Here is a 115,343-nt window from a genome sequence, read left to right on the forward strand (position 1 = left end):
TTCTTCTCCAACGGCTCGAAACTGCTGATCGCCGGCACCGAAAACGGCAAGATCACCCCGGCCTCGATCCGCGAAGTCGCCCTCAAGCGCCAGGACATCCACTACCCGAAACCACGCGTGGTGACCCTGACCCAGGCCACCGAAGTCGGCAGCGTCTATACCCCGGAAGAAGTCCGCGCCATCAGCGACACCTGCAAGGAACTGGGCCTGAACCTGCACATGGACGGCGCGCGTTTCTCCAACGCCTGCGCGTTCCTCGGCTGCTCGCCAGCGGACCTGACCTGGAAGGCCGGTGTCGACGTGCTGTGCTTCGGCGGAACGAAAAACGGCATGGCGGTGGGTGAAGCGATCCTGTTCTTCAACCACAAACTGGCCGAAGACTTCGACTACCGCTGCAAACAGGCCGGGCAACTGGCCTCGAAAATGCGCTTCCTGTCGGCCCCGTGGGTCGGCATCCTGGAAAACGACGCCTGGCTCAAATACGCCCGCCACGCCAACCACTGCGCGCAACTGCTGGTCGAACTGGTCAGCGACATCCCGGGCGTGGAACTGATGTTCCCGGTCCAGGCCAATGGCGTGTTCCTGCAACTTTCGGAACCGGCCATCGCCGCCCTGACCGCTCGCGGCTGGCGCTTCTACACCTTCATCGGCAAGGGCGGCGCCCGCTTCATGTGCTCGTGGGACACCGAAGAAGAACGCGTGCGTGAACTGGCGCGCGACATCCGCGAAGTCATGTCGGCCTGATCCCCTCCCCGTGGCGAGGGAGCGTTGATCGTTCCCACGCTCCGCGTGGGAATGCCTCCAGGGACGCTCCGCGTTCCTGCCGCACCGCCGATGCAACGCCGAGCACCGTCATGACGCGGAGCGTCAAAGACTGCATTCCCACGCAGAGCGTGGGAACGATCACGACTAAAAGCTACAGATGACTTTTCCCACCGCCGCCACGGACTTCGCCTCTAGCGCGATCACTCCGGCCACCTCACTCTGCTCGTTCCCACGTCGAGGCGTCGAACCGTCCGCGTGGGAATGCATCCGGGGACGCTCCGCGTTCCTCTAAGCAGCACCGCAAGATTCAAGGATGAATCCCATGGGCCGAAGCCGCTACACCATCACCGAACCCGACAAGCCTCACTTCCTGACCTGCACGCTGGTGGAGTGGCTGCCACTGTTCGTCCGCCCTTACCTCGTCGACCACCTGCTCAACTGTTGGCGCTATCAACAAACCCATCAGGAGCTGAAGCTCTACGGCTATGTGATCCTGGAAAACCACCTGCACTTCGTCGCCCAGGCGCCCGACCTGAGCAAATGCCTGAGCCAGTTCAAATCCTTCACCGCCCGACAGATCATTGATGACCTGCAAAGCAAGGGTGCCGAAAGAGCATTGAAGCGCCTTCGCTTCAGCAAGCGGGCACACAAGGACGATCGGGTGTATCAGATGTGGCAGGAAGGCGCTCACGCAGAGATGGTCTATAGCGAAGAAGTCATGCGCCAGAAACTCGATTACATCCACAACAACCCGGTAAAGCGTGGTTATGTCGAGTTGCCGGAGCACTGGCGATATTCGAGTGCCCGAAATTATGCAGGACTGGACGGGTTGATCGAGGTTCAGCGCTGGTACTGAAGCTCCCGATATCCCACACGCAGATCGTTCCCACGCTCTGCGTGGGAATGCCTCCTGGGACGCTCCGCGTTCCTGCCGCACCGCCGGTGCAACGCCTGGCACCGTCATGACGCGGAGCGTCAAGGGCTGCATTCCCACGCGGAGCGTGGGAACGATCACCACTCAAAGCGACAACTGGCTTTTCTTACCGCCGCCACAGACCTCTCCTGACGCTCAGTCACATCAGCCTCCCTACCCTGATCGTTCCCACGCTCTGCGTGGGAATGCTTCCCGGGACGCTCCGCGTTCCTGCCTCACCACCGATGCAACGCCAGGCACCGTCATGACGCGGAGCGTCAAGGGCTGCATTCCCACGCAGAGCGTGGGAACGATCTGAGGCCCGTTACCTTCCCTGCTTGGTCTACATTGTCTGTCGAGCCATCGCTCACATAACAATAAGCAGGAGCATCCGCATGTCGCTAAAAGGCAAAACCCTGTTCATCACCGGCGCCAGCCGTGGCATCGGGCGCGAGATTGCGCTACGGGCCGCGCGGGACGGGGCCAACATCGTGATCGCCGCCAAGAGCGCCGAACCGCATGCCAAGCTGCCCGGTACCATCCACAGCGTCGCAGCGGAAGTCGAAGCGGCCGGGGGCAAGGCTTTGGCGTTGCAACTGGATGTGCGTGATGAAGAGGCAGTGCGTCAGGCGCTGGCCCAGGCCAATGAACATTTCGGCGGGATCGATGCGCTGGTGAACAACGCCGGGGCGATCAAGTTGACCGGTGTTCAACACATCGAACTCAAGCGCTTCGACCTGATGCACCAGATCAACACCCGCGCGGTGTTGCTGTGCGGTCAGGCGGCCCTGCCCTATCTGAAGAAATCCTCCGGGCACATTCTCAACCTGTCACCACCGCTGAATCTGGCCAGCAAGTGGTTCGCGCAATACAGCCCCTACACCGTGACCAAGTACGGCATGAGCATGCTGACTGTCGGGATGAGCGAGGAATTTGCCAACTACGGCATCAGCGTCAATTCGCTGTGGCCGCAGACCATGATCGCCACGGCCGCGATCGAGTTTCAGTTGGGCAACCGCGAGTCGTTCAAGCATGCGCGCACGCCGGCGATCATGGCGGATGCGGCGCATGTGATTCTGAGTAGCAGCGGACGGCGGATTACCGGGCGGTTGTTGATTGATGAGGATATCTTGCGGGAGAGCGGCGTGACGGAGTTTGATCATTACCGCTTTGAGCCGGGGACTGATGCGAAGTTGATGACGGATTTGTTCGTCGATTGAACGACAAACCTGTGGGACCGAGCTTGTTCGCTCCCACAGGTTTCATGCCGGCATCAGTACTCGATCCGCACATCCCCCTTCGGCACACTGCAGCAAGAAAGAATGTACCCCTCCGCCTCGTCGTCCTCGGTGATCCCGCCGTTGTGATCCATCTCCACCTCGCCGCCCAGCTTGAGCACCTTGCACGTCCCGCAGATCCCCATCCCGCAGGCTTTCGGGATCATCAGCCCAACCTTGGCAGCCGCCGCATGCACAGTCTCACCCGGTGCCACGCGAATGCTCTTGTCCGAAGAGGTGAACTCCACCAGATGCAGATCCGCCGCCGGCACTTCCGGCGCTTCCGCTGCCTGTTCGGCCTGTTCCACTGCATCGGCGCGGGCTTCCGGTGGCGTGGCGCCGAAGGATTCCTCGTGATAGCGCTTCATGTCGTAGCCGGCGTTTTCCAGCAGGCGCTTGACCGCCGTCATGTACGGCGTCGGGCCGCAGCAGAAGACTTCGCGCTCGAGGAAGTCCGGCACCATCAGTTCCAGCATCTTGTGGTTGAGGTAGCCGCGATAGCCGGCCCACGGCTCGCCCAGGCCATGCTTCTCGCAGATCAGGTGCAGGCTGAAGTTGTCGATCCGCGACGCCATGTGTTCCAGCTCGCGGTGGTAAATGATGTCTTTCGGTGAGCGGGCGCTGTGGATGAACGTCATGTCGACGTTGCCGTTGGTGTCGTAGAACCAGCGCGCCATGGACATGCATGGCGTGATGCCGACACCGCCGCTGAGGTACAGCACTTTCGGGCTCGGAAAGTCGATGGCGTTGAACAACCCGACCGGCCCGTGTACCGCCAGCTCCTGGCCTTCATGCAGCGTGTCGTGCAGCCAGTTGGACACCTTGCCCCCCGGTACGCGCTTGATGGTCACCGAAAAGCTGTACGGCACCGACGGCGAGCTGGAGATGGTGTAGGAACGCATGATCGGCTGGCCGTCGATTTCCAGCTCCAGGGTCACGAATTGCCCGGGCTTGAAGAAGAACAGGATCGGCTGGTCGGCCATGAAGCAGAAGGTGCGCACATCCCAGGTTTCCTGGATGACTTTGACGCAACGGACAATGTGTCGGCCATTGGCCCAGGTCTGAGTGGTGACCGGATTCAGGAAGCTGTTGGACATGCTTGTTCTCCACGGCCGACTGTCGGCCTTCATGTGGCGATTCTGCGTATAGCGCGAACGCCCCGTTTACCTATCCGCGACATTGACATACTTATCGCGACCAGCCCCCAACCACCGGGGGTTGCGCGTCGGGAACAGATTGCACCATGTCGCCCATGGATAAGGTTCTCGCCTGCGGCGGCCCCACACTCGCCCCAACACAAACAGTTTCTTTACACCTTGCGCTGCAACCCTGATCAGCCACTTTCGCGGCCACGCAGATGGCCTTGAGGATTACATCGATGGACACCGCAAAAATCAGCCTGGGCGACCCGCTGGAACCCGCACGCAAGGCCACCGCACAAATGCTGCAAGAGCGCGAGCGCACCTTCTCGCTGCCGCAACCGTTCTACAGTGACGAGCGCCTGTTCGATATCGACATGCAGGAGATCTTCCAGAAAGAGTGGTTGATCGCCGGCATGACCTGCGAGATCCCGGCCAAGGGCAACTACCTGACGCTGCAGATCGGCAAGAACCCGATCATCGTGATCCGTGGCGCCGAAGGCGTGGTGCACGCGTTCCACAACGTCTGCCGCCACCGTGGCTCACGCCTGTGCACCAGCGACAAGGGCAAGGTCGCCAAACTGGTCTGCCACTACCACCAGTGGACGTATGAGCTGGACGGCCGCCTGCTGTTCGCCGGCACCGAGATGGGCGCCGACTTCGACATGAACCAGTACGGCCTCAAACCGGTGAACGTGAAGACCGCCGGCGGCTACATCTTCATCAGCCTGGCGGAGAACCCGCCGGCCATCGATGACTTCCTGTCGACGCTGAACCACTACATGGAACCGTACGACATGGAGAACACCAAGGTGGCGATTACCACCACCTTGATGGAAAAGGCCAACTGGAAACTGGTGCTGGAAAACAACCGCGAGTGCTACCACTGCAACGCGTCGCACCCGGAACTGCTGAAAACCCTGCTGGAGTGGGACGACGTCACCGACCCGCGCGCCGACCAGGCGTTCAAGGATCACGTCGCCGACTCCGCTGCGGCCTGGGAAGCCGAGAAGATCCCTTACGCCCACGCCAGCTTCGGCCTGCGCAACCGCATCGTGCGCATGCCGCTGCTTAAAGGCACCGTGTCGATGACCCTGGACGGTAAACAGGGCTGCGCCAAGCTGATGGGCCGGATCAAGAACCCGGACCTGGGCTCGATGCGCATCCTGCACCTGCCGCACTCGTGGAACCACTGCATGGGCGACCACATCATCGTCTTCACCGTGTGGCCGATCAGCGCCCAGGAAACCATGGTCACCACCAAATGGCTGGTGCACAAGGATGCCGTCGAAGGCGTGGATTACGACGTCGAACGCATGCGCCAGGTGTGGGACGCGACCAACGATCAGGACCGTCGTCTGGCCGAAGAGAACCAGCGCGGGATCAACTCCACCGCCTACCAGCCTGGGCCGTACTCCAAGACTTATGAATTTGGCGTGGTCAACTTCGTCGACTGGTACAGCGAGCGGTTGTTGAGCAACCTCGGGGCCGAGCCTGCGCCGTATCTCAAAGGTGTTCCGGTTCAGGGTTGATTCGCGTCATTGATCGTTCCCGCGTCCTGCGCGGGAACGATCAAACGGATCACTTCGATGACCACCTCACCGATCCATCCTCGCCAATAAACTCCTCGAAAATCTCCTCCCCCACCAGCCTGATCTTCGCGTAGCCATTCAACACCCGTAGCGGATAGTCCGGATCCTTCGCATCCTGCGTCTCCGAAAACAGCACCCCCGAATGCCCGTTCAGTTCACTTGTGGTGCCGTAGGGAATCGCCCCGTGCCCGGCGCAGCGCGCATGCAACCCGCCCTGGGTCGCGTAGACGATACCGTTGTGCAGGTGCCCCCAATACCAGTAATCCGGCTCGCGCCCCAGTGCATCGCACACCGGTTGATACAGCGCGGTCTTGTTGTGCCCGGTGATGTCGAAGCCTTGATGGTGACTGAGCACCATGAGCTTTTTGCGTTTCGGCAGACTTTTCATCCACTCGATCTGCGGCTTGTTCAGGGTGCCGTCCATGTACAGGTTCATGACATCCGAGGCGTACGCCGTGTCCAGCCCGACAATCAGCCAGTCGTCGTTGATCAGGGCAAAGTAGCTGGTGCCCTGCTGCCCCGGAAAACGCGTGGCCAGTTCCTTGAAGTAACCGTGGGCGCCGCTGTACATCTCGTGGTTGGAATTGAGGGTGAACGAACCGTGGGTGCCCATCGGCCAGCCGGCCATGTCGGTGTCTTCCTGGGAATGGGTACCGGCGTAATAGACATCCCCCAGATGAATGGTGAAGTCGGCGTTGGCCAGTTGCATCTGGTTGGCCACCGACACCGCTGGCGCATGACTGTTGAACGGCCCGGTGCCCCAGTCGCCGGCAATCGCCAGCGTCACTTCGCGCTCCATTGTCACCAGCGCAGGATCGGTGCCGAAGGTCGCGTGATGGCGCAGGTTTTCGATCCATTTGAGCAGCGCCTCGCTCCACAGCAGATCCAGCAGCTCCCACTTGCGACACCCCAGCAGCGTGCCGTCCTTGAGCACCGTGGTCTGTAGTTGATCGGGTGATTGCGGCAACGGCGTCGCGTTGCCGATGCGCAGGATCGACAGACCGTGGGACAACTCCCACGGCACGGCCGGCACGTCGTCCGGCAACTCGCCGTGCTTGAGCACGTACTGCGCCTGATCGTGACCGCGCTGGAGCAATTTGATGATGGCCTGGAACTCCTCGGGTTCCAGTTCGCTGATGAGCTTCATCCAGGCCATTTCCACCCGGGTAAACAGGCCGTGCAGACGCAGTTTGACCTTGTCGTATTCATGCTTCAGATGACCGACTGCCGACATGACGTAATCCTCTATCCGTAGGGGTTCACAGGGTTTTCATGAATTCGATCAGCGCGCGCTTGTCGTCGTCCGACAGCGTCGTGCCATACAGGTGACCGGTGTTGTGATTGCCCTCCAGGCGCGTGTCGTACTTGAAGTCCGCCGAGGCTTTGGCCTGCGCGCCGCCGGTCACGAAGCCGACGTTGACCGGGTCGTAGACATCGGAGCCGGTGACGAACACCTGCGGACGTTTTTCCGGCGGTTGCAGCAAATCCCACAGGGTCGGCACCGAACCGTTGTGCAGGTACGGCGCGCGCAGCCAGATGCCGTCGGTGGGCGTGTTGCTGTAGCTCTGGGTCTTGCGGTACGCGCCGAAATCGAACGGCGGTTTCTTGAAGGTGTGGAACGCCGCCACCAGCCCGACAGTGAACGAGTCCAGTCGATGTGGATCGGTGCCGAGCTGGTCGATGTTGGTGGTGACCTGCCCGGTGTCGACGCGACCGAAGTCGTGGCAACCGGCGCAATTGGTTTCCCAGATCGGTTTGCCCTGGGTGACCTTGGCCTGATCCAGTGCCCACGGCCACGCCGGCGCCTTGTGCCCGAGCAGCCAGTTGGTCACGCGATTGAAACTCGGTGGCAGCACCGACTCTGGCGTCGCTCCCACCGCCATCGCAGCGGCGTAGTTGCGCTCGTGGATCTTGTTGTTATTGCCGTCCCAGTGCAGGTACATCGATTCCCGGGGTTTCTGGTTCCACACTTGCGGCAGGTCCACGGTGCCGATGGTCGAGTCATCCGGGAAGCCGAACACCACCATTTTCGTCGGGTTGAAGGTGTCGGTACGCCCCGGCCCCTGTGGCGGACGCAGCTTCTGCCAGGCATAGGCCTGCTTCTGTTTGAGCAGCGCGGTCTTGGCCATCGGGATGATCAGGTAACGGTTGTAGATGCGCTCGAAAAAGCCGAGCTGGAACTTGCTGTTGATCGCCGCCATCACCGCGTCGGTGGTGAATTTCGGGTCGCTGGCGCAATCGTAGGCGAACCACTGGAAGGCTTGCAGTTGCAGGGTGTTGGCCGGTGCGCTCGGCACATTGACCGCGACGTCACTGGCATTCGCCCGGTAGGAGCCGGTGTGGCACAGCGCGCAGTTCGGCTCGACGGTCGGGTAGCCGATCTGCCGCTTGGCCATGCCGATCGGCAGGTCCTTGCCGTTTTCGAACAAGAAACCGAAAACTTCCCAGCCGCCGGGTTTCGGCATTTTTTCCGGGCACATCTGCGGCAGTACGGAGAACAGGTAATACGGGATCCGCGCTTCGATGCCCAGGCCAATGGCCGCGTATTTGTAGTGATCTTCGTCGGAGGCATATTCCTGCTCCGGCACCACGCGCAGCATCTGATACCAGGTCTCGTAGCCGATGAACCCCAGCAACGCGACCACGACCAGCGTGCCGACCTTGAACGCGTGGCTCTGCCAATGCCGCGCCCACGCCGCCCGCCATTCGCGCCAGCCGTCACAGAGCAGGGCAAGGGGGCGGTTTTCCGGGGTGGTGCCGAGGTACAGCAGGATGCCGAGGATCAGGAAAAAGCTCAGGTCACCCATCAGCATCGGCACGAACACCGAGCCCTGGCTGCTGGTGTTGATCAGGTAGATCCAGAACGCCACGGCGATCAGCCGCGTCAGCACACACAACCAGGAATGCACCACATAGCGCGGCGCGTTGAAGCCCGACGGCATGTAGAACACGCTGATGCCCACCAGCAGCATCCCGGCGTTTTCCAGCCACGGGTCGGAGAGTTGCGGCGGCAGGCCGACCACCGATGTCAGCAACCCCGGCGCGAACAGCGCCGGGATCGCGAACACCATGTTCATCGCAATGCCGAGCCAGATGAAACGTTGAAACCAGCGGATGTAGCTGTCCATATCAGTTCCCCAGATCGTTCCCACGCTCCGCGTGGGAATGCCGCCATGGACGCTCTGCGTCCGCTCTTGGGACGCAGAGCGTCCCGGGATGCATTCCCACGCAGACGGTTCGACGCCTCGACGTGGGAACGATCGGGTGCTATCCGAGGGCCGTTTTCTCCAGGTGTTCAAGGATGATCGGGTACACATCGACCACCGCGTTCTTGCCGAACATGCAATCGATATGGCCATAGCCCGGCACCACATGCCGGCTATAACGCTCCGGCCCATGCTTCTCGCAAACCCGCTGGTAAGTCTTGAGCGTGCTTTCCGGCAGATAACACTGGTTTTCCGCGCCGCTGATGAAACAGATCGGCATGGTCAGCCGGTCGAAGTGCGGCATGTACACATCGTTGCCCTTGAAATCCACCAGATGTCCTTTGCGCACGATCAGTGCCAGGTGCTCGAAGGTCTCGATGTTCGACTCGCCGAACAGTTCGTGCAGGTTGTCATGCAGCGTCTCGTTGAGGGTGTCGTGGCGGTACAGCGAGGCGTACATGAAGGTGATGCGGTGGCACACCGGGTTGGTGCAATAACCCTGTGCTTCAATCCGCGCGTAGCCGTTGAGGGCCTTGTCGTAGAGCTTGTTGAACCAGTTCTCCTTGCTGTCGGCGTAGGCCGTCATCGACTTCACGCCAATCGCATCGAGCATGCCCGGCAAGTGCAGACCGGCCTTCAGCCCCGTTGCCGTCGCCACCACCGTGTCGGCGGCAATCTGTGAGCAGACCACCGAACGCACGCCCTGCAAACCGGCGAGCAACGACATGAAGAACGTCGTCGCGCCGTAGCAATGCACCACGCATTGCACGTCCTTCGCGCCGGTCTGCTGCTGGATCTGCCCGATGGCGGCCTTGAAGTCGTACTGGGCGATCTGATCGCCGTTCCATTCCTTCTTGCTGGCCGGCAGCAGGATGCTCACCCGGAAATCCAGCAGCCACACGTCGTAGTCGTGCTTGCACAGAAATTCGAGCAGGTTGGTCTGGATCGTATCGGTGGAAAAGATATTCGAGCCCACACCCAAGCCATGCACCAGCATCACCGGGCCTTTGCTGCCGGCCTGATAGCGGCTCAGGCGCAGTTCCACGCCATCCTCGGTGGGGAAGAAATGCACAGCCGGCGTCGGCGCATCCAGCGGCCGTTTCAAGCGTGGCGGTGCATCGGGATTGAAGTATTTGTCACCGGCGAACACCCCGCCGTAACTCTCCCAGAGAATCCCGGCGAAGAACTTGCCGAACCGCGCCAGCCCTTCGATGCGCTCGCGCTCGTTGCGCGCATTGAGGACTTTCATGGTGGTCATCTGCTTGGCGAAATCGGCCGGATGGATGTGCATCACACCCGAACCGATCACCTCGCCCGACTTGTCCGGTCCACGGTAGAGCGTCACGTAAAGGGTGCTGGTGTCGTGCCAGATGTTCAGCACGCCGTTGTCTTCCGGCACGGTCTTGAACGCGCTGAAGAAATAGTCGTTACCGTCCTCGGCGGTCAGCTTCATGTCGTATTTCATGTGGCGCGTGTCGACCTGCTGCTCGAATTGCTCGAACAGGTTGAACACACCGTTGCTGGCGGTCAGCGGTTCCGGCGACAGCGCCGGGGCGATCACCGTACCGACGATGGTCGCGGCGTGTTCCGGTTCCTTGATCATCCGGTTGAGATCGTTGGCGGTGATGGTCAGGGTGAAGTCGATCGGCGAGTTGTCCGCCTCGCCACGTTTGGCCGCCGCCTCATAAACCTTGAGGTCGGTGCTTTGCGCAGCAGTGAAGGCCCGGGAGAAATAGCCTTTCATTGTTTCGGTGAACTGCACGCCAAGGGTCGGTGGCGCAGTCTGTTTACGCGGCGCCGATGGCAGCGTGTAGTCGATCTTCCAGCCACGATCGGCGGCCAGCAGGCCCATGTTGCGCTCGCTGACGGCGGAGATCGTCAGCAGCGGGTTGACCGCCAGTGACGTCGGAATCACCGCACCGTCGGTCACGTACAGGTTGGCGTAGACATCGGTGCCACTGGCGCCGCTGAACACCTGCCCCTTGTGGTTGACCACGCCTTGCCCGGCGTCCTTGCCCATCACGCAACCGCCCAGCGGATGCACCGAGACGATGCTGTGTTTGAGCAACTTGGTCCAGATAGGATTCTCCACCCAGATCCCGCCCAACGCCTGGGTGCTCTGGTGCAGGCGTTCGTTGCCGATCTTGAAGTTTTCCTGTTCGCCAACGCCCGGCCAGTCAATGCGCAACTGATCCTTGTTATCGAGGACCATGCGGCCCTGGCCACTGTCGTGGCTCATGATCAGGTACGTCTGCATGTTGTGCAGCGCGCCGTAGTACGGGCCGCGCAGGAAGCTTTCGGCCTCGCGCTCCTTGTACTTCACTTTGCCGCTGAAACTGTCGTCGGTGGGCTTGCCGATCAGCTCGGCAAACCCGGCCATCGCCGGCACCATCGGCCGGCCAAGCGCGCCGGGGATCGAACCTTCCTCGATGACCATGCGGCTGCGCCAGTCGCCTTCGGTGCGCATGTCGATGATCGAGGTGATGCACGGGCCGACCGGTTTCATTTCCTTGGCCGGGTGCGTGCCGAAACCGATGCCGTTGATGGTCTGTTCGCAGTTGTGGCCGAAGCCGAGGATGTCACCGTTGCCGCTCATGTTCTCGCCGAGCTGCCCGGACATCGCCAGGCCCTTGTCCCGCGAGCGCAGCAGAATCTCGGTGGAACCGAGGGTGCCGGCGGACACCACGACGATGTCGGCCTTCACGAACAGCGTCGGCGCGTCGAACTTCTCGCGACCACTGTCCAGATACTGGAAGTGCACGATCCAGCCATCGCCATCGCGCTCCAGATGCCGCACCTGGGCCTGGCAGATGATCTCCGCGCCGTGATTGCAGGCGTCCGGCAGGTAGTTCATCAGCGTGGTGTTCTTGGCCTTGTTGTTACAGCCCGAAACGCAGTCGCCGCAGTGGTTGCACGGCAGTTGCTCGACGCCGACGTGGTTGAGGTTGTTCGGCAGTTTGTCGAAGGTCACGTTGATCGGCGGTTTGTAGAAGTGCGCGCCTTGCTTGAGGAAATCCGCGGACTTTTTGTTGGCGTCGAGCTTGGGCAAATTCGGCGCGGTATTCGGGTAAGGATTGGGTTTGAGCATTTCCCGGGCGCGGGCATAACCGTCCTTGAGCAGGGTGTCGCGGTGTTCGCGCACCTCCTGCGGCCAGCGCGGGTCATCAAAGACGCCGGGCTCAGGTTCCAGCGAGACGTTGGCATTGATCAGCGACGTGCCACCCAGGCCACAGCCGACCACTACGTTCTGCTGCGCGTTGACATGCAGATCGAACAACCCGGTGCGCGAGCCGATGTGGCCGTCCGGGTCGTTCACCTGCAACTCTTCGGTCGCAGCGATCATGGTGTTGGGGTATTCGCCGGGCTGGATTTCCCGACCGCGTTCCAGCAGACACACCTTTTTGCCGGCCCGGGACAACCGCGAAGCGGCAATGCCGCCGCCATACCCGGAGCCGATGACGATCACGTCGTAGTGTTCCTTGATGTCGCTGATGGGCGTTGCGATCCGTGTCATGAGGTGGTTCCTCTCTCAGGCAGATGGGGCAACTCTGCGGTTGCCTGCAATCAATGGGCGAACGGGCACCTGGCCTCCGGTTTCGGCGGCAGTACAGCGATGTGGTCAATATCGACTCGCTACAGGCGGGCGTGCTGATTGGCGGCACGACGCAAGGTGCGCTTGCGCGGCAGCGGGGCCGGTAAGGCGCGGAGCATGCGGGGATTGAGGGGTGAGCGATGTGGCTGGGTATCCATCACGCGTTCTCCCTGAACCAGATGTGGATAAGTGACGGCGGTCCTTGTGCCATTGGAGTGAAGACAGCGGCCGGAATGAAGTCAAGGCAGCGCTTTAGAACTGTATGAAATCTGATCAATTACCGTTTGGACTATAGCCGGCGGGGCTTGCAGGGTTTGGCGAACAAGTTATCCACATAGCCACCCACAGCAAATGGGGACAACTGTGGATGACCCGGAAAAATATCGACGGTTTTGTGAAGAAAAAAAGTGACTTATCCAGAAGCAGGGTTTTCAGCAACGATTGAGTGTTTTTTGATCACAAGCCTGAAAGGCACGGATTGCGTGGCTTGCAAAGGATGGCGAACACCTTATCCACAGAAGCGCCAACAGACTTCGGGGGTAACTTGGCGGGCTCTGTGGAAAAGCGTCATAGGCGTTGATAAATCGGGGTTTGCGTGGGGATTGACGGATTAAAAGGCTGAATTGAGCGTTTTTTGATCAGATCTTTGTAGGCCATGGTTTATAAGGCTCTTAGCGGATAGCGAACATCTTATCCACAGAAGCGCCAACAGAGATTGGGGGCAAGTTGGGGAGTTGTCGTGGGGAAAAACTTAGAAAAAACCGCGAGTTAGGCTGGTTATTTTTTGATCTTGGGGCTGGAGGGCTTGATTGGCGTGGGGCTCAGGGATGGGTGTACACGTTATCCACAGATCCGCCAACAGGGATTGTGGGTAAAAACCCTCTTCCAAAGGAAGAGGGTCAAATGCAGGGCTCTAGCGGACAACACCTTCTTCGATCAGCAGTTTGAGAATAGCTTCGGCACCTGCCTCGGCCGTCACGCCCTTAAGCACTTGCCCCCCGCCAGCACTGGCCTTGGCCGTCGCCGCCTTCATCCGGTCCGCCCCGCTCTTGGCCTTGATCACCTTCAACCGTTTCGGCCGTGGCTTGGCCGGTTGCAGGGTCGACACCGCAAGCAATTCGTCGTCCACCACTTCCACGTCTTTTGCCTGGAGAACCCCACGCCGCGCCGGGCCGTAAGCACTCTGCCGAGGCTTGGGCGCGGCGTTATCCACAGTCGCGAGAAACGGCAGACGTACCTTCAACCGGCGCCGCTGCCCACGGGGCAACGCTTGCAGCACCAGCGCCGAGCCGTCGTTGATCGATTCGACCTGTGCCAGCCCCACCACCAGCGGCCAGCCCAGGCCTTCGGCCAGCAGGAACGGCAGCATCCCCGAACCTTCGCCGGTTTCCGCCTGGCTGCCGGTCAGCACGACCTGGGCACCGGCGTCACGCAGATAGTCGGTCAACGCCGGCAGCGCGTCGGCGCCGGCCGATTGTTCCAGCACATGCATCTGTGTAAGGCCCATGCCCAGATAGGCGCGCAGCGCAGGTTCGCCAATGTCTCCGGCATGCAGCACTTGCAGGTTATCCCCAGCCAGTTGCAGACCAAGCTCCACCGCGCGGGCGTCCTGTTCGGCGCGGCGCGGGCGGCCCGAGGTCGGGTGGGCGCCGATTGAAACCAGACTGATGATCTTTGTGCTCATAACCGTTCCTTAAGCCGCATCGCGCTTGGCTTCGTTGCGGTAAGCCTCTACCGCCGCGATCAAGGCCTGAAGAATTTCCGCGCTTTCGCCGATCACCGACAGGTCGGCACGCTTGATCATGTCGCAGCCCGGATCGAGGTTGATCGCCACCACCTTGTCGCAGGCACCGATGCCTTGCAGGTGCTGGATCGCCCCGGAAATCCCCACGGCCACGTAAACCCGCGCCGTGACCCAGGTGCCGGACGCGCCGACCTGACGGTCACGGGTCATGAACCCATCGTCCACCGCCACCCGCGAGGCGCCTTCGGTGGCACCGAGAGCGGCGGCGGTCCTGTGGAAAAGCTCCCAGTCCTTGACGCCGTTGCCGCCAGAGAAGATGAACTCGGCTTCGGCCATCGGAATCGCCGACGGATCCACCGCCACCGCGCCCAGATCCTCGATCCGCGACAGGCTGCGCGCGACAGGTGTGGATAACTCCACCGGCAGTGCTTCGTGACGGGTTTCGCTGACCGGCTCGGCACATTCGGCGGACGCCAGAATCAACCGCGCCACCGGACGAGCGAGATCCTGCAACCCGGCACCGGCGCGGCCGATGCATTCCTGATCCTTGACCTGCCACACCCGTGTGGCCGGGCGTTCGCCCAGTGCAGCGGCAAAGCGCCGACCCAGTTCGCCGCCACCGCTGCGGCTGTCCGGCAGCAGCCAGTGGCGCGGGTTGAACTGGTTATCCACAGCGCGCAGGCCCTGGATCCGTTGTTCCGGTGCATAACCGCTGAATTCTTCGCCTTCCAGCACCAGCAAGCGATCGACGCCTGCCGTGGCAAAAGCGTTTTCCTTGTGCTCGCCGAAGACCAAGGCCAACACGGCGCCGTCGCTGCCGGCCAGTTGATGAGCCAGGCCGAGCAAATCACGGTCGTGGCTGCTCAGGCGGCCACCGACCATGTCGGGCACCACGCTGATGTAGAACGCCGGGGCCGGCACCTGATGCAGCGGCAATTGCACTTCGACCGCTGCCGAGCGTTTGACCGCCCCGCCCTGCTGGGCGCCGCTGCGGTCGATGCGCTTGATGCCGTTCGGCCCGATAAAGCCGATGCCGTGCAGGTTCTTGCGGATGATCCCGTTGGGCCCCATCCAGCTGTGTTGCGCCGGTTGCATGGCCGCGTGCAGCGGATGCAGACGGTTGCGTGCGATCCATTCGGCGCGGGGGTCGCGGCGGATAATGTCGCTCATCAGTGGGCCTCCGCAGGTTCACGTTTGGCCGGGGTGGCAGGCTTGTTCGGCGCGGCGTCTTCGAGCAGCGCGTCGGCCACCAGTTCGGCGATGTCCTTGATCAGCGGACGCGGTTCGACCACGCCTTCGAGCATCGCCGTGCACTGTGGACAACCCACCGCCACCAGCTCCGCGCCGGTCTCGCGGATGTCTTCCATGCGCATGTCGGGGATCCGCTGCTTGCCCGGAATGTCAGTGATCGGCGCCCCGCCACCACCGCCGCAGCAGCGCGAACGGAAGCCGGAACGTTGCATCTCCTTGATCTCGATGCCGAGCGCACGCAGCACTTCGCGCGGCGCCTCGTACTCGCCGTTGTAACGGCCGAGATAGCACGGATCGTGGTAAGTCACGCTGTTGCCTTTGTGCTGACCGAGGTTCAGCGCGCCGGCCTGGATGATTTCCGCCAGATAAGTGCTGTGGTGCTGCACGAGGTAATTGCCATCGAACGCGCCGTACTCGTTTTTCAGAACGTGGAAGCTGTGCGGATCGCAGGTGACGATGCGGTTGAAGCTGTATTTGGCCAGGGTCTGGATATTGCGCTTGGCGAGCAACTGGAAGGTCGCTTCATCACCAAGACGTCGGGCAACGTCGCCGCTGTCGCGCTCTTCAAGACCCAGCACCGCGAAGTCGACCTTGGCCGCTTTCAGCACTTTGACGAAGGCGCGCAAGGTGCGCTGGTTGCGCATGTCGAAGGCGCCGTCGCCGACCCAGAACAGCACGTCGGTGGACTGCTTTTCGCTGAGCAGGTTGAGGTTCAGGTCCGCCGCCCAGTTCATCCGTCCGCCCGGGGCGAAACCGCCGGGGTTGTCGGTGGCGATCAGGTTTTCCAGGACTTCGGCGCCCTTGTTCGGGGTCGCGCCTTTTTCCAAAGTCAGGTGACGACGCATGTCGACGATGGCATCGACGTGCTCGATCATCATCGGGCATTCCTCGACGCAGGCGCGGCACGTGGTGCACGACCACAGGGTTTCGGCATCGACCAGGCCGTTGACGATCGGTTGATGCGGATTGCCGCTGTGTTCGCCCACTGGTTTGCCCGGATAAGGGCTGCCGGCGAACTTGGCATCGGTGCCGCCGGCGAGGCCGACGACCATGTCCTGAATCAGCTTTTTCGGATTCAGCGGCTGGCCGGCGGCAAATGCCGGGCACGCCGCTTCGCACTTGCCGCACTGCACGCAGGCGTCGAAACCGAGCAACTGGTTCCAGGTGAAATCCTTAGGTTTTTCCACACCCAGCGGTGCGGTCGGATCATTCAGGTCCAGCGGTTTCAAACCAGTGGAACGGCCGCCGCCAAAACGTTCGGCGCGACGGTGCCAGGCCAGGTGCAGCGCACCGGCGAAGGCGTGTTTCATCGGGCCGCCCCAGGTCATGCCGAAGAACAGTTCCGACACACCCCACAACACGCCGAGCCCGAGAATCGCTGCCAGCACCCAGCCGCCGAAGTTCTCCGGCAGGATCCCGGCCACCGGCAAGGTCACCAGGAAGAACGACGCCGAGAACGCCAGCAGGCTTTTCGGCAGGCGCATCCACGGGCCTTTCGACAGTCGCGACGGCGGGTTGAGCCGACGCCGATAAACGAAGATCGCCCCGACGAACATCACCGCCGTCATCAGCAGCAACGCGTAGCCAAGAATGCGGTTATGCAGGCCGAAACCGTGCACCAGAATCGCCAGCACGATCGACGCCACCGCACCGCCCGCCGTGGCGACGTGGGTGTTGGCGATGTATTTGTCCCGCGCCACCACGTGGTGCAGATCGACCATGTAACGCTTGGGCATGGCAAACAGGCCGCCGATCAGGTCGACCTTCGAGGCCCGGCCCCGGCGCCACATGGCCACCCGCCGCAACGCACCCAGCACCGCAAGGGCCAGGGCTGCGAACAACAGGATTGGAAGAAGGGTGTTCAACATGGTGAAGCTCCCACCAGTACAGCCTGGAGAAACACGTTCAGCGTGTTCCCGTGGGAGCGAGCTTGCTCGCGAAGCGCTGGGTCAGTCGGTACAGCGATGACTGACAGCATGCATTCGCGGGCAAGCCCGCTCCCACAGGGTCATGTGCAAGCCTTTAGAAGTCTTTGCACAACCGCAGGGCGTCATAGATCGCAGCGTGGGTATTACGCTGCGCCACGCAGTCACCGATGCGGAACAGCAGGTAACCGTCGCCATTGCTGCTCAACGAAGGTTGCGGCTGGATCGCGAACAGCGCCTCGACATCGATCTGGCCCTTGTTGCGCGAGCCATCCTTGAGGGCGTAGTAGATTTCCTCATCCGGGCGCACGCCGTTCTCGACGACCACCTGATCCACCACCCGCTCCTCTTTGGCGCCGGTGTATTCGTTCTCCAGCACCGCGACCAGCTTGTCGCCTTCGCGGTAGACCTTCTCCAGCATCATGTCGCCGGTCATGATCACTTCTTTCGGGTACATGCTGCGGTAGTAGGTCGGGAACGACGTACCGCCGATGGCCACGCCCGGCTTGATGTCGTCGGTGACGATCTCGACCTGGCTGCCCTTGTCAGCGAGGAAGTCGGCGACCGACATCCCGGTGAACTCGCAAATGGTGTCGTAGACCAGCACGTTCTTGCCCGGCGCGACCTTGCCGTCGAGCACGTCCCAACTGCTGACCACCAGCCCTTCGGCGGCGCCCCAGTGTTCGTTCTGCTCCAGGTACGGATGCCCGCCGACGGCCAGCACCACGATGTCCGGACGCAGGTCCATGATGGTGTCGGCATCCGCGGCAGTGCCCAGACGCAGGTCGACTTTCAGTCGCGCCAGTTCCAGCTGGAACCAGCGAGTGATACCGGCGATCTGGTCACGCTGCGGCGCTTTCGAGGCCGTGGTGATCTGCCCGCCGATGAATTCTTTCTTCTCGAACAGGGTCACGTCGTGGCCACGTTCGGCTGCCACGCGAGCAGCTTCCATCCCCGCCGGGCCGGCACCGACGATTACCACCTTGCGTTTCGGCCCGGTGGATTTCTCGATGATGTGCGGCACGCCCATGTATTCACGGGAGGTCGCGGCGTTCTGGATGCACAGCACGTCCAGACCTTGGTACTGGCGGTCGATGCAGTAGTTGGCGCCAACACACTGTTTGATCTGGTCGATCTGGCCCATCTTGATCTTGGCGATCAGGTGCGGGTCGGCGATGTGGGCGCGAGTCATGCCGACCATGTCGACGTAACCGCCCTCCAGAATCCGCGTGGCCTGGTTCGGGTCCTTGATGTTCTGCGCGTGCAGCACCGGAACCTTGACCACTTCCTTGATCCCGGCCGCCAGGTGCAGGAACGGCTCCGGCGGGTAACTCATGTTCGGAATCACGTTGGCCAGGGTGTTGTGGGTGTCGCACCCCGAGCCGACGACGCCGATGAAATCGAGCATGCCGGTGTCGTCGTAATACTTGGCGATCTGCTTCATGTCTTCGTGGGACAGGCCGTCCGGGTGGAACTCGTCACCGCAGATACGCATGCCGACGCAGAAATCGTCACCGACTTCGGCACGTACGGCTTTCAGGACTTCCAGACCGAACTTCATCCGGCCCTCGAAAGTGCCGCCCCATTCGTCGGTACGCTTGTTGACGCGAGGGCTCCAGAACTGGTCGATCATGTGCTGGTGCACGGCCGACAGTTCGACGCCGTCCAGACCACCGGCCTTGGCACGGCGCGCGGCTTGCGCGTAGTTGCCGATCACCCGCCAGATTTCTTCCGGCTCAATCGTTTTGCAAGTGGCACGGTGTACCGGTTCACGGATGCCCGACGGCGACATCAGGGTCGGCCAGTGGAAACCGTCCCAACGGGAGCGACGGCCCATGTGGGTAATCTGGATCATGATCTTGGCGCCATGCTTGTGCATGGCGTCGGCGAGGTTCTGGAAGTGCGGGATGATCCGGTCGGTGGACAGGTTCACCGAGCTCCACCATTGCTGCGGGCTGTCGATCGCCACCACGGACGAACCGCCACAGATCGCCAGGCCGATGCCGCCCTTGGCTTTCTCTTCGTAATACTTGACGTACCGTTCGGTGGTCATGCCGCCGTCGGTCGCGTAGACCTCGGCGTGCGCGGTGCTGAGCACGCGGTTGCGGATGGTCAGTTTGCCGATCTGGATCGGCTGGAACATTGCTTCGAAAGCCATGGCGGGTTCCTCGACTTACAACGGCTTGACGGTGAACAGGCCGTCGTCGTGGCCTTCTTCGGAGCCACCGTAGACTTGTTCGGCCACGGTGCGGATCTTGCTGCCACGAGCGGCAAGGATCTGATCCATCGCGCCGGCAAACCAGCCGGTGAACATGTAGTCGACCTTGCGTCCGACCTTGCCGTAGACGTAGACGAACGCCGAGTGTTCGAGCTTGACGCTGCAGGTGCCTTTATCGAGGTCGATGTCCTGGATCTTGAACAGGCCCCAGCCGCGCTGCGACAGACGCTTCATGTAGTGCTCGAACACCGCGACGCCTTCCAGACCGTGGCATTCGGCTTCTTTTTCACACCAGTGCCAGGCGGATTTGTAGCCGGCCTTGTAGAGGATTTCGGCGTAGGCGTCGGCGCCCAGCACTTCCTCGATGCCCATGTGGTTGTTGACGAAGAAGTGGCGCGGCACGTACAGCATCGGCAGGGCGTCGGAGGTCCAGACACCGGTCTCGCTGTCGACTTCGATTGGCAATTGCGGGGCGATCTTGGCCATGGAAACTTAACTCCAGAAAAATTTGGGTGTTGCCCCCGGCGCGGACGGCCGGGGGAAAGTATTCAGAGAAGCGGCTTACTCGCCCCAGACGTCTTTCAAGACGTTGACCCAGTTTTCGCCCATGATCTTGCGCACCACACGTTCGGAGTGGCCGCGCTTGAGCAGGGTTTCGGTCAGGTTCGGGAACTCGCCGACGGTGCGGATGCCCAGCGGGTTGATGATCTTGCCGAAGTTGGTCAGACGGCGGGCGTAGCCCTTGTCGTGGGTCAGGTATTCGAAGAAGTCCTGACCGTGACCCTGGGTGAAGTCGGTGCCGATACCGATGGCGTCTTCGCCCACGATGTTCATCGTGTATTCGATGGCTTCGGCGTAGTCGTCGATGGTCGAGTCGATGCCCTTGGCCAGGAACGGCGCGAACATGGTCACGCCGACGAAACCGCCGTGGTCGGCAATGAACTTCAGTTCTTCATCGGACTTGTTGCGCGGGTGCTCCTTGAGCCCCGACGGCAGGCAGTGGGAATAGCAGACCGGTTTTTTCGATTCGAGGATGACTTCCTCGGAAGTCTTGGAGCCGACGTGGGACAGGTCGCACATGACGCCGACACGGTTCATCTCGGCGACGATTTCGCGACCGAAGCCCGACAGACCGCCGTCACGCTCGTAGCAACCGGTGCCCACCAGGTTCTGGGTGTTGTAGCACATCTGCACGATGCCGACGCCGAGCTGCTTGAACACCTCGACATAGCCGATCTGGTCTTCGAACGCATGGGCGTTCTGGAAGCCGAAGAGGATGCCGGTCTTGCCCTGCTCCTTGGCCTTGCGGATGTCGGCGGTGGTGCGGACGGGGATCACCAGGTCGCTGTTTTCACGGATCAGCTTCTGGCTGGCGGCGATGTTGTTGACCGTGGCCTGAAAGCCCTCCCACACCGACACGGTGCAGTTGGCCGCCGTCAGACCGCCCTTGCGCATGTCTTCGAACAGCTCGCGGTTCCATTTGGCAATGATCAGACCGTCGATAACGATGCTGTCGGCGTGTAATTCGGCTGGGCTCATCAGGCGTCCCCTTATTGGCGATTCATGCGCCGAATCGTCTGCCGGCGCTTTGGGGCCAGCATATGCCTCGGTGCACGACCAGCCGGGTGCAAAAACGACAGGGGAATTGCCGAAAGCGTCAATCCGCGACAAAGGGTCGCCAACCGGTCCGACCAGCCACCTGTTCAAGCCCGCGAGCTTGAGCCAGAATCTGCCGCATCTCGGAAACACCACTGGATTAGAGCGGCGACATCAATGAAATCGATCTTCCTGGCTTTGGCACTGATTGCGACCGGCGTACACGCCGCCGAAGAGTCCGACAACAACCCGTGCGATGCGGTGGAAAACGACGTCCAGACCCTGGAATGCTCGACCTACAGCCGCACCACCGCCGAAGACCTGCTCCAGGACAACTTCAAAAGCCTGAACGAGCGCATGCAATCGACCTACGGCAAGAACCCTGCGCAACTGGCCGACATCACCGCCAAACTCAAGACCGCCCAGCAACAATGGCTGAAAACCCGCGATGCCGACTGCGCTGTCGAAGCCTTCCCGGCGACGGACGGCAGCAAGGCGTTCAAGATTGCGCAGAATGATTGCGTGGCGCGGATGAGCGATGAGCGGTCGGAGTTTTTGGAGTCGATCGGGCAGGAGTGAGGACTTGAGCTGTAAGCTGCATCTCTCCAGCCAATCAAGGGATTCACATGAACATCTGCGGTATCGAAATCAAAGGCAGTGAAGCGATCATCGCCGTGGCGTCCCTCGACGGTTCGGTGCTGAGCCATGTCGCTCTGAGCACCAAGAAAATCGCCCTGGACGATGACGACGAGGCGGCCAACGTCAAAGTATTTGCTGCGCAGGTGGCGTCGTTCGTGCGGGAGAACGCCATCGATCGCATCGCGATCAAGAAGCGCAGCAAGAAGGGCGAGTTTGCCGGTGGGCCGACCACGTTCAAGATCGAGGGCGTGTTTCAGTTGCTCGATGGTTGCGAGGTGACGCTGCTGTCGCCGCAGACGATCAATGCCCAGGCCAAGAAGCACAACTTCGAGCTGCCGGGGACGCTGAACAAGTATCAGCACGAGGCTTACAAGGCGGCCTGCTCCGCTTTGCTGAAAAAGTAACTCAAGCCTGAGCGGTACGCCGATCCTCGCGCGGACACCGGGCAAACTTCGCCCGGTAGCTGCGGGTGAAATACGACGGTGATTCAAACCCGCAGGCGATGCTGACTTCCAGCACACTCATGTCGGTCTGGCGCAACAGCTGCCGGGCTTTCTCCAGCCGCAAGCGCAGGTAGAAGTTGCTCGGCGTGTCGTTCAGGTGCAGGCGGAACAACCGCTCCAGTTGCCGCCGCGTCACCTTGATCGATTCCGCCAGCTCCAGGGTGGTCAGCGGCGGTTCGCTGTGTTGTTCCATCTCGCCAATCACATGAACCAGTTTCTTGTTGCTGATGCCGTAACGCTTGGCGACTTCCATGCGCTGGTGGTCCTTGCGCGGACGAATCCGCCCCAATACAAACTGCTCGCTGACCTGGATCGCCAGTTGCGGGCCGTGGGCCTGGGCGATCAGGTCGAGCATCAGGTCGATGGAAGCGGTGCCGCCAGCGGACGTGATGCGCCGACGGTCGATCTCGAACAGCTCCTGGGTGACGCTGAGCTGTGGATAAGATTCCTTGAAGGCGTCGATGGCCTCCCAATGCAGGGTCAGGCGATGGCCGTCGAGCAGGCCGGCCTCGGCGAGGACGAAACTGCCAGTGTCGATGGCGCCGAGGGTCACGCCTTCGTTGTCCAGGCGTCGCAGCCAGTGTTCCAGCGCCGGGGTGGCGAACTTCAGTGGCTCGAACCCGGCGACCACCAGCAGCGTCGCACCTTTCTTCAACGGCTCCAGCGCCGCGTCGGCGTTGACCGACATCCCGTTGCTCGCCAGCACCGCCCCGCCATCGGCGCTCAAGACGTGCCAGCGGTACAGCTCACCGCGAAAGCGGTTGGCCACCCGCAGCGGTTCGATCGCAGAGATGAAACCGATGGCGGAAAAACCCGGCATCAACAGAAAGTAGAAATCCTGGGACATGGCGCGCACTCGGTCAGCGGGTAGCGTGCAACGTTGATACGCCAGTTGTCGGCGGCATTCAAGAGCACAGGTCGCTGCAGTGCAAGAGCTGGTCGCCGCAGTGCGTTTTTGTGGGGGCGTTGCTGCGTAATTTGGCATCACCGGCACGACAGATGCCGGGACCCACAATAACGACCTGCCGAGGAACCCGACATGAAACGACTGATCAGCAGCTGTGTTCTCGCACTCAGCGGTACCGCGTTTTTAAGCGCCAGTGTCATGGCGGCCGAACCTGCCTCGTGCCAGAACGTGCGCATGGGCGTCGTGAACTGGACCGACGTGATCGCCACCAGCGCCATGACCCAGGTTCTGCTCGACGGCCTCGGCTACAGCACCAAACAAACCAGCGCCTCCCAGCAAATCATCTTCGCCGGGATCCGCGACCAGCGTCTGGACCTGTTCCTCGGCTACTGGAACCCGTTGATGACCCAGACCATCACCCCGTTCGTCGACGCCAATCAGGTCAAAGTCCTCCAGGCCCCGAGCCTCAAGGATGCCCGCGCCACCCTCGCCGTACCGACCTATCTGGCGGACAAGGGTCTGAAAACCTTCGCCGATATCGCCAAGTTCGAGAAAGAACTGGGCGGCAAGATCTACGGCATCGAGCCAGGCTCGGGCGCCAACACCCAGATCAAGGCGATGATCGCCAAGAACCAGTTCGGCCTCGGCAAATTCCAGCTCGTGGAATCGAGCGAGGCCGGCATGCTTGCCGCCGTCGATCGCGCCGTGCGCCGCAAGGAAGCCGTGGTGTTCTTCGGCTGGGCGCCGCACCCGATGAACGTCAACGTGAAGATGACTTATCTGACCGGCAGCGACGACGCCCTCGGCCCGAACGAAGGCATGGCCACCGTGTGGACCGTCACCGCGCCGAAATACGCCGAACAATGCCCGAACGTCGGCCGCCTGCTGAGCAACCTGACGTTCACCGCCGAAGACGAGAGCCGGATGATGCAGCCGCTGCTCGATCACAAGGACGCTTTCGAATCGGCCAAGCAATGGCTCAAGGATCACCCGCAGGACAAACAGCGCTGGCTCGAAGGCGTGACCACCTTCGATGGCAAACCGGCGGCTGAAAACCTCCAGCTCACCAGTAAATAAACCGCAACGAACGAACCACTTCGCAGCCCGCCACGGGCTGCGAACAGACCCATCACGCCTGAAGGAAAACGCACCATGAACCACGACGTCATCATCACCTGCGCACTCACCGGTGCTGGCGACACGACCGCCAAGAGCCCTCACGTGCCGGTCACTCCAAAACAGATCGCCGCAGCCGCTGTGGAAGCGGCCAAGGCCGGCGCCACCGTCGTGCATTGCCATGTCCGCGACCCGCAGACCGGCAAGTTCAGCCGTGACGTGGCGCTGTACCGCGAAGTCATGGAGCGCATCCGCGAAGCCGACGTCGACATCATCGTCAACCTCACCGCCGGCATGGGCGGCGACCTGGAAATCGGCCCGGGCGAGAACCCGATGGAGTTCGGCCCGAACACCGATCTGGTCGGCCCGCTGACCCGTCTGGCCCACGTCGAGGAGCTGCTGCCGGAAATCTGCACCCTGGATTGCGGCACCCTGAACTTCGGCGACGGCGACACCATTTACGTCTCCACCCCGGCGCAACTGCGCGCCGGAGCCAAGCGCATCACCGAGCTGGGCGTGAAGGCGGAGCTTGAGATTTTCGACACCGGTCACCTGTGGTTCGCCAAACAGATGATCAAGGAAGGCCTGCTCGACAACCCGCTGTTCCAGCTGTGCCTGGGCATCCCGTGGGGGGCGCCGGCCGATACCACCACCATGAAAGCCATGGTCGACAACCTGCCCGCTGACGCGGTGTGGGCCGGCTTCGGCATCGGCCGGATGCAAATGCCGATGGCGGCGCAAGCGGTGCTGCTCGGCGGCAACGTGCGGGTCGGTCTGGAAGACAACCTGTGGCTGGACAAAGGCGTGCTGGCGACCAACGGCCAACTGGTCGAACGCGCCACCGAAATCCTCAGCCGCCTCGGTGCTCGCGTGCTGACCCCGGCTGAAGGTCGCAAGAAAATGGGCCTGACCCAGCGCGGCTGAAGCCACCCTTTCCCCCGGTGGGCGGGCCATTGGCGCCCACCGTTTTTTTGCCTCATTCCAGGAAGTGACCATGAGCTTTATCACCGAAATCAAAACCTTCGCAGCACTGGGCAGCGGCGTCATCGGCAGCGGCTGGGTCGCCCGCGCCCTCGCCCATGGCCTCGACGTGGTGGCCTGGGACCCGGCGCCGGGTGCCGAAGCAGCGCTGCGCAAACGCGTGGCCAATGCCTGGGGCGCGCTGGAGAAAAACGGTCTGGCACCGGGTGCTTCGCAGGATCGTTTGCGGTTTGTCGCGACCATTGAAGAGTGCGTACGCGATGCGGATTTCATCCAGGAAAGCGCCCCGGAACGCCTCGAACTGAAACTGGAACTGCACAGCAAGATCAGCGCGGCGGCCAAGCCCAATGCCCTGATCGGCTCCAGCACCTCGGGCCTGTTGCCGAGCGAGTTCTACGAGAGCTCGACCCACCCGGAACGTTGCGTGGTCGGTCACCCGTTTAACCCGGTTTACCTGCTGCCGCTGGTTGAAGTGGTCGGCGGCAAGAACACCGCGCCGGAAGCGGTTCAAGCGGCGATGAAAGTCTACGAATCCCTCGGCATGCGCCCGCTGCATGTGCGCAAGGAAGTGCCGGGGTTCATCGCCGACCGCCTGCTCGAAGCGCTGTGGCGCGAGGCGCTGCACCTGGTCAACGACGGTGTGGCGACCACCGGTGAAATCGATGATGCGATCCGCTTTGGTGCCGGTCTGCGCTGGTCGTTCATGGGTACGTTTTTGACCTACACCCTGGCCGGTGGCGATGCGGGCATGCGTCACTTCATGTCGCAGTTCGGCCCGGCGTTGCAGTTGCCGTGGACCTATCTGCCGGCACCGGAACTGACCGACAAGTTGATCGACGACGTGGTGGATGGCACCAGCGATCAACTGGGGCGACACAGTATTTCGGCGCTGGAGCGCTATCGTGATGATTGCCTGCTGGCGGTGCTTGAGGCGGTGAAGACCACCAAAGAGAAGCACGGGATGAGTTTCAGCGAGTGATGTGTTGATTGATCGTACCCACGCAAAGCGTGGGTACGAACGTGCCTGGAGATAAGTATGCCCACCCTCACCACCTACCAAACCAGAATCATCCCCGACTGGGTCGATTACAACGGCCACCTGCGCGACGCCTTCTATCTGCTGATCTTCAGCTACGCCACCGACGCCCTGATGGACCGCCTCGGTATGGACAGCAACAACCGCGAGGCCAGCGGTAACTCGCTGTTCACCCTCGAACTGCACCTCAACTATCTGCACGAAGTGAAGCTCGATGCCGAGGTCGAAGTGCGCACACAGATCATCGGTCACGACCAGAAACGCCTGCACCTCTATCACAGCCTGCACCTGGCCGGCGGTGACAAGGAACTGGCCGGCAACGAACAGATGCTGCTGCACGTCGACCTCGCCGGGCCGCGTTCGGCTCCGTTTACCCCGGACACCCTGAGCCGCCTGCAAGCCATCGTCGCCGAACAGGCCGACCTGCCCGCTCCGGCTTACATCGGCCGGGTCATCGCATTGCCGCCAGCCCGGTAAATCCATCCAACGCAAGGAGCCGCCATGCAAACCGCCGCCGCAGTTGCCGATTTCCGTACTTATCCGTTGATCAGCGCGCTGAACGGCGTGCAGAACCTGGCGGATCGCGTCCTGATCGAATGGGCCGACGGGCGCGTCAGCCCGTTCCACCATGTGTGGCTGCGGGACAACTGCCCGTGTCCGCAGTGCGTCTACAGCGTTACCCGCGAGCAGGTGTTCGAGATCGTCGATGCGGCGCAGGATCTATCGCCCTCCGCCGCCCATATCGACACCAATGGCTGCCTGCGCATCGACTGGCAGGACGGCCATTTCAGCCGCTTCGATGCGGGTTGGTTGCGGGCCCACGCCTATGACGACGAGACCCGCGCCGAACGCCTGGCCGCCAAACCGAAAGCCTTTCTCTGGCGCAGCGACTTGCAGTTGCCGGTGTTCGACTATTCAGCCCTGATGAACGACAACGCCGCGCTGCTGCAATGGTTGCTGGCCGTGCGCGACATCGGCCTGACCCAGGTGCGCGGCGTGCCCACCGAACCCGGTTCGCTGAAGCTGATCGCCCAGCGCATTTCGTTCATCCGCGAGAGCAATTTCGGCGTACTGTTCAACGTGCAATCCAAGGCCGATGCCGACAGCAATGCCTACACCGCTTTCAACCTGCCGTTGCACACCGACCTGCCGACTCGCGAGCTGCAACCGGGGCTGCAATTTCTGCATTGTCTGGTGAACGACGCCGAGGGTGGCGAGAGTATTTTCGTCGACGGTTTTGCGATTGCCGAAGCCTTGCGTCAGGAAGATCCCGCGTCGTTCAAGGCGCTGTGCGAAATCCCGGTGGAGTTTCGCAACAAGGATCGCCACAGCGACTATCGCTGCCTCGCCCCGATCATCGCCCTGGATGCCTTGGGCCGGGTTGCGGAAATCCGCATGGCCAACTTTCTGCGCGGCGCGTTCGACACCTCAGTCGAGCAAATGCCCCTGCTGTATCGCGCGTATCGACGCTTCATCGCCATGACTCGCGAGCCGCGCTTCCGGCTGATGCAGCGGCTCAATCCGGGCGAGTTGTGGTGCTTCGACAACCGCCGCACCCTGCATGCGCGCAACGCCTTCGACCCGACCACCGGAGCCCGGCATTTCCAGGGCTGCTACATCGATCGGGATGAGTTGTTGTCACGGATTCTGGTGTTACAACGCTAGACCGCGTCATCGTTATTCGCAGGCAAAAAAAGCCCCGATGCAAGCCGTGACAGGATCGGGGCGAGGGTACTGTTGAGGAGCTGCCGTGCCGAGGGTGACCAAACCTTCGTGAAGCGAGCTGGGTTCAGTGTGCCCACTCCCCGATACGGCAAGTTAGCCGAAAACGACATGCTCATAGCCAATGTGGACACTGCGACAAATCGCCCTTGCCGTGCCTGGGCAGGCCTACCAGAATCGAGCCACGACCTCCGTTGCCGAAGAAGGATTCGCGTCATGATGTATGCCGATTTGATCGATCAGGAAGACCTGTTGGGCCAACTCAAGTCGTTGGGATTCGAAGTACCGTCGGGCTCGTCTGCCCAGCAGGCCTGTGAGTGCGCCGTGCGGGGCCTGGACGATGTGCGGGCCAATACGTTGCGCACCATGGTCAAGCAGATGTACACCAGCAGCGCGAGTATTCAGCCGACCGTGCGTGAGGCCATCGACAAGCAGTTGCTGCCGGCCCTGGCGCAGTACCAGCAGACCCGCGCCTGACATCCCGGGCGTTTGCTAGAGTGGTGGCCTTGATGACCACCACGAGCGAACGCCGATGTCCCTTATCCAGACCTGCCAGTCCAGCGAGCAATCGGGCTGGCTGCCCCTGCGCCAGGCCCTCTGGCCCGATGCTTCGGAACACGAACATCGCGATGAAATCGAGCAGCAACTGAAAGCGCCGCAGCGCTATATCAACTTCATCGCCTACGACACGCAGAACCATCCCGTCGGCCTCGCCGAAGCCTCATTGCGCACCGATTACGTCAACGGCACCGACAGCTCGCCGGTGGTGTATCTGGAAGGCATCTACGTGGTGCCAGAACAGCGCCGCCATGGCGTGGCCGCCCGGTTGATCGAGCACGTTGCGCAGTGGGGACGAGAAAACGGCTGCGTGGAAATGGCTTCCGACACCGGTGTCGACAACCTGACTAGTCAAGCGACGCACAAGGCGCTCGGCTTCGAGGAAACCGAGCGCGTCGTGTACTTCAAACGCGCGCTCTGATCAGAGGCGCACGCTGGCAAAGGTCGACTCGTTGCGCGCCTGGCTCAGCGCCGACATCGGCCCGGACAGCGGCGACATCACGATGGCCTGCGGCAGCGGTAGCATCGCCACCTGCTGGGTGGTGTTGGAACCGACGCGCTCGTCACGCGGCGGAATGCCGAAGTATTCGCGGTAGCACTTGGAGAAGTGCGGCGTCGACACAAACCCGCAGACCGACGCCACTTCGATGATCGACATCGGCGTCTGCTTGAGCAATTGCCGGGCACGGATCAGGCGCAGCTTGAGGTAGTAGCGCGACGGCGAGCAGTGCAGGTATTTCTGGAACAGGCGCTCGAGCTGGCGACGGGACACGGCGACGTACACCGCCAGTTCGTCGAGGTCGATCGGCTCTTCCAGGTTGGCTTCCATCAGCGCAACGATTTCCTGCAGTTTCGGCTGGTTGGTGCCGAGCATGTGCTTGAGCGGCACACGCTGGTGATCCTGCTCGTTACGGATACGCTCGTAGACGAACATTTCCGAGATCGCGGCGGACAGTTCACGGCCGTGATCGCGGCTGATCAGGTGCAGCATCATGTCCAGCGGCGCAGTGCCGCCGGAGCTGGTGAAACGGTTGCGGTCGAGGGTGAACAGACGGGTGCTCATCGCAACGCGAGGAAACGCTTCCTGCATCGCCGCCAGACATTCCCAGTGCACGCTGCAATCGAAGCCGTCGAGCAGGCCGGCGCAGGCCAGGGCCCAACTGCCGGTGCACACGGCACCGAGGCGGCGGGACTGGCGCGCCTGGCTTTGCAGCCACGAGACGTGTTCACGGGTAACAGTGCGTTGAATGCCGATCCCGCCGCACACGATGATGGTGTCGAGGGCCGGGGCTTTGTGCATGGAGGCGTCGGGAGTGATCTGCAGACCGTCACTGGCCCAGACCTGGCCACCGTCGACGGTGAGGGTGGTCCAGCGATACAGCTCGCGACCGGACAGCTGGTTGGCCATGCGCAGCGGTTCGACTGCGGAAGCCAGGGAAATCAGCGTGAAATTGTCCAGCAGCAGAAAGCCGATGGATTGAGGCGCACGGTTCTGGGGTTGAGCCCCGGAGTTGAACGACGTCATCGCGGTATCTCCTCACACAAAGCGGGTGATGGCCTCAGGCGGAGGCTCTTGTTATTGCCATCGTTCTCTTGCGTGAGACGGGGCTTTGTTATGACAGAGCAATTGCCATGCCTGAAATTGAATGTGCGTTCAATAACTCCTGAAAACGACGTCGCGACGCGTCTATACAAGCCGTCCGACGAAAGGTAGTTCGAAGTGCCATCAGCGGCGGTGAAAGCCCTGCCCCGAAGCGCGTGAGCAAATCGGTAGCACTTGTGGGAACAGGGCCGGGCGCGATTGTCGGACAGTGTCACCGCAGGCACGGGTGACGGACGGTCGCCAGCATCAATCACGCGCTGGAGGTGGGAAAGACTCTTATCTGATTGCGACGCGCCAAAAGGTGGCGCGTTTTATTGCCGATGCTCGCTTGGTGCGCAGTTTTGACTGGTCTGGTGTTCTCAGAGGAATCAGCATTCAACCGCGCTGACCGCCAACCCGCCCCGCGATGTCTCTTTATATTTGTCATGCATGTCGGCGCCGGTATCGCGCATGGTTCGGATCACCCGGTCCAGCGAAATAAAGTGCTGACCATCGCCGCGCAGGGCCATCTGTGCCGCGTTGATTGCTTTCACCGCCGCAATCGCGTTGCGCTCGATGCACGGCACCTGGACAAGACCGCCCACCGGGTCGCAGGTCAGACCGAGGTTGTGCTCCAGGCCGATTTCCGCCGCGTTGCACAATTGCTCCGGGCTTGCGCCAAGGATTTCCGCCAGCCCTGCCGCCGCCATTGCGCAGGCCGAACCGACCTCACCCTGACAGCCAACTTCCGCGCCGGAGATCGAGGCGTTCTTCTTGCACAGAATCCCCACCGCCGCTGCCCCGAGGAAATAGTCGACCACGTTGGCGTCGGTCACCGCCTCGCTGAATTTCATGAAGTAGTGCAGCACCGCCGGAATGATCCCGGCCGCGCCGTTGGTCGGTGCCGTGACCATGCGCCCGCCGGCCGCGTTTTCTTCGTTCACCGCCAGGGCGAACAGGTTGACCCACTCCATGGCGCTGAGGGTCGAGCCAATCACATTGGGCTTGTTCAATTCCTGAAGGCTGCGGTGCAACTTGGCCGCACGCCGGCGCACGTTCAGGCCGCCAGGCAGGATGCCTTCGTGCTTGAGGCCCTGCTCGACGCAATCCTGCATCGCCCGCCAGAGCTTCATCAGCCCGGCGCGGATTTCCTCTTCGCTGCGCCAGACTTTCTCGTTGGCCATCATCAACTCAGCCACGCGCAGGTTGTTCTGCTTGCACAACTCCAGCAGCTCGGCGGCGCTGGAGAAGTCATACGGCAATTCGGTGCGATCCAGATCCACCACACCGCTGGACGCCTGCGCCTCATCGACGACAAAACCGCCGCCGACCGAATAGTAGGTGTCGCGATGAATCTCGCCGTGATCGCCTTCGGCAACCAGGGTCATGGCGTTGGGATGGAACGGCAGGTTTTCGTCGATCAGGCGCATGTCGCGGGCCCATATAAAGGGCACCGACAAACGACCATCCAGTAATAGGGTGTGAGTTTCGCGCAGGGCCTGGATCCGCGGGCCGATCTGCGACGGATCGATCGCGTCCGGCCACTCGCCCATCAGGCCCATGATCACGGCGTTGTCGCTGCCGTGACCGACACCCGTGGCCGACAGCGAACCGAACAACTGCACTTCGATCCGCCGCACTTGCTCCAGCAGGAATTTGTCGCGCAGAGACTCGACGAACAGCGCCGCGGCGCGCATTGGCCCGACAGTGTGGGAACTGGACGGGCCGATGCCGATTTTGAACAGGTCGAAAACGCTGATAGCCATTGATGCAGAGCTCCTGAGAGTGCCGTCCGGGCCGTGAAGCGCCCGCTGGCGGAGCTGCTACGCTCAAGCTGCGATCCGCCGGAATGCCCGCATCATCAGGCTTTTCCCGGGTCGCTCGGCGTCTGACACCGACGCACTCATGCCCACTAACGCCGTGCCGGTTTTCGCCCGTGTTTTCGCCGTTTTTATGCGGTTCAGATGGCCAAACGGGGCTGAAAAAAGCTGTAAACGACGTCACCGACACTGGATGCGACCATCCCTGTACTGGATACGACGCACCCTGTAGGCGTCAGATTTTCACTGGTACATGATCGTATCGACTCGATTGCAAGGCGCCGTGGTAGAGCTGTCTCCAGAACGCCATCCAACCGCAACCTATAAGTGCGGTGGTCCAGTCGGAACACTGCCAAAAAAAACACCAAGGAGTCCATCCATGAAAGGTTCCCCGTCGTTGTTGTTGGCCGCCATGCTGAGTCTGCCGTTACTGGCTCAAGCCGCAGAACCGGCGCAGTGCAGTACCGTTAACTTCTCCGATGTCGGCTGGACCGACATCACCGCAACAACCGCGACCACCAGCGTGGTGCTCGACGCCCTCGGCTACAAGACCAAGACCACCATGATCTCCGTGCCCGTGACCTACAAGTCACTGGCCGACGGCAAGAACATGGACGTGTTCCTCGGCAACTGGATGCCGACCATGGAAAACGACATCAAGGCCTACCGTGATGCAGGCACCGTGGAAGTCGTGCGCACCAACCTCAAGGGCGCCAAATACACCCTCGCCGTACCGCAGGCGCTGTACGACAAGGGCCTGCATGACTTCGCCGACATCGCCAAATTCAAGAAAGAACTCGACGGCAAGATCTATGGCATCGAACCTGGCAACGACGGCAACCGTCTGATCCAGAGCATGATCGACAAGGATGCCTTCGGCCTGAAAGCCGCGGGTTTCAAAGTCGTCGAATCGTCCGAAGCGGGCATGCTCTCGCAGGTCGACCGCGCGCAGAAACGCGACACCGCCGTGGTTTTCCTCGGCTGGGCGCCGCACCCGATGAACAAGCGCTTCAAGATTCAATACCTGACCGGCGGCGACGACTTCTTCGGCCCGGATTTCGGTGCAGCCACCGTCGCGACCAACACCCGCAAGGGCTACGTCGAAGAATGCAGCAACGTCGGTCAGTTGCTGAAGAATCTGGAGTTCACCGTCGACATGGAAAGCACCCTGATGGGCAACATCCTGGACGACAAGATGAAGCCTGACGCGGCCGCCAAGGCCTGGCTGAAAAAGAATCCACAGGTGCTCGATACCTGGCTCGCTGGCGTGACCACCATTGACGGTAAACCTGGCCTGGAGGCCGTGAAAGCCAAGTTGAATCAGTAATCGCTTATGCCGGACGGCTCCGGCCGTCCGGGCTGTTTATTTCCTTGCATGCGGACGTTCACTACCATGCTGATTGATCAGAAAATCCCTTTAGGCCAGTACATCGCGGGCTTCGTTGAATGGTTGACGCAACACGGCGCCAGCACCTTCGACGCAATCGCCGTGACCCTGGAAACGATGATCCACGGCGTGACGTTTGCGCTGACCTGGTTCAACCCGCTGGTGTTGATCGGCCTCATCGCTCTGCTCGCGCACTTCATTCAACGCAAATGGGGCCTCACCGCCTTCGTGATCGCCTCCTTTCTGCTGATCCTCAATCTGGGGTACTGGCAGGAAACCATGGAAACCCTCGCCCAGGTCATGTTCGCGACCCTGGTCTGCGTGGTCATCGGCGTGCCGCTGGGCATCGTCGCTGCGCATAAACCGATGTTCTACACTTTGATGAGGCCGGTGCTCGATCTGATGCAGACCGTACCGACCTTCGTTTACCTCATTCCTACCCTGACCCTCTTCGGGCTGGGCGTGGTTCCGGGCCTGATCTCCACGGTGGTGTTCGCCATCGCTGCGCCGATCCGCCTGACCTACCTGGGCATCCGCGATGTCCCGGAAGAACTGATGGACGCCGGCAAGGCCTTCGGCTGCTCGCGTCGCCAACTGCTTTCACGGATCGAACTGCCCCACGCCATGCCAAGCATCGCGGCCGGCATCACCCAGTGCATCATGCTGTCGCTGTCGATGGTGGTGATCGCGGCACTGGTGGGCGCCGACGGACTCGGCAAACCGGTGGTCAACGCACTGAACACTGCTGATATCGCCCTGGGCTTCGAAGCGGGCCTGGCGATCGTACTGCTGGCGATCATGCTCGACCGTATCTGCAAACAACCCGACGCAAAAGTAGGGGGTGACGCATGAGCATTATTCGCTTCGATAACGTTGACGTTATCTTCGCCAAGGATCCACGCGAGGCGCTCAAGCTGCTGGATCAGGGCATGACCCGTAACGAGATCCTGAAAAAGACCGGGCAGATTGTCGGCGTTGAAAAAGCCAGCCTGGATATCGAGAAAGGTGAAATCTGCGTACTGATGGGCCTGTCCGGCTCCGGCAAATCCAGCCTGTTGCGCTGCATCAACGGCCTCAACACCGTGAGCCGCGGCAAGCTGTTCGTCGAGCACGAAGGCAAGCAGATCGACATCGCCTCCTGCACCCCGGCCGAACTGAAAATGATGCGCACCAAGCGCATTGCGATGGTGTTCCAGAAGTTCGCCCTGATGCCCTGGCTGACGGTGCGCGAGAACATCAGCTTCGGTCTGGAAATGCAGGGCCGTCCCGAGAAAGAACGGCGCAAACTGGTGGACGACAAGCTTGAGCTGGTCGGCCTGACCCAGTGGCGCAACAAGAAACCCAACGAGCTGTCCGGCGGCATGCAGCAGCGTGTAGGCCTGGCCCGCGCGCTGGCGATGGACGCCGACATTCTGCTGATGGACGAACCGTTCTCGGCCCTCGACCCGCTGATCCGTCAGGGTCTGCAGGATGAATTGCTGGAACTGCAACGCAAGCTGAGCAAGACCATCGTGTTCGTGAGCCACGACCTCGACGAGGCACTGAAACTGGGTAGCCGCATCGCGATCATGAAAGACGGCCGGATCATCCAGTACAGCGTGCCGGAAGAGATCGTGCTCAATCCTGCGGACGATTACGTGCGCACCTTCGTTGCCCACACCAATCCGCTAAACGTGCTCTGCGGTCGCAGCCTGATGCGCACGCTGGACAACTGCAAACGCATCAACGGTTCGGTGTGCCTCGATCCGGGCGGCGATTCGTGGCTGGACCTGGCTGAAGGCAACACCATCAAGGGTGCACGCAAGAACGGTTCGGTACTCGACCTGCAGAACTGGGTACCGGGGCAAGCCGTGGAAGGCCTGGATCGTCGTCCGACACTGGTGGACTCGAACATCGGCATGCGTGACGCGTTGCAGATTCGTTACCAGACCGGCAACAAGCTGGTGCTGCACGACAACAACCATGTGGTGGGGATTCTTGGGGACAGCGAGCTGTATCACGCGCTACTCGGCAAGAACCTGGGGTAAAGCGCACAGATGCAAAAACGCCGCGAGAGGATCGCGGCGTTTTTGTTTTCATCATTCCCACGCAGGACGTGGGAATGAACAATCGCTATTAGCTGTACACCCGGCCAAGGAGCTGCCGATGGCTTTCAAACTGATCGAGCACATCGCGAGTGATCTGATCCTGCGTGAAGCCCATCAGGTCGTAATCCTGGCTGCCGTTGTGCAGGTACACCTCGGCGCGGTAGTAACGCTGGCGCGCTTCATCGGACTGGGCCGATTCGGTCGGGGTCGCCAGATAGCCGTCCAGGCTCACTTCGTAGACAAAAGGGTTGCCCTCTTCCATCTCGACACGCACGCCCATGCAACGCTTGGATTTACCCAGCAGCGTTTGCACTTCCAGGCCTTGGGTACGCAGCTGGGCAGCCGCATCGTCCAGCGCCGGAGTAACGTGTTTGTCCATGAAGCGTTGCACCACCGACTGGCTCGGTTGCAGGTCCAGTTGAGTCAGGCGCTCGCTGAAACCACGACGACCGCGCTCAGCCAGTTGCGCTTGCTCCTGTTCGATCTGCACGTCCTGGCGCATGGCCTTGTGCAAGCCGAACATGAAGAACACCAGCACCACCGAGAACGGCAGGCCGGCCAGCACCACCATGGTCTGCATGGCTTCGAAGTTACCGGCGAACAGCAGGCCGATGGTCACCAGGGTGATCACGACCGACCAGAAGATCCGCAGCCAGTGCGGTGCGTCTTCGTCGACGGTGCCGCCCTTGCAGGAAAGGTTGGCCATCATTACCGCGCCAGAGTCGGCCGGGGTCAGGAACAGTACGAAACCTACAAAGATCGACACACCGATGACGACTTTCGACGCCGGGTAGTGTTCAAGCAACTGATAGATCGCCATCGACGGCTGTTCCAGCGCCGTCTTGCCAAGCTCCACCGCACCGTGGTTCATCACCAGGTCCAGTGCCGAGTTACCGAAGATCGACAGCCACGCCAGGGTGAAGCCCAGCGGAATCAGCAGCACACCGGCCACCAGTTCACGCACGGTACGACCACGGGAAATCCGCGCGATGAACATGCCGACGAATGGGGCCCAGGAAATCCACCATGCCCAGTAGAACAGAGTCCACAGGCCCAGCCAGCGGTCGGACTTGGCACTGTCGCCTTCATAGACGTACAGGTCGAAAGTCTTCAGCACCACGCCGTTGAGGTAGTCACCGATGTTCTGCACGAAGCCGTTGAGCAGGTGCAGGGTCGGGCCGAACAGCAGCACGAAAATCAGCAGGCCGCTGAACAGAATGATGTTGAGGTTGGACAGACGACGGATGCCGTTTTCCACGCCGGACACGGCAGCGATGGTCGCCACGGTGCTCATCACGATGATCACGATCAGCAGGTTGGTGTTGCTGTGCTCCATGCCGAACAGGTTTTCCAGGCCCGAAGACACTTGCAGCGAGCCGATCCCCAGGTTGGTCACCAGACCCAGCAGGGTCACGAACATGCCGAAGCCGTCTACCGCATGACCGGCAGCGCCCTTGACCCAACGCTCGCCCACCAGCGGGTACAGCGCCGAACGCAGTGCCAGCGGCTGGTTATGACGGTAAGCGAAATAGGCAACCGCCAGACCGACCAGTGCGTAGATCGCCCAGCCGTGCAGGCCCCAGTGCAGGAAAGTCAGCTGAACAGCCTGACGCGCCGCCAGGTTGGTAGCGGACGCACCTTCCGGTGGGTTGAAGTAGTGATCCAGCGGCTCGGAGGCGCCGAAGTACAGCAGCGAAATACCGATACCCGACGAGAACAGCATCCCCGCCCAGGCGCCATAGCTGAAATCCGGGGTGTCGTCCTTGCTACCCAGTTTGAGTTTGCCGTAGGAAGAGAACGCCAGGCCCACCACAAACACCAGGTAAGCGGCGATCACCACCATGTAGTACCAGCCGAAGCTGCGGGACAACCAGGCCTGAGCCACTCCCAGCATTCTGCCGGCCTCTTGCGGGGCGATGATCAGAATGGCGGTCAACAACAGAATCAACGCGGTCGAGGTGTAGAACACCCAACCGTTGACCGTCACCTTCTCGGGCGGGGTCTTTATAAGCGAGGCAGAACTCATGGCACAAATGCTCCAGGCAGTGCGAGAGAAGAACACAAGGCAACACGGAACCCGACCAATCGGTTAGTTGGCAGCCGACCGGCGGGTGATATAAAGACACCCCGAAAAAAGCCCGAACCTGCAGAGATGGCACCGCGAATCGCCGTCGTGGCCGAGGTCTGGACGTTCATCCGAAACCTGGCCGCGAGCGTCTTGCCCATTCAACACGTCCATCGAACGTCGAACCGCGCCTTGCCCCGCGCAGGTTTCGAGCATTTTCGGATGTCGGTTTATCGCCACTTACACGTAGGAAAAATCTGTAGGCAGCGACGATTTGTCGCAGATCTTATTCTTTGTTGATTGAACGTTCAATCAAAACAAAATAGACTGGCCCTCAATCCGATCGGCGTTTATCGCCCGTTGGAAGGCCTAAGGAGATGTGCAAGATGCCCAAGGTCGGTATGCAACCCATCCGCCGCCAACAACTGATCGAAGCCACTTTGCAGGCCGTCGATCAGGTCGGAATGGGGGACGCCAGCATTGCGCTGATCGCCCGTTTGGCCGGTGTCTCGAATGGCATCATCAGTCACTATTTTCAGGACAAGAACGGCCTGATTGCCGCCACGATGCGGTATCTGATGAGCGTCCTCAGCGAGAACGTCACCACGCGCCGTCAGGCGCTGGCAGACAGCAGCCCCCGGGCGCATCTGCAGGTGATCATCGAAGGCAACTTCGACGCCAGCCAGGTCAATGGCCCGGCAATGAAAACCTGGCTGGCCTTCTGGGCCACCAGCATGCACCAGCCGTCTTTGCACAGGTTGCAGCGGATCAACGATCACCGTCTGTATTCCAACCTGTGCTGCGAGTTCCGCCGTGTGTTGCCGCTCGAAGATGCGCGCAGCGCCGCCCGTGGACTGGCAGCTCTGATTGACGGCTTGTGGTTGCGCGGCGCGCTGTCGGGAGACGCTTTCGACACCGCGCAGGCGCAACAGATCGCTTACGAATACATGGATTTCCAATTGGCCAAGAAGGTGAGCTAGAGCACAGAGAAAACGCTCGGCCCCTGAATGCCACCGCAGCCTGATCGCGGTGGTCAACGCCAACCACTTATGCACTTGCGAGGACACTATGGCCCGTTTCGAACTGCAAAAACTCTACATCGATGGCGCGTACTCCGACGCCGGCAGCGATGCCACCTTCGAAGCCATCAACCCGGCTAACGGTGAAGTCCTCGCACAAGTGCAACGTGCGACCAAGGAAGACGTCGAGCGCGCAGTCGTCAGCGCCGAAAAGGGCCAGAAAATCTGGGCCGCGATGACCGCCATGGAGCGTTCGCGCATCCTGCGTCGCGCCGTCGACATCCTGCGCGAGCGCAACGATGAACTGGCTGCTCTGGAAACCCTGGACACCGGTAAAGCGTTCTCCGAAACCAAATACGTCGACATCGTTACCGGCGCCGACGTGCTGGAATACTACGCAGGCCTGGTACCCGCCATCGAAGGCGAGCAGATCCCGCTGCGTGACACCGCATTCGTCTACACCCGTCGCGAGCCGCTGGGCGTTGTCGCCGGTATCGGCGCGTGGAACTACCCGATCCAGATCGCCCTGTGGAAATCCGCTCCAGCCCTGGCGGCCGGTAACGCGATGATCTTCAAGCCAAGCGAAGTCACCTCGCTGACCACCCTGAAACTGGCCGAGATCTACACCGAAGCCGGCGTTCCGAACGGCGTGTTCAACGTACTGACCGGCAGCGGCCGTGAAGTCGGCACCTGGCTGACCGAGCACCCGCGCATCGAGAAAATCTCCTTCACCGGCGGCACCGACACTGGCAAGAAAGTCATGGCCAGCGCTTCGGCTTCGTCGCTCAAAGACGTGACCATGGAGCTGGGCGGCAAGTCCCCGCTGATCATCTGCGACGACGCTGACCTGGATCGCGCCGCCGACACCGCCATGATGGCCAACTTCTACAGCTCCGGTCAGGTCTGCACCAACGGCACTCGCGTGTTCGTGCCGAGCCACCTGAAAGCCGCTTTCGAAGCCAAGATCGTCGAGCGCGTTGCCCGCATCCGCGTTGGCAACCCGGAAGACGAAAACACCAACTTCGGCCCGCTGGTCAGCTTCGCTCACATGGAAAACGTGCTGGGCTACATCGCCAAGGGTAAAGAAGAAGGCGCTCGCGTTCTGTGCGGCGGCGACCGTCTGACCGACGGCGAATTCGCCAAAGGCGCGTTCGTGGCACCGACCGTGTTCACCGACTGCACCGACGACATGACCATCGTCCGTGAAGAAATCTTCGGCCCGGTAATGGCGATCCTGACCTACGAAACCGAAGAAGAAGTGATCCGCCGCGCCAACGACACCGATTTCGGCCTGGCCGCCGGTATCGTCACCCGCGACCTGAACCGCGCCCACCGCGTGATTCATCAACTGGAAGCCGGTATCTGCTGGATCAACGCCTGGGGCGAGTCCGACGCGAAAATGCCGGTCGGCGGTTACAAGCAGTCGGGCGTTGGCCGTGAGAACGGCATCAGCTCGCTGAACAACTTCACTCGCATCAAATCGGTACAGGTCGAGCTGGGCGATTACGTCTCGGTGTTCTAAGACCCGCCATCGTGCGCTGCCCGCGAAGCCGCCTTCGCGGGCATGTCTGCTCGCCGCTCCCACACGGGAAGCGCTGGCTGTCTGACCTGACCAACTTTCAAAGAGGGTGCATTCAATGTCCCAAGAATTCGATTACATCATCGTGGGTGCCGGTTCTGCCGGTAACACCCTGGCGACCCGTCTGACTGAAGACGAAGGCGTCACCGTCCTGCTGCTCGAAGCAGGCGGCCCGGACTACCGCATGGACTTCCGCACGCAGATGCCGGCCGCACTGGCCTTCCCGCTGCAAGGCCGTCGCTACAACTGGGCGTACGAAACCGACCCAGAGCCGTACATGGACGGTCGCCGGATGGAATGCGGTCGCGGCAAAGGCCTCGGCGGTTCCTCGCTGATCAACGGCATGTGCTACATCCGCGGCAACGCGATGGACTACGACGGCTGGTCGAAACTGCCAGGTCTGGAAGACTGGACCTACCTCGACTGCCTGCCGTACTTCCGCAAAGCGGAAACCCGCGACATCGGCCCGAACGACTACCACGGTGGCGAAGGTCCGGTCAGCGTGACCACGCCGAAGGCGGGCAACAACCCGCTGTTCCACGCCATGGTTGAAGCTGGCGTACAAGCCGGTTACCCGCGCACCGAAGACTTGAACGGCTACCAGCAGGAAGGCTTTGGCCCGATGGACCGCACCGTGACGCCGAAAGGCCGTCGTGCTTCCACCGCCCGAGGTTACCTGGACGTGGCCAAGAAGCGTTCGACCCTGACCATCGTCACCCACGCCCTGACCGACAAAGTCTTGTTCGACGGCAAACGTGCCGTTGGCGTGCGTTACCTGGTCGGCGCTGCCGAAGAGCGCGTTGAAGCCCGCGCCCGTAAAGAAGTCATCGTCTGCTCCGGCGCGATCGCTTCGCCGCAACTGCTGCAACGCTCCGGCGTAGGCCCGGCGAAACTGCTGGAAAGCCTCGACATCCCGGTCGTTCACGATCTGCCGGGCGTCGGCGAAAACCTGCAGGATCACCTCGAGCTGTACCTGCAATTCGCCTGCACCCAACCGGTCTCGCTGTACCCGTCGCTGCTCTGGTACAACCAGCCGGCCATTGGTGCCGAGTGGCTGTTCAACGGCACCGGCATCGGCGCCAGCAACCAGTTCGAAGCCGGCGGTTTCATCCGTACTCGCGAAGAGTTCGAATGGCCGAACATCCAGTACCACTTCCTGCCGGTGGCGATTAACTACAACGGCAGCAACGGTGTGCAAGAGCACGGTTTCCAGGCGCACATGGGTTCCATGCGTTCGCCGAGCCGTGGTCGCATCCAGGTCAAATCCAAGGATCCGCGCCAGCACCCGAGCATCCTGTTCAACTACATGGCCACCGAACAAGACTGGCAGGAATTCCGCGACGGCATCCGCCTGACCCGTGAAATCATGCAACAGCCTGCACTGGACGCTTTCCGCGGCCGCGAAATCAGCCCGGGCATCGAAGTGCAAACCGATGAGCAGCTGGACAAGTTCATCCGCGAGCACGCCGAAACCGCGTTCCACCCGTCCTGCTCGTGCAAGATGGGCACCGACGAGATGGCGGTCGTGGACGGCCAGGGCCGCGTGCATGGCATGCAGGGTCTGCGTGTGGTCGATGCCTCGATCATGCCGATCATCACCACCGGCAACCTGAACGCGCCGACGATCATGATGGCCGAGAAAATCGCCGACAAGATCCGTGGCCGTCAGCCACTGCCACGCAGCAAGGCGCCGTACTACGTCGCCGGCGATGCGCCGGTGAAAGGCAAGGCGCTGCGTGATGTGAGTGCTGTTGCTCAGTAAGTCGTAATACCGGGCGGTGATCGTTCCCATGCAATGTGGGAACGATCAGCCGACTCAAAGCAGTAAATCCTCCTACACCCCCTCTTCACTTGATCCTACCCCCACGCAGGCCTACTCTAGTCCTCGCGCAATCGTTTCACCCCTCCCCGCCGAATCCGCTTCGCCGCTACTCCCATAACAAGGAGGTTCCCTGATGTTCGATTTCCACCCCCAGCTCAAGCAGCGCTTCGCTGCCTTGCGCACGGGCGCCGAGTTTTTTTCCTTGCGGTATGTACGCGAGTCCGGCCAGTACCTGTCGGTGCGCAAGAACGTTGCCGAACCGCCGAGCCTGAGCCGCGACGAAGGTGCGATGCTCACCGTTCGCGTCAACGGCGTCGAAGCCTACGCCGCGACCAATGACCTGTCGCAACAAGGCCTGCAAGCCGCCCTCGAGCGCGCCGAACAGCAGGCACGGCGGATCAAGCCCCACGCCCTGCTCGACCTGAGCCAGCAGCCGGTGTCCAGCGACCGCGCCGATTACTTTTCACCCAATCTCGAACAACCCTTCCCGTCCCTGAGCGAATGCTTCGAGCTGCTCGGCGCGGAATCCGCCTCGGTGCCAAAGGATGAGCGCCTGGTGAATTGGGAAGTGAGCATCGGCATCACCCACGTCGAACAGATCTACCTGAGCAGTGCCGGGGCCGAATTGCGCCAGGCCCAGCGCTTCGTTTATCCGGGCCTGGACGTCACCGCCTACGACGGCAACGACAGCCAGACCCGCAGCCTCGGCCGCGAGAACTTCGGCCAGCAGGGTGGCGCCGACGTGATCAGCCGTTGCGGCCTGATCGGCGCCGGCCCGCAAGTCGCCGATCAGGCGCTGCAATTGCTGCTCGCGCCGAACACCCCGCAAGGCCCGCGCGACCTGCTGCTGATGCCTGACCAGATGATGCTGCAGATCCACGAATCCATCGGCCACCCGCTGGAGCTCGACCGGATCCTCGGCGACGAGCGCAATTACGCCGGCACCAGCTTCGTCAAAACCTCGGATTTCGGCAGCCTGCAATACGGCTCGAAACTGCTCAACGTGACGTTCGATCCGGGCATTCCCGAAGAACTGGCGAGTTACGGTCACGATGACGACGGCTCCAAAGCCAGCAAGCAATTCCTGATTCGCGAAGGCCTGTTGGTACGGCCGCTGGGCGGTGCCTTGTCGCAGTTCCGCGCGGGTCTGGACGGTGTCGCCAACAGCCGCGCCTGTGGCTGGAATCGCCCACCGATCGACCGTATGGCCAACCTCAACATCGAGCCGGGCGATCAGCCCCTGGAACAACTGATCGGCGGCATCGAAAACGGCATCCTGATGAGCACCAACCGCTCATGGTCGATCGACGATGCACGCAACAAATTCCAGTTCGGCTGCGAATGGGGCCAGTTGATTGAAAACGGCGAACTCAAAGGCGTGGTGAAGAACCCGAACTACCGGGGTATTTCCGCGCACTTCTGGAAGAGCCTGCGCGCCGTCGGCAACGCCGGCACCACCAAAGTGCTGGGCACGCCGAACTGCGGCAAGGGCGAACCGAACCAGGTGATCCGCGTCGGCCACGCTTCGCCGGCCTGCGTGTTCAGCAATGTTGATGTGTTTGGGGGAGACGCCTGATGAGTATTTCCAAGAGCCAGGTCGAAGCCTTCAAGGTTCTGGTCAACTGGTTGCGCGACGCAGTGCGCGAGCCGGAACAATTCACCCTGAGTTACGACGCCGAATCGTCGGCCTTCGTCCGCTTCAACCACGCCAAGGTGCGTCAGGCCGGGCAAGTGCAGCAAGCCGGTATCGGCCTGAAACTGATCGACGACGGTCGCCATGCCGACCTGCACATCACCCTGTCCGGCGAGCCGACCACCGACCTGCAACGTCTGGCCGAAGGCCTGCAGCAACTGCGCGAAACCTTACCGTTGCTGCCTCAGGATCCCTATCTGCTGCTCAACCACAATGGCTGGCAGAGCAAGAATGTGCAGGAACATCCGCTGCCGGACACCGAACAAGTCGTGGCGGAAATCGCTCAAGCGGCCGAAGGCCTGGATCTGGTCGGCTTCTATGCTGCCGGCCCGATCAGCCGTGGTTTCGCCAGTTCTTCCGGCGCGTTCGGCTGGCATCAGGCCAACAGCTTCAACTTCGACTTCAGCCTGTTCCACGAGAACGGCGAAGCGGTGAAAGCCAGCTACGCCGGGCACGAGTGGAGCAGCGAAGGTTTCGCCAAACGCTTCCAGCAGGCCCGCGAGCAACTCGAGTTTCTGGGGCGACCGCTGCGCACCCTGCCACCCGGCCAATACCGCGCCTATCTGGCGCCCGCAGCCCTGGAAGAAATCATGGGCATGCTGTGCTGGGGCGGTTTCTCGGCGCAGTCGATTGCCAGCAAGAGCAGCCCGTTGCAGAAGCTGTATGCCGGCGACCAGGCGTTCAGCCCGCTGGTGTCCCTCGACGAGAAAGTCAGCGACTCGCTGAGCCCGGCGTTTTCCGGCGAAGGTTACCCGCGCAGCGATCTGCGGTTGATCATCGAAGGCAAGGCGGGTGACCAGTTGGTCGGTTCGCGCAGTGCCGCCGAATACGGTCTGACGGCCAACGGTGCCGGCGGTGGTGAGTCGCCGAGTGCGCTGAACATGGACGCAGGCAATCTGCCGCAGGCCGAGATCCTCAAGCAGTTGGGCACCGGCCTGTACATCAGCAACCTGTGGTACCTGAACTTCTCCGATCAACCGGCGGCTCGACTGACCGGCATGACCCGGTTTGCCACGTTCTGGGTTGAAAACGGCGAAATTCAGGCACCGGTCAGCACCATGCGTTTCGACGACAGCGCCTACAGCCTGCTGGGTTCGCAGCTGGAAGCGTTGACTGCCGAGCGTGAGTTGCTGCTGTCAGCGAGCACCTACAGCCAGCGCAATACGTCGTCGGCGCTGTTGCCGGGGGCGTTGGTGAGCCGATTGACCCTGACGCTCTGATACAAATCGTTCCCGCGCCTTGCGCGGGAACGATCATTCACGGCCCTACACCACAAGAGGTTCCATGCCCAACCGCCCGCCTCTCGACGCCATCACCGCCCGCTGGTTGCCGTGGGTCGTCGCCATCGCTTTCTTCATGCAGTCCCTCGACGGGACCATCCTCAACACCGCCCTGCCGGCCATGGCCCGGGATCTGGCCGAAGACCCGTTGCGCATGCAGGGTGTGATCATCGCCTACATGCTCACCGTAGCCCTGCTGATTCCGGCCTCGGGCTGGATCGCCGACCGCTTCGGCACCAAGAAAATCTTCTTCGGCGCGATCCTGCTGTTCAGCATCGGCTCGTTGCTCTGCGCCCTGTCGAGCAGCCTGAGCATGCTGATCGGCGCCCGGGTGATTCAGGGCCTCGGCGGCGCGCTGATGCTGCCGGTCGGACGACTGGTGGTGCTGCGCGCCTACCCCCGTTCGGAACTGGTGCGGATCATGGGCTTCATCACCATTCCCGGCCTGCTCGGCCCGCTCATCGGCCCGACCATGGGCGGCTGGATGGTGCAATACCTGACGTGGCACTGGATCTTTTTGATCAATCTGCCGGTCGGCGTCATCGGTTGCTACGCGGTGTGGAAGTTCATTCCCGACCTGCGCGGCACCGAACGTACGCGTTTCGATAGCCTGGGTTTCCTGCTGTTCGGCGCGGCGATGGTGCTGATCACCATCGCCATGGAAGGCCTCGGCGAACTGCACCTGCCGCACTTGCGGGTGATGCTGTTGCTGTTCGGCGGCATGGCGTGTCTGGCGGCGTACTGGCTGCGCGCCGGGCACATCGACAATCCGCTGTTCGCGCCGTCGCTGTTCAAGACCCGCACCTTCGCGGTCGGCATCCTCGGCAACCTGTTCGCTCGCCTGGGCAGCGGCGCCCTGCCGTTTCTGGTGCCGTTGCTGCTGCAAGTGGCGCTGGGTTATTCGCCGTCCCAGGCCGGGATGAGCATGTTGCCGTTGGCGGCTGCCGCGATGGTCGCCAAGTGGGGCGCGCGGCCGCTGATCGAGCGCCTCGGCTATCGCATCGTGCTGACCGGCAACACGCTGTTTCTGGGGATCATGCTGGCGAGCATGGGCCTGGTCAGCGAGCAGACGCCGTACTGGCTGCTGCTGTGCCTGCTGGCGATTCTCGGGGCAATCAACTCGCTGCAATTCACCGCGATGAACACCGTGACCCTGATCGACCTCGACGACGCCAGCGCCAGCAGCGGCAACAGCCTGCTGTCAGTGGTGGCGCAGTTGTCGCTGAGCCTCGGCGTGGCGTGCGCCGGTGCGCTGCTCGGCGGCTTCACGGCGGAGATCGGAAACGACGGTGTTGAGACCGTGTTGGGCGCCTTTCAGCTCACGTTCGTGACTGTTGGGATCATGGCGATGCTGGCCGCAACCATCTTCTCGCAGCTTTCCAAGAATGACGGACGGCGTGTCAGACGTCCGGAAGAACACATCGAGTCTTAGGGCTAATGGCCACCGGGCTGGTACACTGCGCGACATTTTGTTTTGCAGGCCAGTCCCGTGACCACCATCGCCACCGCTTTTAATACTTTGCCGCTGTCCGCCGCCATGCTGGCTAACCTCGAATCGCTCGGTTATGCCCAGATGACGCCGATCCAGGCGCAGAGCTTGCCGGTGATCCTCAAGGGGATGGACCTGATCGCCCAGGCCAAGACCGGCAGCGGCAAGACCGCCGCGTTCGGCATCGGCCTGCTGAACCCGATCAATCCGCGCTACTTCGGCTGCCAGGCGCTGGTGATCTGCCCGACTCGCGAACTGGCCGACCAGGTCGCCAAGGAAATCCGTCGTCTGGCCCGCGCCGAAGACAACATCAAGGTCCTGACCCTGTGCGGCGGCGTGTCGTTCGGCCCGCAGATCGGCTCGCTGGAGCACGGCGCGCACATCATCGTCGGCACCCCGGGCCGCATCCAGCAACACCTGCGCAAGGGTTCGCTGGTCCTCGACGGCCTCAACACACTGATCCTCGACGAAGCCGACCGCATGCTCGACATGGGTTTCTACGACGCCATCGAAGACATCATCGAGCAGACCCCGGCCCGTCGTCAGACCCTGCTGTTCTCGGCGACCTACCCGGTGGGCATCAAGCAACTGGCGTCGAAGTTCATGCGTGATCCGCAAACGGTGAAAGCCGAAGCGTTCCACGACGACACCCAGATCGAACAGCGCTTCTACGAGATTTCTCCGGAAGAGCGCATGAGCGCGGTGACCAAGGTCCTGCACCACTTCCGTCCAGCTTCCACCGTGGCGTTCTGCTTCACCAAGCAGCAAGTGCAGGAAACCGTCGATCACCTGACCTCCAAGGGCATTTCCGCCGTCGGCCTGCACGGCGATCTGGAACAGCGTGATCGCGATCAGGTACTGGCAATGTTCGCCAACCGCAGCACTTCGGTACTGGTCGCCACTGACGTTGCCGCCCGTGGTCTGGACATCGATGCACTGGACATGGTGATCAACGTCGAACTGGCCCGCGACTCGGAAATCCACATTCACCGCGTCGGCCGTACCGGTCGTGCCGGCGAGAAAGGCATCGCGGTCAGCCTGGTGGCGCCGTCCGAAGCGCACCGCGCGCAAGCCATCGAACAACTGCAGAAAACCCCGCTGAACTGGGACCAGGTGGACAACCTGAAATCCCAGGGCGGTGCCCCGCTGCAACCGCCGATGAGCACGCTGTGCATCGGTGGCGGCCGTAAAGACAAGGTGCGCCCGGGCGACATTCTTGGCGCACTGACCGGCGATGCCGGCATCCCTGGCGCTCAGGTTGGCAAGATCGCGATCTTCGACTTCCAGTCCTATGTGGCGGTTGAGCGCACCGTGGTCATGCAGGCGCTGCAGCGTTTGAACAACGGCAAGATCAAGGGTCGTTCGCTGCGCGTACGCGTCCTCTGACCTGATCGTTCCCGCGTCGAGGCGTCGAACCGTCCGCGCGGGAATGCATCCTGTGACGCTCCGCGTCACGATTTAAAAGCGGACGCAGAGCGTCCATGGCGGCATTCCCACGCAGAGCGTGGGAACGATCATTGTGTGAGGACACCGTTTTGCGCTCTACCGAAGTCGTGATCATTGGCGCTGGCGCCGCAGGGTTGATGTGTGCACTGACCGCCGCCGGGCGCGGGCGTCAGGTGCTGCTGCTCGACCACGCGAACAAGGCCGGCAAGAAAATCCTGATGTCCGGCGGTGGGCGCTGCAACTTCACCAACATGTACACCGAGCCGAGCAATTTCCTCTCGCAGAATTCGCACTTCTGCAAATCCGCGCTGGCCCGCTACACCCAGTGGGATTTCATCGGCATGGTCGCCAAACACGGCGTGCCGTATCACGAGAAAAAGCTCGGCCAGTTGTTCTGCGATAACAAATCCAGCGACATCCTCGGCATGCTGCTGGACGAGTGCGATCAGGTCGGCGTCAACCTGCACCTGGACACCTCGATCCAGACCATCGAGAAAGTCGAGGGCGGTTACCTGCTCGACACCACCCTCGGCCAGATCCAGTGCCAGTCGCTGGTGATCGCCACCGGCGGCCTGTCGATCCCGACGTTGGGTGCCACCGGTTTCGGTTATCAGGTCGCCAAGCAATTCGGCCACGACCTGCTGCCGACCCGTGCCGGGCTGGTGCCGTTCACCATCACCGATCAGCTCAAGGATTTGTGCACCGAGCTGTCCGGCACCTCGGTGGATTGCCTGGTCAGCTGCAATGACCAAAGCTTTCGCGAGAACATCCTGTTCACTCACCGCGGCCTCAGCGGCCCGGCGATTCTGCAGATTTCCTCGTTCTGGGAATCCGGTGACACCGTCGAGATCAACCTGCTGCCCGATCACGACGCGGCGAGCTGGCTGCAACAGCAAACCGCCGAACGCCCGAACAGCGAACTGAAAACCCTGCTCGGTGAAATTTTCACCAAGAAGATGGCCCACCTGCTGGCGGACAACTGGTTCGTCTCCAAACCGATGAAGCAGTACACCCACGCCGAACTCGCGGACATCGCCGAGAAGCTCGGCAGCTGGAAAGTCGTCCCGGCCGGCACCGAAGGCTACCGCACCGCCGAAGTCACCCTCGGTGGCGTCGACACCCGAGAAGTCTCGTCCAAGACCATGGAATCGCTGAAAAGCCCGGGCCTGTACTTTGTCGGCGAAGTGCTGGACGTCACCGGGCATTTGGGCGGTTTCAACTTCCAGTGGGCCTGGGCATCGGGTTACGCGGCGGCGCAATACGTCTGATTCGAAGGCCGTGTGAAGGCCGTGCGGAACACTTTTTGCTGTCAGATGTGATCGGCGCCATTGCGTCGGCGTCATTACTGGCTCAATTTAGCGGCATCGCCTCGGAAGGCCTTCGCACTTCATGTCCTCGACCTCGTTTCGTCAGTCTTTGCGGCGCCTGTGGGCGCTGGATAAATTCAGCTACAGCGTGCGGGTGTTCATCGCCCTGACCGGCAGCATGGCGCTGTGCTGGTATCAGGATGAAATGGGGCTGCTGATCCCGCTGTTCCTCGGGATCATCGCCAGCGCCCTGGCCGAGACCGACGACAGTTGGCAGGGCCGCCTCAACGCACTGGCGGTGACGCTGGTGTGTTTCAGCGTCGCGGCGCTGTCGGTGGAATTACTCTTCCCCTACCCCATCGTGTTCGTCATCGCTCTGGCGCTGGCCAGTTTCGGCCTGACCATGCTCGGGGCGCTCGGTGAGCGATATGGCGCGATCGCTTCGGCGACCCTGATTCTTTCCGTCTACACCATGATCGGCGTCGACCAGCGCGGCGGCGCGGTCACGGATTTCTGGCACGAGCCGATGCTGCTGGTGGCCGGCGCCGCGTGGTACGGCTTGCTGTCGGTGCTGTGGCAGGCGATGTTTTCCAACCAGCCGGTGCAGCAGAGTCTGGCGCGGCTGTTCCGTGAACTGGGTTATTACCTGAAGCTGAAATCCTCGCTGTTCGAGCCGATCCGTCAGATGGACGTCGAAGCGCGGCGGCTGGAACTGGCTCAACAAAACGGCCGCGTCGTTGCGGCACTGAACAGCGCCAAGGAAATCATCCTGCATCGGGTCGGCAACGGTCGTCCCGGCTCGAAGGTCAGCCGTTACCTGAAGCTGTATTTTCTTGCCCAGGACATTCACGAACGCGCCAGTTCTTCGCACTATCCCTACAACGCGCTGGCCGAAGCGTTTTTCCACAGCGACGTGCTGTTCCGCTGCCAACGCCTGCTGCGCCAGCAAGGCAAGGCCTGCCGGGCGCTGGCCGAATCGATCCAGATGCGCCAGCCGTTCATCTACGACGCGACATTCGCCGAAGCCCTGAGTGACCTCCACGCCTCCCTCGAACACCTGCGCATCCAGAGCAACCCGGCCTGGCGTGGACTGTTGCGCTCGCTGCGGGCACTGGCGGCCAACCTCGGCACCCTCGACCGTCTGCTCAGCGACGCGAGCAATCCGGATGCGCTGGCCGATGCCACCGACAGCAGCCTGCTCGACCGCTCGCCGCGTAACTTCAAGGACGTACTGGTTCGCCTGCGCACCCAACTGACGCCGACGTCATTGCTGTTCCGCCACGCCCTGCGCCTGCCGCTGGCGTTGAGTATCGGTTACGGCATGGTGCATCTGATTCACCCGTCGCAAGGCTACTGGATCATCCTCACCACGCTGTTCGTCTGCCAGCCGAACTACGGCGCCACCCGGCGCAAACTCGGCCAGCGGATTCTCGGCACCGCCATCGGCCTGACCATCGCCTGGGCGCTGTTCGATCTGTTCCCGAGCCCGCTGGTGCAGTCGTGCTTCGCCATCGCCGCCGGTGTGGTGTTCTTTACCAACCGCACCACCCGCTACACCGTGGCGACCGCCGCGATCACGATCATGGTGCTGTTCTGCTTCAATCAGGTCGGCGACGGTTACGGGCTGTTTGTCCCACGCCTGTTCGATACCTTGCTCGGCAGCCTGATCGCAGGCCTGACGGTGATCCTGTTCCTGCCGGACTGGCAGGGTCGGCGCCTGAACAAAGTGCTGGCCAACACCCTGACCTGCAACAGCATCTACCTGCGCCAGATCATGCAGCAATACGCAGCAGGCAAGAGCGACGACCTCGCCTACCGCCTCGCCCGCCGCAACGCGCACAACGCCGACGCGGCGCTGTCGACCACACTGGCAAACATGCTGATGGAGCCGGGGCATTTCCGGAAAGAGGCCGACGTCGGTTTCCGCTTCCTGGTGCTGTCGCACACGTTGCTCAGTTATCTGTCAGGCCTTGGCGCACACCGGGAAACCCAGCTGCCGGCCGAGGTGCGTGAGCATTTGATCGATGGCGCCGGGGTGAAACTGGCCACCAGCATCGACGAGATTGCCCAGGGTCTGGCGAGCAAACAGCCGATTGCGATTCAGAGCGATGAGGAAGAGGCGCTGGCCAATGAGCTTGAGCAGATGGCGGACGAGATCGACGAAGGCCAGCGACTGGTGCAGACGCAACTGGCGCTGATCTGCCGCCAGCTCGGCCCTTTGCGGACGCTGGCGGCGCATCTGATCAAGGACACCGGCGAGGCTTGAGCCGCCTCACATGCCATGCTGCCTGAGCAACTTGTCATAGCTGCCGTCGGCCTTCATCGCCGCAATCGCCTTGTCGAACCCGGCCACGATCTGTTCGTGCTCCGGGTTTTTCAGGCTGACCAGAATGTGCAGACTGTTCTCGCTCAGCGGCTTGGGCAGGAACTCCACAGCGTTGCGCACTTTCGGTGATTCACGGGCCAGGTAATAGCGGGCGACGAATTCGTCTTCCAGGGTCAGCTTGACCCGATCCGCTGCCAGCATGCGCACAGCCATCGCGAAGTTATGTACAGGGACTTTCTGCAACGCGGTATCGGCATCGAACGGCGCGGAATAGGCGTAGCCGCGCACCACCGCAATCGGATAGGTGTGCAGTTCCTGCAAGTTGTTGTATTCGATGGGCGTGTCTTTGCGCTTGAGAAAACGCACACGGTTGAGCAGGTATTCGTCGGAAAACTGCCCCAGCTTCGTGCGCTCGTCGTTGTACCAGGCGTTGACCAGCACGTCGTAACGCCCCTCGCCAACCCCGAGCAGCGCACGCGCCCACGGCACCTGTTCGTAATCGCTGGCATAACCTGCCCGGGCCAGAGCCGTGCTGACAATGTCCGTGGCCAGTCCACCGTTGACCAGCGTGTCATCGGTAAACGGCGGCCAGACGTCGAAGACCAGACGCAATTTCTCCGCTGCAGCGCTTTGACCCAGCAACAGCAATCCGATCAAAGCAAACGCTCGATGCAATCGCGGCATGCTTGAAAATCCTTAGCGGGCGGGCCGCCCGGCGTGTTTTCAGTCAAAACCCCAAGGCCCCGTACCGGCGAATCCCAGGCCCTAACATTAGCTCATTGAAGCCGTTGCACAGCGCTTCTCTGCAGATTACACAAAGAAGTCGGCGGCGCGAGAAAGGAATGATGGCATTTTGGCCTTCGTCACAGATTATTGCGCCATACAGACATATTTCGACGGTGCGCTTAGTATCGGGCGACGTTGTTCAAGGAATCGGAAGATGACAATCGAGTGGGTCTGCAAACATCACAGCGATCTGGGACTGGAGCAGCTGTACGCCATTTTGAAATTGCGCTCGGAAGTGTTCGTGGTCGAACAGCGCTGCGCCTACCTGGACCCGGACGGTCAGGATCTGGATGGCGATACCTGCCACCTGATGGGCTGGGACGGCGATCAACTGGTGGCGTACCTGCGTCTGCTGGACCCGGAATCCCAGGGTGGCGACGTGGTGATCGGCCGCGTACTGACGGCACCGGCCGGACGTGGCAAAGGGCTAGGGCATGAAATGATGGAGCAGGCGCTGAAACAGGCCGAGAAGCGCTGGCCCGAGGTGCCGATCTATCTGTCGGCCCAGGCGCATTTGCAGGGGTATTACGGGCGGTACGGGTTTGTGGTGGCGGGTGAGGAATATCTGGAGGATGACATTCCGCATATTGGTATGCGCCGATCTTGAGATTCCCCCTTCGCGGGCTTGCCCGCGAAGGAACTGCATTGGTCAGGGATACTCGAGAACAGCCTTGATCTGCCGCAAATTCCGCTCGATCCACCCCCGATCAATCGCCCCCCACTCGCGAATCCGATAGCGCCCCGCATGGTTGCGCGCGCCCTCTTCCTGTTCGAACTCGCAGACGATATCCAGATCCGCCAACGCCGCAATGGTGTCCTGCGCCGTGCGCCGGGGCATGCCGGTGACCTCGGTCAGCGCCGGCACGCTGCTGGCCAGGCCGCTGTCGATCAGGTACGCCACGTACAAGCGCCGGTAGAAACTGCTCTTGGTCTTGCTCACGTCCATGCATGCACTCCGTTGTTTGATTTCTTATTGCATGTCTCGCCAGGTCAGATAAACCCGCAGGTCGAACTCGATCTGGTGATAGCCCGGCAGCATGTGATCACACAATTTGTAGAACGCCTTGTTGTGATCCGATTCCTTGAAGTGCGCCAGCTCGTGCACCACGATCATCTTCAGAAACTCCGGCGCGACCTCCTTGAACAGCGAGGCGATGCGAATCTCTTTCTTGGCCTTGAGCTTGCCGCCCTGCACCCGAGAAACCGTGGTGTGCAGACCGAGGGCGCGATGGGTCAGATCGAGGCGGTTGTCGAACAAGACCTTGTCGATGGCCGGGGCGTTGCGCAGGTATTCCTGTTTCAAATCGAGCGCGTAACCATACAACGCCTTGTCGCTCTGCACATCGTGGCGGCCCGGATAGCGTTGGCTCAGGTAATCACCGAGGCGATCTTCGGCAATCAATTGGCGCACCTGATCCTGCAATTGCGCGGGATAGGCCTGGAGGTATTTCAACGCAGTCATGGGGCGGCACGGGTCATGAAAAGGCCGCCAGTGTAACGAATTCAACTGGCCAACGCGCTCCAGTCGAACGGCTCGGCAAAGCGCGTCGCGTCCTCGGCGACCAACGGCCGCGCCACCAGGAACCCTTGCACGTACTCGCAACCATGGGCTTGCAGCCATTGGTATTGCTCGACGGTTTCCACACCTTCGGCAATCACCAGCAAGCCGTATTCCTTGCACAGCTCGATGACGCTGCGCACCAGCGAAGCGTCGCGGGACGAGTCCGGCAATCGGGCGATCAGGTGGCGATCGAGTTTGAGGGTATCCAGTTCCAGGTCGCGCAGATGCGACAACGAACAGGACCCGGAACCGAAATCATCCAGCGCCACCCGTACCCCGAGATTGCGCAGCAACCGCAGCTGTTTACGCGTTTCATCGGGATTGACCGTCAGCGCCTCCTCGGTGACTTCCACTTCCATCTGATGCGGCTGCAAACCATGGCGCTCCAGCACCTGGCGCAATTCGGTGACCAGATTCGGAAGGCCGAACTGGGTATTGCTCAGGCTCACGCCGAGCACCAGATCCTTGGAAAACTCGGACTCCCAGGCCTTACGCTGCCCGGCGCCGCGATGATAGATCCAGCTGCCGAGCCGGCTGATCAGCGTCGCCTCCTCCAGCAACGGCAGGAACAACCCCGGCGGCACGTCGCCGACGCTCGGATGCTGCCAGCGCAGCAACGCCTCGAAACCGCGAATCCTGCCGTCACCAATCGCCACCTGCGGCTGATACACCAGATTGAAATCACGGTTCTCGATGGCGTTGCGCACGCTCTCTTCCAGCATCAGCCGTGAGCGCGCGCGGCCGTTCATTTCATGATCGTAGAAGCGATATTGCTGACGCCCGGCGCGCTTGGCTTCGTACATGGCAATGTCCGAGGCGCGCATCAAACCGTCGAGGTTGTTGCCGCAATCCGGGTACGTCGCGATGCCGATGCTGGCGCCGAGGGCGATGTCCATGCCTTCGATCTGCTGACAGATCGACACTCGTTCGATGAGCTTCTCGGCGATCTTTGCTGCCTGTTCGGGGAATTCCAGATCCAGCAGCGCGGTGAACTCGTCACCGCCCATCCGCGCCAGAATGTCGAACGGTCGCAGGCAGGCTTTCAGTTGCTCGGAGACCCAGCGCAGCACCCGATCCCCGGCATCATGGCCGAGGGAGTCATTGACCCGTTTGAAGCCATCGAGATCGAGGTACATCAGCACCCAACTGCTGTCCGTGCGCTCGCCGCGCAGCAGCAGGTTCTCAACCGTCTGGTAGAAACCGCGACGATTAAGCAGTCCGGTCAACGGATCGGTGACTGCCTGAAATTCCAACTGCTGATGCAGATGACGCACCACCGACATGTCCAGCACCGTCACCACCATCGCGTGTTGCTCGCTCGGCAACGGCGCGCAGGAGAGTGCCACCGGCACCTGCTGACCCGGTGCGGTACGCAGCAACGCATCGTGTAATCGCAGCGTCTCGCCACGTTTGTAACTGGCATAAAACTCGGAATCGGCCCACAGCGGAATGTGCGGTTTCTGCAAGTAATCGAGAAACTCCTGCCCCTCCAACTCCTTCACCGGGGCATTCAGCAACCGCGAAATCGCCGGGTTGGCGAAGCGGATCAAACCATCCTCGGCCAGCACCAGAATCCCTTCGGCCGCGTTATCCAGCACCGACGCATTGAAGGCCCGCGCCGATTCCAGATCCTGACTCAAGCGCTGCAACGCCCGGCGATTGCGCTGGTGCTCCAGCAACGCCTGGACTTTCGGTTTGAGAATCTGTGGATCGAAGGGTTTGAACAGGTAATCCACCGCGCCACTGGCATAGCCCTTGATCACGGCGTCCTGGGATTGCTCGTTGGCGGTGAGGAAAATGATTGGCGTCAGCCGCGTTCGCTGGCTGCCACGCATCAAACGCGCGACCTCGAAACCGTCCATGCCCGGCATCTGCACATCCAGCAGAACCAGGTCGATGTCGTGTTCAAGCAACAGGCTGAGGGCTTCGAAACCGGAAGCCGCGGTCATCACCTGCCAGTCCTGGCGCTGCAACAACGCGCGCATGCTGATCAGATTTTCAGGGTAGTCATCAACGATCAAAAGGACTGAGCTGCCTTCACCTGGCGTGGGTTGCGCGCATTCCATGCTGCTTCTCTTGTCGGGACATCCAATCGGGACGCGGCCGGTTTCTCGTGAAAACCGTACAGTTACTGAGCCTTCACTCTAGTCCTGGATCCGAAAAAGCAGTAGCTGTCATCAGGCCATCATTTAACCAAACCGGTAAGAAGCCGACTAACGGTCATGGCTGCAGCCCCCGAAAACCGGGAAAGATGGCATTTCGACAGGATGTTGACGCCAATCATCCGCCAGACGGCCGTTAACAAAAAATCCCTCTACGCTTATAAAGGCCGCCCCCAAGAACCGCGAGCTAGAGCTTCTGGCACGCGCGTGCAGGAAAAATAGAGTGGAAGAACCGACATGATCGACCTCGCAACCTGGAACCTCAGCGTTCCCGTTGGCAGCCCGCCCTACACCGTCGAAACCTCCAAACTGGTGAACGGCTTCAAGGATCAGTACTTCCATTCCGACACCGGCACCCTGTTCTTCTGGTCCCCGGTGACCGGCTCGAAAACCGAAAACGCCATCTACCCGCGCACCGAACTGCGCGAAACCTACAGCAACGGAACATTGCGCAACTGGTACTACCCGGACGCCGACAACCTGCTGCGCGCGACCCTTTCGGTCAACAAAGTGCCCAGCTCCGGCAAGATCGTCATCGGGCAGATTCATGCGTATGAAAGCCAGAAGCCGCTGGTGAAGCTTGAGTATCAGTACAAGACCAAGCTTGAGTCCGGCAACCTGGTGATCAAGGTGCGGATGCACCCGGATGATGACGAAGGCCGGGTGATTACCCTGGCGACCGGGATCAAACTGGATCGCGAGTTCAATTACCTGATTCACCTGAGCCCCGGAGGTGCGCTGGGTATCAGTGCGGCGGGATATCAGTGGGACTCGCAGATCAGCGCCACGTGGCGCAACAAGCCGTTGTACTTCAAGGCAGGCGTGTATGTGCAGGACAACACCGGTTACACCAGCGAGGGTGGGCAGGTCACGTTCAGCAAGCTGGATATCGATCACGATAAATAGCAGCCGCGTGACCGTTTAAGGCTTCTGTTTAAAGGCAGTCCGCGTAACGTCCCGAAGCCTACAACGGCTTGCGTCGCTGCCTACCGGTACGCCAGAATCCGCCGGCTTGTGCGCCTGGAGGGTCATCGGTAGCTTGATTCGGGTCACTGATTCGCAGTGATCGGGTTTAGTAGCCTGTGGTGTTTTCAGCTACGTGCAAGCGCTGTCCATCAGACATTCCAGTCTGACTGTGATGGTGGCTGTGCGCAGGGCGCTTCGGCGCGCCGGTCAATGCTGAATACTCCCCGGTCTACTAACCTGCGCACAGCTGCCACCCTTCTTTTAGTAGGGAAGGACCGGCAGCTCCTTACAGGAGTTTTCAGCATATGTTCAAACCTACGCCTAACCCGCCAGAAACAGATCCGGCCTCCCCCTACGATTCCCTCGACCCCAAAAAACTCAACGAAGCCGCCGAACGCGCCCTCGACCACTACCTCTGCCCCGGCGCCCGCATCATGGCCACAGTCAACGAACCCGACCGCATGTACTTCGCCAACCCCGCCTGCAACACCGAATCCCTGCTGGCCAACGCCAGCGAAACCCTCGGCTCCGCCAGCGAAATGCTCAACAACTTCGCCGCGCTACTGCCGCCATCTCACCGCAAAACTGCACTGGGCATCGCTCAGGTAGTCATGGTTGCGGAACTGGCGGTTAACCAGGCGCTTGATCACGTCGAGCCGAAATAGGCTCCGCTAATCGGCCTGAATAATTCAGCTCAAAAAAAACCCGCCTCACGGCGGGTTTCTTTTAAATCAGCTCAACACCCAGTCTCAATTGACCTTGGCGTTCAACTCACCCTTCAGATAACGCTGATACATGCTTTCCAGCGAGATCGGCTTGATCTTCGAAGCGTTGCCGGCAGTACCGAAAGCTTCGTAACGAGCGATACACACGTCGCGCATCGCCTTCACGGTTTCGCCGAAGAATTTACGTGGGTCGAATTCGCTCGGGTTGGTGGCCATCAGGCGACGCATGGCGCCGGTGGATGCCAGACGCAGGTCGGTGTCGATGTTGACCTTGCGCACGCCGTGCTTGATGCCTTCGACGATTTCTTCAACCGGTACGCCGTAGGTTTCTTTGATGTCGCCGCCGTACTGGTTGATGATCGCCAGCCACTCTTGCGGAACCGACGAGGAACCGTGCATCACCAGGTGGGTGTTCGGGATGCGTTTGTGGATTTCCTTGATGCGGTCGATCGCCAGCACGTCACCGGTAGGTGGCTTGGTGAACTTGTAGGCGCCGTGGCTGGTGCCGATGGCGATGGCCAGGGCATCAACTTGGGTTTTCTTGACGAAGTCAGCGGCTTCTTCCGGGTCGGTCAGCATCTGGCTGTGATCCAGAACGCCTTCAGCGCCGATGCCGTCTTCTTCACCGGCCATGCCGGTTTCCAGCGAACCCAGGCAGCCCAGCTCGCCTTCAACCGAAACGCCGCAGGCGTGAGCCATGGCCACGGTTTGTTGGGTAACACGGACGTTGTATTCGTAGTCGGTCGGCGTCTTGCCGTCTTCGCCGAGGGAGCCGTCCATCATCACCGAGCTGAAGCCCAGCTGGATCGAGCGCTGGCAGACGTCAGGGCTGGTGCCGTGGTCCTGGTGCATGCACACCGGGATGTGCGGGAATTCTTCGATCGCGGCCAGGATCAGGTGACGCAGGAACGGCGCGCCAGCGTATTTGCGAGCGCCGGCCGAAGCCTGAACGATCACCGGGGAGTCAGTCTTGTCAGCGGCTTCCATGATGGCGCGCATCTGCTCAAGGTTGTTGACGTTGAAGGCTGGAACGCCGTAGCCGAATTCGGCTGCGTGGTCCAGCATCTGGCGCATGCTGATAAGTGCCATTGTGTGTGTCTCTCCCGGTTTGGGTCGTTAATCGTGCCAGCCTGCCGGAGCGGCGGCGGCTATTCAAGTGATTGCAGATCGGGGGTTGAGGCCCGGCCTGGTGATTCGATAAAGCAAATTCTGTTTTATTCGGCTTTGCAGCCCCGGCCGATCAGATCATTGGTAGCGACCCAGTAGACCAGGCCTTCATTACCTTTGATGTGAAACGCCAGCATGTCGTCGCTGTACAGCGCGCCCGAGGCGCCCGGCTCTTCTTTCAGGCGATAGACCTGATCGCCACCACCCAGCCGCACATCGACTGCCTTCTGGCCGGCATCGGTGAAGCGCCACAGCACCTTGGCCTGACTGTCGCAGGTCCAGGTGGTCCAGTTATCCACAGGGGTGGACGACTGAAACGGGTTCCACTGCGCGCAACCACCCAACAATCCCAATGCCGCAACGGCGATCAAGCCTTTCATCCGTGTTCCTCGACCGGCAGCACACGCCGCCGGCCTTGAGTTAAAGAGTCAGACCAGTCAAGGACAACCATGTTCCTTGGCCGGGGTTTGCGTCTCGTATTTGTCCAGGCCTTCCGGACCCGAGCGCTTGTTCAGCACCGGGTTGGTTTCGGCCTGCCAGTCGGCCTGATAGCAGCCTTTCTGTGCCTCGCCGGGTGCCGGTTCCGGCGCAGCCTTCGGGTTACTCCCGCAGGCTGCCAATGTACCGGTCAGCAACAACAGCGCTAACGACTTGACCATCTGAACACTCCTTTGCCTGGCCAAACGGGCGGCCTCAGGCCTTGGCCCGGCTTTCCAGGACTTCAACGGCCGGCAGCACCTTGCCTTCGACGAATTCGAGGAACGCGCCACCGCCGGTGGAAATGTAGGAGATCTTTTCCGCCACGCCATATTTATCGATGGCCGCCAGGGTGTCGCCACCGCCGGCAATCGAGAACGCCGCGCTTTCAGCGATGGCCTGGGCCAGCACTTTTGTGCCGTTGCCGAACTGGTCGAATTCGAACACGCCGACCGGGCCGTTCCACAGGATGGTTTTCGACGACTTCAGCAGTTCGGCGAAGTTGGCGGCGGTTTGCGGGCCGATGTCGAGGATCATGTCGTCGGCAGCGACGTCAGCGATCAGTTTTACAGTCGCTTCGGCGCTTTCAGCGAATTCCTTGGCAACCACAACGTCGACCGGCAGCGGCACGCTGACCTTGGCGGCGATGGCGCGAGCGGTGTCCAGCAGGTCCGGCTCGTACAGCGACTTGCCGACCGGGTGACCGGCAGCAGCGAGGAAGGTGTTGGCGATGCCGCCGCCGACGATCAGTTGATCGCAGATCTGGCTCAGGCTGTTCAGCACATCGAGTTTGGTCGAGACCTTGGAACCGGCAACGATGGCAGCCATTGGTTTGGCCGGCGCGCCCAGGGCTTTGCCCAGTGCGTCGAGTTCAGCGGCCAGCAGCGGGCCGGCAGCGGCGACTTTGGCGAACTTGGCAACGCCGTGGGTCGAGCCTTCGGCGCGGTGAGCGGTGCCGAAAGCGTCCATCACGAACACGTCGCACAGGGCGGCGTATTGCTGGGCCAGTTCGTCGGCGTTCTTTTTCTCGCCCTTGTTGAAGCGCACGTTTTCGAACAGCACGATATCGCCGGCCTTGACGTCAACGCCGCCCAGGTAATCGGCCACCAGCGGCACTTCGCGGCCCAGGGCCTTGCTCAGGTAGTCGGCGACAGGCTTGAGGCTGTTCTCGGCGGAGAATTCGCCTTCGGTCGGACGACCCAGGTGCGAGCAGACCATCACGGCCGCGCCTTTTTCCAGGGCCAGCTTGATGGTCGGCAGCGAAGCCAGGATACGCGCATCGCTGGTGACAACACCGTCCTTGACTGGGACGTTGAGGTCTTCGCGGATCAATACGCGCTTACCTTGCAGATCGAGGTCGGACATCTTCAACACGGTCATGGGTCGCACTTCCTACGGTTTTTTTGAAGTCGCTGTTTGCAGATAGTGTTCTGCAACATCCAGCATTCGGTTGGCAAAACCCCATTCGTTGTCGAACCAGGCCAGGATGTTCACCAGCCGTGGGCCGGAAACGCGGGTCTGACTGGCATCGACGATGGCCGAATGTGGGTCATGGTTGAAATCACAACTTGCGTGAGGCAATTCGGTGTAGGCCAGCAGACCTTTGAGCGGGCCGCTGGTGGCGGCGTCGCGCAGGATCCGGTTGACCTCGCCGGCGTCGGTGTCGCTCGCGGTCTGCATCGTGATGTCGAGGCAGGACACGTTGACCGTCGGCACGCGTACGGCTTTGGCCTGAATTCGCCCGGCAAGTTCCGGCAACAGGCGCTCGATACCACGCGCCAGACCGGTGGATACCGGGATCACCGACTGGAACGCCGAACGGGTGCGGCGCAGGTCTTCGTGGTGATAGGCGTCGATCACCGGCTGATCGTTCATCGCCGAGTGAATCGTGGTGATCGACACGTAATCCAGGCCGACTGCCTGATCCAGCAGACGCAACAGCGGCACGCCGCAATTGGTGGTGCAGGAGGCGTTGGACACCAGCAGTTCGTCACCGGTCAGGCAATCCTGATTGACGCCGTAGACGATGGTGGCGTCGACATCCGCCTCGCTGGCCATCGGCTGCGAGAACAGCACCCGTGGCGCGCCGGCGTCGAGGAAACGCTGGCCGTCTTCGCGGGTGTGGTAGGCGCCGGAGCATTCGAGCACCAGATCGACGCCCAGGGACGCCCAATCGATGCCTTCGGGGGTGGCACTGCGCAGGACCTTCACGCAGTTGCCATTGATATGCAGACAATCGCCGTCGACCTTCACTTCACCGGGAAACCGGCCGTGGGTGGAGTCGAAGCGTGTCAGGTATTCGATGCTGGCCATGTCGGCCAGATCGTTGATCGCGACAATTTCAAACCCGGCCTTCTCGCCTCGCTCGAACAACGCACGCAAGACGCAACGACCAATCCGGCCGTAGCCGTTGAGTGCAACTTTGTAGGGACGCGGTTGAGGCATGGGGTTCTCGATAGTATTCGCTAACAACACAACCCTATGCAGGAGCTGCCGAAGGCTGCGTTCTTTTGATCCTGTTTTTAAGATCAAGATCAAAAGAACGCAGCCTTCGGCAGCGCCTACAGGGGAACGCGGTGGCCAGGGCCACCGCATTCGTACTGCTTAGTCTTCCAGCAGCTCTTCAGCCTGACCCAGGATGTTTTCCAGGGTGAAGCCGAACTCTTCGAACAGGGCCGGAGCCGGAGCCGATTCGCCGTAGGTGGTCATGCCGATCACGCGACCTTCCAGACCCACGTACTTGAACCAGAAGTCGGCGTGGGCCGCTTCGATCGCGATACGCGCACCAACCTGCAACGGCAGGACCGATTGCTTGTAGCTGGCGTCCTGAGCATCGAACAGGCTGGTGCAAGGCATCGAAACAACACGCACCTTGCGGCCCTGCTCGGTCAGTTTGTCGTAGGCCTGAACGGCCAGGCCGACTTCCGAACCGGTGGCGATCAGGATCAGCTCAGGCTCGCCTGCGCAGTCCTTCAGCACGTAACCACCACGGCTGATGTCGGCGATCTGGCCGGCATCACGGGTTTGGTGCTGCAGGTTCTGGCGCGAGAAGATCAGCGCCGACGGGCCGTCCTTGCGCTCCAGGGCGTTTTTCCAGGCCACTGCCGATTCAACGGCATCGGCTGGACGCCAGGTGTCGAGGTTCGGCGTGCTGCGCAGGCTGGTCAGTTGCTCGATCGGCTGGTGCGTCGGGCCGTCTTCGCCCAGACCGATGGAGTCGTGGGTGTAGACGTGGATCACACGCTGCTTCATCAGTGCGGACATGCGCACAGCATTGCGGGCGTATTCCATGAACATCAGGAAGGTCGCGCCGTAAGGCACCAGGCCGCCGTGCAGGGCAACGCCGTTCATGATCGCGGTCATGCCGAATTCGCGCACGCCGTAGTACATGTAGTTGCCGCTGGCGTCTTCGGCGCTGACGCCTTTGCAGCCTTTCCACAGCGTCAGGTTGGAACCGGCCAAGTCAGCCGAACCGCCCAGCACTTCCGGCAGCAGAGGGCCGAACGCGTTCAGGGCATTCTGGCTGGCTTTACGGCTGGCGATGGTTTCGCCCTTGGCCGCGACTTCAGCGATGTAGGCCGAAGCCTTCTCGGAGAAATCAGCCGGCAGCTCGCCGCTCAGACGACGGATCAGTTCGTTGGCTTCGGTCGGGAACGCGGCGGAGTAGGCAGCGAAACGCTGGTCCCACTCGGACTCGACGGCGCGGCCCTTTTCCTTGGCATCCCACTCGGCGTAGATATCGGCCGGGATTTCGAACGGACCGTGGTTCCAGTTCAGCGCCTGACGGGTCAGGGCGATTTCCGCGTCACCCAGCGGGGCGCCGTGGCAGTCTTCCTTGCCTTGCTTGTTCGGCGAACCGAAACCGATGGTGGTCTTGCAGCAGATCAGGGTCGGCAGCGGGCTCTTGCGCGCGGTGTCGATGGCAGTCTTGATCTCTTCCGGATCGTGACCGTCGACGTTGCGGATCACCTGCCAGTTGTAGGCTTCGAAACGCTTCGGCGTGTCGTCGGTGAACCAGCCTTCGACTTCGCCGTCGATGGAGATGCCATTGTCATCGTAGAAGGCGATCAGCTTGCCCAGGCCCAGCGTACCGGCCAGGGAAGCGACTTCGTGGGAAATGCCTTCCATCATGCAGCCATCACCCAGGAACACGTAGGTGTGGTGGTCGACGATGTTGTGGCCAGGACGGTTGAATTGCGCGCCCAGTACCTTTTCAGCCAGGGCGAAGCCCACGGCGTTGGCCAGACCCTGACCCAGCGGGCCGGTGGTGGTTTCAACGCCCGGGGTGTAACCGAATTCCGGGTGGCCCGGGGTGCGGCTGTGCAATTGACGGAACTGTTTCAGGTCGTCGATCGACAGGTCGTAACCGGTCAGGTGCAGCAGCGAGTAGATCAACATCGAGCCGTGGCCGTTGGACAGCACGAAGCGGTCACGGTCAGCGAACGATGGATTGCTCGGGTTGTGCTTGAGGTAGTCGCGCCAAAGCACTTCGGCGATATCTGCCATACCCATAGGGGCACCGGGATGGCCGCTGTTGGCTTTTTGCACGGCATCCATGCTGAGGGCACGAATGGCGTTGGCACGCTCACGACGGCTAGGCATCGCTGATCTCCTGGGTTTGAATAGATTGAAACGGAAAAAAGGAGGGCATTTTCCCTCACCCGAGCGCCTCGGGGCAATGACAGATAGTCATCCGGAGACGTTTTTCCCATGGATAACATCGGTTTCGGCTGGTGAAACCTTTCCGCTGTTCGTCTGTAGAGTTAACCGGTCAGTGAGAAGTGCAATAAAAAGCGCCATCCATCGAGCAATATCAAAACTTTTTGATATTGACCTTGCGGTGTTTTCCGGCCGTCTCTAGACTGCTGGCCCTATGAACTTACGCGTGCCTTCCATTCGCCATGACGATTGCGACGAGCTGGCGGCCCTGTGCAAGGCCGGCGGCGATCCGCTGCGGCTGAATGTATTGCGCGCCCTGGCCAACGATTCGTTCGGCGTTCTGGAACTGGCGCAGATCTTCGATATCGGCCAGTCCGGCATGAGCCATCACCTTAAAGTGTTGGCACAGGCGGATCTGGTGGCGACTCGCCGTGAAGGCAATGCGGTTTTCTATCGCCGCGCCCTGCCCCACACCGAGTTGCTGGGCGGCAAGTTGCACGCGGCGCTGTTAGAAGAAGTCGACAATCTGGCGCTGCCGGCCGACGTGGAAGCGCGGATCGCACAAGTACACGGGCAGCGTGCTGCCAACAGCCAGGACTTTTTCGCACGGGTCGCAGAGAAATTCCGCGCCCAGCAGGATTTGATTGCCGGCCTGCCGCAGTACCGTGAAAGCGTGCTGGCCCTGCTCGACAAACTGAATTTCGATGGTGCAGCCTCGGCCATCGAAGTCGGCCCCGGCGATGGTGCTTTCCTGCCGGAACTGGCCCGTCGTTTCGGCACCGTAACCGCACTGGACAACAGCGCGGCGATGCTCGAACTGGCCCGCCAGGTATGTGAACGTGAAAAGCTGGCTAACGTCAGCCTGCAATTGGCCGATGCATTGAATGGCGTGAGCCTTCAGGCCGATTGCGTGGTGTTGAACATGGTGTTGCACCATTTCGCCGCGCCGGCCGAAGCGCTCAAGCACATGGCCAGCCTGCTGCAACCGGGCGGTAGCCTGCTCGTGACAGAGTTATGTAGCCACAACCAGAGTTGGGCCAGGGAGGCCTGCGGTGATCTGTGGTTGGGGTTTGAACAGGACGATCTGGCCCGTTGGGCCACCGCTGCGGGACTCGTTCCCGGGGACAGCCTCTATGTAGGCTTACGTAATGGTTTCCAGATTCAGGTCCGCCATTTTCAGCGACCGGCTGGCGACACTCACCATCGGTAAATTCAGGAAAACATCGAGATGAGCGAATACTCCCTCTTCACCTCCGAGTCCGTGTCCGAAGGGCATCCGGACAAAATCGCCGACCAGATTTCCGATGCGGTGCTGGACGCCATCATCACCCAGGACAAACACGCACGCGTTGCCGTGGAAACCCTGGTCAAGACTGGCGTGGCCATCGTTGCCGGTGAAGTGACCACCAGCGCCTGGGTCGATCTGGAAGAGATCGTGCGTAACGTGATTCTCGACATCGGCTACAACAGCTCCGACGTCGGCTTCGACGGCGCGACCTGCGGCGTGATGAACATCATCGGCAAGCAGTCCCCTGACATCAACCAGGGTGTTGACCGTGCCAAGCCTGAAGATCAGGGCGCCGGCGACCAGGGCCTGATGTTCGGCTACGCCAGCAACGAAACCGACGTGCTGATGCCAGCACCGATCACCTTCTCGCACCAGTTGGTTCAGCGCCAGGCCGAAGCCCGCAAATCGGGTCTGCTGCCTTGGCTGCGTCCAGACGCCAAGTCGCAAGTGACTTGCCGTTACGAAGGCGGCAAGGTTGTGGGTATCGACGCTGTTGTTCTGTCAACCCAGCACAACCCTGAAGTGTCGTACAAAGACCTGCGCGAAGGCGTGATGGAGCTGATCGTCAAGCACGTGCTGCCTGCCGAACTGCTGAGCAAGGACACCCAGTTCCACATCAACCCGACCGGCCAGTTCATCATTGGCGGCCCGGTAGGTGACTGCGGTCTGACCGGTCGCAAGATCATCGTCGACAGCTACGGCGGCATGGCCCGTCACGGCGGCGGCGCATTCTCCGGCAAGGATCCATCGAAGGTTGACCGTTCGGCCGCCTACGCTGGCCGTTATGTTGCCAAGAACATCGTGGCCGCCGGCCTGGCCGAGCGTTGCGAGATTCAGGTTTCCTACGCGATCGGTGTGGCCCAGCCTACTTCGATCTCGCTGAACACCTTCGGTACCGGCAAGATCAGCGATGACAAGATCATCAAACTGGTCCGCGAAGTGTTCGACCTGCGTCCATACGCAATCACCACCATGCTCGACCTGCTGCACCCGATGTACCAGGAAACCGCAGCCTACGGCCACTTCGGCCGCGCTCCGCAGACCAAGACCGTTGGCGAAGACACCTTCACCACGTTCACCTGGGAAAAAACCGACCGCGCCGACGCTCTGCGTTCTGCTGCCGGTCTGTAAGACTTCCCTGGCGGTACAAGAAGCCCCGCACGGTTCGCGCCGTGCGGGGCTTTTTCATGGCCGCGAAACAACCGGCAAAACAGCCGACCGACCCGCTTGAAAATCCCGGCTAGCCTTCAGGTATCTCTCTGAGCAAGGACGCTCACGATGCTTGCCACACTGCGCCTGTTTTTCTTTTTCCTGCCGGTTTTCATCCACCTCAGCGCCTTCGCTGACGACTGCCCCACCTGGCCACCCGGCCGGGCACAAACCGAAATCGTCGCCCTGCAGCAGCAGGTCGATCAGTGGGACGACGCCTATCACCGAGAAGGCCGATCACTGATCACCGACGAACTCTACGATCAGTCCCGCACCCGACTCGGCGAATGGCGTCAGTGCTTCAAACTTCCTCCACCGCCCAAGCCGTTAAGGACGGCGTCAGGGCCGGTCGCGCACCCGATCGCCCATACCGGCCTCGACAAACTTCACGACGCAGCGGACATCGAAGCCTGGCTGCGCGACCGCAAGGACGTCTGGGCACAACCCAAGATCGACGGCGTGGCCGTCACGCTGGTCTATCGCGCCGGGCGTTTGCAGCAGGCGATCAGTCGCGGCGACGGGATTCGCGGGCAGGACTGGACTGCATCGGCGCACAAGATCAACGCCATTCCCCGGCAACTGACACAACCGCGAGATCTGTCAGTGCAGGGTGAACTCTATTGGCGACTGAACGACCATATCCAGGCCCGAGCCGGCAGCGCCAACGCCCGTGCGACAGTCGCCGGCCTGATGGGACGCAAGGACTTGAGTGCCGAACAGGCAGCAGGCATCGGGCTTTTTGTCTGGGACTGGCCGCTGGGCCCAAGCAGCCTCACAGAGCGAATCACCGGACTGGCATCACTGGGCTTCGCCACGACGGAACCGTACAGCCATCCCGTTGGTGATCTTGCCGATGCGCAAAAGTGGCGTGATCACTGGTATCGCTCACCACTGCCCTTCGCCAGTGACGGCATCGTCTTGCGCCAAAGTCTGCGTCCGGCAGCCGAACGCTGGCAGGCGCGCTCGCCTTTCTGGGCCGTGGCCTGGAAGTACCCGTTCGCCCAGGCATTGGCCGATGTACGCAAGGTCAATTTCAAGATCGGCCGTACCGGGCGCATCACCCCCGTGCTGGAGTTGGCGCCGGTCATGCTCGATGACCGCCAGATCAGACGCGTCAGCGTCAGCTCACTCAAGCGCTGGCAGGAACTGGACATTCGTCCCGGCGATCAAGTGGCGATCAGCCTGGCCGGGCTGACGATTCCGCGACTCGACAGCGTTGTGCTGCGCAGCACAGAGCGCGTCGAGCTGAACGCTCCACTCGCCAGCGACTTTCACGCACTAAGCTGCTGGCAACCAACGCCCGGATGCGAGAGTCAGTTCCTCGCGCGCCTGACCTGGCTTGGCGGCAAGCAAGGGCTGGCACTGCCCCATGTCGGGCGCGGTACGTGGGAGAAACTTCTGGAAACAGGCCGCCTGAACAGCCTGCTGGATTGGTTGACCCTCGACGGGCCAGAGCTTGCTAAGATTGCCGGCCTCGGCGAACGCAGCAGCGCTCGCCTGTCGCACAGTTTTCACAGCGCTCGCCAACGGCCGTTCACCCAATGGCTCAAAGCCCTCGGGCTGCCGCCGACCGGCCAGGCTTCTTTGGCTGACTCATGGCAAGCGCTGGCACAACGAAATACCGAACAATGGCAGGCAGAGCCCGGAATCGGCCCCGGTCGCGCAGCGCAATTGAGCGCTTTTTTCCGCGACCCGCAGGTGCTGGTCCTGAGTGAAACCTTACGTGCCGCCGGAATCGACGGTTTCTGAACATGCATCCCGGTACGCCGGGAACCCAACGGTCGCCGAGGCGCTCCAAGAGCGCAGTGCTTTCACGACCCGATTGCCTTTGCACATGGAGCTTTTATGAAATTTCTCGCACCGCTCGCCCTGCTGACTCTTTGCGGCGTAATGGCCGCCCCCGCGATGGCTGGCGAAGACGCCCCGGGCCTGACCGGTTGTGCTGCCAAGAAGCAAGGCATCATCAATCAGATCGAACAGGCCAAATCCCGCGGCAACGCCGACCAGCAGGCCGGCCTCGAAACCGCCCTGCGCGAAGTCACCGAACACTGCACCGACGCCGGCCTGAAAAAGGAACGTGAAAACAAGGTGCTCGACGCCAAGCACGAAGTCAGCAAGCGTCAGGCTGACCTCGACAAGGCCATGAAGAAAGGCGATCCGGAGAAGATCGACAAGCGCAAGAACAAGCTCGCCGAGTCGCGCAAGGAATTGCAGGACGCGCTGGACGAGCTCGACAAGTAACAAAGCCAGGGATCACAGCCAGAGGCTGTGATCCCTTGAACATCAATGGTCGCGAAACTCTTTATGGCAGGCACTGCAGGCATCTTCAACCTTCTGCACCGCCGGCCCCAAATTGCTGTCCTTGTACGGTTGAACCTGGCTGGCGATCACCAGTTCACCGGTGGCCGCCTCAAGGGTGCGGGCCATGTCCTGGAAACGTGCCTGTCTCAGCCAGACATCGTCCTTGGCGCTGGTGTGATCTTCTTCGCGCACCTGCGGAAAGTGTTTCCACGGCTCATGGGACAGCGCATCGAGCTTGACCGCGCCTTCCGTGAATTTCGGCCCGTCGAAGGCAATGCGCCCGCGCAGCATGCCGCCCAGGTCTTCGCCGGTCTTGAGCATCTGCTTGAAGATCGCCTTGCGCTGGCCCAGCGGGGAATTCGGATCGACACCGCCGCAGGCGGACAAGGTCAGACAGGCCAGCAATACAACAGAAAGTCTTTTAAGAGTCATGGTGGCTTCAGGTCACGGAATTCGGCGGCCAGTATCCTCGCGTCACCGCCAAACACCAATAGCCCTATTAATAATACGGGTTGCTGGCGCGCATGGAGCACGCCTGCAACCGACACAGGAAATTCTCCATGAACAGCCGTTTCAAGGCCTGGCGTCACCCACTCATCGCAACCCTGCCGCTGCTGGCCATCCTCGCCGGCTGCACCGGGGGCGACAGTGCCAAGCCGAAAACCCACGCACTGGCCACTTACTCCAGCGCCACCTGGGAAGCGCTGCCCGCAGTGTCCGACAACGATCTGGTGGCCGGTTTCGGTTCGTGGCGCAGCGCCTGCACCCGGCTCAAGGCTGACCCGATCTGGGGCGCCACCTGCGCGGCGGCCGCCAATGTGCCGCAAAGCGCCGGCGACATCCGCAGCTTCCTCAAGCAGCACCTCGACGTCTTCGGGCTGCGCGCCGAGCACGACAATCCCAACGGCCTGATCACCGGTTATTACGAACCGGTCTACCCCGGCAGCCTGACGCAAACCGCAACCGCCAACGTGCCGGTGTACGGCGTGCCTGAAGACATGATCATCGTGTCCCTGGACAGCATTTACCCTGAGCTGAAAGGCAAACGCCTGCGCGGACGCCTCGAAGGTCGCGTGCTCAAACCTTATGACGACGCAGCTACCATCGAGACCAAAGGCGTCAAGGCACCGGTGGTGGCGTGGCTGACCGATCCGATGAACCTGCAATTCCTGCAGATCCAGGGTTCGGGGCGGATTCAGACCGATGACGGCCGGCAACTGCGCATCGCCTACGCCGACCAGAACGGTCATCCGTACCGGCCGATCGGCCGCTGGCTGGTGGAACAGGGTGAGCTGAAGAAAGAAGACGTGACCATGGGCGCGATCAGCAACTGGGCCAAGGCCAATCCATCGCGCATTCCGGAGTTGCTCGGCAGCAACCCGAGTTATGTGTTCTTCACCCGTAACCCGGACAGCAACGAAGGCCCGCGCGGCTCGTTGAATGTGCCGCTGACCGCCGGTTACAGCGCGGCAGTGGATCGCAAGGTGATCCCGTTGGGCAGCCTGCTGTGGCTGTCGACCACTCGCCCTGACGGCACGGCACTGGTACGCCCGGTAGCCGCACAGGACACCGGCGGCGCGATTGCCGGCGAAGTTCGTGCAGACCTGTTTTGGGGCACCGGTGAGGCCGCCGGGCAACTGGCCGGTGACATGAAGCAGCAGGGGCAGATCTGGATGCTCTGGCCCAAAGGCGCGGCGCTGCCGCAAGTGCCGCAGGTGGCCGACAAACTGTAAGCGCAACGCAAAAGATCGCAGGCCTCGTCAGCCTGCGATCTGTTCAGCGTCAGACCGAAACGAAGAAGAAACTGGCGATCAGCCCCATCCCGACGAACCACACCAGCGACCGCAGAATCGCCCAGTCCGCCAGATAGCAAATGATGTAGAGCAGACGACTGGTGATGAACAGCACCGCCAGTACATTCACCGTCACCAGTTCCGCCGTGCCCACCAGATGCGCGACGATCACCGCCGCCGCAAACGCCGGCGTCACTTCAAAACTGTTCAGTTGCGCCGCATGGGCCCGTCGGGCCAGACCGTTCAGGCTTTCGAGAAAATCCCGAGGATCGTGATTGTCGCTCAGCCGATAACCACCGACAGCCTTGGCCACGCCCGTGCACACATAGGGCAGAAAGATCGCAATCAAAACGCACCACAGAGCCACCGTCATAACGCCGTCCTTCTTCAGTTTTTAGAGTATTGGCGGGTCAGAACTTCATCACCAGCATGCCGATCAGCACCAGCCCACAGGCTAAGAGCCGTGGCCGACCGAAAGGTTCTTTCAAGTAGCGCATGCCAAACAGCACCACCAGAATCACGCTGATTTCACGCAACGCCGCCGCTTCGGCAATCGACCCCAGTTGCATCGCCCACAGCACCAGAGCGTAGCTGAACAACACGCAGAACCCGACCGCCAGTCCCAGCTTCCATTGTTCGCGCCAGAACAGCATGAACGCCGGCCGCTTGGCCACCCACGCCAGCAGCGGGAACGGCCACGCGCTGAGCAGCGTGACCCAGACCAGGTAATCCAGGGGATGCGACCAGCGCCGCAAGGCCTGGCCATCGATGTAGGTGTAGCAGCCGATGCACAACCCGATCAGCGCCACCACCGGCAACATCGACCATGGCAAGTGTTTCCCGCCGCCGCCCTGCCAGAGCAGGCAGGCCATGCCCAGCGGGATCAACATGATCCCGAAGATCTGCTGGGTGGTCAGCACTTCGCCGGCAAAGATCAGGGTCAGCGCCAGTACCACCAGCGGAGACAAACCGCGCATCAGTGGATAAACCAGGCCCAGGTCGCCGACCCGATAGGCCTGGATCAACAGGTAGCGATAAAGCAGCTCGAACGCCGCCGACGCCAGAATCCACGGCCAGATTTCCTGCGGCGGCAGGCTGATGAAAGGAAATGCCAGCGCGACGAACAACAGCGCCACGGTGTCCATGCAGGCCACCACCAGCAGCCGTTCGGCGCTGAACTTGATCAGGGTATTCCACGCTGCGTGCAACAGCGCCGCCACCAACACCAGAGCTGTCGCCAGCACGTGTCACTCCTTCATTCTTGTTTTTGAACCTGAGCCATTTGATCAGGTCTTTGATTCGCGATGTGTCAGGCGCTGTTTATACGTCAAGCGCCCCCGTCGCAACCGGTTGCGCACAGACAAATCTCAAAAAATCCTGTCTGGGCCACACAATTGTGCCCCCACCCGGCATCTGCCCATCCAACCCTTGCGTCCACGAACGGGCGCGCTGTCTTTTCACCCCCATCCAAAGGACCCCGGATGCTTGAACTCGTCGCCGCTTTCATCTGCCTCACCACCCTCCTCACTTTTGTGAATTTCCGCTTCATCGGTTTGCCTCCGACCATCGGCGTGATGGTTACCGCACTGATGTTTTCCCTGTTGCTGCAAGGCCTGAGCCTGCTCGGTTACCCCGGCCTCGAAGAGCGCGTACAGCAACTGATCGGCCAGATCGACTTCGGTGATCTGCTGATGAACTGGATGCTGTCGTTCCTGCTGTTCGCCGGCGCCTTGCACGTCAACCTGAACGACCTGCGCAGCTACCGCTGGCCCATCGGCCTGCTGGCGACGTTCGGTGTACTGATCGCCACCGCCGTGATCGGCAGCCTCGCCTACTACATTTTTGCCCTGTTCGGCTGGCACGTGAGCTTCCTCTACTGCCTGTTGTTCGGCGCACTGATTTCCCCGACCGACCCGATCGCGGTGCTCGGCGTGTTGCGTACCGCCAATGCCTCGAAACCGTTGAAGACCACCATCGTCGGCGAATCCCTGTTCAACGACGGCACCGCCGTGGTGGTGTTCACCGTGCTGCTGGGCATCGCGCAACTGGGCGAAACTCCGACCGTCGGCGCCACGGCCATGCTGTTCGTCCATGAAGCCGTCGGTGGCGTGCTGTTCGGCGGGCTGATCGGTTATCTGGTGTACCTGATGATCAAAAGCATCGAGCAGCACCAGATCGAAGTCATGCTGACCCTGGCACTGGTGATCGGCGGTTCGGCGATGGCCACCGAGCTGCACGTCTCGGCGCCGATTGCGATGGTGGTCGCCGGTCTGATCATCGGCAACCTCGGTCGCAATCTGGCGATGAACGACATGACGCGCAAATACCTGGACGGTTTCTGGGAGTTGCTCGACGACATGCTCAACGCCCTGCTGTTCGCGCTGATCGGCATGGAGCTGTTGCTGCTGCCGTTCAACTGGCTGCACGTGGCGGCGGCGAGCCTGCTGGCACTGGCAATTCTGCTGTCGCGCCTGCTCACCGTGGCCCCGGCCATTGTCCTGTTGCGCCGCTGGCGCACAGTGCCGCGCGGCACCATCCGGATCCTGACCTGGGGCGGTTTGCGCGGCGGTGTTTCGGTGGCCTTGGCGCTGGCCCTGCCGCTTGGCCCGGAACGCGATCTGCTGCTGAGCATCACCTACATCGTGGTGCTGTCGTCGATTCTGTTGCAGGGCCTGACCATCGGCAAACTGGTCAAGCACGCGACTCGCGACGAGCCGGTAACGGCTGCCGAGCCCGCTCACCACTGATCATTTCTTGATCGGCTGCGGATCGGGCTTTTCGGCCTGGTCCGCAGACTCCTTCGGTTTTCCACTTTCGCTGCGGATCTGCGCATGGCTGATCAGGGCGAAGATGAAACTGCCGCCGATGATATTCCCCGCCAATGTCGGTCCGGCAAATACCGCCCAGAAATCACTCCACGGCAACTCGCCGGCAAACACCAGATACGACACTTCCGCCGAGCCCACCACGATGTGGGTGAAGTCGCCCAGCGCCATCAGGTAGGTGATGAGGATGATGATCCACATCTTCGCGCTTTCCATGGACGGGATCATCCAGACCATGGTGGCGATCATCCAGCCGGAAACAATGCCCTTGGCGAACATCTGGCTGGCGTGGTTTTCCATGACCTTGCGGCCGATTTCGAGGAAGGCGGCGTCGGTCTTGCTGTCGAAGATCGGCAGTTCGAGCATCACGTAAGCCACCAGAATCGTGCCGCACAGGTTGCCGAACAGCACCACTGTCCAGAGTCGGATCAGTCGGCCGAAGTTTCGGATCGTCGGTTTGGTCATGACCGGCAGCACAGCGGTCAGGGTGTTTTCGGTGAACAACTGCTGGCGGGCGAGGATCACCGCGAGAAAACCTGCGCAGTAGCCAAAACTGGCGATCACCTTGAATTCGTCACCCTCGGGCAACCGGGAATTGAGCAGGCCCATGCCCATCAGCGACAGGCCCATGGTCAGCCCCGCCGCCAACGCCGACCACCACAGCGCGGCAATGCTGCGCTCCAGTTCCTGGTCGCCCTGTTTACGGATGATTTCATGCAGGACCGCCGCGCGGGGCGGCTGGTTTTTCTCGACTTCGTGCTGTTCCTTGGCCGAGAGGTCGGGGGTCTTGCCGTCTGTTGGCGTGGTCATGGCGGGAAACCGGTGGCGGGGTCATAAAGCTACGACACGCGCCAATCGGCTTCCGTTCTACAGGCCGCGCCGATTACTCGGTAACGGGCGTTTCATCCTTGAACTGGTCTTTGACGTATTTGATCTCGGTCCGCCCGTGCGGCGCCGGCAGACCGTCTTCACCGAGGTTGACGAAGACCATCTTCTCGACGGTCAGGATGCTCTTGCGGGTGATCTTGTTGCGCACTTCACAGGTCAGGGTGATCGAGGTGCGGCCGAACTCGGTGGCGGTGATGCCCAGTTCGATGATGTCGCCCTGGCGCGAGGCGCTGACGAAGTTGATCTCGGAAATGTACTTGGTCACCACGCGCTGGTTGCCCAGTTGAACGATGGCGTAGATCGCCGCTTCTTCGTCGATCCAGCGCAGCAGGCTGCCGCCGAACAGGGTGCCGTTGGGGTTGAGGTCTTCGGGTTTTACCCATTTGCGGGTGTGGAAATTCATGTTCACTCCTGAGCGTTTGCCGAAAGATGGGCGCCATCTTGGCAGACTGATCGGTCATGCTCCATGAGGCTTCTACTATGGTCGCGATTGGCGATCTTCATTTGGCCGACAGAAACCCTTTGGAAGATCAGTCTAGACGGCTATAATCGCCCCCGTTTCAAAACGGTAACGTTCACTTGATACCGTTTTCCCGCCACCTGTCCGAGGGGCGCTGCAGCAGGTTCAACCTGTCAGGCTCGGATGGGGCGTTGACTGGCTCAGGCCGGACACTAAACGCACAACGGCGCCCATTCGCATACATTACGAATGGAGGCTCTCATGAGCGCTGTTATCACGCCTGCAGATTTTAACGATTACAAAGTTGCCGACATGTCCCTGGCTGCCTGGGGCCGTCGCGAAACCATCATCGCCGAGTCGGAAATGCCGGCCCTGATGGGTCTGCGCCGCAAGTACGCTTCCGAGCAGCCGCTGAAAGGCGCAAAAATCCTCGGCTGCATCCACATGACCATTCAGACCGCCGTGCTGATCGAAACCCTGGTTGCCCTGGGTGCCGAAGTGCGCTGGTCGTCCTGCAACATCTTCTCGACTCAGGATCAGGCCGCTGCTTCCATCGCCGCTGCCGGCATCCCGGTTTTCGCCTGGAAAGGCGAGACTGAAGAAGAGTACGAGTGGTGCCTGGAGCAGACCATCCTGAAAGATGGCCAGCCATGGGACGCCAACATGATCCTCGACGATGGCGGCGACCTGACTCAGCTGCTGCACGACAAGTACCCACAGGTTCTGGACCGCGTTCACGGCGTGACCGAAGAAACCACCACCGGCGTACACCGTCTGCTGGACATGCTGGCCAAGGGCGAACTGCGCATCCCGGCCATCAACGTCAACGACTCGGTGACCAAGTCCAAGAACGACAACAAGTACGGCTGCCGTCACAGCCTGAATGACGCCATCAAGCGCGGCACCGACCACTTGCTGTCCGGCAAGCAAGCGCTGGTCATCGGCTACGGTGACGTGGGCAAGGGCTCGGCCCAGTCCCTGCGTCAGGAAGGCATGATCGTTAAAGTGTCCGAAGTCGACCCGATCTGCGCCATGCAAGCCTGCATGGACGGTTTCGAACTGGTTTCGCCGTTCATCGACGGTATCAACGACGGCACCGAAGCCAGCATCGACAAAGCGCTGCTGGGCAAGATCGACCTGATCGTGACCACCACCGGTAACGTCAACGTTTGCGACGCAAACATGCTCAAAGCCCTGAAGAAGCGCGCTGTTGTCTGCAACATCGGTCACTTCGACAACGAAATCGACACCGCTTTCATGCGCAAGAACTGGGCATGGGAAGAAGTGAAGCCACAGGTACACAAGATTCACCGTACCGGCCCGGGCGCTTTCGACGCTCAGAACGACGACTACCTGATCCTGCTGGCCGAAGGCCGTCTGGTGAACCTGGGCAACGCCACCGGTCACCCGAGCCGCATCATGGACGGTTCGTTCGCCAACCAGGTTCTGGCCCAGATCTTCCTGTTCGGCCAGAAGTACGCCGACCTGTCGCCAGCCCAGAAAGCCGAGCGCCTGACCGTTGAAGTACTGCCGAAGAAACTCGACGAAGAAGTGGCCCTGGAAATGGTTCGCGGCTTCGGCGGCGTGGTCACCCAACTGACCAAGCAACAGGCTGACTACATCGGCGTGACCGTCGAAGGCCCGTTCAAGCCGCACGCTTACCGCTACTAAGTAAGAGCAGCTGCGAGCTTCAAGCTTCAAGCGGCAAGCAAGGCCACAAGCCGAGCTTGCCGCGCGAAGCCCGAAAGCTCTGCCCCTATTTGTCAAAACAGTGTCAGGCCGCAAGCTTCAGGCACAAGAGACCAGCGCACCTCCGCTGCTCTTGCAGCTTGAAGCTTGCAGCTTGTAGCTGGAGGTCCCCTCCATGTCCCAAGACCGTCGCTACAGCTTCGAGTTCTTCCCGACCAAGACCGATGCTGGGCATGAAAAACTGCTCGCCACTGCCCGTCAGCTGGCCACCTACAACCCTGACTTCTTTTCCTGCACCTACGGCGCGGGCGGTTCGACCCGTGACCGCACGCTGAACACCGTGTTGCAGCTGGAAAGCGAAGTCAAAATCCCCGCTGCCCCGCACCTGTCGTGCGTCGGCGACAGCAAGGACGACCTGCGCGGCCTGCTGAACGAGTACAAGGCTGCCGGCATCAAGCGCATCGTCGCCCTGCGTGGTGACCTGCCGTCCGGCATGGGCATGACCAGCGGCGAGCTGCGTCACGCCAATGAACTGGTTGAATTCATTCGTGAAGAAACCGGCAATCATTTCCACATCGAAGTCGCCGCCTACCCGGAGATGCATCCGCAAGCGCGCAACTACGAAGACGATCTCGCCAACTTCGTACGCAAGGCTCGCGCTGGCGCCGACAGCGCGATCACCCAGTACTTCTTCAACGCCGACAGCTACTTCTACTTTGTCGACCGTTTGCAGGCGCTGGGCGTAGACATTCCAGTCGTGCCGGGGATCATGCCGATCACCAACTACAGCAAGCTCGCGCGTTTCTCCGATGCCTGCGGTGCGGAAATCCCGCGCTGGATCCGCAAGCAACTGGAAGCCTATGGCGATGACAGCCAAAGCATTCAGCGCTTCGGCGAACAGGTCGTCACCGAAATGTGCGAACGCCTGCTGCAGGGCGGCGCACCTGGTCTGCACTTCTATTCCATGAACCAGGCCGAACCTAGCCTGGCGATCTGGAACAACCTGAAGTTGCCACGCTGAGACCGCTGTACGCCGCAAGCTGAACGCTTCATGCCACAACAAAAGATCGCAACTTTCGACAGCTTTTATAGCGCTGTCGCAACTGCGATCTTTTGCTTTTAAGGCCCGAAACAGAGCTTCTGCTGCCAGTTTCTGGCTCTTTGGCGTTTCTCGTCGTAATCTCAAGTCATGTCTTTGATCACGCAGTTATTCGCCGTGCTGGTTTTTGCTTGCCTGAGCTTTGCAGCTCGGGGCGAGAAGCTGCGTATCGTCACCGAACCGTGGGCCCCGTACGTTTACGAAGAGAACGGCAAGAACCTCGGGCTGGACTATGAAACCACCGCCATCGTGTTCAAACGCCTGGGCATCGAAGTCGAATGGCAGTTCCTGCCGTGGAAACGCTGCCTGTCGATGCTCGAAACCGGCCAGGCCGACGGCGCACTGGACATTTTTCACAGCGCCGAACGCGACGCCACCCTGCTCTACCCGAGCGAACCGCTGTCGGACGTCGAATTCGTGATGTTCTACGCCAACGAACGACCGCATCCCTTTCGCAGCCTTGAAGACCTCAAGGGCCTGACCATCGGCACCTCGCCGGGTTATCTGTACAGCCCGGACTTCAGCGAGTCGACCCTGTTCACCCGGGAACCGGCCCCGACCCACGAAGCCAACTTCGGCAAACTGGTGCGCGGGCGGATCGACCTGCTGATCACCGACCGACGCGTGGGCCAACACTTACTCGATGAACTGAATATCCGCAACCAGATCACCGAAAACCCCACTGTCATCAGTCGTCAGAGCCAGTTCCTGGCCGTGCGACGCAATGCAGGGATGGATTTGCTGGTGCAGCGCTTCGGCGCCGAACTCAAGCGTTTCAAGCGTGAACCGGCCTATGCCGAGCTCAGCGCACGCTACGGCGCGACCCCGGCCATGACCGCGCCACTGGGCAGCGCCACCGCCAGCGGCAAAACCGTTGAGCAGCAGGAAAGCGGCGCGCAGTGATTGCTCTGTTATACTCCGGCGTTCCCGCCAGGCTCACGCCCGGACGCCCGGAACCGTAACAGGCCTCCCGACCCGCTACAGCGCAGCTTTTCAGCCCGCGCGAGCGCTCCGGACGTGCCTTCGGAACCGCAGCAGGACCGGACGGGATTGCGTCCTCTTAAACGCCATTCGCGCCAGGCAAGACTCCCATTGGGCCAAGCCCTAACTAAAACAGGATTACTCATGTCCTTTGCTTCCCTCGGTCTCTCCGAGGCTTTGGTCCGCGCTATCGAAGACGCGGGCTATACCGAGCCTACTCCGGTGCAACAGCGGGCCATTCCCGCCGTGTTGCAAGGTCGCGACCTGATGGTTGCGGCACAGACAGGTACCGGTAAAACCGGCGGCTTCGCCCTTCCGATCCTGGAGCGGCTGTTCCCTAACGGTCACCCGGACAAATCCCAGCGTCACGGCCCGCGCCAACCGCGCGTCCTGGTGCTGACCCCGACCCGCGAACTCGCGGCCCAGGTTCACGACAGCTTCAAGATCTACGCCCGTGACCTGAAATTCGTCAGCGCCTGCATCTTCGGCGGCGTCGGCATGAACCCGCAGGTTCAGGCCATGTCCCGTGGTGTGGACGTACTGGTTGCCTGCCCGGGTCGTCTGCTCGACCTGTGCGGCCAGGGCAGCGTCGATCTGTCCCACGTTGAAATCCTCGTGCTGGACGAAGCCGACCGCATGCTCGACATGGGCTTCGTCCATGACGTGAAGAAAGTCCTCGCGCGCCTGCCGGCCAAACGCCAGAACCTGCTGTTCTCGGCGACCTTCTCCAAAGACATCACTGATCTCGCCGGCAAGCTGCTGCACAACCCGGAACGCATCGAAGTGACGCCGCCGAACACCACGGTCGAGCGCATCGAACAACGCGTATTCCGTCTGCCGGCCAGCCACAAGCGTGCGCTGCTGGCTCACCTGATCACCGCTGGCGCCTGGGAACAGGTGCTGGTGTTCACCCGTACCAAGCACGGCGCCAACCGTCTGGCCGAGTACCTGGACAAACACGGCCTGCCGGCTGTGGCGATCCACGGTAACAAGAGCCAGAACGCCCGCACCAAAGCTCTGGCCGACTTCAAGGCCGGTGAAGTGCGCATTCTGGTAGCGACCGATATCGCCGCCCGTGGCCTGGACATCGACCAGTTGCCGCACGTGGTCAACTTCGAACTGCCGAACGTCGATGAAGACTACGTGCACCGCATCGGCCGTACCGGCCGTGCCGGTCGTTCGGGCGAGGCGATCTCGCTGGTCGCGCCGGACGAAGAAAAACTGCTGAAAAGCATCGAACGCATGACCAAGCAGAAAATCGCCGACGGCGACCTGATGGGCTTCGATGCCAGCACCATCGAGGCCGAGAAGCCTGAAGTGCGCGAGCGTCCGGACATGCGCAACCCGCGCAATGCCCGTGGCCCACGCGGCGACGGCCCGAATGGCGGCGGTGGTGGTGGCGGTCGTAAAGACAAAGGCAAAGACAAGGGCAAGGAAAAACCGGCCGGCGAACGCGGTGAGCGTGGCGAGCGTCCAGCCCGTCAACAGAAGCCGCGCGAAGGCACCCCGGCCCGCGAACAGCGTCAGCCGAGCCAACCGCCACGCGCAGCCGCTGACCGTGCTCCGGACGAATTCCTCGACGACGATGTGGATAACTTCGGTAACCGCGTTGACTACGTGCCGAAGCAGGCTCCGGCCGGCGGCCGTGGTCGTCGTCCAGGCGCTCCGGCGCAAGGCGCAGGTTCGGGCGCGCCGCGCACCGGTGGCCAGCCACAAGGTCGCCAGAACGGTCCGCGCAACAGCAACGGTTCGAGCACCGGCACCCCACCGGCCAAACGCAGCGGCCCGCGTAACGGTGCGCCGCGTGACGGCCAGGGTCGTCGCGACGAAAACCCGCGCAACCGCCGCCCGGCCCGTGACGATCAGCAACGTGCCGAGCCGGCCGTGCAGAACCCGCGCAGCAGCGGCCCGAAGATCATGCACAAGGAATCGAAAGCCGACCGCTTCCCGACTCCGGAACAGCTCGATCAACTGCCAAGCCGTCCACGTGGTGAAAAACCGGCCTTGCTGACTCGCAATCGCTGAGTTTCAACAAGGCAATAAAAAACGCCCCCGGTCGCAAGACCGGGGGCGTTTTTGTATGTCTGGCGAAAATTACTTCGCTTTGACACCTTCGAACGAGATGTACAGGTCGACGTTGTCGGACTGTGGACCCAGATCCATCATCTTGCCGAAATCAGAGCGCTTGATGCTGGTGGTACCTTCGAAGCCGGCACGGTAGCCGCCCCATGGATCCTTGCCTTCACCCAGGAACGTGGCCTTGACCACGATCGGCTTGGTCACGCCGTGCAGGGTCAGGTCGCCGGTCACGTCAGCAGTGTCTTTGCCTGCGGCGTTCTTGCCGGTGGATTTGACGCTGGTGGAGACGAACTTGGCGTCAGCAAATTTGCCCACGTCCAGGAAGTCTTTGCTGGCGATGTGCTTGTCGCGCTCGGCGTGGTTGGTGAACACGCTGGCGGTCTTCACGTCGAACTCGATCTTGCTGTCTTCAGGCTTGGCAGCATCGAAGCTGAACTTGCCGCTGATGTCCTTGAAGGTACCGGTGATGAAGCTGTAGCCCAGGTGGCTGATCTTGAAGTCGACGAAGGCGTGCTGACCTTCTTTGTCGACGGTGTAGTCAGCGGCCATTACGTTGGCGGACAGCACGGCAGAACCGATTGCCAGAGCGGCCAGAGTCTTTTTCAACATGCTTTCTTTTCCTTTGAGTCGAGGTTGAACGTCAGGCTTTGCGACCGAGCATTCGGGTAAGGGTCGCATCACGATCGATAAAGTGGTGCTTCAATGCTGCCAACGCATGGAGGCCGGAAAAAATTACCAGCGCCCACGCCAGGTACAAATGAATCACACCGGCGGTATCTGCCTGATCCGGTAGTCCGGAAACCAGTGCAGGAACTTCAAACAGGCCAAACACCGGAATCCCGACACCGTCTGCGGTGGAAATCAGGTAACCGGCAAGCATCACGGCGAACAGCGCAAGGTACAGAAACCCGTGGCCGAACTTTGCGCCGATGCGGGTCATGCGGCTGTAGCTCTGCAGCGTTGGCGGCGGAGGGCTGACAAAACGCCACAGCACCCGCAACACCATCACAGCCAGCAGCACCAGACCGATGCTCTTGTGCAGATCCGGCGCGTCTTTGCGCCAGGTGCTGTAGTAATCCAGCCCCACCATCCACAGACCGAGTGCGAACAATCCGAAGACTGCCAGCGCCACGCCCCAGTGCATGAAAATGCTGACCCAACCGTAGCGCGAAGAAGAGTTACGTAGCTGCATTGCCCAAATCCTGTGAGAACTGCGAACCAAGACTAGCGAGTTATCTATCGAATTAAAGCGGAAAATTTCGCTTTGAAATATCGAGAAATACGATCAAGAGTCTTGAACAGGGGAGTTAAGGAAAGATTAAAGGTGAAAAGTGTGGCGGGATGTTAGTTGGCGGCTCGCAGATTTCCACTCACCGGACCGACTGACAGGCAATAAAAAAGCGCGGCATGAAAGCCGCGCTTTTTTATTCACCGCAAAGCCTTACTGCGCTTTGGTATCGGTCGCTGCTGCAGGCTTGGCCGCTGGCTTCTTCGCCGGCTCAGCCTTTTTCGCTGCAGGTTTGGCCGGGGCCTTTTTCGCCTCGGTCTTCGCCGCAGGTTTCTTCGCTGCTGGCTTGGCTGCCGCTTTCTTGGCTGGCTCGGCTTTCGCCGGGGCTGCTGGCTTCGGTGCTTCCACCGGAGCTGGCGCAGGAGCCGGGGTCGGTGCAGGCGCTGGAGCGGCTGGAGCAGGTGCCGGCTCTGGCGCTTTTACTGGCTCCGGTTTCTTGTCGTCGTCCGAACCGCCGAACAGGTTGGTGAAGAAGTTGCCTTTCTTCGCCGCCGTGGCCGCACCCGCTGCGCCTGCCGCCGCTGCTGCGGTGGCCGCTGCCGGGCCGACCTTGATCGGTTCGAAGGATTTGCCCGCCGCCAGGTCTTCAACCTGACTGGCCGCACGCTGACCGGTGCGCAGTGCGCCTTCCAGGGTGCCCGGGTACAAGGTGTCGGTGTGTTCGCCGGCAAACGCTACGCGTTGCAGCGGACGTTCCCACAGGCGCCAGAATTTGCTGATCTGGCCAGGACCGAAGGCCAGGTAGGAGCCGCCAGTCGACGGGTCGGTGCTGTAGCGACGGATTTCATAACCGGTGAACGAGCCACGGGCCTGTGGATAAAACGTGTGCAGACGGATCAGCACCTGATCGACCATCTGCTTGTCGCCGAAGGCCTGCATCACACGGGCGTTGTCGCCGGACAGGTTGATCACCACGTTCGCGCCGCCCTTCAGGGCCGGCTCGATCCACAACATGCCCAGACCGGTGTTGCTGTAGATCTCGCCGGACATCCGCGCCTTGCTTTCCCACACTGGCGTCTTGAATTTCAGCATGATCTGGTCGCGCCAGCCGTAGTTGGTGCCCTTGATCGCCGCCAGGTGCTGGGCGTCCAGCGCCGGGGTCAGCTGGATCTTGTTAAGCGCGCGCAGTGGCACGGCCAATACGACGTAATCCGCCGAATAGCCAACGCTGCCGACCTTGACGGTCACGCCGTCCTTGTCCTGGGTGATGGCGGATACCGGCGAATCGGTCTTGATGGTTTTCAGCTGCTTGACGAAGGCCTGGGCCAGCACCGGGCTGCCACCGACCAGACGCGAAGCGCGCAGGTCACGGTCGGACACGCCGCGATAAACCCGGCTCTGCTGCGCGAAATACAGCAGCGACAGGCGCGAAGGTTCGTCGTAGTGGGTGCGGATATCCTGGTTGATCAGCTGACGCGCGGTGGCTGGCAGGTTCTGCTTGTCGAGCCAGCTCGACACGTTGATCTGGTCCAGGGCGTGCAGGGTGTTGGTCGCGGCCGGGTTCTGCGGATCGTCGATCGAACGCGCCAGATCGTCGCGGGTCTTCTCGTAGGCTTTCAGCGCCTGGGCGGTGGCCGGTTGCTTGGTGGCCAGGTCGGCGGCGGAGAAATACTCGCCGTCGATCAGGTAACCCGGGGTCCGCACGAATTCAGGGGCCGGCGTGGTGCTCAGCTTGAAGGTCGACACGTATTTGTTCAGCACCGGCTGAGCCTTGTCGTTGCCGATCCACTCGCTGGTGGCCATGCCCGAGCGACCGCCCAGGCTCGGCTTGGCTTCCAGCAGCGTCACCTGCCAGCCCTTGTTCTGCAGTTCGTAAGCCGCAGTCAGGCCCGACAGGCCGCCGCCGATCACGATCGCGGTTTTATCCTTGGCCAGCGCCGTAACGCTAAACAGCCCCAACACCACAAGCGCACAGGCGCGCAGCCAACCGACAGACATTCAGCGAACTCCGGAAAAACACGTAGGAAAAAGCAGTTTTGCGGGTCAGACGACCCAAAGAACCGCGAAGAATACGTCAGCCATCAAAACGCCGCCAGCAACGTCTATCGGCCCATACAAAGTAGCTCAATCGACACAATGGGTTGTCCCGACGCGACGCATTGCATAGGCTTGCGCGATTGTTTGCCCGCGCCTGACGCGAGCCGCCTCGAGGAGACTGAACATGGGACTGAACAACCAGTGGATGCAACGCGATCTCGCGGTGTTGTGGCATCCCTGCACCCAGATGAAAGACCACGAACAGCTGCCGCTGATCCCGATCAAGCGCGGTGAAGGCGTCTGGCTGGAAGATTTCGAAGGCAAGCGTTATCTGGATGCCGTCAGTTCCTGGTGGGTCAACGTGTTTGGTCACGCCAACCCGCGCATCAACCAGCGCATCAAGGATCAGGTCGATCAACTGGAACACGTGATTCTGGCCGGTTTCAGCCATCAGCCGGTGATCGAGCTGTCCGAGCGTCTGGTGAAAATGACGCCAGAGGGCCTGAACCGGGTGTTCTACGCCGATAACGGTTCGTCCTGCATCGAAGTCGCGCTGAAAATGAGCTTTCACTACTGGCTCAACCGCGGCCAGTCGAACAAGAAGCGCTTCGTCACCCTGACCAACAGCTACCACGGCGAAACCATGGCGGCGATGGCGGTCGGCGACGTGCCGCTGTTCACCGAAACCTACAAAGCGCTGCTGATGGACACCATCAAGGTGCCGAGCCCCGATTGCTACCTGCGCCCCCAGGGCATGAGCTGGGAAGAGCATTCGCGCAACATGTTCGCGGCCATGGAACAGACCCTGGCGGAAAATCATGACAGCGTCGCTGCGGTGATCGTCGAGCCGCTGATCCAGGGCGCCGGCGGCATGCGCATGTATCACCCGGTCTATCTCAAGCTGCTGCGCGAGGCCTGCGACCGTTACGGTGTGCACCTGATCCACGATGAAATCGCTGTCGGCTTCGGCCGTACCGGAACGATGTTCGCCTGCGAACAGGCCGGCATCCGCCCGGACTTCCTGTGCCTGTCGAAAGCCCTGACCGGCGGTTATCTGCCATTGGCGGCGTGCTTGACCACCGACGAGGTGTACAGCGCGTTCTACGACGATTACCCGACCCTGCGCGCCTTCCTGCATTCGCACAGCTACACCGGCAACCCGCTGGCCTGTGCAGCGGCACTGGCGACTCTGGATATCTTCGAACAGGACAACGTGATCGAGAACAACCGGGCGTTGTCACAGCGCATGGCGTCGGCCACGGCGCATCTGGTGGATCACCCGAACGTTTCCGAAGTACGCCAGACCGGCATGGTGCTGGCCATCGAGATGGTCAAGGACAAGGCCACGAAAGAAGCCTATCCGTGGCAGGAACGTCGCGGCCTGAAGGTGTTCCAGCATGCGCTGGAGCGTGGCGCGTTGCTGCGTCCGCTGGGCAGCGTGGTGTATTTCCTGCCGCCGTACGTGATCACCCCGGAGCAGATCGACTTCCTCGCCGAAGTCGCCAGCGAAGGCATCGACATCGCCACCCGCGACAGCGTCAGCGTGGCGGTGCCGAAGGATTTCCATCCCGGTTTCCGCGATCCGGGCTAAGCGTCACTCGCCACAACAGCGATCCTGATCCAATTTTCTAGAGAACCACCATGAGACTGTCCCGCTTCTTTATCGACGCCCCGCTCAGCATTGGCGAACACGAACTGCCGGAAGCCCAGGCGCATTACATCAGCCGCGTGCTGCGCATGGCCGAGGGCGATGCGGTGCAGATGTTCGACGGTTCCGGCCACGAGTTTCGCGGTGCACTGCTGGAAGTCGGCAAGAAGCGCGTGACGGTCAGGATCGACGAACAACTCGCCGGCCAGGTCGAGTCGCCGTTGCAAATCCACCTCGGCCAGGGCCTGTCCCGGGGCGAGCGGATGGACTGGGCGATCCAGAAAGCCACCGAACTGGGCGTCAACGAAATCACCCCGATTTTCAGCGAACGCTGCGAAGTCCGCCTCAAGGATGAACGCGCCGACAAACGCCTGCTGCACTGGCGTCAGGTAGCGATCAGCGCTTGCGAGCAATGCGGTCGTTCGCGGGTGCCGGTGATTCATCCGCCGGTGTTGCTGGCCGACTGGTTGAAACAGACCGAAGCCGAACTGAAACTGGTTCTGCACCCGGTGGCCGAACCCTTGGTCAGCCACGCCAAGCCATCGACGCTGGCGTTCCTGATCGGCCCTGAAGGCGGCTTGTCCGACGCCGAAGTCGAGCAGGCCAAAGGCAACGGCTTCCACGCCGCCCGACTCGGCCCGCGCGTGCTGCGCACCGAGACCGCGCCGGTTGTGGCGCTGGCGGTGGCGCAGCAACTGTGGGGTGATTTCTAAACCTGTGGGAGCGATTACAGAACGTAAAACAGAATCGCCACAAAATGCAGCAGGCTCCCGGCGATCACAAACAGATGCCAGATCCCGTGGGCATGCCGCAACCGGTGATCAAGGGCAAAGAAGATGATCCCCACGGTGTACAACACGCCGCCCGACGCCAGCCAGGCAAACCCCGCCGTCCCCAGCGCCGCGATCAGCGGCTTGACCGCCACCAGCACGATCCAGCCCATCACCGCGTAGATCACGATCGACAGGATCCGCGCCTCCGAGCGCGGCTTGATCTCTTGCAGGATGCCGATCAGCGCCAGTCCCCAGACAATCCCGAACAGCGTCCAGCCCCACGGCCCGCGCAGGGTCACCAGGCAGAACGGCGTGTAACTGCCGGCGATCAGCAGGTAGATCGAAAAGTGATCGACCTTCTTCATGATCGCTTTCTTGCGCCCGCGCACGCTGTGGTACACGGTGGATGCGCTGTAAAGCACCAGCAAGGTGAAGGCATAAATCGCCACGCTGACGATCTTCCACGGGCTGCCGTCGAGGCTGGCAATCACCAGCATCCAGACGCCCCCGACAAACGCCGCTATCGCCCCGACCAGATGCGTCCAGGCGTTCAGTTTTTCTCCGTGATACATGTGTCGCACACCTCGATTTCATTACCGCAGCGCGCAAGGCTCGGGCCTTGAGCGTAAAAGCGCAATGTTTCCGTTCAACGCGGGCCTGCGCCTGTCCTGATATTTGGGCACAATCGCCCGATACCAAGAAGAGTCCGCGCCATGCTGATCGACGAAGAATTGACCCTGAAGAAACTCGAGGTGTTCCTCGCCTTCATGCGCACCGGCAACCTCGCCCGCGCCGCCGCCGAGTTGCAGACCAGCAATGTCAGCGTGCACCGCGCGATCCATTCGCTGGAAAGCGCCCTGCGCTGCCCGTTGTTCAAGCACGAAGGACGCAACCTGACGCCGCTGGAGAGCGCCTATGTACTCGAAGAGCGGGCGCAGAAGCTGATTCAGGACGTGGTCGAAAGCGTGCGCCTGACCCGCGAAGCCGCCGGGTTCTCGGCAGAACGCTTCAAGCTCGGCTCACTGTATTCGCTGACGGTGAAGACCGTGCCGCAGCTGATCATGGGCCTGAAGATCCGCCGCAGCGAACTCAACATCGACCTGATCCTCGGCTCGAACATCGACCTGCTCTACAAGCTGAAAAACATGGAAGTCGATGCGATCCTGGTGTCGCTGGACGACAGCGTCAACGACCCGGACTGCGAGCAGATTCCACTGTTTTCCGACGACATCTTCCTCGCCACCCCGGCCGATTCCCGCTTCGCCCAACGCAGCGAAGTGGATCTGGCGGAGGTGCGCGACGAAACCTTCATCACCCTCACCCAAGGCTTTGCCACCCATCAGGACGGTATTCGGGTGTTCCGCCAGGCGGGGTTCGAGCCGAAGGTGGCGATGCAGGTCAATGACATCTTCACCCTGCTGAGCATGGTCAGCTCCGGGGTCGGTTATGCATTGCTGCCGGGGAGGATTGCGGCGGTGTACGAGAACCGGGTGAAGCTGATTCCGTTGCAGGAGAAGTACCGGTTGCAGCAGCACATTGGTGTGGTGTTCTTGAAGGCCAAGGAGCGGGATCCGAATCTGCTGGCGTTGCTGGCGGAGTGTCGGATGTATGCCAATCGCCAGACCACCCAATGATCGCTCCCACGCTCTGCGTGGGAGCGATCTTCAGAACCTAGCCAACAATCCCGCGCACGATGAAGAACAGCAGCGAAGGCCCCAGCAAGCACCCAAGCCCGGTGTGAAACGTAGCCGTCAACGCCCCATAAGGCACCAACCGCCGATCCGTCGCCGCCAACCCGGCCGTCACGCCACTCACGGTCCCGGCCAACCCGCCGAACACCATCGCCGAACGCGGGTTATCCAGGCCCATCCAGCGCGCCGCCACCGGCGTGCCGACCATCACCAGAATCGCCTTGATCAACCCGGTGGCAATCGACAACGCCATCACATCCGAAGTCGCGCCAATCGCCGCGCCGGTCACCGGGCCAACGATATAAGTCACCGCCCCTGCGCCGATGGTGGTCATGCTCACCGCATCGCGATAACCGAACGCCCAGGCCATGCACGCGCCGACAATGAACGGCAGGATCGTGCCCAGCAGCAGCGCGATCACGCCAATCAACCCGGCCTTCTTCGCCTCGGTCGCCTGCACCTCGAACGCCGTGGCAACGATGGCGAAATCCCGCAGCATCGCGCCGCCCATCAAGCCGATGCCGGAGAACAGCGAAAGATCCGCCAGGCCTTTCTGCCCACCGGTCATGGTGCCGCCAACCCAGGCCAGCACCAGGCCGATGACGATGGCAATCGCCGAGCCGTGAATCCGCCCGAACGTCAGGCGTTTGGAGAGAATCATCGAGACCCACATGATCACGCCGACGAAGGCGAACGCGGTGACCAGACCGTTGTGCTCCAGACCTTTTTCAATGAGATCCCACATATCAGCGACCTCCTACCGGTGTGCCGACCGGGGAGACTTCCGCCGGCTCGTCGGGCAAGGGTTCGCCCTTGTGGGTACGGCTGATCAGCGCAATCGTGCAGCCACAGACCACCACCGAACCGATTGCCGCCAGCACCGCCACCGGGCCGCCGTGCAGGGCGGTGACGACGTTCTGTTGCGCGGCCATCGCCACCACCACCGGAATGTACATGGCGCCCCAGAAGCCGACGCCCATCTCGCAGTCCTTGGTCATGCCGCCGCGTTTCTGCATCCACAACCGCGCGCAGATCAACAGGATCATGGCGATGCCGACCCCGCCGACGTTGGATTTGACCCCCAGCAGCACGCCAAGCAGGTCACCCATGATCACCCCTGCCAGCGTACAGATCGCCAGCAGCGCCACACCGTAAATAATCATTGTTGTAGTCCTCAAAGTGCATCGTCGAATGTTGTTTTTGTTGTTCGAAGCCTGAGTCGCGGCGGTCTAGAGTCGGCGGCCCTCCTCTTCACGCAACAGCGCCTGCAAGGTGTCGAGCCGGGCACTGTCGAAGGCAGTGACAGTCCCCTGTTCGAACACCCGGCGCGCCAGCCCGGTCAGCACCGCACCGGGCGGCAGTTCGATCTGTAAACGTACGCCGCGCTCGTAGGCGCTTTGCACGGTGCCGCGCCAGTCCACCACGCGGCACATGTTGAAGGCGAGGTCGTCGCGCAGCGCTTCAACCTTGGTCACGGGCCTTGCGCGGCTGCCGCTCAGGTAAGCGATTTTCGGTGTTTTCAGTTCTACCTTTTTGAACGCTTCTGCGAGTGTTTGCGCAGGCTCATCCAGCAATGGGCAGTGCGACGGCACGCTGACCGCCAGACGTTTCGCCAGCCCGGCACCACGACTGCGCGCCAACTCGGCGACCGTTTGCATTGCCTTGTCGCTGCCGGCAATCACCACCTGGTTATCGGCGTTGATGTTGGCCAGGTACACCGGTGTTTCTGCGCTGTGCACCTGCGCGAGCAACATTTCGACTGTGGACAATTGCAGACCGATGATCGCGGTCATGCCGAAGCCCTGTGGATAAGCCTGCTGCATCAACTCACCCCGCAGGCTGACCAGATGCAACGCATCGCTGAAGCTCAACGCTCCGGCAACCACGGCTGCCGGGTAGGCACCGATGGACAGGCCGGCGACGTAATCTGCGGTGAGTCCGTCCTGCAACAACTGCCGCGAGGCCGCGACCCCGGCGATCAGCAGACAGAGCTGAACCGCTCGGGTGCTGCGCAACGCTTCGCTCGAATCCAGCCGCAAGACATCCTCACCGAGGCTATCGCTGGCCTCGATCAGCGTTTCCCGAGGCAAGCGCTGGAGCATGCCGGGCTGCTGCGCGCCTTGGCCGGGAAAAACCAGCAGGCTGCTCACGCTGCCTGCTCCTGCGGGTTCCATGGGTCGCTGACCAGACAGGCTTCATGGGCATTTTTCAGCAGCACCCGCGAAGCATTCCCGGCCCACTCGCGCAGCGCGACGGCACCGAATGGTGTCTGCAATTGCAGGTCGACCCGGCAGGCTGCCTGATCGAAAAGCGCCACCAGTTTGCGCGCCTGATTACGGGTCATCAGTTGCGGCGCTCGCAGGATCAAGTCGAGATCGCTGCGCTCGTGCATCGCCGTAAATCCACTGGCCAGCTCAAACCCGACGCTGCCACTGACGCCCCAGATCCAACCGCAATCATCGAGCACCGGCCGCAGTTGCCGCAGCGCGTGCATGACCGGAAGATCACGCTCGCTCTCGACCTGACAAAGCGCTTCCGGGCTGACCCGACAGGCAATCGAATCGATCGCCATGAACGCCGCCAGCCGCTGCTCGCGCAACACACCGCGCACGCCCACCGCCACGAATCCGTCTTCACTTAACGCCCGCCGCACCACCACCGGTTGCCCGCCAGCCAGCGAATCAATCGCCCACTGCGGCGCATCCGTCGGCAACTGCGCAGGCGTCATGCCCCACAGCAGGTCGTGGGCCAGAGGCGTGTTCACCACTGAGCCCTCAGCAGTTCACGTACGCGGCTGGAGGCTTCGCGATTTTTCGCGCCGAGACGATTGCTCAAATCAGTCGCAGCAACATCGCCGATGGCTTGCTTCAAGCATTCGCCGACCCGCGCCAGGTCCTCCGCCGTCGGCTGTTCGATCTGCTGCACCGACAGGGTTTCCCAGAGCAAGCCGAGGCTGGCGTAGCTGTCGATGTCATAGGCCATCGGCGGCACGCTGGAGGCCAGGGTTTCCAGTTCTTCGACGCTGCGCAAGGTCACCCGCGCCGCCGAAGCCTTGCCCATCGCATGCACCATCACCCCCGGATCACGCAGGGCAATCAAGCGGTTGGCCTGATAACCGTGGGCCAGAAACGCCCCCGACATGGCCTTGCCTACCAGCAGCGCAATCACCGGATGCCCGGCCAGACGAGCGCGGGCATAAGCGTCCGCCGCACCGGCCAGAGCCTGATGAATGCCGAGGGCTTCTTCGCGGCGACCGTAGGCCTGGCTCGGCACATCGACGATGGCGATCAGTGGGCGCTTTTGCGTTTTGTCACGGTCGGCGGTGATCGCGTCATCCACAGCCTTGGCCAGGCCCCAGCCTTCCAGCAACCCGACTTCACCGTTGCGAGCGCGAGGGAAACGGTTTTGCGGATCGGCGACCACGGCGATAAAGCGCCCGAGTGGCCCGTCGGCGACCTTCAACGATGGCGGCAAACCTTCAACAGCATTCGCACCCGCGCTCAAGGCGTTGAACCAGTTCAAACCGCGCACGGAATAACCACTCATGAGCGCTCTCCTTGATACAGATCGCGAACCACCGAAGGCTCGATTTGCTTGTCAGTGTCCAGGCTCGCCAGACGTTGCAGGAACCATTCGGCCTGCTGGCTGCGGGGTTGCGCCGGCAAGCCTTGTTGCAGCAACTCGCCGACCTGTTGGCGAATCTGCGCCACGTCATCGGCGACATAGCGATCCACCAGGCCACTGGCAAACCGTTGCTCGCCACCGGTCAGGCTCCAGATGAAGGGCCGGTCGCGGGAGTCGTATTCCTCGATCCCGGCTTCCTGCTCGATCACCTGCGGACCGTTCAGGCCGAGGCGTGCTTCCTGGGTCACCAGCAAATAGCTGCACAGCGCGGCGGCAATCGACATCCCGCCAAAGCAACCAACGCTGCCGGCCACCACGCCAACCACCGGTTGGTATTGCTGCAAATCGACAATCGCCGCGTGGATATCGGCAATCGCCGCCAGTCCGAGGTTGGCTTCCTGCAAGCGCACGCCGCCGGTCTCCAGCAGCAGAATGGCGCGGGTCGGGATCCCTTTGCGGTTGTCTTCAGCCGCCAGTTCCAGTGCGCCGGCGATTTTGGCGCCGCCGACTTCACCGAGGCTGCCGCCCTGAAACGCGCCTTCAATCGCCGCGATCACCACCGGCAAACCGTCGAGGCTGCCCTTGGCGATCACCACACCGTCATCGGCCTGCGGTACCACGCCCTGACGTTCCAGCCACGGCGACATGACGCGTTGAAACGGGTCGAGCAGTTCGCGGAAAGTACCGGCGTCGAGCAAGGCTTTCGCCCGCTGCCGGGCGCCGAGTTCGACGAATGAATGCTTATGCAGAAGCGCCGAGGTATCAGTCATGGCCGATCTCCTCGAAGCCTTGTTCCAGACGCAGGCGCACCACGCCCGGGGTCGCGCCGAAATCGTGGATATCGATGGCCATCGCCGGCGGTGTGGTGCCGTCGAACATCCGCGCAAACAGATGCTGCCAGCGCAGCTGCGCGCCGTTGACCGAGGTCTGCACGTTGATCGTCAACTTGCCGGCGAGGCCCGGTTCGATCAGCACTTCCAGATCGCCGGAGCCGACACATCCGACCAGCGCCCGACCACGTGGCGGCTGCCCGGCGGGGAATTCAAAAGATAAGGTTTCCATCAAAACGCTCCCTGAAGGATGCCGTCGCACTCGATCCGGTCGAGCAACAACGTGGCGGCGAACAAGTCAGCGGCGCCACCGGGCGAGGCATTCAATGCGATGAGTTGTTGATCCAGTTCGTGCAAGCGGCGGCGACCGGTGAGGCTGGCGCTGCCACCGGCGTCGAGCACTGCCTGGGCTCCGTGCTGCATGGCCTGCAGGCCCGGTTCACCGGCGCGATACAGCACGCAGGTGTCGGCGAGGTCGGTCATGATCGCGAGCAAGGCATCAAGCCGGGCGTTCTGTTCGCCATGGCCGGCGACGCGGCTGCGTTTGAGCTGCGGCAAGCCGCGCTGCACTACGGACGGGAAGCCGAGCTGCGCTTCTTCCCGGGCACCGCGAGCGCCGTAGCGTTGAGCGACTTGGGCGCCGTGGCTCAGCGGGCGCGGCGCATAACGGTCATCGAGCAACGCCAGACGTGCGGCGCGCAGAGTGACGGCGCTGGCGCTGGTGGATTTGGTATCCAGCGCAGCGGCCGTGACCAGCAGGCCCAACGCCCAGATCGCCCCGCGATGGGTGTTCACGCCGTGGGTAGTGGCGAGCATCGCTTGCTCCCCTTCCCGTCCGATACGGCCGATGGCTTCACGCAACGGCAAGCCGATCTCGCCGAACTCAAGCGCGGCCTCGGCCATTTCCTTGAACGCCGGCCACAGCGCCAGCGCCGAAGCGTGCATCAATCCCAGGTGCAGATCGGTATGCGCACCATTGCCGCGACGGTCGACCAGCGCCGGTTTCGGCGACAGATCGGCTTCGTCGATCAGCGCGTCCACTGCCAGGTCCGCCAGCCGTTCCGCGAGGGTGATGGTTTTGGGTTGCAGGTTGAGTGCGTGCATTACCAACTCCTGAACTTGGCGGGCGGGTTGTAGAGGCCGCCGGACCACTCGACCAGATCGGCCACGCTCTTCGCCGCGAGCAATTCGCGGGTGGCGTCGGTGCGACGGATGCCGAGGTCTTCGGGCAAGGCGATCAGGCCTTCGCGGCGCATGCGTTCGGTGTCTTTCGGGTTGTGCCGCAGGCCGATGGCGGTGACGCCGGCCACCGCTGCGATCATCGCCTGACGCTCTTCCAGCGAGCGCGCCTTGTACAGATAGGCGATGCCCTCTTCGGTGAGCAAGTGAGTGACGTCGTCGCCGTAGATCATGATCGGCGCCAGCGGCATGCCGCTTTTCTTCGCCACCTCCACCGCATCGAGGGTTTCGACGAAGGTCGGTTTGCCGCCCTCCTGGAAGGTCTCGACCATTTGCACCACGAGTTTCTTGCCGCGTTCGAGCATCGGTTGCTGCGAATCGTCATGACGCATGTCGAGCCAGGCTGGAGTGCCGTGACGGCGACCGCGTGGGTCGTGCCCCATGTTCGGTGCGCCGCCGAAACCGGCGAGGCGACCACGGGTCACGGTGGAGGAATGGCCATCGCCATCGACTTGCAGGGTTGCGCCGATGAACAGGTCCACCGCGTACTGCCCGGCCAGTTGGCAGAACATCCGGTTGGAACGCAGCGAACCGTCACGCCCGGTGAAGAACACGTCCGGCCGCGCGGCGATGTAGTTTTCCATCCCCAGTTCGGTGCCGAAACAATGCACGCTTTCGACCCAGCCGCTTTCGATGGCCGGGATCAGCGTCGGGTGCGGGTTGAGCGTCCAGTTGCGGCAGATCTTGCCCTTGAGACCGAGGGATTCGCCGTAGGTCGGCAGGATCAGTTCGATGGCGGCGGTGTTGAAACCGATGCCATGGTTCAGCGACTGTACGTTGTGTTTTTCGTAGATCCCGCGAATCGCCATCATCGCCATCAGTACATGCACAGGTTTGATGTGCCGAGGGTCGCGGGTAAACAGCGGCTCGATGTAGAACGGCTTGTCCGCCACCACCACGAAATCCACCCACGATGCCGGAATGTCCACGCGAGGCAATTCGCTGACGTCGTCCACCAGTTGATTGACCTGGACGATGACGATGCCGTCGCTGAACGCTGCCGGCTCAATGAGCGCCGGGGTGTCTTCGGTACTCGGGCCGGTGTAGATGTTGCCGGCACGGTCGGCCATGAACCCGGCCGAGAGCACAACGTTGGGGATCAGGTCCACCACCAGCCGGGCGTAGAGTTCGATGTAGGTGTGGATCGCGCCGATTTCCAGCAAGCCGTCTTCGAGCAACTGGCTGATGCGCAGGCTCTGGGTACCGGCAAAGGAGAAATCGAGTTTGCGGGCGATGCCGCGTTCGAACAGGTCGAGGTGCTCGGAGCGGCCAACGCTGGGCATGATCATGTGCAGGTCGTGCAGCTTCTCGGGATCGGCCTTGGCCAAAGCACGGGAAAGAAAATCCGCCTGCTTCTGGTTGTTGCCCTCCAGCACCACACGGTCGCCGGGCAGGATCAGCGCCTCAAGCGCCGCGACGATCCTGTCGGTGGGCAACACCGCACCGTCGGCCAGCCCGCGCACCTTGTCGAGGCGACGCTGCTTCTCGTCGCGCCGCCGCGTCCAGCGCGAGTCGGGGGAAATTGTTGTTGTCATGCTCACTCCACGGGGTTCGCTGTCGTGGAGCTACCTTAGGAGTGTGTTCGAGGGGCATCAATCAAGCGCGGCGCGTGATCGTTACGCCTGGAGTAACGATTACGCCAAGCCGGCATCTACCAACAGCTTCTCCAGCGCCAACAGATCCGGCACCTTCGCCACCTGCTCCCCAACCTGCACCGCCGCCTGCTCCAGCGCACACAGCGGCACGTCGACATAGCTCAACTGGCTGTCGAGCTTGTAGGAGCGCGGAATCCCCTGCACCAGCAAGGCAATGAAGCGCAGCGTCGGCAATCCGCCCAGGGCGTTGAGGATGACAATCCGTGCCCGTTCGCCGATGACGATCTTGTTGCCGCACGCCGACTCGAAACTCAGCAACGGAATCTGCCGCTCGCGCCAGGTCACCCGGCCCAGATACCACGGCGGTGTATCGAGGTCGAAGGCGCTGGACTGGTAGTCGATCAGTTCGGCGACGGCGACGTTGGGCAGGATCAGGTTGCGATCGGCCAGCGGCAGCAGCAGCCCGGTGAGCTGGCTGCTGCGCTGGTTATGACGCCGCTCATGCATGTTTTTTGCTCCACAGGGCAATGCTTTCGAGCAGCACCGATTCCTGGTACGGCTTGCCGAGGTAGTCGTTGACGCCGATGGCCATGGCGCGGTCGCGGTGTTTCTGCCCGGTGCGCGAGGTGATCATGATGATCGGCAGGTGTTGCAGGCGTTCATCGTGGCGCACCTGGGTCGCCACTTCGAAGCCGTCCATGCGCGGCATTTCGATGTCGAGCAGCATCAGGTCCGGCATGTGTTCTTCCAGCAGCAGCATCGCGTCGACCCCGTCCTTGGCGGTCAGCACGTTCATGCCGTGGCGTTCGAGCAGACGGCTGGTGACCTTGCGCACGGTGACCGAGTCGTCGACCACCATCACCAACAACGGCTTCTGCGGTTCGCTTTCGATTTCGTGGCTGGCCGGACGCTGCGGCAACCGCGCCTGCATCGCGCGGATCGGCGCCAGCAGATCGAGGATCAGCACCACCCGGCCATCGCCGAGGATCGTCGCCCCGGACACGCCCTGCACCGCCGCGAACTGCGGGCCGAGGCTCTTGACCACGATCTCGCGGGTGCCGGCCATGGCGTCGACCTGCACCGCGATGTGCCGCTCGTTGCATTGCACTAGCAGCACCGGCAGCGGCAGGCTCTGGCCGAGCAGTTTCGGTCGTGGCGCGGTTTTCAGCAGCTCGCCCAGATAGCACAGTTCATAACGCTGGCCGCCGTACTCGTAGCGCGGCGGATCGTGCCGGAAATGCCCGTCCAGTTCATTTGGCAACACGCGAACGATGCCGTCGATGGTGTTCAGCGGAATCGCGTACTGATCCTCGCCGCACTGCACCATCAGCGCACGGTTGACCGACACGGTGAACGGCAGGCGAATGCGAAAGTGCACGCCCTGCCCCGGCACCGAGTCGATGCTCATGGTGCCGCCCAGTTGCCGTACTTCTTCGTGCACCACGTCCATGCCCACGCCGCGCCCGGAAATCTGGGTGATTTTTTCGGCGGTGGAGAAGCCCGGCTGAAGGATGAACTGCAACACTTCGCGGTCGCTGATTTCCGCATTCGGCGCCAGCAAGCCACGCTTGATCGCCTTGCGTCGCACCGCGTCCAGCGGCACGCCGGCGCCGTCATCGCGGATGTCGAAAACGATGTCGCCGCCCTCGCGGGACAGGTCGAGGGAAATCTGGCCCTGAGCCGGTTTGCCCGCGGCGAGTCGCACGTCGGCCGGCTCCAGGCCATGGTCGACGGCGTTGCGCAGCATGTGTTCCAGCGGTGCGGCCATGCGTTCGAGGACGTTGCGATCCATCTCGCCTTCGGCGTTGCCGACGGTGAACGCCACGTCCTTGTTCAGCTCTTCGGCGACCTGACGGACGATGCGTTTGAGTCGCGGCAACATGCGCTCGAACGGCACCATGCGCGTGCGCATCAGGCCTTCCTGCAATTCGGTGTTGATCCGGCCTTGCTGTTGCAGCAGGTTCTCGGCGTCGTGGGTGCGCCGGTCGAGGGTTTCCTTGAGGTCGAGCAGGTCGGAGGCGGATTCGAACAGCGCCCGGGACAACTGCTGCAACTGCGAATGGCGATCCATTTCCAGCGGATCGAATTCTTCGTAGCCCAGACGTTCGGCGTCCACTTGCTGACGGCTGAGAATCCGCCCCTGGGTTTCGGTGTCGAGCCGGCGCAACTGATCGCGCATGCGCTCGATGGTGGTTTCCATCTCGTTCAGGGCGGTCTGGGCATCGCTGACTTGCTGCTCGATACGCCCACGGAAAATCGAGGTTTCGCCCGCGAGGTTGACCAGGTCATCGAGCAGTTCGGCGGAGACCTTGACCATGTCCGCGCCGGCCTCGGGGACGGGCGCGGTGGTTTCGGTTTTAACCGGCGCCGGCAACAACAGCGGTGGCGTTGGTGCGGCCACCGGGTGGCTGAAATTCTGGATCGCGCTGATCAGTCGATCCGCTGGCGGGCACGGCTGGCCGGCGCGCACCGCGTCGAGCATCTGCGCCAACCGGTCATGGCCGCGCTGCAACAGGGCAAACAGTTCGGCGCTGCCCTGCAGGGTCCCGGAGGACAGGCTTTCGTACAGGTATTCCAGCTCATGGGCGAGATCGCCGATGGGGCCGATTTCCACCATCCGCGCGCCGCCCTTGAGGGTGTGCAGGTCACGCAGCAGGGTTTCCACTTCCTGACGGTTACCGGGTTCGGCCTGCCAGCGCAGCAGCGCGGCACCGGAGTTTTCGATGATGTCGAAACCTTCTTCGAGGAAGATTTCCAGCAATTCCGGATCGTGCCCCGGGCCGTCATGGCTGGCGACGGCGGGCGGTGTCTCGGGACTGCCGGCCTGACCCTGACGGAACTGGCGAATCGCGTCGATCAGCTCCTGCGCCGGTTTCAACGGCTGATGGTCATGCAGTTGATCGAGGTACAACGCCAGGCGGTCATGGCTTTGCAGCAACAGCCGGCCCAAGGCATCGCTATGGTTGTAGCGGCGATCCACCAGGCCTTCGTAAAGGCTCTCCAGTTCCTGGGCAAGATCACCGACGGCCTCGACCTCGGCCATTCGCGCACCGCCCTTGAGGGTGTGCAGGTCCCGTTGCAGCGACGACAGCGGCGCGCCGTTTTCCAGGTCGTTCAACCAGCGCTGCAAGGCTTGCCCGGCGCTGTCGAGGATGTCCACCGCCTCTTCGAGGAAGATCTCGACGATCTCGTCATCCGCGCCGATTCCGGTGGTGCTTTTTTGCAGTTCGGCAGTGGCGCTGCCCAGCTCGGAAATACTCAGGGTTCGGCTGCCGTCGCTGCGAATCAGGCCCATGGCCGACGGGTCGAGGCTTTCGTCGAGCAGTTCGTGCAGCGCTCGAATACGCTGCGGTTGCGGGGTGATTTCCTGGCCGGCGGCCAGTTCGTCGAGCATGTTGATCAGCGCTTCGTGAGCGTGTTGCGCCTCAAGGAAGAACCGCTCGCTGACCGCCAGGCTGCTTTCTTCCACCGCGCCATACAGGTCGAGCAAGGCTTCGCACAACACGTCCACCGGCAGCAGGTCCGCCAGGTGTGCGCCCTCGCCGAGGGTCGTCAGTTCATCCAGCAACGCGCTGAGTTCCTGGCGTTCGCCGGGATGCTGCTGCCAGCGTTGCAGGAGGTTTTCGGCGTCGAGCAGGATGTCCATGCCCTGGGCCAGGAAGTTGTTGATCAGTTGCGGATCACGCTTGACCCGCAAGCTGCTGCTCGGCGCATTGAGGATCGATTCCAGCCGCTCACTCAGCAGGGTTTCGGTGCGTTTGATCAACGACTGGGCACCGACAATCGGCGCCAGCGGATCGTGCTTGAGCTGACGCAGACCGACGCGGAACAGGCCCTCGGCTTCCAGCAGCAATTCCACTTCGTCGAGGTCCAATGCCAGTTGATGGGCCTTGAATTCCCGGGCCAGTTTGTCCAGCGGCGCCGCCAGTTCGGCAATCGGCAAAACGCCGGCCATTGAGGCGCTGCCCTTGAGGGTGTGCAGCGCTCGCTGCAATTCATCGCTGGCCTGCAACGGCACGTGCTCGGCGGCCTGATCGAGGAAGCGGTTGAGGCTGGCGAGGTGGGTTTCGGCTTCGTTGCGGAAAATCTCCAGCAACAACGGATCGAGCGCCGCGACGTCTTCCACGTCTTCGGCCGGCAACGGCGTGTCGCCCTTGGCCAAGGCGTGGGCGCGAGCCGCCAGCTGATCGACATCCTGGCGCTGACGCTGGTGGTTGATGGCGAATTCGGCAATCAGGTCCGGCAGCAACAGCAACGTATCGGCGAGCAATTGTTGCACCGCCAGACCCGGTTCGACGCTGTGTTCCAGCACCCGGTTGAGCAGGTTTTCCACCGCCCAGGCCAGTTCGCCGAGAACCAGCGCACGCACCATGCGTCCGCTGCCTTTCAAGGTGTGAAAGGCCCGGCGCAGTTCGCTCAGGGCTGTGCGATCCTGCGGATCGGCGGTCCAGCGCGGCAGGTATTCGCGCAGCACATCGAGCACTTCCTCGGTCTCTTCGAGGAACACCTCACGCAACTCGTCGTCCACCGGCTCTTCATCGGCGGGTGGCGGCAGCAGACTACCGGGCGTGGTCAGCGCCGGCGGGTTGACCGCCGACACCGGGCTGGCCAGCACATCGGCCAGCGACTGCACGATGTCCGGGTCATCGAGTTCCTGCAGGTCCTGCATCACCAGCGCTTCGCTGGGGCTGAGCACATCGTCGAGCACCGGCACATGCTGTTCGCTGGGCGGCTCGTCAGGAAAGTAGCCGAGGCTGGCCAGGCTTTTCTGCGCCACGTCCAGCAGTTGCTCGCTCGGCGCCTGCGGGTCATCGGTCAGGCGTTCGAGGTAATACTCAAGGCTGGTGATGACATCGGCGAGGTTATCCAGTTGCTGCCAGCCCGGCTCATGGGGATCGAGCAGCAGATGCTCGCGGATGAACCCGTTACAGGCTTCCAGCAGGCTCGCCGCACGGGTCAACGGAATCATCGCCAGCGCACCGCGGACCTGAGTCAGCAGCGCCGGCAACGGTTGCAGTTGCTGGCGATCCCAGTCGGCGTCGATGTAATCGACGATCATGTCCTTGGCCTGTTGCAGGCAGATACGCGCTTCCTTGATCACGATCTGATGGATCTGCGTCAGGTCGGTGGTTGGCAGGCGCGAGTCTTCCGGGCTCTCCGGTTCCACCGTGCCGACCATTCCGGCCAGCGTCGCTTCGACGTAAAGCAAGGCACCGGCGACGTCCATCAGCGTGGCGTCGTTCGGTTCGCGCTGGCCCTGAGCGAGGCTGAGCACCACCGCCAGTTGATCGATGATGACCTTGCGCGGCTGGCCGAAACCGAGCACCGCGAGGGTGTCGGCGATCTGCCGCAGCGGCGCCAGCAGGCTGTCCAGATCCGAGGTGTGCTGGCGGTCGCTGCGCACGAACAGGTCGAGGCGCTCCTTGACCCGCACCAGCTCTTCGCACAACGCCGCGAGCACCGAGCGCATGGCATCGCGGTCGGGGCCGGCCAGGCGCGCGCGTTCTTCGTCGACCATCGCGCTGTCGGGCAACGCGTCGTCCAGGGAGTAGCGATCTTTCATGGTCAGCATCTGCCCGGTGGGATGTTCGGCTTTGGCAATATAGAACAGCAGGCTTTTGAACAGCTCGGGCGGCGGTGGCTGGTTGAGGCCGGCCATGCCTTGTTCGAGCAGACGCTTGAGTTCCTTGTCGGCGTCCTTGAACAGGCTGCGCAGGGCCGGGCTGTTGGCGATCCGGCCTTCGCGCATGCCTTCGACCAGCGCCGAAGCGACCTGCCACAATGGGCTCAACGGTGCATCACCGCTCAAGGCTTCGAGGCGGGTGAAGACTTTGCTCAGGTAACCGAGATGCGTCTGGTCGTCCTGTTCGCGGAGCAATCCCACCAGCGCCATCTGCAGCATCTGCCGCAGCTTGCGCAACACATTGGGCAGATCCGCCGGTTCCAGCAGGGCCAGCGCTTCCGCGCTTAGCGGCGGCAGCTCGGGCAATTGCGGGCTGAACAGGCTGGTCTCGGACAACAGGCTTTCGCCCCGGGCACTGCGCAAGTCGTTGATCAGTGGCAGCACCACCAGCGGCAAGTCACGGCGGGCACCTTGCACGCGATCGAGGTAAATCGGTAACTGACCGAAGGCCTGCAACAGCAGGTGCAAGGCTTCGTCGCGGTGGCTGACGCGATCGTTCTGCAGGGCTTCGACCAGGTGCTCCATCTCTTCGGCGAGCAAGGCCGCGCCGTAGAACTCGACCATCTGCAGACTGCCGTGCACCTGATGGATGCACGCCAGGCACTCGTCGAGGCCGGGCACCGACTGCGGATCGTCGAGCACGGCTTCGATGGCCTGATGCGCCTGCCTCAGCGTTTCGGCAATTTCGCCCTTGACCCATTCGAGGGCCACGTAGTCGTGCCGGTCACCCATAACCACTCCGCTCGACATGAACTCACGCCTTGTCCGTGGCGGGCGCTGCCGCCGCGGGCAAGGTGAACCCGGACACCGAACGCCGCAACTGGCTGGCCATTTTCGCCAGGTTGCCGATGCTTTCGGCGGTGGCCGTGGAGCCGGACGAGGTCTGCGAGGTGATCTGCTGGATCACGTTCATCGTCAGGGAAATCTGCCCGGCCGAAGACGTCTGCTGCTGCGCCGCGTTGGAAATGCTCTGGATCAGCGCCGCGAGGGTCTTGGACACGCCTTCGATTTCTTCCAGGGCCACACCGGCATCCTGCGCCAGCCGCGCGCCGCGCACCACTTCGGTGGTGGTCTGTTCCATGGAAATCACGGCTTCGTTGGTGTCGGTCTGGATCGCCCGTACCAGTGTCTCGATCTGCCGGGTCGCAGCGGACGAACGTTCGGCCAGCCGTTGCACTTCGTCGGCAACCACGGCGAAGCCACGTCCGGCGTCACCGGCCATCGACGCCTGAATCGCCGCGTTGAGGGCGAGGATGTTGGTCTGGTCGGCAATGTCGTCGATCAGGCTGACGATGTCGCCGATTTCCTGGGACGACTCGCCCAGGCGCTTGATGCGTTTGGCGGTGTCCTGGATCTGTTCGCGAATGTTGTCCATGCCGTGGATGGTGTTGTGCACCACCTCGTTGCCCTTGTTGGCAATCTCCACCGAACGCTCGGCCACCGCCGAGGATTCGGCAGCGTTGGCCGACACTTGATCGATGGACTGGGCCATGTCGTTGATCGCGGTCGAGGCTTCGGAAATCTGCTGGGCCTGATGCTCGGAAGCCTGGGCCAGGTGCATGGCGGTGGCCTGGGTTTCCTGCACCGCAGCGGCGACCTGGCCGGCGGTGAGGTTGATGGTCGCCACCAGGTCGCGCAACTGGTCGACCGAATAGTTGATCGAGTCGGCGATGGTCCCGGTGAAGTCTTCGGTCACCGAGGCCGTCACCGTCAGGTCGCCGTCGGCGAGGTCTTCGATTTCATCCAGCAGACGCATGATCGCGTTCTGGTTGCGTTCGTTCTTCTCGGCGGTTTCCTGCAACTGCCGGTTGGTTTCCCGGACCATGACCATGCCGATCAGGATGATCGACGCCAGCGCCAGCAGGCCCAGCACGTAACCGCCGATGGTGTCGGTGTTGCGCCCGCCGGCGAGGTTCTCGAAACCGGTGGCCAGGTGCGAGGCTTCGTCGAGCAGGGTCTGCGACAGGCTGAAGATGTTGGTGGCGGACTCGCGGACCTTGAACAGCTCCGGCGAGGTTTCGAGGATTTCATCCACCGAGCCCGAGACGAACTGGAACAGCTCGGAAATCTCGCTCAGACGAGCGCGGGCGTCGCGGTCTTCGACCTGGCTGATCTTCAGTGTCGGGTTGCCTTGCAGCATGCCGTTCAACACCTGACCAAAACGCGCGGCGTCACGACCGAAGGCATCGGCAGCCTGTTGCGAGTTTTCATCGCCGGAGAGCACGGTATTCACCGCGCCGAGAATCCGCTCGGCCAGCAGCGACTGACGCTGGGCCATCGCCACCTGCGCCGCCGGGGCGCCGCGTTGCAGGAGGATCTCGACGACTTTTTCGTATTCGATCTGCAACTGCGGCACGGTTTCGGCCAGGGTTGCGGCGACCTGATGCAGGGACAGTACGGTCTGTTCGCTGGACAGAATGGCGTCGGTGTTTTTCAGCAGGCGCTCCCAATCCAGCTGCACGGCGCGCATTTCCGGGCGCACGGTCGACGGTGCCGGCGGCAGGCCGGTGGCCGGGTCGCCCTTCTTCAGGTAACCCCAGCGCTGGGCGAAATCGTTGCGCGCATCGCTCAACAGCTTGAACGCGGCCGACTTGCCGGCCGCCGCTTCGGTGGCGTTCTTGGCGATCCGCTGCGACAGCACCCGCAGCTCACCGGCGTGGCCGATGTACTGTTTGTCGTAGTTGGCCTGGGTGTTGAGGTAAGCGAAGTTGGCGAACAGCAGCATGATGAACACGATCAGCGCGATGAACAGCACGATGATCTGCGAGCGGCTGCGCGAGCCTTCTGCGGGCTTGCTGGTTTTTGCTTTGATCATCGGTCCTCGCCTGTTAAACCGCGACGTGCATGAAACTCGGTGACTGCGCCAGCGCAAACAGGCTGAACACTCGCCAGTTCTGCTCGCGTCGGAAATACCCTTTGACGAACTCGCCCTTGGAGCCTTGCCGTTTACGGATCGAGACGGGTTCGAAGCTGTCTTGCTCGAAGTGCTGCAAGCCGAAGACCTCATCGACCAGCACACCGGCAAAAACGTCCTGATGCTCCACTACCAATACCCGCCGCTGCTTGCGCATGGGTGACAGCTCATGGCCGAAGAATCCGCACAGGTCCATGATCGGCAACAACCGCCCGCGCAGATTGGCCACACCCTTGACCCACGGCTTTACCCCCGGCAGTTGGGTGAAACGCGGTTCGGGCAGCACTTCGCTGACTTCGCCCATCGGCGCGACGTACCAGTGCTCGCCGAGGCGAAAGCCGATGCCGCTCCAGCGATCCTGGCGCGCCGGTTGCGACGGCAGGTCCGCCGCCAGCAGGCGACAGCGCTGGTCGATCTGCCACAACAGTTCGAACGCGGTCAGCGACTCGCTCATGGCGGCGCGATCAACCGGCCAGCACGTTGTTCAGGGTCTTGATCAGCGTGTCTTCATCGACCGGTTTGGTCAGGTAATCCTTGGCGCCCTGGCGAGTGCCCCAGACCTTGTCGGTTTCCTGATCCTTGGTGGTGATGATGATGACCGGGATGTGGCTGGTTTCAGCGTCCTTGGTCAGTTGGCGGGTCGCCTGGAAACCGTTGAGGCCGGGCATGACGATGTCCATCAGCACCGCGTCGGGTTTTTCCTGACGGGCCAGGGCCACGCCGTCGGCGCCGTTTTCGGCTTTCAACACTTCGTGGCCGTGCTTTTCCAGCATGCCGGTCAGTTTGTACATTTCGGTCGGCGAATCATCGACGATCAGAATACGTGCCATGGTCTTCCCCATTTTTCTTGTCGACACCGGGCCCGCTGGCCGAGCGTCACTGTGCGTGTCTTACTGCGGCAAATCAGCGGTAAAGCCCGGAACATGGGCCGCAATCGCGTCGAGCAGTTCTTCCTTGCTGAAAGGCTTGGTCAAAAATTGATCGGAACCGACAATCCGCCCCTTGGCCTTGTCGAACAGCCCGTCGCGGGACGACAGCATGATCACCGGCGTTGCCTTGAAAGCACTGTTGTTCTTGATTAAAGCGCAGGTCTGATAACCATCCAGACGCGGCATCATGATGTCGACAAAAATGATCCCGGGGTGGTTGTCGGCGATCTTCGCCAGGGCGTCGAAACCGTCGATCGCCGTGATGACTTCGCACCCTGCATTTTTCAACAGGGTCTCGGCGGTGCGACGAATCGTTTTCGAGTCGTCGATCACCATGACCTTCAAGGCGCTGGACTGCTGTTCCATAAGGGGGCTCTACCGTCGCCTTTGCGAATCAATTTGTCCGTTTTGCGATGACTGATGGCTGGAAACCCTTGATGTTCAAGGGCCAGCACGGCTGGCAGCCTTTTTAGCACAGTCTCCAGAAGCAATCTATCGACGGGTTTTTCCTTGACCGAAAACCCGCCCGGAGCCACTCTGGCGGCACTTTTTTCATACCGATCCGGTAGCCAATTTTCGAGGAAAACCCAATGAGCGTTCGCGTCGGGATAGTCATGGACCCAATCGCCAGCATTTCCTATAAAAAGGATAGCTCGCTGGCCATGCTGCTGGCGGCGCAGAAGCGCGGCTGGGAACTGTTCTATATGGAACAGCAGGACCTTTATCAGGGCGAAGGTCAGGCACGGGCGCGGATGAAGCCGCTGAAAGTCTTCGCCAACCCGGAAAAATGGTTCGAACTGGACGCCGAGCAGGATCTGCCGCTGAGCGACCTGAACGTGATCCTGATGCGCAAGGATCCGCCGTTCGACATGGAGTTCGTCTACTCCACCTACCTGCTCGAACAGGCCGAAGCCGCCGGCGTACTGGTGGTCAACAAGCCGCAGAGCCTGCGCGACTGCAATGAAAAACTGTTCGCCACGCTGTTCCCGCAGTGCACGCCGCCGACCGTGGTCAGCCGCCGCGCCGACGTGCTGCGCGAATTCGCCGCCAAACACGGCGACGTGATCCTCAAGCCGCTGGACGGCATGGGCGGCACGTCGATCTTCCGTCACCGCGTCGGCGATCCGAACCTGTCGGTGATCCTCGAAACCCTGACCGCACTCGGCACCCAACAGATCATGGGCCAGGCGTACCTGCCGGCGATCAAGGATGGCGACAAACGCATCCTGATGATCGACGGCGAGCCGGTGGATTACTGCCTGGCGCGGATTCCGGCCCAGGGCGAAACCCGTGGCAACCTCGCGGCCGGCGGCCGTGGCGAAGCCCGTCCATTGACCGACAAGGATCGCTGGATCGCCGCTCAGGTCGGCCCGACCTTGCGCGCGAAGGGCCTGCTGTTCGTCGGCCTGGATGTGATTGGTGAACACCTGACCGAAATCAACGTCACCAGCCCGACCTGCATCCGCGAGATCGACAATGCGTTCGGCACCGACATCGGCGGCCTGCTGATGGATGCCATCGAGAAAAAGCTGCAAGCTTGATGTGTGTCACATGCAGCCTGTCGCTTGATGCTTGAAGCCCAAGGCGAGAAACCAACATTGCGTTATCATGCGCGGCCTGTGAAAAACGCGATGTTGGTTTTCTTGTCATGACACTTCCGTCCGATCTGCCCGCTGAACTCGCCCATAAAGGCGTGCGCCCGGTCGATCGCCTCGGATTTACCCTGTTTCTCGCGGCGCTGATCCATTTGGCGCTGCTGCTCGGCGTGGGTTTCACCATGGTCGAGCCCAAGCAGATCAGCAAAACCCTGGAAATCACCCTCGCCACCTTCAAGAGCGAAACCAAGCCCAAGAAGGCTGATTTCCTCGCCCAGGAAAACCAGGAAGGCAGCGGCACCCTCGACAAGAAGGCGATCCCCAAGACCACCGAGGTCGCGCCGTTCCAGGACAATCAGGTCAAGAAAGTCACTCCGCCGCCGGCCGCCAAGCCGGAAGTGCATGAAGCGGCGCCCAAGGCGGCCGTGACCACCGTCGCGCCGAAACCGAAAAAGGCACCGACCAAAAAAGAAGAAGCCAAGACCGAGACCAAACCGACGGTCGACGCCCCGACTTTCGACAGCTCGCAGCTCTCCAGCGACATCGCCAGCCTGGAAGCCGAACTGGCCAACGAACAACAGCTGTATGCCAAGCGCCCGCGCATCCACCGCCTGAGCGCGGCCTCGACCATGCGCGACAAGGGCGCCTGGTACAAGGACGAATGGCGCAAGAAGGTCGAGCGCATCGGCAACCTCAATTACCCCGACGAAGCCCGTCGCCAACAGATCTACGGCAATCTGCGCCTGATGGTGTCGATCAACCGCGACGGCTCGCTGTATGAAGTGCTGGTGCTGGAATCCTCCGGCCAGCCGCTGCTGGATCAGGCGGCGCAACGCATCGTCCGGCTGGCCGCGCCTTTCGCACCGTTTACCGGGGATCTGTCGGACATCGACCGACTGGAAATCATCCGCACCTGGAAATTCGCCCGGGGCGACCGGTTGTCCAGCAACTGAGCCGATCTTTTGACCGCTCCAGCTTGTCAGTTCGCCCCCCGAACGCCACACTACCGCACATGAAAAACGTCAGCCCCAGCTACCTCAAGCATCACTTCCTGATCGCCATGCCACACATGGCCGACCCGAACTTTGCCCACACCTTGACCTACATCGTCGAGCACACGGCCAATGGGGCCATGGGGCTGGTGGTCAACCGACCGCAAGAGCTGAATCTGGCCGACATCCTCGAGCAACTGCGCCCGGACATCGATCCGCCAGCGCTGTGCCAGCATGTACCGATCTTCATCGGCGGCCCGGTGCAGACCGATCGCGGTTTCGTGCTGCACCCGGCGGGCAAGACCTTCCAGGCGACCGTCGAACTGGAAGGCGAGCTGGCCCTGTCCACTTCCCAAGACGTGCTGTTCGCCATCGCTGACGGCGTAGGCCCGGCGAAAAGCCTGATCGCCCTCGGCTACGCCGGCTGGGAAGCCGGGCAACTGGAGGCTGAAATGGCCGACAACGCCTGGCTGACCTGCCCGTACGACGCCGACATCCTGTTCAACACCAGCAGCGAGCTGCGTCTGGAAGCGGCGGCCAAGCATTTGGGGATCAACCTCAATCTGCTGACCAGCCAGGCAGGGCACGCCTGATGGACCTGCGCCTGATCCTCGGCTTCGACTACGGCACCAAACAGATCGGCGTGGCGGTCGGCCAGGTGGTTACCGGCCAGGCCCGCGAGCTGTGCACCTTGAAGGCACAGAACGGTGTGCCGGACTGGAATCAGGTCGAAGCCCTGATAAAGGAATGGAAACCCGACGCCGTGGTGGTCGGCCTGCCGCTGAACATGGACGGCACGCCCAGCGAGATGTGCCTGCGCGCCGAGAAATTCGCCCGTCGCCTCAACGGCCGCTACAACCTGCCCTTCTATACCCACGACGAACGCCTGACGACCTTTGAAGCCAAAGGCGAGCGACTGGTGCGCGGCGGGCAGAAAGGCAGTTACCGCGACAACCCGGTGGACGCCATCGCCGCCGCCCTGCTGCTGCAAGGCTGGCTCGACGAAAACACCGCACTATTTGAATCCTGACAAGCGCTACGGCGCTTTTCTTTTGGTTACAACCCGAGCCTCGGTTCGTGAGAACCGGCTCGACCCCAAGAAGGAGCAACCATGAGCCTGCCCAATCCCGCCGATCTGATCAGCCAGATGGCGACCCGCCTCAAGGCGCACCTTGCCCAGCGTGATATCAGCGAGCCGCGTTACATCGGCATCCGCACCGGCGGCGTCTGGGTCGCCCAGGCCCTGCTCGAAGAGCTGGGCAGCGATGCGCCATTGGGCACGCTGGATGTTTCCTTCTATCGCGACGACTTCAGCCAGAACGGCCTGCACCCGCAAGTGCGCCCGTCCGCCCTGCCCTTCGAAATCGAAGGCCAGCATCTGGTACTGATCGACGACGTACTGATGAGCGGCCGCACCATCCGCGCCGCCATGAACGAACTGTTCGACTACGGCCGCCCGGCCAGCGTGACGCTGGTCTGCCTGCTGGACCTGGACGCCGGCGAACTGCCGATCCGCCCGAACGTGGTCGGCGCGACGCTGTCGCTTAGCCCCCACGAACGAGTGAAGCTGTCCGGCCCGGAACTGGCCCTCGAACTGCAAGACCTCGCCCTTTAATCCGCCCTATTGAGAGTCCCCTTCGCGATGACGCCTCTAGATACCAAGCGCCCGCTGCAGCTCAATGATCAGGGCCAGCTGCGCCACTTCCTCTCGCTCGACGGCCTGCGCCGCGAGTTGCTGACGGAAATCCTCGACACCGCCGACTCGTTCCTCGAAGTCGGTGCCCGGGCCGTGAAGAAGGTCCCGTTGCTGCGCGGCAAGACCGTGTGCAACGTGTTCTTCGAAAACTCCACCCGCACCCGCACCACCTTCGAACTGGCGGCCCAGCGGCTGTCGGCGGACGTCATCACCCTAAACGTGTCGACTTCGTCGGCCAGCAAGGGCGAAACCCTGCTCGACACCCTGCGCAACCTCGAAGCCATGGCCGCCGACATGTTCGTCGTACGCCACGGTGACTCGGGCGCTGCGCACTTCATCGCCGAGCATGTCTGCCCGCAAGTGGCGATCATCAACGGCGGCGACGGCCGTCACGCCCACCCGACCCAGGGCATGCTCGACATGCTGACCATCCGTCGGCACAAGGGCAGCTTCGAAAACCTTTCGGTGGCCATCGTCGGCGACATCCTGCACTCGCGGGTGGCGCGCTCGAACATGCTCGCCCTGAAGACCCTCGGTTGCCCGGACATCCGCGTGATCGCACCGAAAACCCTGCTGCCGATCGGCATCGAGCAATACGGCGTGAAGGTCTACACCGACATGACCGAAGGCCTGAAAGACGTCGACGTGGTGATCATGCTGCGCCTGCAGCGTGAGCGCATGACCGGCGGCCTGCTGCCGAGCGAAGGCGAGTTCTACCGCCTGTTCGGCCTGACCACCGCGCGCCTGGCCGGCGCCAAGCCCGATTGCATCGTCATGCACCCGGGGCCGATCAACCGCGGCGTGGAGATCGAGTCGGCGGTGGCCGACGGCCCGCACTCGGTAATCCTCAATCAAGTCACCTACGGCATCGCGATCCGTATGGCCGTGTTGTCGATGGCCATGAGCGGACAAACAGCCCAGCGCCAATTCGAGCAGGAGAACGCCCAGTGAAGCTCAGCATTCTCGGCGCCCGCGTCATCGATCCAAGCAGCGGCCTGGATCAAATCACCGATATTCACGTTGAAGCCTGCAAGATCGTCGCCCTCGGCGCCGCACCGGCCGGTTTCACTGCCCTCGAAACCATCGATGCCCAAGGCCTTGTCGCCGCTCCAGGCCTCGTAGACCTGAACGTCGCCCTGCGCGAGCCGGGCTACAGCCGCAAAGGCACCATCGCCAGCGAAACCCGCGCTGCGGCGGCCGGCGGCGTGACCAGCCTGTGCTGCCCGCCGAAAACCAAGCCGGTGCTCGACACCTCCGCAGTGGCCGAACTGATCCTCGACCGCGCCCGCGAGGCCGGCAACACCAAAGTGTTCCCGATCGGCGCCCTGAGCAAAGGCCTGGACGGCGAACAGCTGGCCGAGCTGGTGGCCCTGCGTGACGCTGGCTGTGTGGCGTTCGGCAACGGCCTGGAAAGCTTCCGCAACACCCGCACCCTGTGCCGGGCGCTGGATTACGCGGCGACCTTCGACCTGACCGTGATTTTCAATTCGCAGGATCACGACCTGGCCGACGGCGGCCTGGCCCACGAAGGCGCCACCGCCAGTTTCCTCGGTCTGCCGGGCATCCCGGAAACCGCTGAAACCGTGGCCCTGGCCCGCGACCTGCTGCTGGTCGAGCAGACCGGCGTGCGTGCGCATTTCAGCCAGCTCACCAGCGCTCGCGGCGTTGCGCTGATCGCTCAGGCACAAGCCCGTGGTTTGAAAGTCACGGCGGATGTCGCCCTGTATCAGTTGATCCTGACGGACGAAGCGCTGATCGACTTCAGCAGCCTGTATCACGTGCAACCGCCGCTGCGCACCCGCGCCGACCGCGACGGTCTGCGTGAAGCGGTGAAGTCCGGGGTGATTTCGGCGATTTCCAGCCATCACCAGCCCCACGAGCGTGATGCGAAACTGGCACCGTTCGGCGCCACCGAACCGGGCATCAGCAGCGTCGAGCTGCTGCTGCCGCTGGCGATGACGCTGGTCGAGGATGGTCTGCTGGACCTGCCGACCCTGCTCTCACGCCTGAGCGCCGGCCCGGCCGAGGCCCTGCGCCTGCCGGCGGGCAAACTGGCGGTGGGTGGCGCGGCGGATATCGTGCTGTTCGATCCGAAGGCTTCGACCGTGGCCGGCGAGACCTGGCTGTCGAAGGGCGAGAACTGCCCGTTCCTCGGTCATAGTCTGCCAGGCGTGGTGCGTTACACGTTGGTGGATGGCCGGATCAGCCATCAGGCATGAAGACAAGAGATAGCAGGCTGTAATGGCCTGCTATCTCTCGAATTCTATTCGATAGCGACAAACATCCTTACAGGAAAAGTTTCGCTTAAAGTCATTACCCGAAAAAGCCATATCCCTCGTGTCATTCCCGCCGCTAGATTTACCCAAGTGACGTAGGAAAGCGGCCGCCCGCCATAAAGAAATATCCGACGCTTTACACTCTCGTAAAAACAGCTTCGACACAATCAGAAACAGCCTACAAAGTTCTCGTAGGCGACACTTACGCTCAGCCATTAATATAAAACCGTCAAAAGGATAATCAATACCCACAAGGATGAGCATATGAAAAATGGACTTACGCTTCCCCCTATTGTCACCAGAGGCACAACAGGAAATTCTGGCGGATTTACAGTCGACTCCGGTTTCAGATGGGGATCCTACGCAACAGCAGATTGGCAGGGAGCAGGAGAGGCCATTGTCACCAATGACGGTCAAACCTATTCACTACCACTGAGCAATGGCCCAGTCATAACCTCAGCAGAAATGGACATGTTCCATGCCTGGCTTGAAATGAAATCCGGAATTAAAGCCTTCACCTATGAACTGCAAATGGTGAACAAGGCAATTAACAACGACGCTTTAGGTGGAATTCGGGACCTTTGGAGAATCACGGAAAGCGACAACTATTTACTCAGCAACGCCACCATTATCAGCCATGGTTATTTCAAGAACAAAGTCATCAACTTCAGTTTGGCTGATGCATTTGCAGCACAGCAGAAACTCAGTGCCATAGAAGCTTTGATAAAGGTTTCCGCGACTGCTCCGTACAACCTGAATTACGAAACACTCACAACCGAGCTTTCCGGAGGTACTTTCAGCCCGATCAAAGCCTTTGCTCATTACCTCTGGGGAAATGGTGAGAGGATGAGGGTCAACATCAACAATATTGGCCTGAATGTCAGAGCCAACGAACTGCCACTGCTGGCAAGCTCTATCGCGAGCACTCGAGAAGCAGGCACTTATTACTTATCTGACCCGAAGATCCCTTACGCCACCATTAATGACAGCAATGTCACCGGGGCTTATCTAGGAAGAATAACGTTAAAGATGGAAGGAAACTTTTCACGCGACAAAGCAGGATCCTGGGTTTTCGACGGTGCAATCAGAGCCTATACTGACACTTACGACTTCGACGCAAGCAACAGATCAACTGCCCTTGAGTTATTAACAACAGCAGGCAGAGTATTTTCCGGAACACATTACGAAATCGACATTTTCGGCGAGCATAAAATAAGGCTGAGCGGAACTGGATTTCACCCCACCCCGTGAGCACCAATAACTTTACAGACACCTGCACAACGGAAAGCGAATGAGCAGAACTTACACATTATTGAGTTATGTATACCCGACCGCTCTCGTACTCACATCTGGCGCAGGAGCACTCACATTAATAAAGAATCTCAAAGCAGGAACATATGACATAAATCAGGATTCAATCGGCCTGCCCATTGGTGTAACGCTGATTATTCTTCTGACACTTGCACTAATGCACTTGCTGCAGATTCTCTTATTACGCTGGGCACGCGCCAATTCGTTTGCAGGTCTGCTACTGAAAATATCGGCCTACCTGATTGCAACAATATCCTTGGTGATTTTGGTGGACAGGATTGTATATTGGTCGACACCCCAGCACGCCGTCATTGCAATACTTTATGGTATGACTGCCATTACATTTGCCATTTTCCAAATACAAACCTTGGTGCGATTGAAATAACGCGCAAGACTAAGTGTCGAGGGGGGAGCCTGCCAGCGCGCGAACTACGCCGACGGTCAGCCCCCTCGTCATCACTTACTGAAAGGCGCCCCGCCCTTCGGCATTACGCAGCGACACCTGATCGTTCAGCGTCCAGAAGTCATACAGCACGCCAATAAAGAACAATCCGCCGGTCAGCAGGTACAGCAAGCCTGTGATCCACTTGCCCTGGTACATCCGGTGCACACCGAACACCCCGAGGAACGTCAGCAGGATCCACGCCACGTTGTATTCGATCGGCCCCGCAGCAAATCGCAGATCCGCTTCCCGATCCATCGCCGGGATCAGGAACACGTCGATCAGCCAGCCGATCCCCAGTAGCCCGAAGGTGAAAAACCAGATCGTTCCGGTCACCGGCTTGCCGTAATAGAAGCGGTGAGAGCCGGTAAAACCGAAGATCCACAGCAGGTAACCGATCACTTTGCTATGGGTGTCTTTTTCCTTCACACGGGGTAGCTGATAGCTGTTCATGAAGACCTCGATTCACACGATAGATAAATATTCTTTAATTCTTTGTGACTTTTTTACAGGTAGCCGACGTACGGCAAATGCTACCGTGTGTTCCGTCAAAGCCTTATAGCACCTGACTTCTGTCCGACAATTGCGTCTATTTGCCGCTTGTTTGGTTCCGTTGCCCGCCTTTTGAATCGACCAACGGCCTCGGAAGGGACAAAAAAGCTGTTATAAAGTTGCGCGCTAACACATAAGAGCCCTGCCTAATGCGTCCATTTTTCAAGACATGGCTAACCATTTGCCTATTAATGCCACTGGCCGCCCACGCCACCAATCGTGAGCAACGTCTTCCCAACGTCAACGGCTTCACCCCTAAATCCCATGCCTCTGCTCCATCGAACAAAGGCAAGCAAACGAAACACACCACGCTCGCCAGCAAGAGTCACGGCAAGCTGGTCCCACCGATGGCGAACAAGGAAAGCAGCAACGTCCTCAGTCGCGCGGTGAACGTCCTCGGTACACCTTACCGTTGGGGCGGCAGCAGCCCAAGTAAAGGCTTCGATTGCAGCGGTCTGGTGAAATACGCGTTCAACGACGCGACTTTCGACCTGCCCCGCACCTCGAATGCCATGGCCAGCGGCCACGGCGAGAAAGTCGAGCGCAAGGATCTCAAGCCTGGCGACCTGATTTTCTTCAACATCAAGAGCCGTCGGGTCAATCACGTTGCCATCTACCTGGGCAACGACCGCTTCATCCACGCGCCGCGTCGTGGTAAAGCGGTGAGCATCGATACGCTGAACAAGCCGTATTGGGAACAGCATTACGTGGTAGCCAAGCGCGTGCTGCCGAAAGAACCAGGTGGCAAGCAGATGCGCGTGGTTCAGCGCTGATCTGTACAGATCATAAAAAACGCAGCTTTCGGGCTGCGTTTTTTTTCGTCCCTAGAAATTATCCGGTGTCCGCGCCTTCTCCCGCGCATGTTCGCGACTGATCAGGCCCTTGGTCACCAGATCCTTCAGGCACATGTCGAGTGTCTGCATCCCCAGCGATCCGCCGGTCTGAATCGCCGAATACATCTGCGCCACCTTGTCCTCGCGGATCAGGTTACGGATCGCCGACGTGCCGAGCATGATCTCGTGCGCCGCTACCCGCCCGCCGCCGATCTTCTTGATCAGCGTCTGCGACACCACGGCCAGCAGCGACTCGGACAACATCGAGCGCACCATGGACTTCTCATCCCCCGGGAACACGTCCACCACCCGGTCGATGGTCTTGGCCGCCGACGTGGTGTGCAGCGTGCCGAACACCAGGTGCCCGGTTTCGGCAGCGGTCAACGCCAGGCGGATGGTTTCCAGATCGCGCATCTCGCCCACCAGGATCACGTCCGGGTCTTCACGCAGCGCTGAACGCAACGCCGTGGCGAAACTGCGGGTATCGCGATGGACCTCACGCTGATTGATCAGGCATTTGCGCGATTCGTGAACGAATTCGATGGGGTCTTCGATGGTCAGGATGTGGTGATGACGGTGGGTGTTGAGGTAATCGATCATCGCCGCCAGCGTGGTGGACTTGCCGGAACCGGTCGGCCCCGTCACCAGCACCAGCCCGCGCGGGGCGTCGGTGATCTTGCGAAAGACGTCGCCCATGGCGAGGTCTTCCATGCTCAGCACTTTCGACGGAATGGTGCGGAACACGGCGCCGGCGCCAC

101 protein-coding genes and 1 riboswitch (2 of these 102 running past the window's edge) are annotated in these 115,343 nt (G+C 61.5%); of the genes, 51 read left to right on the top strand and 50 right to left on the bottom strand.

Annotated elements, in window-relative coordinates:
- The 3 genes from IF199_RS27690 to IF199_RS27700 all read left to right on the top strand — a co-directional run.
- Positions 1–744, top strand: partial view of a threonine aldolase family protein gene (locus IF199_RS27690; protein WP_192559166.1) — the 3' portion only. 297 nt of this gene lie to the left of the window's left edge; only the last 744 of its 1,041 coding nucleotides appear in the window; its start codon lies beyond the left edge, outside the window; the stop codon is at positions 742–744.
- Positions 745–1,087: 343 nt separating this feature from the next.
- Complete coding sequence (locus IF199_RS27695; RefSeq protein ID WP_192559167.1) at positions 1,088–1,621, top strand: REP-associated tyrosine transposase; 534 nt, start codon at positions 1,088–1,090, stop codon at positions 1,619–1,621.
- A gap of 452 nt (positions 1,622–2,073) precedes the next feature.
- Entirely contained in the window at positions 2,074–2,898 is an 825-nt protein-coding gene (locus IF199_RS27700) for an SDR family oxidoreductase (protein ID WP_192559168.1), read from the top strand.
- Positions 2,899–2,951: 53 nt separating this feature from the next.
- Here the strand turns inward: IF199_RS27700 and gbcB are convergent, their stop codons facing one another.
- Positions 2,952–4,052, bottom strand: a complete 1,101-nt coding sequence (gbcB, locus tag IF199_RS27705; RefSeq protein ID WP_096817778.1) for a glycine-betaine demethylase subunit GbcB — start codon at positions 4,050–4,052, stop codon at positions 2,952–2,954.
- A gap of 281 nt (positions 4,053–4,333) precedes the next feature.
- On the opposite strand from gbcB, the gene gbcA reads away from it, so the two are divergent.
- Positions 4,334–5,626 carry a glycine-betaine demethylase subunit GbcA gene (gbcA, locus tag IF199_RS27710; protein ID WP_096817776.1) on the top strand — a complete coding sequence of 431 codons (1,293 nt, stop codon included), beginning with the start codon at positions 4,334–4,336 and terminating at the stop codon, positions 5,624–5,626.
- Positions 5,627–5,675: 49 nt separating this feature from the next.
- Here gbcA and IF199_RS27715 read toward each other — a convergent pair whose 3' ends face one another.
- The 9 genes from IF199_RS27715 to IF199_RS27755 form a co-directional block, all read right to left on the bottom strand.
- Positions 5,676–6,920 carry a metallophosphoesterase family protein gene (locus IF199_RS27715; RefSeq protein WP_192559169.1) on the bottom strand — a complete coding sequence of 415 codons (1,245 nt, stop codon included), beginning with the start codon at positions 6,918–6,920 and terminating at the stop codon, positions 5,676–5,678.
- Positions 6,921–6,945: 25 nt separating this feature from the next.
- Positions 6,946–8,814, bottom strand: a complete 1,869-nt coding sequence (locus IF199_RS27720) for a c-type cytochrome (protein WP_192559170.1) — start codon at positions 8,812–8,814, stop codon at positions 6,946–6,948.
- Positions 8,815–8,953: 139 nt separating this feature from the next.
- On the bottom strand, positions 8,954–12,406 hold the full coding sequence (locus IF199_RS27725; RefSeq protein ID WP_192559171.1) for a GMC family oxidoreductase N-terminal domain-containing protein: 3,453 nt from the start codon (positions 12,404–12,406) through the stop codon (positions 8,954–8,956).
- A 991-nt stretch (positions 12,407–13,397) separates the two neighbouring features.
- Positions 13,398–14,168, bottom strand: coding sequence for an electron transfer flavoprotein subunit beta (gene etfB / locus IF199_RS27730; RefSeq protein WP_192559172.1), 771 nt, complete (start codon positions 14,166–14,168; stop codon positions 13,398–13,400).
- A 9-nt stretch (positions 14,169–14,177) separates the two neighbouring features.
- On the bottom strand, positions 14,178–15,398 hold the full coding sequence (gene etfA / locus IF199_RS27735; RefSeq protein WP_192559173.1) for an electron transfer flavoprotein subunit alpha: 1,221 nt from the start codon (positions 15,396–15,398) through the stop codon (positions 14,178–14,180).
- Positions 15,398–17,347: a dimethylglycine demethylation protein DgcB gene (gene dgcB, locus IF199_RS27740; RefSeq protein WP_192559174.1), complete on the bottom strand. Its 1,950-nt coding sequence runs from the start codon at positions 17,345–17,347 to the stop codon at positions 15,398–15,400. The genes etfA and dgcB overlap by 1 nt, the downstream gene beginning before the upstream one ends.
- Before the next feature lie 154 nt (positions 17,348–17,501).
- Complete coding sequence (gene dgcA, locus IF199_RS27745) at positions 17,502–19,562, bottom strand: dimethylglycine demethylation protein DgcA (protein ID WP_007959780.1); 2,061 nt, start codon at positions 19,560–19,562, stop codon at positions 17,502–17,504.
- A gap of 15 nt (positions 19,563–19,577) precedes the next feature.
- Positions 19,578–20,108 (bottom strand): DUF5943 domain-containing protein, encoded by a 531-nt coding sequence (locus IF199_RS27750; protein WP_007959778.1) that lies wholly within the window; start codon positions 20,106–20,108, stop codon positions 19,578–19,580.
- 75 nt (positions 20,109–20,183) lie between these two features.
- Positions 20,184–21,161, bottom strand: coding sequence for a dipeptidase (locus tag IF199_RS27755; RefSeq protein WP_007959776.1), 978 nt, complete (start codon positions 21,159–21,161; stop codon positions 20,184–20,186).
- 234 nt (positions 21,162–21,395) lie between these two features.
- On the opposite strand from IF199_RS27755, the gene IF199_RS27760 reads away from it, so the two are divergent.
- Both IF199_RS27760 and IF199_RS27765 read left to right on the top strand, forming a co-directional pair.
- Positions 21,396–21,797, top strand: a complete 402-nt coding sequence (locus IF199_RS27760) for a lysozyme inhibitor LprI family protein (RefSeq protein WP_102619806.1) — start codon at positions 21,396–21,398, stop codon at positions 21,795–21,797.
- Positions 21,798–21,844: 47 nt separating this feature from the next.
- Entirely contained in the window at positions 21,845–22,261 is a 417-nt protein-coding gene (locus IF199_RS27765; protein ID WP_192559175.1) for a DUF3010 family protein, read from the top strand.
- A 1-nt stretch (position 22,262) separates the two neighbouring features.
- Here IF199_RS27765 and IF199_RS27770 read toward each other — a convergent pair whose 3' ends face one another.
- A complete protein-coding gene (locus IF199_RS27770) occupies positions 22,263–23,207 on the bottom strand; it encodes a GlxA family transcriptional regulator (RefSeq protein WP_192559176.1) in 945 nt (314 codons plus the stop codon).
- Between the two features lie 192 nt (positions 23,208–23,399).
- Here IF199_RS27770 and IF199_RS27775 point away from each other — a divergent pair, with 192 nt between their 5' ends.
- The 7 genes from IF199_RS27775 to aac(6') all read left to right on the top strand — a co-directional run bounded on the left by IF199_RS27775 (position 23,400) and on the right by aac(6') (position 29,101).
- Positions 23,400–24,344, top strand: a complete 945-nt coding sequence (locus tag IF199_RS27775) for a choline ABC transporter substrate-binding protein (RefSeq protein ID WP_192559177.1) — start codon at positions 23,400–23,402, stop codon at positions 24,342–24,344.
- 75 nt (positions 24,345–24,419) lie between these two features.
- Positions 24,420–25,307, top strand: a complete 888-nt coding sequence (gene cdhC / locus IF199_RS27780; protein WP_064380223.1) for a 3-dehydrocarnitine:acetyl-CoA trimethylamine transferase CdhC — start codon at positions 24,420–24,422, stop codon at positions 25,305–25,307.
- Positions 25,308–25,377: 70 nt separating this feature from the next.
- A complete protein-coding gene (locus IF199_RS27785; RefSeq protein WP_007959763.1) occupies positions 25,378–26,343 on the top strand; it encodes an L-carnitine dehydrogenase in 966 nt (321 codons plus the stop codon).
- A 57-nt stretch (positions 26,344–26,400) separates the two neighbouring features.
- Entirely contained in the window at positions 26,401–26,877 is a 477-nt protein-coding gene (locus tag IF199_RS27790) for a thioesterase family protein (RefSeq protein WP_085709143.1), read from the top strand.
- 24 nt (positions 26,878–26,901) lie between these two features.
- Positions 26,902–28,065: a gamma-butyrobetaine dioxygenase gene (locus IF199_RS27795; protein WP_192559178.1), complete on the top strand. Its 1,164-nt coding sequence runs from the start codon at positions 26,902–26,904 to the stop codon at positions 28,063–28,065.
- A 273-nt stretch (positions 28,066–28,338) separates the two neighbouring features.
- Positions 28,339–28,599, top strand: a complete 261-nt coding sequence (locus tag IF199_RS27800; protein ID WP_096817966.1) for a hypothetical protein — start codon at positions 28,339–28,341, stop codon at positions 28,597–28,599.
- A gap of 55 nt (positions 28,600–28,654) precedes the next feature.
- Positions 28,655–29,101 carry an aminoglycoside 6'-N-acetyltransferase gene (aac(6'), locus tag IF199_RS27805; protein WP_192559179.1) on the top strand — a complete coding sequence of 149 codons (447 nt, stop codon included), beginning with the start codon at positions 28,655–28,657 and terminating at the stop codon, positions 29,099–29,101.
- On the opposite strand, the gene gbdR is transcribed toward aac(6'), so the two are convergent.
- The gene (gbdR, locus tag IF199_RS27810) at positions 29,102–30,205 is read right to left on the bottom strand and encodes a choline metabolism transcriptional regulator GbdR (RefSeq protein WP_065260190.1); all 1,104 of its coding nucleotides are present in this window, start codon (positions 30,203–30,205) and stop codon (positions 29,102–29,104) included.
- 446 nt (positions 30,206–30,651) lie between these two features.
- Positions 30,652–32,028 (bottom strand): L-serine ammonia-lyase, encoded by a 1,377-nt coding sequence (locus IF199_RS27815; RefSeq protein WP_192559180.1) that lies wholly within the window; start codon positions 32,026–32,028, stop codon positions 30,652–30,654.
- 433 nt (positions 32,029–32,461) lie between these two features.
- Here IF199_RS27815 and IF199_RS27820 point away from each other — a divergent pair, with 433 nt between their 5' ends.
- From IF199_RS27820 to choV, 3 genes are all read left to right on the top strand, one after another.
- Complete coding sequence (locus IF199_RS27820) at positions 32,462–33,409, top strand: choline ABC transporter substrate-binding protein (RefSeq protein ID WP_096817750.1); 948 nt, start codon at positions 32,462–32,464, stop codon at positions 33,407–33,409.
- A gap of 66 nt (positions 33,410–33,475) precedes the next feature.
- Positions 33,476–34,321, top strand: coding sequence for a choline ABC transporter permease subunit (choW, locus tag IF199_RS27825; protein ID WP_085709139.1), 846 nt, complete (start codon positions 33,476–33,478; stop codon positions 34,319–34,321).
- The gene (gene choV / locus IF199_RS27830) at positions 34,318–35,496 is read left to right on the top strand and encodes a choline ABC transporter ATP-binding protein (protein WP_096817748.1); all 1,179 of its coding nucleotides are present in this window, start codon (positions 34,318–34,320) and stop codon (positions 35,494–35,496) included. Before choW ends, choV begins: the two co-directional genes overlap by 4 nt.
- A gap of 88 nt (positions 35,497–35,584) precedes the next feature.
- Here choV and betT read toward each other — a convergent pair whose 3' ends face one another.
- Positions 35,585–37,582, bottom strand: a complete 1,998-nt coding sequence (gene betT, locus IF199_RS27835; RefSeq protein WP_096817746.1) for a choline BCCT transporter BetT — start codon at positions 37,580–37,582, stop codon at positions 35,585–35,587.
- Positions 37,583–38,007: 425 nt separating this feature from the next.
- Here betT and betI point away from each other — a divergent pair, with 425 nt between their 5' ends.
- From betI to yccS, 9 genes are all read left to right on the top strand, one after another.
- The gene (gene betI, locus IF199_RS27840; protein WP_192559181.1) at positions 38,008–38,601 is read left to right on the top strand and encodes a transcriptional regulator BetI; all 594 of its coding nucleotides are present in this window, start codon (positions 38,008–38,010) and stop codon (positions 38,599–38,601) included.
- Positions 38,602–38,689: 88 nt separating this feature from the next.
- Complete coding sequence (gene betB, locus IF199_RS27845) at positions 38,690–40,162, top strand: betaine-aldehyde dehydrogenase (RefSeq protein WP_096817745.1); 1,473 nt, start codon at positions 38,690–38,692, stop codon at positions 40,160–40,162.
- A 115-nt stretch (positions 40,163–40,277) separates the two neighbouring features.
- The gene (gene betA / locus IF199_RS27850) at positions 40,278–41,981 is read left to right on the top strand and encodes a choline dehydrogenase (protein ID WP_096817743.1); all 1,704 of its coding nucleotides are present in this window, start codon (positions 40,278–40,280) and stop codon (positions 41,979–41,981) included.
- Between the two features lie 193 nt (positions 41,982–42,174).
- The gene (locus IF199_RS27855) at positions 42,175–43,617 is read left to right on the top strand and encodes a TldD/PmbA family protein (protein ID WP_192559182.1); all 1,443 of its coding nucleotides are present in this window, start codon (positions 42,175–42,177) and stop codon (positions 43,615–43,617) included.
- Positions 43,617–44,954 (top strand): TldD/PmbA family protein, encoded by a 1,338-nt coding sequence (locus tag IF199_RS27860; protein WP_192559183.1) that lies wholly within the window; start codon positions 43,617–43,619, stop codon positions 44,952–44,954. The genes IF199_RS27855 and IF199_RS27860 overlap by 1 nt, the downstream gene beginning before the upstream one ends.
- A gap of 64 nt (positions 44,955–45,018) precedes the next feature.
- On the top strand, positions 45,019–46,446 hold the full coding sequence (gene mdtD / locus IF199_RS27865; protein WP_192559184.1) for a multidrug transporter subunit MdtD: 1,428 nt from the start codon (positions 45,019–45,021) through the stop codon (positions 46,444–46,446).
- A 57-nt stretch (positions 46,447–46,503) separates the two neighbouring features.
- Positions 46,504–47,889, top strand: coding sequence for an ATP-dependent RNA helicase DbpA (gene dbpA / locus IF199_RS27870; protein WP_096817735.1), 1,386 nt, complete (start codon positions 46,504–46,506; stop codon positions 47,887–47,889).
- A 149-nt stretch (positions 47,890–48,038) separates the two neighbouring features.
- Positions 48,039–49,217: a BaiN/RdsA family NAD(P)/FAD-dependent oxidoreductase gene (locus IF199_RS27875; RefSeq protein ID WP_192559185.1), complete on the top strand. Its 1,179-nt coding sequence runs from the start codon at positions 48,039–48,041 to the stop codon at positions 49,215–49,217.
- A 121-nt stretch (positions 49,218–49,338) separates the two neighbouring features.
- A complete protein-coding gene (gene yccS, locus IF199_RS27880; protein ID WP_102619733.1) occupies positions 49,339–51,522 on the top strand; it encodes a YccS family putative transporter in 2,184 nt (727 codons plus the stop codon).
- Positions 51,523–51,528: 6 nt separating this feature from the next.
- Here yccS and IF199_RS27885 read toward each other — a convergent pair whose 3' ends face one another.
- Positions 51,529–52,266: a substrate-binding periplasmic protein gene (locus IF199_RS27885; RefSeq protein ID WP_096817728.1), complete on the bottom strand. Its 738-nt coding sequence runs from the start codon at positions 52,264–52,266 to the stop codon at positions 51,529–51,531.
- Between the two features lie 256 nt (positions 52,267–52,522).
- Here IF199_RS27885 and IF199_RS27890 point away from each other — a divergent pair, with 256 nt between their 5' ends.
- Positions 52,523–52,975, top strand: coding sequence for a GNAT family N-acetyltransferase (locus IF199_RS27890; RefSeq protein WP_011336314.1), 453 nt, complete (start codon positions 52,523–52,525; stop codon positions 52,973–52,975).
- A gap of 42 nt (positions 52,976–53,017) precedes the next feature.
- Here IF199_RS27890 and IF199_RS27895 read toward each other — a convergent pair whose 3' ends face one another.
- From IF199_RS27895 to IF199_RS27905, 3 genes are read right to left on the bottom strand one after another with little or no spacing between them, the layout of a single operon-like run.
- Positions 53,018–53,314 (bottom strand): winged helix-turn-helix domain-containing protein, encoded by a 297-nt coding sequence (locus IF199_RS27895; RefSeq protein ID WP_007894945.1) that lies wholly within the window; start codon positions 53,312–53,314, stop codon positions 53,018–53,020.
- A 24-nt stretch (positions 53,315–53,338) separates the two neighbouring features.
- Positions 53,339–53,830 carry a M48 metallopeptidase family protein gene (locus tag IF199_RS27900; protein WP_192559186.1) on the bottom strand — a complete coding sequence of 164 codons (492 nt, stop codon included), beginning with the start codon at positions 53,828–53,830 and terminating at the stop codon, positions 53,339–53,341.
- Positions 53,831–53,871: 41 nt separating this feature from the next.
- A complete protein-coding gene (locus tag IF199_RS27905) occupies positions 53,872–55,995 on the bottom strand; it encodes a putative bifunctional diguanylate cyclase/phosphodiesterase (protein ID WP_096817724.1) in 2,124 nt (707 codons plus the stop codon).
- 333 nt (positions 55,996–56,328) lie between these two features.
- Between IF199_RS27905 and IF199_RS27910 the strand changes: the two genes are divergently transcribed.
- Complete coding sequence (locus IF199_RS27910; RefSeq protein WP_192559187.1) at positions 56,329–56,997, top strand: polysaccharide lyase family 7 protein; 669 nt, start codon at positions 56,329–56,331, stop codon at positions 56,995–56,997.
- 365 nt (positions 56,998–57,362) lie between these two features.
- A complete protein-coding gene (locus tag IF199_RS27915) occupies positions 57,363–57,722 on the top strand; it encodes a DUF6124 family protein (RefSeq protein WP_192559188.1) in 360 nt (119 codons plus the stop codon).
- Positions 57,723–57,806: 84 nt separating this feature from the next.
- On the opposite strand, the gene fba is transcribed toward IF199_RS27915, so the two are convergent.
- The 6 genes from fba to tkt form a co-directional block, all read right to left on the bottom strand.
- On the bottom strand, positions 57,807–58,871 hold the full coding sequence (gene fba, locus IF199_RS27920) for a class II fructose-bisphosphate aldolase (RefSeq protein ID WP_007959708.1): 1,065 nt from the start codon (positions 58,869–58,871) through the stop codon (positions 57,807–57,809).
- A 125-nt stretch (positions 58,872–58,996) separates the two neighbouring features.
- A complete protein-coding gene (locus IF199_RS27925; RefSeq protein WP_192559189.1) occupies positions 58,997–59,329 on the bottom strand; it encodes an MliC family protein in 333 nt (110 codons plus the stop codon).
- A 57-nt stretch (positions 59,330–59,386) separates the two neighbouring features.
- A complete protein-coding gene (locus IF199_RS27930) occupies positions 59,387–59,608 on the bottom strand; it encodes a hypothetical protein (RefSeq protein WP_085688661.1) in 222 nt (73 codons plus the stop codon).
- 34 nt (positions 59,609–59,642) lie between these two features.
- Positions 59,643–60,806, bottom strand: a complete 1,164-nt coding sequence (locus tag IF199_RS27935) for a phosphoglycerate kinase (protein WP_179693423.1) — start codon at positions 60,804–60,806, stop codon at positions 59,643–59,645.
- Between the two features lie 12 nt (positions 60,807–60,818).
- The gene (gene epd / locus IF199_RS27940; RefSeq protein ID WP_096817715.1) at positions 60,819–61,871 is read right to left on the bottom strand and encodes an erythrose-4-phosphate dehydrogenase; all 1,053 of its coding nucleotides are present in this window, start codon (positions 61,869–61,871) and stop codon (positions 60,819–60,821) included.
- 159 nt (positions 61,872–62,030) lie between these two features.
- Positions 62,031–64,028 (bottom strand): transketolase, encoded by a 1,998-nt coding sequence (gene tkt, locus IF199_RS27945; RefSeq protein ID WP_192559190.1) that lies wholly within the window; start codon positions 64,026–64,028, stop codon positions 62,031–62,033.
- Positions 64,029–64,299: 271 nt separating this feature from the next.
- Between tkt and IF199_RS27950 the strand changes: the two genes are divergently transcribed.
- The 4 genes from IF199_RS27950 (at position 64,300) to IF199_RS27965 (ending at position 68,823) form a co-directional block, all read left to right on the top strand.
- Complete coding sequence (locus IF199_RS27950) at positions 64,300–65,295, top strand: ArsR/SmtB family transcription factor (protein ID WP_192559191.1); 996 nt, start codon at positions 64,300–64,302, stop codon at positions 65,293–65,295.
- Between the two features lie 18 nt (positions 65,296–65,313).
- Entirely contained in the window at positions 65,314–66,504 is a 1,191-nt protein-coding gene (metK, locus tag IF199_RS27955) for a methionine adenosyltransferase (RefSeq protein WP_096817710.1), read from the top strand.
- A gap of 147 nt (positions 66,505–66,651) precedes the next feature.
- Complete coding sequence (gene ligB, locus IF199_RS27960) at positions 66,652–68,331, top strand: NAD-dependent DNA ligase LigB (RefSeq protein WP_192559192.1); 1,680 nt, start codon at positions 66,652–66,654, stop codon at positions 68,329–68,331.
- 96 nt (positions 68,332–68,427) lie between these two features.
- On the top strand, positions 68,428–68,823 hold the full coding sequence (locus tag IF199_RS27965) for a DUF1090 domain-containing protein (protein WP_102619720.1): 396 nt from the start codon (positions 68,428–68,430) through the stop codon (positions 68,821–68,823).
- Positions 68,824–68,865: 42 nt separating this feature from the next.
- Here IF199_RS27965 and IF199_RS27970 read toward each other — a convergent pair whose 3' ends face one another.
- A complete protein-coding gene (locus tag IF199_RS27970; RefSeq protein ID WP_192559193.1) occupies positions 68,866–69,315 on the bottom strand; it encodes a c-type cytochrome in 450 nt (149 codons plus the stop codon).
- A gap of 128 nt (positions 69,316–69,443) precedes the next feature.
- Here IF199_RS27970 and mltA point away from each other — a divergent pair, with 128 nt between their 5' ends.
- Positions 69,444–70,616, top strand: coding sequence for a murein transglycosylase A (gene mltA, locus IF199_RS27975; RefSeq protein WP_102619718.1), 1,173 nt, complete (start codon positions 69,444–69,446; stop codon positions 70,614–70,616).
- 49 nt (positions 70,617–70,665) lie between these two features.
- On the opposite strand, the gene IF199_RS27980 is transcribed toward mltA, so the two are convergent.
- Positions 70,666–71,049, bottom strand: a complete 384-nt coding sequence (locus tag IF199_RS27980) for an MAPEG family protein (RefSeq protein ID WP_102619717.1) — start codon at positions 71,047–71,049, stop codon at positions 70,666–70,668.
- A gap of 37 nt (positions 71,050–71,086) precedes the next feature.
- Complete coding sequence (locus IF199_RS27985; RefSeq protein ID WP_096817687.1) at positions 71,087–71,920, bottom strand: EamA family transporter; 834 nt, start codon at positions 71,918–71,920, stop codon at positions 71,087–71,089.
- Positions 71,921–72,157: 237 nt separating this feature from the next.
- Here IF199_RS27985 and IF199_RS27990 point away from each other — a divergent pair, with 237 nt between their 5' ends.
- Entirely contained in the window at positions 72,158–73,423 is a 1,266-nt protein-coding gene (locus IF199_RS27990) for a cation:proton antiporter (protein WP_096817683.1), read from the top strand.
- Here IF199_RS27990 and IF199_RS27995 read toward each other — a convergent pair whose 3' ends face one another.
- Together IF199_RS27995 and IF199_RS28000 are read right to left on the bottom strand one after the other, a co-directional pair.
- The gene (locus tag IF199_RS27995) at positions 73,424–74,311 is read right to left on the bottom strand and encodes a formate/nitrite transporter family protein (RefSeq protein WP_192559194.1); all 888 of its coding nucleotides are present in this window, start codon (positions 74,309–74,311) and stop codon (positions 73,424–73,426) included.
- 73 nt (positions 74,312–74,384) lie between these two features.
- Entirely contained in the window at positions 74,385–74,792 is a 408-nt protein-coding gene (locus IF199_RS28000) for an acyl-CoA thioesterase (protein WP_007959686.1), read from the bottom strand.
- Between the two features lie 197 nt (positions 74,793–74,989).
- A riboswitch (S-adenosyl-L-homocysteine riboswitch) is annotated at positions 74,990–75,088 on the top strand.
- Positions 75,089–75,110: 22 nt separating this feature from the next.
- Here IF199_RS28000 and ahcY point away from each other — a divergent pair.
- From ahcY to rhlE2, 4 genes are all read left to right on the top strand, one after another.
- The gene (gene ahcY, locus IF199_RS28005) at positions 75,111–76,520 is read left to right on the top strand and encodes an adenosylhomocysteinase (protein WP_127800358.1); all 1,410 of its coding nucleotides are present in this window, start codon (positions 75,111–75,113) and stop codon (positions 76,518–76,520) included.
- 193 nt (positions 76,521–76,713) lie between these two features.
- Positions 76,714–77,559: a methylenetetrahydrofolate reductase [NAD(P)H] gene (metF, locus tag IF199_RS28010; RefSeq protein ID WP_007959683.1), complete on the top strand. Its 846-nt coding sequence runs from the start codon at positions 76,714–76,716 to the stop codon at positions 77,557–77,559.
- A gap of 168 nt (positions 77,560–77,727) precedes the next feature.
- Positions 77,728–78,540 (top strand): substrate-binding periplasmic protein, encoded by an 813-nt coding sequence (locus IF199_RS28015; protein WP_192559195.1) that lies wholly within the window; start codon positions 77,728–77,730, stop codon positions 78,538–78,540.
- 222 nt (positions 78,541–78,762) lie between these two features.
- Positions 78,763–80,643 carry an RNA helicase RhlE2 gene (gene rhlE2, locus IF199_RS28020; RefSeq protein ID WP_096817662.1) on the top strand — a complete coding sequence of 627 codons (1,881 nt, stop codon included), beginning with the start codon at positions 78,763–78,765 and terminating at the stop codon, positions 80,641–80,643.
- Positions 80,644–80,712: 69 nt separating this feature from the next.
- Here the strand turns inward: rhlE2 and IF199_RS28025 are convergent, their stop codons facing one another.
- The 3 genes from IF199_RS28025 to IF199_RS28035 all read right to left on the bottom strand — a co-directional run bounded on the left by IF199_RS28025 (position 80,713) and on the right by IF199_RS28035 (position 83,923).
- Entirely contained in the window at positions 80,713–81,306 is a 594-nt protein-coding gene (locus tag IF199_RS28025) for a YceI family protein (protein WP_096817658.1), read from the bottom strand.
- 31 nt (positions 81,307–81,337) lie between these two features.
- Complete coding sequence (locus IF199_RS28030; protein WP_096817655.1) at positions 81,338–81,889, bottom strand: cytochrome b; 552 nt, start codon at positions 81,887–81,889, stop codon at positions 81,338–81,340.
- Between the two features lie 249 nt (positions 81,890–82,138).
- Positions 82,139–83,923: a flavin monoamine oxidase family protein gene (locus IF199_RS28035; RefSeq protein WP_192559196.1), complete on the bottom strand. Its 1,785-nt coding sequence runs from the start codon at positions 83,921–83,923 to the stop codon at positions 82,139–82,141.
- A gap of 223 nt (positions 83,924–84,146) precedes the next feature.
- On the opposite strand from IF199_RS28035, the gene IF199_RS28040 reads away from it, so the two are divergent.
- The gene (locus IF199_RS28040) at positions 84,147–85,553 is read left to right on the top strand and encodes an adenosylmethionine--8-amino-7-oxononanoate transaminase (RefSeq protein WP_102619711.1); all 1,407 of its coding nucleotides are present in this window, start codon (positions 84,147–84,149) and stop codon (positions 85,551–85,553) included.
- Positions 85,554–85,603: 50 nt separating this feature from the next.
- Positions 85,604–86,323: a 16S rRNA (uracil(1498)-N(3))-methyltransferase gene (locus tag IF199_RS28045; protein ID WP_192559197.1), complete on the top strand. Its 720-nt coding sequence runs from the start codon at positions 85,604–85,606 to the stop codon at positions 86,321–86,323.
- 14 nt (positions 86,324–86,337) lie between these two features.
- Here the strand turns inward: IF199_RS28045 and trhA are convergent, their stop codons facing one another.
- Positions 86,338–86,955: a PAQR family membrane homeostasis protein TrhA gene (gene trhA / locus IF199_RS28050; protein ID WP_007953311.1), complete on the bottom strand. Its 618-nt coding sequence runs from the start codon at positions 86,953–86,955 to the stop codon at positions 86,338–86,340.
- 141 nt (positions 86,956–87,096) lie between these two features.
- On the opposite strand from trhA, the gene IF199_RS28055 reads away from it, so the two are divergent.
- On the top strand, positions 87,097–88,017 hold the full coding sequence (locus tag IF199_RS28055) for a LysR family transcriptional regulator (protein WP_096817646.1): 921 nt from the start codon (positions 87,097–87,099) through the stop codon (positions 88,015–88,017).
- 37 nt (positions 88,018–88,054) lie between these two features.
- On the opposite strand, the gene madM is transcribed toward IF199_RS28055, so the two are convergent.
- The 15 genes from madM to pilG all read right to left on the bottom strand — a co-directional run bounded on the left by madM (position 88,055) and on the right by pilG (position 105,254).
- Complete coding sequence (madM, locus tag IF199_RS28060) at positions 88,055–88,819, bottom strand: malonate transporter subunit MadM (protein WP_192559198.1); 765 nt, start codon at positions 88,817–88,819, stop codon at positions 88,055–88,057.
- Position 88,820: 1 nt separating this feature from the next.
- Entirely contained in the window at positions 88,821–89,237 is a 417-nt protein-coding gene (gene madL / locus IF199_RS28065) for a malonate transporter subunit MadL (RefSeq protein WP_085709094.1), read from the bottom strand.
- 66 nt (positions 89,238–89,303) lie between these two features.
- Positions 89,304–90,224, bottom strand: coding sequence for a malonate decarboxylase subunit epsilon (gene mdcH, locus IF199_RS28070; protein WP_192559199.1), 921 nt, complete (start codon positions 90,222–90,224; stop codon positions 89,304–89,306).
- Positions 90,221–90,841, bottom strand: a complete 621-nt coding sequence (locus IF199_RS28075; RefSeq protein ID WP_192559200.1) for a malonate decarboxylase holo-ACP synthase — start codon at positions 90,839–90,841, stop codon at positions 90,221–90,223. The genes mdcH and IF199_RS28075 overlap by 4 nt, the downstream gene beginning before the upstream one ends.
- The gene (mdcE, locus tag IF199_RS28080; RefSeq protein ID WP_192559201.1) at positions 90,835–91,620 is read right to left on the bottom strand and encodes a biotin-independent malonate decarboxylase subunit gamma; all 786 of its coding nucleotides are present in this window, start codon (positions 91,618–91,620) and stop codon (positions 90,835–90,837) included. Before mdcE ends, IF199_RS28075 begins: the two co-directional genes overlap by 7 nt.
- A complete protein-coding gene (locus IF199_RS28085; RefSeq protein ID WP_192559202.1) occupies positions 91,617–92,468 on the bottom strand; it encodes a biotin-independent malonate decarboxylase subunit beta in 852 nt (283 codons plus the stop codon). The genes mdcE and IF199_RS28085 overlap by 4 nt, the downstream gene beginning before the upstream one ends.
- A complete protein-coding gene (locus IF199_RS28090) occupies positions 92,461–92,760 on the bottom strand; it encodes a malonate decarboxylase subunit delta (protein ID WP_007913697.1) in 300 nt (99 codons plus the stop codon). Before IF199_RS28090 ends, IF199_RS28085 begins: the two co-directional genes overlap by 8 nt.
- Complete coding sequence (locus IF199_RS28095) at positions 92,760–93,632, bottom strand: triphosphoribosyl-dephospho-CoA synthase (protein ID WP_192559203.1); 873 nt, start codon at positions 93,630–93,632, stop codon at positions 92,760–92,762. Before IF199_RS28095 ends, IF199_RS28090 begins: the two co-directional genes overlap by 1 nt.
- Positions 93,632–95,302, bottom strand: coding sequence for a malonate decarboxylase subunit alpha (gene mdcA, locus IF199_RS28100; protein ID WP_192559204.1), 1,671 nt, complete (start codon positions 95,300–95,302; stop codon positions 93,632–93,634). Before mdcA ends, IF199_RS28095 begins: the two co-directional genes overlap by 1 nt.
- 99 nt (positions 95,303–95,401) lie before the next feature.
- A complete protein-coding gene (locus IF199_RS28105) occupies positions 95,402–95,869 on the bottom strand; it encodes a chemotaxis protein CheW (RefSeq protein WP_096817632.1) in 468 nt (155 codons plus the stop codon).
- Entirely contained in the window at positions 95,862–101,777 is a 5,916-nt protein-coding gene (locus tag IF199_RS28110; protein WP_192561013.1) for an Hpt domain-containing protein, read from the bottom strand. Before IF199_RS28110 ends, IF199_RS28105 begins: the two co-directional genes overlap by 8 nt.
- A 22-nt stretch (positions 101,778–101,799) precedes the next feature.
- Positions 101,800–103,860: a methyl-accepting chemotaxis protein gene (locus IF199_RS28115; protein ID WP_096817628.1), complete on the bottom strand. Its 2,061-nt coding sequence runs from the start codon at positions 103,858–103,860 to the stop codon at positions 101,800–101,802.
- 13 nt (positions 103,861–103,873) lie between these two features.
- Entirely contained in the window at positions 103,874–104,413 is a 540-nt protein-coding gene (locus IF199_RS28120) for a chemotaxis protein CheW (protein ID WP_085731577.1), read from the bottom strand.
- 10 nt (positions 104,414–104,423) lie between these two features.
- Entirely contained in the window at positions 104,424–104,789 is a 366-nt protein-coding gene (pilH, locus tag IF199_RS28125) for a twitching motility response regulator PilH (RefSeq protein WP_007953328.1), read from the bottom strand.
- 60 nt (positions 104,790–104,849) lie between these two features.
- Positions 104,850–105,254: a twitching motility response regulator PilG gene (gene pilG / locus IF199_RS28130; protein ID WP_096817626.1), complete on the bottom strand. Its 405-nt coding sequence runs from the start codon at positions 105,252–105,254 to the stop codon at positions 104,850–104,852.
- Between the two features lie 224 nt (positions 105,255–105,478).
- Between pilG and gshB the strand changes: the two genes are divergently transcribed.
- The 9 genes from gshB (at position 105,479) to IF199_RS28175 (ending at position 113,143) form a co-directional block, all read left to right on the top strand.
- Entirely contained in the window at positions 105,479–106,429 is a 951-nt protein-coding gene (gshB, locus tag IF199_RS28135) for a glutathione synthase (protein ID WP_192559205.1), read from the top strand.
- 107 nt (positions 106,430–106,536) lie between these two features.
- The gene (locus IF199_RS28140) at positions 106,537–107,436 is read left to right on the top strand and encodes an energy transducer TonB (RefSeq protein WP_192559206.1); all 900 of its coding nucleotides are present in this window, start codon (positions 106,537–106,539) and stop codon (positions 107,434–107,436) included.
- A 59-nt stretch (positions 107,437–107,495) separates the two neighbouring features.
- Positions 107,496–108,068 carry a YqgE/AlgH family protein gene (locus tag IF199_RS28145; RefSeq protein WP_096817620.1) on the top strand — a complete coding sequence of 191 codons (573 nt, stop codon included), beginning with the start codon at positions 107,496–107,498 and terminating at the stop codon, positions 108,066–108,068.
- A complete protein-coding gene (gene ruvX, locus IF199_RS28150; protein ID WP_192559207.1) occupies positions 108,068–108,505 on the top strand; it encodes a Holliday junction resolvase RuvX in 438 nt (145 codons plus the stop codon). Before IF199_RS28145 ends, ruvX begins: the two co-directional genes overlap by 1 nt.
- Before the next feature lie 81 nt (positions 108,506–108,586).
- The gene (pyrR, locus tag IF199_RS28155) at positions 108,587–109,090 is read left to right on the top strand and encodes a bifunctional pyr operon transcriptional regulator/uracil phosphoribosyltransferase PyrR (protein ID WP_102619700.1); all 504 of its coding nucleotides are present in this window, start codon (positions 108,587–108,589) and stop codon (positions 109,088–109,090) included.
- Between the two features lie 27 nt (positions 109,091–109,117).
- Positions 109,118–110,122 carry an aspartate carbamoyltransferase catalytic subunit gene (locus tag IF199_RS28160; protein ID WP_095164512.1) on the top strand — a complete coding sequence of 335 codons (1,005 nt, stop codon included), beginning with the start codon at positions 109,118–109,120 and terminating at the stop codon, positions 110,120–110,122.
- A complete protein-coding gene (locus IF199_RS28165; RefSeq protein WP_192559208.1) occupies positions 110,119–111,390 on the top strand; it encodes a dihydroorotase in 1,272 nt (423 codons plus the stop codon). Before IF199_RS28160 ends, IF199_RS28165 begins: the two co-directional genes overlap by 4 nt.
- A 321-nt stretch (positions 111,391–111,711) precedes the next feature.
- On the top strand, positions 111,712–112,698 hold the full coding sequence (locus tag IF199_RS28170) for a lipid II-degrading bacteriocin (RefSeq protein ID WP_192559209.1): 987 nt from the start codon (positions 111,712–111,714) through the stop codon (positions 112,696–112,698).
- Between the two features lie 40 nt (positions 112,699–112,738).
- Positions 112,739–113,143: a hypothetical protein gene (locus tag IF199_RS28175; protein ID WP_192559210.1), complete on the top strand. Its 405-nt coding sequence runs from the start codon at positions 112,739–112,741 to the stop codon at positions 113,141–113,143.
- 75 nt (positions 113,144–113,218) lie between these two features.
- Here the strand turns inward: IF199_RS28175 and IF199_RS28180 are convergent, their stop codons facing one another.
- Entirely contained in the window at positions 113,219–113,653 is a 435-nt protein-coding gene (locus IF199_RS28180) for an NINE protein (RefSeq protein WP_192559211.1), read from the bottom strand.
- Positions 113,654–113,901: 248 nt separating this feature from the next.
- Here IF199_RS28180 and IF199_RS28185 point away from each other — a divergent pair, with 248 nt between their 5' ends.
- Positions 113,902–114,525 (top strand): C40 family peptidase, encoded by a 624-nt coding sequence (locus tag IF199_RS28185; protein ID WP_096817610.1) that lies wholly within the window; start codon positions 113,902–113,904, stop codon positions 114,523–114,525.
- A 51-nt stretch (positions 114,526–114,576) separates the two neighbouring features.
- Here the strand turns inward: IF199_RS28185 and IF199_RS28190 are convergent, their stop codons facing one another.
- A protein-coding gene (locus IF199_RS28190; RefSeq protein WP_114886090.1) for a type IV pilus twitching motility protein PilT crosses the window boundary here: on the bottom strand, positions 114,577–115,343 show its 3' portion. The gene runs 268 nt beyond the window's last position; the window shows 767 of its 1,035 coding nt (coding positions 269–1,035); its start codon lies beyond the right edge, outside the window; it ends in the stop codon at positions 114,577–114,579.

The organism is Pseudomonas allokribbensis, from assembly GCF_014863605.1.
In the GTDB taxonomy this organism is placed as follows: Bacteria; Pseudomonadota; Gammaproteobacteria; order Pseudomonadales; family Pseudomonadaceae; genus Aquipseudomonas; species Aquipseudomonas allokribbensis.

Excerpts from the sequence above, each read along its gene's own strand:
- IF199_RS27695 (WP_192559167.1), top strand. The coding sequence starts at position 1,088 with ATGGGCCGAAGCCGCTACACCATCACCGAACCCGACAAGCCTCACTTC.
- IF199_RS27700 (WP_192559168.1), top strand. The coding sequence starts at position 2,074 with ATGTCGCTAAAAGGCAAAACCCTGTTCATCACCGGCGCCAGCCGTGGC.
- gbcB (WP_096817778.1), bottom strand. The coding sequence starts at position 4,052 with ATGTCCAACAGCTTCCTGAATCCGGTCACCACTCAGACCTGGGCCAAT.
- gbcA (WP_096817776.1), top strand. The coding sequence starts at position 4,334 with ATGGACACCGCAAAAATCAGCCTGGGCGACCCGCTGGAACCCGCACGC.
- IF199_RS27715 (WP_192559169.1), bottom strand. The coding sequence starts at position 6,920 with ATGTCGGCAGTCGGTCATCTGAAGCATGAATACGACAAGGTCAAACTG.
- IF199_RS27720 (WP_192559170.1), bottom strand. The coding sequence starts at position 8,814 with ATGGACAGCTACATCCGCTGGTTTCAACGTTTCATCTGGCTCGGCATT.
- IF199_RS27725 (WP_192559171.1), bottom strand. The coding sequence starts at position 12,406 with ATGACACGGATCGCAACGCCCATCAGCGACATCAAGGAACACTACGAC.
- etfB (WP_192559172.1), bottom strand. The coding sequence starts at position 14,168 with ATGAGCACAAAGATCATCAGTCTGGTTTCAATCGGCGCCCACCCGACC.
- etfA (WP_192559173.1), bottom strand. The coding sequence starts at position 15,398 with ATGAGCGACATTATCCGCCGCGACCCCCGCGCCGAATGGATCGCACGC.
- dgcB (WP_192559174.1), bottom strand. The coding sequence starts at position 17,347 with ATGTTGAACACCCTTCTTCCAATCCTGTTGTTCGCAGCCCTGGCCCTT.
- dgcA (WP_007959780.1), bottom strand. The coding sequence starts at position 19,562 with ATGGCTTTCGAAGCAATGTTCCAGCCGATCCAGATCGGCAAACTGACC.
- IF199_RS27750 (WP_007959778.1), bottom strand. The coding sequence starts at position 20,108 with ATGGCCAAGATCGCCCCGCAATTGCCAATCGAAGTCGACAGCGAGACC.
- IF199_RS27755 (WP_007959776.1), bottom strand. The coding sequence starts at position 21,161 with ATGAGCCCAGCCGAATTACACGCCGACAGCATCGTTATCGACGGTCTG.
- IF199_RS27760 (WP_102619806.1), top strand. The coding sequence starts at position 21,396 with ATGAAATCGATCTTCCTGGCTTTGGCACTGATTGCGACCGGCGTACAC.
- IF199_RS27765 (WP_192559175.1), top strand. The coding sequence starts at position 21,845 with ATGAACATCTGCGGTATCGAAATCAAAGGCAGTGAAGCGATCATCGCC.
- IF199_RS27770 (WP_192559176.1), bottom strand. The coding sequence starts at position 23,207 with ATGTCCCAGGATTTCTACTTTCTGTTGATGCCGGGTTTTTCCGCCATC.
- IF199_RS27775 (WP_192559177.1), top strand. The coding sequence starts at position 23,400 with ATGAAACGACTGATCAGCAGCTGTGTTCTCGCACTCAGCGGTACCGCG.
- cdhC (WP_064380223.1), top strand. The coding sequence starts at position 24,420 with ATGAACCACGACGTCATCATCACCTGCGCACTCACCGGTGCTGGCGAC.
- IF199_RS27785 (WP_007959763.1), top strand. The coding sequence starts at position 25,378 with ATGAGCTTTATCACCGAAATCAAAACCTTCGCAGCACTGGGCAGCGGC.
- IF199_RS27790 (WP_085709143.1), top strand. The coding sequence starts at position 26,401 with ATGCCCACCCTCACCACCTACCAAACCAGAATCATCCCCGACTGGGTC.
- IF199_RS27795 (WP_192559178.1), top strand. The coding sequence starts at position 26,902 with ATGCAAACCGCCGCCGCAGTTGCCGATTTCCGTACTTATCCGTTGATC.
- IF199_RS27800 (WP_096817966.1), top strand. The coding sequence starts at position 28,339 with ATGATGTATGCCGATTTGATCGATCAGGAAGACCTGTTGGGCCAACTC.
- gbdR (WP_065260190.1), bottom strand. The coding sequence starts at position 30,205 with ATGACGTCGTTCAACTCCGGGGCTCAACCCCAGAACCGTGCGCCTCAA.
- IF199_RS27815 (WP_192559180.1), bottom strand. The coding sequence starts at position 32,028 with ATGGCTATCAGCGTTTTCGACCTGTTCAAAATCGGCATCGGCCCGTCC.
- IF199_RS27820 (WP_096817750.1), top strand. The coding sequence starts at position 32,462 with ATGAAAGGTTCCCCGTCGTTGTTGTTGGCCGCCATGCTGAGTCTGCCG.
- choW (WP_085709139.1), top strand. The coding sequence starts at position 33,476 with ATGCTGATTGATCAGAAAATCCCTTTAGGCCAGTACATCGCGGGCTTC.
- choV (WP_096817748.1), top strand. The coding sequence starts at position 34,318 with ATGAGCATTATTCGCTTCGATAACGTTGACGTTATCTTCGCCAAGGAT.
- betT (WP_096817746.1), bottom strand. The coding sequence starts at position 37,582 with ATGAGTTCTGCCTCGCTTATAAAGACCCCGCCCGAGAAGGTGACGGTC.
- betI (WP_192559181.1), top strand. The coding sequence starts at position 38,008 with ATGCCCAAGGTCGGTATGCAACCCATCCGCCGCCAACAACTGATCGAA.
- betB (WP_096817745.1), top strand. The coding sequence starts at position 38,690 with ATGGCCCGTTTCGAACTGCAAAAACTCTACATCGATGGCGCGTACTCC.
- betA (WP_096817743.1), top strand. The coding sequence starts at position 40,278 with ATGTCCCAAGAATTCGATTACATCATCGTGGGTGCCGGTTCTGCCGGT.
- IF199_RS27855 (WP_192559182.1), top strand. The coding sequence starts at position 42,175 with ATGTTCGATTTCCACCCCCAGCTCAAGCAGCGCTTCGCTGCCTTGCGC.
- IF199_RS27860 (WP_192559183.1), top strand. The coding sequence starts at position 43,617 with ATGAGTATTTCCAAGAGCCAGGTCGAAGCCTTCAAGGTTCTGGTCAAC.
- mdtD (WP_192559184.1), top strand. The coding sequence starts at position 45,019 with ATGCCCAACCGCCCGCCTCTCGACGCCATCACCGCCCGCTGGTTGCCG.
- yccS (WP_102619733.1), top strand. The coding sequence starts at position 49,339 with ATGTCCTCGACCTCGTTTCGTCAGTCTTTGCGGCGCCTGTGGGCGCTG.
- IF199_RS27885 (WP_096817728.1), bottom strand. The coding sequence starts at position 52,266 with ATGCCGCGATTGCATCGAGCGTTTGCTTTGATCGGATTGCTGTTGCTG.
- IF199_RS27890 (WP_011336314.1), top strand. The coding sequence starts at position 52,523 with ATGACAATCGAGTGGGTCTGCAAACATCACAGCGATCTGGGACTGGAG.
- IF199_RS27895 (WP_007894945.1), bottom strand. The coding sequence starts at position 53,314 with ATGGACGTGAGCAAGACCAAGAGCAGTTTCTACCGGCGCTTGTACGTG.
- IF199_RS27900 (WP_192559186.1), bottom strand. The coding sequence starts at position 53,830 with ATGACTGCGTTGAAATACCTCCAGGCCTATCCCGCGCAATTGCAGGAT.
- IF199_RS27905 (WP_096817724.1), bottom strand. The coding sequence starts at position 55,995 with ATGGAATGCGCGCAACCCACGCCAGGTGAAGGCAGCTCAGTCCTTTTG.
- IF199_RS27910 (WP_192559187.1), top strand. The coding sequence starts at position 56,329 with ATGATCGACCTCGCAACCTGGAACCTCAGCGTTCCCGTTGGCAGCCCG.
- IF199_RS27915 (WP_192559188.1), top strand. The coding sequence starts at position 57,363 with ATGTTCAAACCTACGCCTAACCCGCCAGAAACAGATCCGGCCTCCCCC.
- fba (WP_007959708.1), bottom strand. The coding sequence starts at position 58,871 with ATGGCACTTATCAGCATGCGCCAGATGCTGGACCACGCAGCCGAATTC.
- IF199_RS27925 (WP_192559189.1), bottom strand. The coding sequence starts at position 59,329 with ATGAAAGGCTTGATCGCCGTTGCGGCATTGGGATTGTTGGGTGGTTGC.
- IF199_RS27930 (WP_085688661.1), bottom strand. The coding sequence starts at position 59,608 with ATGGTCAAGTCGTTAGCGCTGTTGTTGCTGACCGGTACATTGGCAGCC.
- IF199_RS27935 (WP_179693423.1), bottom strand. The coding sequence starts at position 60,806 with ATGACCGTGTTGAAGATGTCCGACCTCGATCTGCAAGGTAAGCGCGTA.
- epd (WP_096817715.1), bottom strand. The coding sequence starts at position 61,871 with ATGCCTCAACCGCGTCCCTACAAAGTTGCACTCAACGGCTACGGCCGG.
- tkt (WP_192559190.1), bottom strand. The coding sequence starts at position 64,028 with ATGCCTAGCCGTCGTGAGCGTGCCAACGCCATTCGTGCCCTCAGCATG.
- IF199_RS27950 (WP_192559191.1), top strand. The coding sequence starts at position 64,300 with ATGAACTTACGCGTGCCTTCCATTCGCCATGACGATTGCGACGAGCTG.
- metK (WP_096817710.1), top strand. The coding sequence starts at position 65,314 with ATGAGCGAATACTCCCTCTTCACCTCCGAGTCCGTGTCCGAAGGGCAT.
- ligB (WP_192559192.1), top strand. The coding sequence starts at position 66,652 with ATGCTTGCCACACTGCGCCTGTTTTTCTTTTTCCTGCCGGTTTTCATC.
- IF199_RS27965 (WP_102619720.1), top strand. The coding sequence starts at position 68,428 with ATGAAATTTCTCGCACCGCTCGCCCTGCTGACTCTTTGCGGCGTAATG.
- IF199_RS27970 (WP_192559193.1), bottom strand. The coding sequence starts at position 69,315 with ATGACTCTTAAAAGACTTTCTGTTGTATTGCTGGCCTGTCTGACCTTG.
- mltA (WP_102619718.1), top strand. The coding sequence starts at position 69,444 with ATGAACAGCCGTTTCAAGGCCTGGCGTCACCCACTCATCGCAACCCTG.
- IF199_RS27980 (WP_102619717.1), bottom strand. The coding sequence starts at position 71,049 with ATGACGGTGGCTCTGTGGTGCGTTTTGATTGCGATCTTTCTGCCCTAT.
- IF199_RS27990 (WP_096817683.1), top strand. The coding sequence starts at position 72,158 with ATGCTTGAACTCGTCGCCGCTTTCATCTGCCTCACCACCCTCCTCACT.
- IF199_RS27995 (WP_192559194.1), bottom strand. The coding sequence starts at position 74,311 with ATGACCACGCCAACAGACGGCAAGACCCCCGACCTCTCGGCCAAGGAA.
- IF199_RS28000 (WP_007959686.1), bottom strand. The coding sequence starts at position 74,792 with ATGAATTTCCACACCCGCAAATGGGTAAAACCCGAAGACCTCAACCCC.
- ahcY (WP_127800358.1), top strand. The coding sequence starts at position 75,111 with ATGAGCGCTGTTATCACGCCTGCAGATTTTAACGATTACAAAGTTGCC.
- metF (WP_007959683.1), top strand. The coding sequence starts at position 76,714 with ATGTCCCAAGACCGTCGCTACAGCTTCGAGTTCTTCCCGACCAAGACC.
- IF199_RS28015 (WP_192559195.1), top strand. The coding sequence starts at position 77,728 with ATGTCTTTGATCACGCAGTTATTCGCCGTGCTGGTTTTTGCTTGCCTG.
- rhlE2 (WP_096817662.1), top strand. The coding sequence starts at position 78,763 with ATGTCCTTTGCTTCCCTCGGTCTCTCCGAGGCTTTGGTCCGCGCTATC.
- IF199_RS28025 (WP_096817658.1), bottom strand. The coding sequence starts at position 81,306 with ATGTTGAAAAAGACTCTGGCCGCTCTGGCAATCGGTTCTGCCGTGCTG.
- IF199_RS28030 (WP_096817655.1), bottom strand. The coding sequence starts at position 81,889 with ATGCAGCTACGTAACTCTTCTTCGCGCTACGGTTGGGTCAGCATTTTC.
- IF199_RS28035 (WP_192559196.1), bottom strand. The coding sequence starts at position 83,923 with ATGTCTGTCGGTTGGCTGCGCGCCTGTGCGCTTGTGGTGTTGGGGCTG.
- IF199_RS28040 (WP_102619711.1), top strand. The coding sequence starts at position 84,147 with ATGGGACTGAACAACCAGTGGATGCAACGCGATCTCGCGGTGTTGTGG.
- IF199_RS28045 (WP_192559197.1), top strand. The coding sequence starts at position 85,604 with ATGAGACTGTCCCGCTTCTTTATCGACGCCCCGCTCAGCATTGGCGAA.
- trhA (WP_007953311.1), bottom strand. The coding sequence starts at position 86,955 with ATGTATCACGGAGAAAAACTGAACGCCTGGACGCATCTGGTCGGGGCG.
- IF199_RS28055 (WP_096817646.1), top strand. The coding sequence starts at position 87,097 with ATGCTGATCGACGAAGAATTGACCCTGAAGAAACTCGAGGTGTTCCTC.
- madM (WP_192559198.1), bottom strand. The coding sequence starts at position 88,819 with ATGTGGGATCTCATTGAAAAAGGTCTGGAGCACAACGGTCTGGTCACC.
- madL (WP_085709094.1), bottom strand. The coding sequence starts at position 89,237 with ATGATTATTTACGGTGTGGCGCTGCTGGCGATCTGTACGCTGGCAGGG.
- mdcE (WP_192559201.1), bottom strand. The coding sequence starts at position 91,620 with ATGAGTGGTTATTCCGTGCGCGGTTTGAACTGGTTCAACGCCTTGAGC.
- IF199_RS28085 (WP_192559202.1), bottom strand. The coding sequence starts at position 92,468 with ATGACTGATACCTCGGCGCTTCTGCATAAGCATTCATTCGTCGAACTC.
- IF199_RS28090 (WP_007913697.1), bottom strand. The coding sequence starts at position 92,760 with ATGGAAACCTTATCTTTTGAATTCCCCGCCGGGCAGCCGCCACGTGGT.
- IF199_RS28095 (WP_192559203.1), bottom strand. The coding sequence starts at position 93,632 with ATGCACGCACTCAACCTGCAACCCAAAACCATCACCCTCGCGGAACGG.
- mdcA (WP_192559204.1), bottom strand. The coding sequence starts at position 95,302 with ATGACAACAACAATTTCCCCCGACTCGCGCTGGACGCGGCGGCGCGAC.
- IF199_RS28105 (WP_096817632.1), bottom strand. The coding sequence starts at position 95,869 with ATGCATGAGCGGCGTCATAACCAGCGCAGCAGCCAGCTCACCGGGCTG.
- IF199_RS28110 (WP_192561013.1), bottom strand. The coding sequence starts at position 101,777 with ATGGGTGACCGGCACGACTACGTGGCCCTCGAATGGGTCAAGGGCGAA.
- IF199_RS28115 (WP_096817628.1), bottom strand. The coding sequence starts at position 103,860 with ATGATCAAAGCAAAAACCAGCAAGCCCGCAGAAGGCTCGCGCAGCCGC.
- IF199_RS28120 (WP_085731577.1), bottom strand. The coding sequence starts at position 104,413 with ATGAGCGAGTCGCTGACCGCGTTCGAACTGTTGTGGCAGATCGACCAG.
- pilH (WP_007953328.1), bottom strand. The coding sequence starts at position 104,789 with ATGGCACGTATTCTGATCGTCGATGATTCGCCGACCGAAATGTACAAA.
- pilG (WP_096817626.1), bottom strand. The coding sequence starts at position 105,254 with ATGGAACAGCAGTCCAGCGCCTTGAAGGTCATGGTGATCGACGACTCG.
- gshB (WP_192559205.1), top strand. The coding sequence starts at position 105,479 with ATGAGCGTTCGCGTCGGGATAGTCATGGACCCAATCGCCAGCATTTCC.
- IF199_RS28140 (WP_192559206.1), top strand. The coding sequence starts at position 106,537 with ATGACACTTCCGTCCGATCTGCCCGCTGAACTCGCCCATAAAGGCGTG.
- IF199_RS28145 (WP_096817620.1), top strand. The coding sequence starts at position 107,496 with ATGAAAAACGTCAGCCCCAGCTACCTCAAGCATCACTTCCTGATCGCC.
- ruvX (WP_192559207.1), top strand. The coding sequence starts at position 108,068 with ATGGACCTGCGCCTGATCCTCGGCTTCGACTACGGCACCAAACAGATC.
- pyrR (WP_102619700.1), top strand. The coding sequence starts at position 108,587 with ATGAGCCTGCCCAATCCCGCCGATCTGATCAGCCAGATGGCGACCCGC.
- IF199_RS28160 (WP_095164512.1), top strand. The coding sequence starts at position 109,118 with ATGACGCCTCTAGATACCAAGCGCCCGCTGCAGCTCAATGATCAGGGC.
- IF199_RS28170 (WP_192559209.1), top strand. The coding sequence starts at position 111,712 with ATGAAAAATGGACTTACGCTTCCCCCTATTGTCACCAGAGGCACAACA.
- IF199_RS28175 (WP_192559210.1), top strand. The coding sequence starts at position 112,739 with ATGAGCAGAACTTACACATTATTGAGTTATGTATACCCGACCGCTCTC.
- IF199_RS28180 (WP_192559211.1), bottom strand. The coding sequence starts at position 113,653 with ATGAACAGCTATCAGCTACCCCGTGTGAAGGAAAAAGACACCCATAGC.
- IF199_RS28185 (WP_096817610.1), top strand. The coding sequence starts at position 113,902 with ATGCGTCCATTTTTCAAGACATGGCTAACCATTTGCCTATTAATGCCA.